The 81,637-nt window shown below is 72.4% G+C and carries 72 protein-coding genes and 2 riboswitches (1 of these 74 only partly in view); of the genes, 49 read left to right on the top strand and 23 right to left on the bottom strand.

The window, feature by feature from the left end; all coding sequences use genetic code 11:
• On the top strand, nt 1–218 hold a 218-nt coding region (locus tag ACPXCS_RS24620), incomplete at its 5' end, for a transposase (RefSeq protein ID WP_425947578.1).
• A 30-nt stretch (nt 219–248) separates the two neighbouring features.
• Here ACPXCS_RS24620 and ACPXCS_RS24615 read toward each other — a convergent pair.
• From ACPXCS_RS24615 to gcvT, 6 genes are all read right to left on the bottom strand, one after another.
• A complete protein-coding gene (locus tag ACPXCS_RS24615) occupies nt 249–806 on the bottom strand; it encodes a glycoside hydrolase family 25 protein (protein WP_425947580.1) in 558 nt (185 codons plus the stop codon).
• Nucleotides 807–888: 82 nt separating this feature from the next.
• Nucleotides 889–2,301, bottom strand: coding sequence for an MFS transporter (locus ACPXCS_RS24610; RefSeq protein ID WP_425947582.1), 1,413 nt, complete (start codon nt 2,299–2,301; stop codon nt 889–891).
• Nucleotides 2,302–2,404: 103 nt separating this feature from the next.
• Nucleotides 2,405–3,772, bottom strand: coding sequence for an L-serine ammonia-lyase (locus ACPXCS_RS24605; protein WP_425947584.1), 1,368 nt, complete (start codon nt 3,770–3,772; stop codon nt 2,405–2,407).
• A gap of 101 nt (nt 3,773–3,873) precedes the next feature.
• Nucleotides 3,874–5,136, bottom strand: coding sequence for a serine hydroxymethyltransferase (gene glyA / locus ACPXCS_RS24600; protein WP_425947585.1), 1,263 nt, complete (start codon nt 5,134–5,136; stop codon nt 3,874–3,876).
• Between the two features lie 14 nt (nt 5,137–5,150).
• The gene (gene gcvH, locus ACPXCS_RS24595) at nt 5,151–5,528 is read right to left on the bottom strand and encodes a glycine cleavage system protein GcvH (RefSeq protein WP_425947587.1); all 378 of its coding nucleotides are present in this window, start codon (nt 5,526–5,528) and stop codon (nt 5,151–5,153) included.
• A gap of 101 nt (nt 5,529–5,629) precedes the next feature.
• On the bottom strand, nt 5,630–6,799 hold the full coding sequence (gene gcvT / locus ACPXCS_RS24590; protein ID WP_425947589.1) for a glycine cleavage system aminomethyltransferase GcvT: 1,170 nt from the start codon (nt 6,797–6,799) through the stop codon (nt 5,630–5,632).
• Nucleotides 6,790–6,907: riboswitch (glycine riboswitch) on the bottom strand. It overlaps the preceding gene by 10 nt.
• A riboswitch (glycine riboswitch) is annotated at nt 6,908–7,007 on the bottom strand. It abuts the riboswitch before it with no gap.
• Nucleotides 7,008–7,229: 222 nt separating this feature from the next.
• Here gcvT and ACPXCS_RS24585 point away from each other — a divergent pair.
• The 10 genes from ACPXCS_RS24585 to ACPXCS_RS24540 all read left to right on the top strand — a co-directional run bounded on the left by ACPXCS_RS24585 (nt 7,230) and on the right by ACPXCS_RS24540 (nt 18,513).
• On the top strand, nt 7,230–7,898 hold the full coding sequence (locus tag ACPXCS_RS24585; RefSeq protein WP_425947591.1) for an AAA family ATPase: 669 nt from the start codon (nt 7,230–7,232) through the stop codon (nt 7,896–7,898).
• A 783-nt stretch (nt 7,899–8,681) separates the two neighbouring features.
• The gene (locus ACPXCS_RS24580; RefSeq protein ID WP_425947593.1) at nt 8,682–9,470 is read left to right on the top strand and encodes an enhanced serine sensitivity protein SseB; all 789 of its coding nucleotides are present in this window, start codon (nt 8,682–8,684) and stop codon (nt 9,468–9,470) included.
• A 140-nt stretch (nt 9,471–9,610) separates the two neighbouring features.
• Complete coding sequence (locus ACPXCS_RS24575; RefSeq protein WP_425947595.1) at nt 9,611–10,411, top strand: enhanced serine sensitivity protein SseB C-terminal domain-containing protein; 801 nt, start codon at nt 9,611–9,613, stop codon at nt 10,409–10,411.
• A gap of 339 nt (nt 10,412–10,750) precedes the next feature.
• Nucleotides 10,751–11,749 (top strand): ABC transporter permease, encoded by a 999-nt coding sequence (locus tag ACPXCS_RS24570; protein ID WP_425947596.1) that lies wholly within the window; start codon nt 10,751–10,753, stop codon nt 11,747–11,749.
• 8 nt (nt 11,750–11,757) lie between these two features.
• Nucleotides 11,758–13,524 (top strand): ABC transporter substrate-binding protein, encoded by a 1,767-nt coding sequence (locus ACPXCS_RS24565; protein ID WP_425947597.1) that lies wholly within the window; start codon nt 11,758–11,760, stop codon nt 13,522–13,524.
• Nucleotides 13,525–13,615: 91 nt separating this feature from the next.
• Nucleotides 13,616–14,626: an ABC transporter permease gene (locus ACPXCS_RS24560; protein ID WP_425947598.1), complete on the top strand. Its 1,011-nt coding sequence runs from the start codon at nt 13,616–13,618 to the stop codon at nt 14,624–14,626.
• Entirely contained in the window at nt 14,623–15,705 is a 1,083-nt protein-coding gene (locus tag ACPXCS_RS24555) for an ABC transporter ATP-binding protein (protein ID WP_425947599.1), read from the top strand. The genes ACPXCS_RS24560 and ACPXCS_RS24555 overlap by 4 nt, the downstream gene beginning before the upstream one ends.
• A 14-nt stretch (nt 15,706–15,719) precedes the next feature.
• Nucleotides 15,720–16,841 carry an ABC transporter ATP-binding protein gene (locus ACPXCS_RS24550; RefSeq protein WP_425947911.1) on the top strand — a complete coding sequence of 374 codons (1,122 nt, stop codon included), beginning with the start codon at nt 15,720–15,722 and terminating at the stop codon, nt 16,839–16,841.
• Between the two features lie 64 nt (nt 16,842–16,905).
• The gene (locus ACPXCS_RS24545; protein WP_425947600.1) at nt 16,906–17,580 is read left to right on the top strand and encodes a trimeric intracellular cation channel family protein; all 675 of its coding nucleotides are present in this window, start codon (nt 16,906–16,908) and stop codon (nt 17,578–17,580) included.
• Nucleotides 17,581–17,652: 72 nt separating this feature from the next.
• Entirely contained in the window at nt 17,653–18,513 is an 861-nt protein-coding gene (locus ACPXCS_RS24540; protein ID WP_425947602.1) for a thioesterase family protein, read from the top strand.
• A gap of 263 nt (nt 18,514–18,776) precedes the next feature.
• On the opposite strand, the gene ACPXCS_RS24535 is transcribed toward ACPXCS_RS24540, so the two are convergent.
• Nucleotides 18,777–19,415 (bottom strand): TetR family transcriptional regulator, encoded by a 639-nt coding sequence (locus tag ACPXCS_RS24535; protein WP_425947603.1) that lies wholly within the window; start codon nt 19,413–19,415, stop codon nt 18,777–18,779.
• Between the two features lie 116 nt (nt 19,416–19,531).
• Here ACPXCS_RS24535 and ACPXCS_RS24530 point away from each other — a divergent pair, with 116 nt between their 5' ends.
• The 3 genes from ACPXCS_RS24530 to ACPXCS_RS24520 all read left to right on the top strand — a co-directional run bounded on the left by ACPXCS_RS24530 (nt 19,532) and on the right by ACPXCS_RS24520 (nt 21,311).
• Nucleotides 19,532–19,696, top strand: a complete 165-nt coding sequence (locus ACPXCS_RS24530; protein ID WP_425947605.1) for a hypothetical protein — start codon at nt 19,532–19,534, stop codon at nt 19,694–19,696.
• Nucleotides 19,697–19,734: 38 nt separating this feature from the next.
• On the top strand, nt 19,735–20,001 hold the full coding sequence (locus ACPXCS_RS24525; RefSeq protein ID WP_425947607.1) for a DUF4190 domain-containing protein: 267 nt from the start codon (nt 19,735–19,737) through the stop codon (nt 19,999–20,001).
• A gap of 140 nt (nt 20,002–20,141) precedes the next feature.
• A complete protein-coding gene (locus ACPXCS_RS24520; protein ID WP_425947609.1) occupies nt 20,142–21,311 on the top strand; it encodes a cysteine desulfurase family protein in 1,170 nt (389 codons plus the stop codon).
• A 59-nt stretch (nt 21,312–21,370) separates the two neighbouring features.
• On the opposite strand, the gene ACPXCS_RS24515 is transcribed toward ACPXCS_RS24520, so the two are convergent.
• On the bottom strand, nt 21,371–22,036 hold the full coding sequence (locus tag ACPXCS_RS24515; RefSeq protein ID WP_425947610.1) for an N-acetylmuramoyl-L-alanine amidase: 666 nt from the start codon (nt 22,034–22,036) through the stop codon (nt 21,371–21,373).
• Nucleotides 22,037–22,096: 60 nt separating this feature from the next.
• Between ACPXCS_RS24515 and mnmA the strand changes: the two genes are divergently transcribed.
• Nucleotides 22,097–23,227 carry a tRNA 2-thiouridine(34) synthase MnmA gene (mnmA, locus tag ACPXCS_RS24510; protein ID WP_425947611.1) on the top strand — a complete coding sequence of 377 codons (1,131 nt, stop codon included), beginning with the start codon at nt 22,097–22,099 and terminating at the stop codon, nt 23,225–23,227.
• A gap of 51 nt (nt 23,228–23,278) precedes the next feature.
• Here mnmA and ACPXCS_RS24505 read toward each other — a convergent pair whose 3' ends face one another.
• Both ACPXCS_RS24505 and ACPXCS_RS24500 read right to left on the bottom strand, forming a co-directional pair.
• Entirely contained in the window at nt 23,279–24,061 is a 783-nt protein-coding gene (locus tag ACPXCS_RS24505) for an alpha/beta fold hydrolase (protein WP_425947612.1), read from the bottom strand.
• Between the two features lie 61 nt (nt 24,062–24,122).
• A complete protein-coding gene (locus ACPXCS_RS24500; protein WP_425947614.1) occupies nt 24,123–24,446 on the bottom strand; it encodes a DUF427 domain-containing protein in 324 nt (107 codons plus the stop codon).
• An 81-nt stretch (nt 24,447–24,527) separates the two neighbouring features.
• Between ACPXCS_RS24500 and ACPXCS_RS24495 the strand changes: the two genes are divergently transcribed.
• From ACPXCS_RS24495 to ACPXCS_RS24470, 6 genes are all read left to right on the top strand, one after another.
• Nucleotides 24,528–25,331 (top strand): class I SAM-dependent methyltransferase, encoded by an 804-nt coding sequence (locus ACPXCS_RS24495; protein ID WP_425947616.1) that lies wholly within the window; start codon nt 24,528–24,530, stop codon nt 25,329–25,331.
• Nucleotides 25,328–25,867: a TIGR00730 family Rossman fold protein gene (locus ACPXCS_RS24490; protein ID WP_425947618.1), complete on the top strand. Its 540-nt coding sequence runs from the start codon at nt 25,328–25,330 to the stop codon at nt 25,865–25,867. Before ACPXCS_RS24495 ends, ACPXCS_RS24490 begins: the two co-directional genes overlap by 4 nt.
• Nucleotides 25,868–25,885: 18 nt before the next feature.
• A complete protein-coding gene (locus ACPXCS_RS24485; RefSeq protein WP_425947620.1) occupies nt 25,886–26,584 on the top strand; it encodes an SDR family oxidoreductase in 699 nt (232 codons plus the stop codon).
• 30 nt (nt 26,585–26,614) lie between these two features.
• On the top strand, nt 26,615–27,622 hold the full coding sequence (locus tag ACPXCS_RS24480) for a methionine synthase (protein WP_425947622.1): 1,008 nt from the start codon (nt 26,615–26,617) through the stop codon (nt 27,620–27,622).
• Between the two features lie 15 nt (nt 27,623–27,637).
• Nucleotides 27,638–29,833, top strand: coding sequence for an NAD-dependent DNA ligase LigA (gene ligA, locus ACPXCS_RS24475; RefSeq protein WP_425947624.1), 2,196 nt, complete (start codon nt 27,638–27,640; stop codon nt 29,831–29,833).
• Nucleotides 29,834–30,090: 257 nt separating this feature from the next.
• Nucleotides 30,091–32,379, top strand: coding sequence for a putative bifunctional diguanylate cyclase/phosphodiesterase (locus ACPXCS_RS24470; RefSeq protein WP_425947626.1), 2,289 nt, complete (start codon nt 30,091–30,093; stop codon nt 32,377–32,379).
• Nucleotides 32,380–32,471: 92 nt separating this feature from the next.
• Here the strand turns inward: ACPXCS_RS24470 and ACPXCS_RS24465 are convergent, their stop codons facing one another.
• Complete coding sequence (locus tag ACPXCS_RS24465) at nt 32,472–33,059, bottom strand: TetR/AcrR family transcriptional regulator (RefSeq protein WP_365735795.1); 588 nt, start codon at nt 33,057–33,059, stop codon at nt 32,472–32,474.
• Nucleotides 33,060–33,143: 84 nt separating this feature from the next.
• On the opposite strand from ACPXCS_RS24465, the gene ACPXCS_RS24460 reads away from it, so the two are divergent.
• From ACPXCS_RS24460 to gatB, 5 genes are all read left to right on the top strand, one after another.
• Nucleotides 33,144–33,515: a DUF4267 domain-containing protein gene (locus ACPXCS_RS24460; protein WP_365096489.1), complete on the top strand. Its 372-nt coding sequence runs from the start codon at nt 33,144–33,146 to the stop codon at nt 33,513–33,515.
• Nucleotides 33,516–33,629: 114 nt separating this feature from the next.
• A complete protein-coding gene (gatC, locus tag ACPXCS_RS24455; RefSeq protein ID WP_031117542.1) occupies nt 33,630–33,926 on the top strand; it encodes an Asp-tRNA(Asn)/Glu-tRNA(Gln) amidotransferase subunit GatC in 297 nt (98 codons plus the stop codon).
• A gap of 4 nt (nt 33,927–33,930) precedes the next feature.
• Complete coding sequence (gene gatA / locus ACPXCS_RS24450; protein ID WP_425947629.1) at nt 33,931–35,424, top strand: Asp-tRNA(Asn)/Glu-tRNA(Gln) amidotransferase subunit GatA; 1,494 nt, start codon at nt 33,931–33,933, stop codon at nt 35,422–35,424.
• Nucleotides 35,421–35,660 (top strand): hypothetical protein, encoded by a 240-nt coding sequence (locus ACPXCS_RS24445; protein ID WP_030851407.1) that lies wholly within the window; start codon nt 35,421–35,423, stop codon nt 35,658–35,660. Before gatA ends, ACPXCS_RS24445 begins: the two co-directional genes overlap by 4 nt.
• A 14-nt stretch (nt 35,661–35,674) precedes the next feature.
• Entirely contained in the window at nt 35,675–37,189 is a 1,515-nt protein-coding gene (gatB, locus tag ACPXCS_RS24440) for an Asp-tRNA(Asn)/Glu-tRNA(Gln) amidotransferase subunit GatB (protein ID WP_425971014.1), read from the top strand.
• 65 nt (nt 37,190–37,254) lie between these two features.
• Here the strand turns inward: gatB and ACPXCS_RS24435 are convergent, their stop codons facing one another.
• Complete coding sequence (locus tag ACPXCS_RS24435; RefSeq protein WP_425947631.1) at nt 37,255–38,058, bottom strand: methyltransferase domain-containing protein; 804 nt, start codon at nt 38,056–38,058, stop codon at nt 37,255–37,257.
• A gap of 189 nt (nt 38,059–38,247) precedes the next feature.
• Between ACPXCS_RS24435 and ACPXCS_RS24430 the strand changes: the two genes are divergently transcribed.
• The 7 genes from ACPXCS_RS24430 (at nt 38,248) to ACPXCS_RS24400 (ending at nt 46,423) form a co-directional block, all read left to right on the top strand.
• Entirely contained in the window at nt 38,248–38,607 is a 360-nt protein-coding gene (locus ACPXCS_RS24430; protein WP_425947633.1) for a hypothetical protein, read from the top strand.
• A gap of 169 nt (nt 38,608–38,776) precedes the next feature.
• Nucleotides 38,777–41,023, top strand: a complete 2,247-nt coding sequence (locus tag ACPXCS_RS24425; RefSeq protein ID WP_425947635.1) for an MMPL family transporter — start codon at nt 38,777–38,779, stop codon at nt 41,021–41,023.
• Complete coding sequence (locus ACPXCS_RS24420; RefSeq protein ID WP_425947636.1) at nt 41,001–41,573, top strand: GNAT family N-acetyltransferase; 573 nt, start codon at nt 41,001–41,003, stop codon at nt 41,571–41,573. The genes ACPXCS_RS24425 and ACPXCS_RS24420 overlap by 23 nt, the downstream gene beginning before the upstream one ends.
• A gap of 35 nt (nt 41,574–41,608) precedes the next feature.
• A complete protein-coding gene (locus ACPXCS_RS24415; protein ID WP_425947637.1) occupies nt 41,609–42,139 on the top strand; it encodes a hypothetical protein in 531 nt (176 codons plus the stop codon).
• Nucleotides 42,140–42,337: 198 nt separating this feature from the next.
• A complete protein-coding gene (locus ACPXCS_RS24410; protein WP_425947639.1) occupies nt 42,338–42,511 on the top strand; it encodes a hypothetical protein in 174 nt (57 codons plus the stop codon).
• A 539-nt stretch (nt 42,512–43,050) separates the two neighbouring features.
• Nucleotides 43,051–46,164 (top strand): helix-turn-helix transcriptional regulator, encoded by a 3,114-nt coding sequence (locus tag ACPXCS_RS24405; protein ID WP_425947912.1) that lies wholly within the window; start codon nt 43,051–43,053, stop codon nt 46,162–46,164.
• A gap of 49 nt (nt 46,165–46,213) precedes the next feature.
• Nucleotides 46,214–46,423, top strand: a complete 210-nt coding sequence (locus tag ACPXCS_RS24400) for a DUF6191 domain-containing protein (RefSeq protein WP_425947641.1) — start codon at nt 46,214–46,216, stop codon at nt 46,421–46,423.
• 16 nt (nt 46,424–46,439) lie between these two features.
• On the opposite strand, the gene ACPXCS_RS24395 is transcribed toward ACPXCS_RS24400, so the two are convergent.
• Nucleotides 46,440–47,609, bottom strand: a complete 1,170-nt coding sequence (locus ACPXCS_RS24395; protein WP_425947642.1) for a PQQ-dependent sugar dehydrogenase — start codon at nt 47,607–47,609, stop codon at nt 46,440–46,442.
• Between the two features lie 146 nt (nt 47,610–47,755).
• Nucleotides 47,756–48,754 (bottom strand): aldo/keto reductase, encoded by a 999-nt coding sequence (locus ACPXCS_RS24390; protein ID WP_425947644.1) that lies wholly within the window; start codon nt 48,752–48,754, stop codon nt 47,756–47,758.
• Between the two features lie 77 nt (nt 48,755–48,831).
• On the opposite strand from ACPXCS_RS24390, the gene ACPXCS_RS24385 reads away from it, so the two are divergent.
• The 6 genes from ACPXCS_RS24385 (at nt 48,832) to serA (ending at nt 58,773) form a co-directional block, all read left to right on the top strand.
• Nucleotides 48,832–49,782: a 2-hydroxyacid dehydrogenase gene (locus ACPXCS_RS24385; protein ID WP_425947646.1), complete on the top strand. Its 951-nt coding sequence runs from the start codon at nt 48,832–48,834 to the stop codon at nt 49,780–49,782.
• Between the two features lie 424 nt (nt 49,783–50,206).
• Entirely contained in the window at nt 50,207–53,221 is a 3,015-nt protein-coding gene (locus ACPXCS_RS24380) for a putative bifunctional diguanylate cyclase/phosphodiesterase (protein WP_425947647.1), read from the top strand.
• Between the two features lie 231 nt (nt 53,222–53,452).
• Complete coding sequence (locus ACPXCS_RS24375) at nt 53,453–55,297, top strand: acetolactate synthase large subunit (protein WP_425947649.1); 1,845 nt, start codon at nt 53,453–53,455, stop codon at nt 55,295–55,297.
• Between the two features lie 21 nt (nt 55,298–55,318).
• On the top strand, nt 55,319–55,843 hold the full coding sequence (ilvN, locus tag ACPXCS_RS24370; protein ID WP_010048631.1) for an acetolactate synthase small subunit: 525 nt from the start codon (nt 55,319–55,321) through the stop codon (nt 55,841–55,843).
• A gap of 121 nt (nt 55,844–55,964) precedes the next feature.
• Nucleotides 55,965–56,963 carry a ketol-acid reductoisomerase gene (gene ilvC / locus ACPXCS_RS24365; RefSeq protein WP_425947651.1) on the top strand — a complete coding sequence of 333 codons (999 nt, stop codon included), beginning with the start codon at nt 55,965–55,967 and terminating at the stop codon, nt 56,961–56,963.
• A gap of 220 nt (nt 56,964–57,183) precedes the next feature.
• A complete protein-coding gene (gene serA, locus ACPXCS_RS24360) occupies nt 57,184–58,773 on the top strand; it encodes a phosphoglycerate dehydrogenase (protein ID WP_425947652.1) in 1,590 nt (529 codons plus the stop codon).
• Between the two features lie 37 nt (nt 58,774–58,810).
• Here the strand turns inward: serA and ACPXCS_RS24355 are convergent, their stop codons facing one another.
• Entirely contained in the window at nt 58,811–60,367 is a 1,557-nt protein-coding gene (locus ACPXCS_RS24355; RefSeq protein WP_425947654.1) for an MFS transporter, read from the bottom strand.
• 86 nt (nt 60,368–60,453) lie between these two features.
• Between ACPXCS_RS24355 and ACPXCS_RS24350 the strand changes: the two genes are divergently transcribed.
• Complete coding sequence (locus ACPXCS_RS24350) at nt 60,454–61,032, top strand: TetR/AcrR family transcriptional regulator (protein ID WP_425947656.1); 579 nt, start codon at nt 60,454–60,456, stop codon at nt 61,030–61,032.
• Here ACPXCS_RS24350 and ACPXCS_RS24345 read toward each other — a convergent pair.
• From ACPXCS_RS24345 to ACPXCS_RS24320, 6 genes are all read right to left on the bottom strand, one after another.
• Nucleotides 61,007–61,699: an ATP-binding cassette domain-containing protein gene (locus ACPXCS_RS24345; protein ID WP_425947658.1), complete on the bottom strand. Its 693-nt coding sequence runs from the start codon at nt 61,697–61,699 to the stop codon at nt 61,007–61,009. The genes ACPXCS_RS24350 and ACPXCS_RS24345 overlap by 26 nt on opposite strands.
• Nucleotides 61,696–62,664: an ABC transporter ATP-binding protein gene (locus tag ACPXCS_RS24340; protein ID WP_425947660.1), complete on the bottom strand. Its 969-nt coding sequence runs from the start codon at nt 62,662–62,664 to the stop codon at nt 61,696–61,698. Before ACPXCS_RS24340 ends, ACPXCS_RS24345 begins: the two co-directional genes overlap by 4 nt.
• Nucleotides 62,654–64,429 carry an ABC transporter permease subunit gene (locus ACPXCS_RS24335; RefSeq protein WP_425947662.1) on the bottom strand — a complete coding sequence of 592 codons (1,776 nt, stop codon included), beginning with the start codon at nt 64,427–64,429 and terminating at the stop codon, nt 62,654–62,656. The genes ACPXCS_RS24340 and ACPXCS_RS24335 overlap by 11 nt, the downstream gene beginning before the upstream one ends.
• Entirely contained in the window at nt 64,426–65,919 is a 1,494-nt protein-coding gene (locus ACPXCS_RS24330; RefSeq protein WP_425947664.1) for an ABC transporter substrate-binding protein, read from the bottom strand. The genes ACPXCS_RS24335 and ACPXCS_RS24330 overlap by 4 nt, the downstream gene beginning before the upstream one ends.
• Nucleotides 65,920–66,090: 171 nt before the next feature.
• Nucleotides 66,091–67,377: a vanadium-dependent haloperoxidase gene (locus tag ACPXCS_RS24325; protein WP_425947666.1), complete on the bottom strand. Its 1,287-nt coding sequence runs from the start codon at nt 67,375–67,377 to the stop codon at nt 66,091–66,093.
• Between the two features lie 129 nt (nt 67,378–67,506).
• Nucleotides 67,507–68,805, bottom strand: coding sequence for a PucR family transcriptional regulator (locus tag ACPXCS_RS24320; RefSeq protein WP_425947667.1), 1,299 nt, complete (start codon nt 68,803–68,805; stop codon nt 67,507–67,509).
• A 152-nt stretch (nt 68,806–68,957) separates the two neighbouring features.
• Here ACPXCS_RS24320 and ACPXCS_RS24315 point away from each other — a divergent pair, with 152 nt between their 5' ends.
• From ACPXCS_RS24315 to ACPXCS_RS24300, 4 genes are all read left to right on the top strand, one after another.
• On the top strand, nt 68,958–69,884 hold the full coding sequence (locus ACPXCS_RS24315; RefSeq protein ID WP_425947668.1) for a proline dehydrogenase family protein: 927 nt from the start codon (nt 68,958–68,960) through the stop codon (nt 69,882–69,884).
• 37 nt (nt 69,885–69,921) lie between these two features.
• On the top strand, nt 69,922–71,553 hold the full coding sequence (gene pruA, locus ACPXCS_RS24310) for an L-glutamate gamma-semialdehyde dehydrogenase (protein ID WP_425947670.1): 1,632 nt from the start codon (nt 69,922–69,924) through the stop codon (nt 71,551–71,553).
• Nucleotides 71,554–71,660: 107 nt separating this feature from the next.
• Nucleotides 71,661–72,194 (top strand): GNAT family N-acetyltransferase, encoded by a 534-nt coding sequence (locus tag ACPXCS_RS24305; RefSeq protein WP_425947671.1) that lies wholly within the window; start codon nt 71,661–71,663, stop codon nt 72,192–72,194.
• Nucleotides 72,195–72,442: 248 nt separating this feature from the next.
• Nucleotides 72,443–72,574: a hypothetical protein gene (locus ACPXCS_RS24300; RefSeq protein ID WP_005479955.1), complete on the top strand. Its 132-nt coding sequence runs from the start codon at nt 72,443–72,445 to the stop codon at nt 72,572–72,574.
• Between the two features lie 49 nt (nt 72,575–72,623).
• Here the strand turns inward: ACPXCS_RS24300 and ACPXCS_RS24295 are convergent, their stop codons facing one another.
• A complete protein-coding gene (locus ACPXCS_RS24295; RefSeq protein WP_425947673.1) occupies nt 72,624–74,201 on the bottom strand; it encodes a purple acid phosphatase family protein in 1,578 nt (525 codons plus the stop codon).
• Nucleotides 74,202–74,344: 143 nt separating this feature from the next.
• On the opposite strand from ACPXCS_RS24295, the gene ACPXCS_RS24290 reads away from it, so the two are divergent.
• Nucleotides 74,345–75,388 (top strand): 3-isopropylmalate dehydrogenase, encoded by a 1,044-nt coding sequence (locus tag ACPXCS_RS24290; RefSeq protein ID WP_425947675.1) that lies wholly within the window; start codon nt 74,345–74,347, stop codon nt 75,386–75,388.
• 244 nt (nt 75,389–75,632) lie between these two features.
• Complete coding sequence (locus ACPXCS_RS24285) at nt 75,633–76,721, top strand: branched-chain amino acid aminotransferase (RefSeq protein WP_425947677.1); 1,089 nt, start codon at nt 75,633–75,635, stop codon at nt 76,719–76,721.
• Nucleotides 76,722–77,217: 496 nt separating this feature from the next.
• On the opposite strand, the gene ACPXCS_RS24280 is transcribed toward ACPXCS_RS24285, so the two are convergent.
• A complete protein-coding gene (locus ACPXCS_RS24280; protein ID WP_425947679.1) occupies nt 77,218–78,678 on the bottom strand; it encodes a cytosine permease in 1,461 nt (486 codons plus the stop codon).
• 114 nt (nt 78,679–78,792) lie between these two features.
• Here ACPXCS_RS24280 and ureA point away from each other — a divergent pair, with 114 nt between their 5' ends.
• The 3 genes in view from ureA to ACPXCS_RS24265 are tightly spaced (at most 8 nt apart) and all read left to right on the top strand, a layout consistent with a single transcriptional unit that may run on beyond the window.
• Nucleotides 78,793–79,497, top strand: a complete 705-nt coding sequence (gene ureA / locus ACPXCS_RS24275; protein WP_425947681.1) for an urease subunit gamma — start codon at nt 78,793–78,795, stop codon at nt 79,495–79,497.
• A complete protein-coding gene (locus tag ACPXCS_RS24270) occupies nt 79,494–81,206 on the top strand; it encodes an urease subunit alpha (protein ID WP_425947683.1) in 1,713 nt (570 codons plus the stop codon). The genes ureA and ACPXCS_RS24270 overlap by 4 nt, the downstream gene beginning before the upstream one ends.
• Nucleotides 81,207–81,214: 8 nt before the next feature.
• Nucleotides 81,215–81,637: the 5' portion of an agmatine deiminase family protein gene (locus ACPXCS_RS24265; RefSeq protein ID WP_425947684.1), read on the top strand. The gene runs 624 nt beyond the window's last position; the window shows 423 of its 1,047 coding nt (coding positions 1–423); it begins with the start codon at nt 81,215–81,217; the stop codon falls past the right edge of the window.

Genomic DNA, 81,637 nt, shown 5'->3' with positions numbered 1-81,637 from the left:
CCATCCCCGAACGCGTCGACCAGCTCGCGGGCCGACGACGGCGCCGCCAACAGCCCTGCGGCTTCGACAAAGCCGCCCACCGACGCCGCAACGTCGTCGAACGCTGCTTCCACCGCCTCAAGCAGTGGCGGGGCATCGCCACCCGATACGACAAGCGTTCCGACCGCTACCTCGCCGCCATCACCCTGGCCAGCACACTCATCCGGCTCGAAGCGTGATCGACAAGACGCTACCTAGGCCGTGACGGATCAGGCGTCCGCGGCCCAGGTGCGCAGCGCCGCCTTGCTCTCGAAGGTGGCCACGTTCTTGTCCAGCGGGTCGTCGGTGTACTGGTGGAAGCGCCACTTCGCCTTGATGCGGGGCTTGCCCGCGGAGACGTAGTCGGCGATCCACAGCCCGTCGCCCGCGTAGGAGGTGGTGTCGACGTTGAGCCAGAAGTGCCGGTTGCAGTAGAGCACCACCCGGTTGCCGGGCCGGAGTTCCTTCACCTTCCGGATGAACCGGTCCTTCTCCGCGTTGCTCGCGTGCGTGCCGTCGCCGGTCGTCTCCCAGTCGACGGCGAGGATGTCGCCCGCCCGGTCGGGGGCCCTGCCGACGAAGTACTCGGCCTGGGCGGTGAGGTTGCCGGGCCACAGGAAGTGGTAGAAGCCGACGACCAGCCCGGCGTCCCGCGCCCGCTTGGTCTGGGCGGCCAGCCGGGGGTTGACGTACGAACGCCCCTCCGTCGCCTTCACGAAGACGAAGGAGAGGCCGTCGGTGTCGTACGAGGAGGACTGGTAGGCGCTCACGTCGATGCCGCGCAGCATGGGGGCTCCCTGTGGTGCTGTGGGGGTGGGGAGTTGGTGCCCACCACCATGGCACGGGCCGCTGCGGCCGGACGTCGAAACGTCAACTTCGGCCGGAGGCGGTCACGGCGGGGCCCGGGTCGCCGGCGCCGGCGGCCTCGCCGTCGTCCAGGGAGAGGTCCTTGGTCTCCTTGCCGAGGAACAGCGCGATCAGCGTGAGCACGGCCATCGCCGACAGGTAGACCCCGACCAGCCGCGGCGAGCCGTCCCCCGCCTCCCACAGCGCCACGGCGATGAACGGGGCGACCGCCGCTCCCAGGATCGAGCTGACGTTGTACGAGATGCCGGAACCGGTGTAGCGCACGCTGGTCGGGAACAGCTCGGGCAGCAGCGCGCCCATCGGGCCGAACGTCAAGCCCATCAGGGTGAAGCCGAGCACCAGCCACAGCACCACGCCGAGGGTGCCCAGGCCGATCAGCGGTGCCCAGACGAGCCCGAAGACCACGATCGCCGCCGTGATCCACAGCAGGGTGGTGCGCCGCCCGTACCGGTCGGCGAGCGGGCCGGAGACCAGGGTGAAGGCGGCGAAGAACAGCACCCCGAAGATCATCATCAGGACGAAGGTGGTGTAGTCGTACCCGAGTCCGGGCACGGCGGCGTCCTCGGCCGCGCGGCCGTAGCTCAGCGAGAACGTGGTCATCAGGTAGAAGAGCACGTAGGTCGCCAGCATGATGAAGGTGCCCAGGACGAGCTGCCTGCCGTGGCCGCGCACCACGGTGGCCAGGGGCAGCCGCCGCACCCCGCCCGAGGCGCGGGTCCTGGTGAACACCGCCGACTCGACGAGCCGGGAGCGCACCCACAGGCCGATGGCGACCATCACGGCGGAGAACAGGAAGGGCACGCGCCAGCCCCAGGTGAGGAAGGCGTCGGAGGGCTGCGAGGGGTCGGCACCGGCCTCGGAGGGCAGCAGCGCGCCCATGACCAGGAACAGGCCGTTGCCGATGATGAAGCCCAGCGGGGCGCCCAGCTGCGGGAAGGTGCCGTACAGGGCGCGTTTGCCGCTGGGGGCGTTCTCGGTGGCGACCAGGGCGGCGCCGCTCCACTCCCCGCCGAGCGCGAAGCCCTGCGCGAGCCGCATCAGCACGAGCAGCGCGGTGGCCACCCAGCCGGCCTGGGCGTAGGTGGGCAGGAGGCCGATGAGGAACGTGGCGATGCCCATGGTCAGCAGGGAGACGACGAGCGTCTTCTTGCGGCCGAGCCGGTCGCCGAGGTGCCCGAAGACCACGGCGCCGACGGGCCGGGCGACCATCGCGGCGCCGAAGACCGCGAAGGACGACAGCAGCGCGGTGGTCGGGTCGCTGCTCGGGAAGAACAGCGTCGGGAAGACGAGCACCGCCGCGGTCGCGTAGATGTAGAAGTCGTAGAACTCGATCGTCGTGCCGATGAGGCTGGCGACGAGGACCCGGGACCTCGGATTGGCGGGCGTCGGGGCTGAACCGGTGGCTGGTGCGGGCATCGCTCGGTCTTTCACGCGTGAAACATGGCTGGTGCAACGATGTCAGCCATCTTGTTTCGCGGTACAGGCTTCTCGCGATGTGAGACGCCGCGCCGATGGGGCGTCAGCACTCGATGATGTTCACCGCCAGCCCGCCCCGGGCCGTCTCCTTGTACTTCACGGACATGTCCGCGCCCGTGTCCTTCATCGTCTTGATGACCTTGTCCAGGGACACCTTGTGCGAGCCGTCGCCGCGCATCGCCATGCGGGCGGCCGTGACGGCCTTGACCGCGGCCATGCCGTTGCGCTCGATGCACGGGATCTGGACCAGGCCGCCGACCGGGTCGCAGGTGAGGCCCAGGTTGTGCTCCATGCCGATCTCGGCGGCGTTCTCGACCTGCTCGGGCGAGCCGCCGAGCACCTCGGCCAGCGCGCCCGCGGCCATGGAGCAGGCGGAGCCGACCTCGCCCTGGCAGCCGACCTCGGCGCCGGAGATGGAGGCGTTCTCCTTGAAGAGCATGCCGATCGCGCCCGCGGCGAGCAGGAAGCGGACCACGCCCTCCTCGTCGGCGCCCGGCACGAAGTTCATGTAGTAGTGCAGGACCGCCGGGATGATGCCGGCCGCGCCGTTGGTGGGGGCGGTGACGACCCGGCCGCCGGCCGCGTTCTCCTCGTTCACGGCCATGGCGTAGAGGGTGATCCACTCCATCGACAGGGCCTGCGGGTCGCCCTCGGAGCGGAGCTTGCGCGCGGTGTTGGCGGCCCGGCGGCGCACCTTCAGACCGCCCGGCAGGATGCCCTCGCGGGACATGCCGCGCGCCACGCAGGCCTGCATCACGCGCCAGATCTCCAGCAGGCCCTCGCGGATCTCCTCCTCGGTGCGCCAGGCCCGCTCGTTCTCCAGCATCAGCGCCGAGATGGACAGGCCGGTCTCCCGGGCCAGGCGCAGCAGCTCGTCACCCGTGCGGAAGGGGTACTTCAGCACGGTGTCGTCGAGCTTGATGCGGTCCGCGCCGACCGCGTCCTCGTCGACGACGAAGCCGCCGCCGACCGAGTAGTAGGTCTTGGTCAGCAGCTCCGCGCCCGAGGCGTCGTAGGCCCACAGGGTCATGCCGTTCGCGTGGTACGGCAGGGCCTTGCGGCGGTGCAGGACCATGTCGTCGTCGAAGGAGAACGCGATCTCGTGCTCGCCGAGCAGGTTCAGCCGCCCGCCGGTCCTGATCGCCTCCACCCGCTCGTCGGCCGTCTCCACGTCCACGGTGCGCGGGGACTCGCCCTCCAGGCCGAGCAGGACCGCCTTGGGGGTCCCGTGGCCGTGCCCGGTCGCGCCGAGCGAGCCGTACAGCTCCGCTCGGACCGAGGCGACGGAACCGAGGAGCTCCTCGTTGCGCAGCCGCCGGACGAACAGGCCGGCCGCCCGCATCGGGCCGACGGTGTGGGAGCTGGACGGGCCGATGCCGATCGAGAACAGGTCGAAGACCGAGATGGCCACGGGGTGACTCCTGACTACGGGGGTGGTGCAGAGGGGGTGGGCGCCGCGCCGCTTGTGGCGGCACGGCACCCGAAAGGTTTCTTCGCGGCCGTTGTCCGGCGCTACTTGTTCAGACCCGGGTACAGCGGGTGCTTGTCGGCCAGGGCCTTCACCCGGGCCTTGAGGGCCTCCGCGTCGTACGACGGCTTCAGCGCCTCGGCGATGACGTCCGCGACCTCGGTGAAGTCCTCGGCCCGGAAGCCGCGGGTGGCCAGGGCCGGGGTGCCGATCCGCAGACCCGACGTCACCATCGGCGGACGCGGGTCGTTCGGGATCGCGTTCCGGTTGACGGTGATGCCCACCTCGTGGAGGCGGTCCTCGGCCTGCTGACCGTCCAGCTCCGAGTGGCGCAGGTCGACCAGGACCAGGTGCACGTCCGTGCCGCCGGACAGGACGTCCACGCCCACGGCCCGGACGTCGTCCTTCACCAGACGCTCGGCCAGGATGCGGGCACCCTCCAGCGTACGGCGCTGGCGCTCCTTGAAGTCCTCCGAGGCGGCGACCTTGAACGCGACGGCCTTGGCGGCGACCACGTGCTCCAGCGGACCGCCCTGCTGACCGGGGAAGACGGCGGAGTTGATCTTCTTGGCCAGTTCGGCCGTGGAGAGGATCACACCGCCGCGCGGACCGCCGAGGGTCTTGTGGGTCGTGGTGGTGACCACGTGCGCGTGCGGCACCGGGTTGGGGTGCAGCCCGGCCGCGACCAGCCCGGCGAAGTGGGCCATGTCGACCATCAGGTACGCGCCGACCTCGTCCGCGATCCGGCGGAACTCGGCGAAGTCCAGCTGCCGCGGGTAGGCCGACCAGCCGGCCACGATCAGCTTCGGCCGGGACTCCTTGGCGAGCCGCTCGACCTCGGCCATGTCGACCCGGCCGTCCTCGCCCACGTGGTAGGCGACGACGTCGTAGAGCTTGCCGGAGAAGTTGATCTTCATGCCGTGGGTCAGGTGCCCGCCGTGGGCGAGGTTCAGACCCATGATGGTGTCGCCCGGCTTGAGCAGCGCGAACATCGCCGCCGCGTTGGCCTGGGCGCCGGAGTGCGGCTGCACGTTGGCGTGCTCGGCGCCGAACAGCTCCTTCACCCGGTCGATCGCGATCTGCTCGACCACGTCGACGTGCTCGCAGCCGCCGTAGTAGCGGCGGCCCGGGTAGCCCTCGGCGTACTTGTTGGTCAGGACCGAGCCCTGCGCCTCCATGACCGCCACCGGGGCGAAGTTCTCGGAGGCGATCATCTCCAGCGTGGACTGCTGGCGGTGCAGCTCGGCGTCGACTGCGGCGGCCACGGCCGGGTCGAGCTCGTGCAGGGGTGTGTTCAGGACGGACATGCGGCTACGACCCCTCAGCCGGCGGAGAACGCGGTGTACTCGTCGGCGGAGAGCAGGTCGCCCGGCTCGTCCGTGACGCGCACCTTGAACAGCCAGCCGCCCTCGAAGGGGGCCGAGTTCACCAGCGACGGGTCGTTCACGACGTCCTCGTTGACCTCGGTGACCTCACCGGAGACCGGGGAGTACAGGTCGGACACCGACTTGGTCGACTCCAGCTCGCCGCAGGTCTCGCCCGCGGACACCGTGGCACCGACCTCGGGAAGCTGGACGAACACGACGTCGCCGAGCGCGTTGGCCGCGTGCTCGGTGATACCGACCGTCGACACGCCGTCCTCGGCGGCCGACAGCCACTCGTGCTCCTTGCTGTAACGCAGCTGCTGGGGGTTGCTCATGGCCTGAATTCTCCTGTACGCGCGGGAGTGCTGTGAAAGGGGACTGGTGTCCAGCTGGGACGACGGTCGCGCAGGCCGTTGCCGCGGCCTGCGGCCAGTGTCTACTTCTGCCGCTTGTAGAACGGCAGCGCCACGACCTCGTACGGCTCGTGACTGCCCCGGATGTCCACGCCCACGCCGGGCGTGCCGGGCGCGGCGTGCGCGGCGTCCACGTAGGCCATGGCGATCGGCTTGCCCAGGGTGGGGGAGGGGGCGCCGGAGGTGACCTCGCCGACCACCTCGCCGCCGGCGACGACCGCGTACCCGGCGCGCGGCACCCGGCGGCCCTCGGCGACCAGTCCGACCAGCACGCGCGGCGGGTTCTGCTCGGCCCGGGCGGCGGCCTCGCGCAGGGCCTCGCGCCCCACGAAGTCGCCCTCCTTCTCGAACTTCACCACACGGCCGAGACCGGCGTCGAAGGGCGTCAGGGAGGTGCTCAGCTCGTGCCCGTACAGCGGCATGCCGGCCTCCAGGCGCAGCGTGTCGCGGCAGGACAGACCGCACGGGACCAGCCCGGCGCCCTCGCCGGCCTTGGTCAGCGCCTGCCACAGCTCGACGGCGTGCTCCGGCTTCACGAACAGCTCGAAGCCGTCCTCGCCGGTGTAGCCGGTGCGGGCGATCAGGGCCGGGACCCCGGCGACCGTGCCGGGCAGACCGGCGTAGTACTTCAGCCCGTCGAGGTCGGCGTCCGTGAGGGACTTCAGGATCGCGGGCGACTCGGGGCCCTGCACGGCGATGAGCGCGTAGGCGTCCCGGTCGTCGCGCACCTCGGCGTCGAAGCCGGCGGCGCGCTCGGTCAGCGCGTCCAGCACGACCTGGGCGTTGGAGGCGTTGGCGACGACCATGAACTCGGTCTCGCCCAGGCGGTAGACGATCAGGTCGTCGAGGATGCCGCCGTCGGCCCGGCAGATCATGGTGTAGCGGGCGCGGCCCGGCTTCACCCCGCCGATGTTGCCCACCAGGGCGAAGTCGAGGAGGGCGGCGGCCTGCGGGCCGGTGACGGTGATCTCACCCATGTGGGAGAGGTCGAACAGCCCGGCCTTCGTGCGCACGGCGAGGTGCTCGTCGCGCTCGGAGCCGTAGCGCAGGGGCATGTCCCAGCCGGCGAAGTCGGTCATCGTCGCACCCAGCGAACGATGCAGGGCATCGAGCGCGGTGTGACGGAGTTCTCCTGTACTGCTCACAGTCCGTTGTCTCCCAAGGCGATGACGGGCGAGGTCGTTCCTCCCCATCTGTCATCGGAACCTGAGAGGTTCGCCATGACCGCGCTGGTCCATGGCTTGCACCTTGGGTGGAGCCGGCCTGCCGGGGGCAGGGGAGGGCCCGCTTTTCAGATGTGCCTCGCCCGCGCGGTAACGGGGCCTGAGAGATTCAAGGGAGGGACTTGCTCCTTCGGCGCCCCAGCGTCAGCGGTGCTGGGAACTCTCCCGCGCGGATTCAAACGGCCGGTATGCAGTTGGCGCGCACATCATTGCACGCATCCTTCCGGCGCGGCAGGGGGACCTTTCACAGGGAGTGCACGAGTCCCGCGCGTCGGACACAGCGACCTGTAGCAGCCCTGTTGCAGGAAGAGTACGGAAATGAGAGGCCTGCGGCATTACCTTCTCTTTACACTCGGCGGGGATGGGACTCCGTACCTGGCCCCAGGGGAGGACGATCACGGTGAACAGGACCAGGGCGTACGCCACGACCACGGGCATCGCGCTGCCCGAGCAGCCGGTGGTGCCGGCCGGGGCGGCCCGCGGCCCGGTGCCGGCGCCGGTCGTCCGCGATCTGCGCGACCGCCCCGGCCGCGGCCCGCGCGCGCTGCTGTTCGGACCCCGGGACCTGGTCGTGGTCACGGGCCTGCCGGGCAGCGGCAAGTCCACGCTGATGCGGCGCACCGTGCCGGGCCGGCGCGTCGACTCCCAGGACACCCGCGACCGCTGGGAGCGCCGCATGCCGCGCTTCCTGCCCTACGCGACCTACCGCCCGCTGGTCCGTCTCGCCCACTACGCGGGGCTGCGCCGGGCACTGCGCTCCGGCGAGGGGATCGTGGTGCACGACTGCGGCACGCAGGCCTGGGTCCGCCGCTGGCTCGCCCGTGAGGCCCGCCGCCGGGGCGGCACGCTGCACCTGCTCCTCCTCGACGTCACCCCCGAGCAGGCCCTGGCGGGCCAGCGCGACCGGGGCCGGGGCGTCTCGCGCTACGCGTTCCTGCGCCACCGCGCGGCCACGACCCGCCTGCTGCGCGCCGTGGAGCAGGGCGACCTCCCCTCCGGCTGCGGCTCGGCCGTCCTCGCCGACCGGGAGACGGCGAACACGCTCCGCCGGATCGGCTTCACGGGGTGACGCGGCCGGGGGCGCGGGACGAACCGAGCGGCTCGCGACTGTGGCTGAAGTGACGCGGTAGCGGTCCCGGCGCGGCCCCGGTGCACGACGGCCCGGACGGCGCGAGCCGATCCGTACGGGCTGACCGGCAGCCTCTCGTCGCAGGCCGGCGACCGGCGAACGGACCGGCGGGCCACGCCAACCGGAACACGCACCGTGGGCCGGGGACCGGCAGACCCTCGTCGTGGGCCGGCGGCCGGCGGGCGGATCGGTCGTGGACGGCGACCGGAACTCGTGCTGTGGTCCGGTGACCGGCGCACCCGTGTCGTGGGCCGGGGGCTGGTGGGCGGATCGGTCGTGGACGGCGACCGGATCTCGTGCTGTGGTCCGGTGACCGGCGCACCCGTGTCGTGGGCCGGTGGCTGGTGGGCGGATCGGTCGTGGACGGCGACCGGATCTCTCGTTGTGGTCCGGTGACCGTCGCACCACCCGTGTCGTGGGCCGGCGGCCGGTGGGCGGATCGGTCGTGGACGGCGACCGGAACTCGCGCTGTAGTCCGGTGACCGTCGCACCCGCGTCGTGGGCCGGCGGCCGGCGGGCGGACCGGCCGTGCGCGGCAACCGGAACGCGCGTCGTGGGCCGGTGACCGGTGGACGGAGCCGCCGAGGGCGTCGACCGGAACTCCGGCCGTGGACCGGCGGCCGGTCCCGGGCCGTGAGCCGGTCCGCCCGGCCCGGTCACTCCCTCCCCCCGAGCCGTTAGCCTTTTCGCACTCAGCAGTGGTTTCAGGCAGGCGGTAGGCAGATGGACTTCCCGGCGGACTTCTCCGCGGACTTCCCGGCGCAGACGCAGACCCACCCGCACGGTGGCTGGCCCGGCAACGAGCTGGAGGAGGTGCTCTCGGCCGCCCTCGGCGCCGGACCGGCGGCCGGCGGCCGGATCGTCGAGGTGCTCGGACGGAGTTTCGTCTGGGTCCCGCTCCCCAGCGGCGGCGGCCCGAACAGCGGCCCCCTCGACCTGCCCGCCGTCGAGATCGAGGGCCAGGCGTTCGTGCCGGTGTTCAGCTCCGAGGAGCAGTTCCGCCTGGTCGCCGGAGCGCACATGGCGTACACCATCGCGCCCGCCGTGGAGTTCGCCCGCGGCCTGCCCCCACACGCGGGAATCGTCATCAACCCCGGGGGCGTGGTCGGCACACCCCTGCCGCCCCCCGCCGTCGCGGAGCTGTGCCGGGCAGGCCGCACCCCGCTGGACGGCCCCACGAGCGGCGGCCGGGTCCGCCTCTTCGAGCCCGACTGGCAGGACGACCCGGTGGACTTCCTGGCCGCCGCCTCCGCCGAGTTCGAGGCGATCGGCGTCGTGCTCACCGCCCGCCGCTGTCTCGCCGCGATCGAGACCGCCGACCCCGTGATGTTCGTGGGCGTCGAACTCTCGCAGTGGGAAGGCGACCTGCGGGCCCTGCCCCTGGAGGCACTCACCCGGGCCGTGACCAGGTCCCCGGCGCCCTGGCCCGTCAACCTCGTCCTGCTGGACGTGGCCCAGGACCCGGTGGGCGACTGGATGCGCGGCCGGGTCCGGCCCTTCTACCAGCGGTAGGCCGGCGCACCTTCGGACGCGGGGAACCGCGCCGCACGCCGCGGACGGAACCGCACCGCCCGTACGGGAACGAGTCCCGAGCCGGTGGGCGGGCTTAAGCTAGGTCACGGTCGAGGCGTTGTACGAAGGGGCGGTAAAGGGTGAGCGCGAGCGGCACGGCCGCGGCCGGACAGGTCGAGCACATGCTGCGCCAGGTCACGCCCGGGCGCTACGACGCCTACGAGGCACTCCTGCGCGCACTCGCGACCCCGCACACCGGCCAGATCTGGATGCTCCTGTGGCACGGCCAGGCCGGCTCCCCGGACGCCCAGTACGGGAACATGGAGGTCGACGGCCACGGCTACGCCCCCTGCGTGACCTCCGCCCAGGAGCTCTCGGCCAGCGGCTGGAACCGCTCGTACGAGGTGGTCGACGGCGTCGACGTGGCCCGCGCGCTCTACCCCGACCACTACGGCCTCTGGCTCAACCCGCACGCCCCGGGCGGCGGCGTCGGCATCCCCTGGCTGGACCTGCGCAGGATCGCCACGGGCCTGGACCGCCAGCCCGCCGGACCGCTGCGGCTGTCCGAACCGGCCATCGAGGTCCCGCAGTTCTACGCCCTGCTCGCGCAGAACGCGCACCGCACCCCGGCCGTCCGCGCGCTGCGCCGCGCCTGGGTGCAGCCCGCCCTGGGCGCGCCGTACCTCGCCATCGGACTGGACGTGTACGACACTTCGCCGCCGGCCGTGGATTCCGTGCGGGCGATGATGCAGCAGTCCCTCGGCGCCGTGCCGGACGGGCTGCCCGTCTCCACCGTCGCGATGTCCGACGAGCACGACCCGGTCGCCATGTGGCTGCGCGCCTACGCCCGCCCGTTCTACGACCGCGAGGCGCACGCCACCGCCCCCGTCCAGGCCCCCGCGTCCGGCTACGGCTACCCGCCCGCCCAGGGCAGGTACTGAGCCGCCCGGGACCCCGCCCAGGCCGGTTCCCCACCCCCACAAAAAGCGACGTCGGCTCAGCTCTCCGCGCGTAGATAAGGGCGAATTTCCGGGTAATGTCCTAAAATGCCCCTAGCTCAACGCGTCCGACCCCTGTTACCCGTTGTCCGGATAACGGAACTCCCCAGACAGCATCACGTTTACGCATCCTTTCACCGTCAAGTCTGGCAACAGATCGCCAAAGCGTTGAAGACTCCCGGCAAGACACGGGCCGTCGGTCTCGTGTACGAGACAAACAAAACCGCTACAGCGGCAGCCAGGGGCTAGGCGATCGCCGGCCCGAGAGGGGTCAATCGCACCGTGACCGCACCGATCGAGACCACCGGGGCGGAAGCCGGAGCACAGCCCGAGGCCGTGCTCTCCGGGGTCAAGAAGAGCCAGATCGAGGGGCGCTCGCTCACCCAGATCGCCTGGATGCGCTTCAAGCGGGACAAGGTGGCGATGGCCGGTGGCGTCGTCGTCATCCTGCTCACGCTGATGGCGGTGTTCTCCAAGCCGATCCAGTGGATCTTCGACCTCGATCCCAACAAGTTCAACCAGGACCTCATCGACCCCGCGCTGCTCGCCCCCAAGGGCGGTTGGGGCGGCATGAGTTGGGACCACCCGCTGGGCGTGGACCCGCAGTACGGCCGTGACATGCTCGCCCGCATCATCGACGGTTCCTGGGTCTCCCTGCTGGTCGCGGGCGGCGCCACGCTGCTGTCCGTGGTCATCGGCACGGTCCTCGGCGTGATCGCCGGGTACTACGGCGGCTGGGTCGACAGCGTCATCAGCAGGCTGATGGACACCTTCCTGGCGTTCCCGCTGCTGCTGTTCGCCATCTCCATCTCCGCCTCGGTGCAGGACGGCTTCTTCGGTCTCGACGGCCTGTCCCTGCGCATCTGCGTGCTGATCTTCGTCATCGGCTTCTTCAGCTGGCCGTACATCGGCCGGATCGTGCGGGCGCAGACGATGACCCTGCGCAAGCGGGAGTTCATCGAGGCCGCCACGAGCCTCGGGGCGCGCGGCCCGTACGTCCTGTTCCGGGAGCTCCTGCCGAACCTCGTCGCGCCGATCCTCGTCTACGCGACGCTGATCATCCCGACGAACATCCTGTTCGAGGCCGCGCTGAGCTTCCTCGGCGTCGGTATCGCTCCGCCGCAGGCCTCCTGGGGCGGCATGCTCAGCAACGCTGTGGATCTCTACACGGCTGATCCGCAGTACATGTTCGTGCCCGGACTGGCGATCTTCATCACCGTCCTGGCCTTCAACCTGCTGGGTGACGGGCTGCGTGACGCCCTCGACCCTCGCAGCAAGTGATCCATCGAATGAGGGGGCTTCCTCAGGTGAAGACGAGAAGGGTGACCGCCGGCGTTGCGTCGGTCCTGGCACTGTCGCTGGGAGCTGCCGCGTGCGGCGGCGGTGGTGACGACAACGACGGGGGAGGCAACGGCAAGAAGGACGCCGCGCTGAACTCGATCGTCAACGCGTCGGACAAGAAGGGAGGGACGGTCACGTACGAGCACTCGGACGTGCCGGACTCCCTCGACCCGGGCAACACGTACTACGGCTGGGTCCAGAACTTCTCCCGCCTCTACGGCCGGACGCTCACCACGTTCAAGCCGGCGGCGGGCAAGGAAGGCCTGGAGGTCGTGCCGGACCTCGCCGAAGGACTCGGCAAGTCCAGCCCGGACGCCAAGACCTGGACGTACAAGCTGCGTGCCGGAGTGAAGTTCCAGGACGGCACCCCGGTGACGTCCAAGGACGTCAAGTACGCCATCGAGCGCTCCAACTTCGCGCCCGAGGCACTCTCGAACGGCCCGACGTACTTCAAGGCCTACCTCGAGGGCGGCGACAAGTACCAGGGTCCGTACAAGGACAAGTCGGCCGACGGCATCAAGTCCATCGAGACGCCGGACGACCGCACGATCGTCTTCAAGCTGAAGCAGCCGTTCGCGGACTTCGACTACCTGGCGACGTTCTCGCAGACGGCTCCCGTGCCGAAGGCGAAGGACACCGGCGCGAAGTACGTGCAGGCCATCCAGTCCTCCGGCCCGTACCAGTTCCAGTCCTACGAGGAGGGCCGCGGCGCCACCCTCGTGCGCAACAAGAACTGGGACCCCAAGACGGACCCGATCCGCAAGGCCCTGCCGGACAAGATCTCGATCAAGTTCAAGGTCAACCCGGTCACGGTCGACAACAACCTGATCTCCGACAAGATCACGGCTGACGCGGCCGGCACCGGTGTGCAGCCGCAGACCCAGCCGAAGGTCCTGCGCGGCAAGCTCGCCGGCCAGACGGACAGCTCCTACGCGGGCGCCACGCAGTACATCGCGCTCAACGTCAACGTGAAGCCGTTCGACAACGAGCACTGCCGCAAGGCCGTCCAGTGGGGTCTGGACAAGCAGTCCGTCCTGGACGCCATGGGCGGCTCGCCGAAGGGTGACGTGGCCACCACGCTGCTGCCCCCGTCGGTCAACGGCTACACCAAGTTCGACACCTACGCGAGCGAGGGCCACAAGGGCAACGCCGCCAAGGCCAAGGAAGAACTGAAGGCCTGCGGTCAGCCGAACGGCTTCGACACGATCCTCACGGCCCGTTCGGACCGGCCCGCCGAGGTCGCGGCCGCCACGGCCGTCCAGGCGTCGCTGAAGAAGATCGGCATCAACATCGAGATCAAGCAGTTCCCCTCCGGCAAGTACTTCTCCAACTTCGCCGGTGTCCCGTCCTACGTCCACAAGAACAAGCTGGGCATGCTCTCGATGGCGTGGGGCGCCGACTGGCCGACGGGCTACGGCTTCCTCGACCAGATCATCAACGGTGCCGCCATCAAGCCCTCCGGCGGCAACAACCTGATGGAGCTGGACGACCCGAAGATCAACAAGGCCCTGACGGACGCGATCGCCAACACCGACGACGCGGCCCGCACCAAGGCCTGGGGCGACATCGACAAGATGGTCCTCGACAACGCCTCGGTCGTCCCGCTGGTCTACCGCAAGAACCTGCTGCTGCGGCCCACGTCCGCGAGCAACGTCACGGTCACGCAGGCCTACCTCGGCATGTACGACTACCTGCTGATGAGCTCCGCGAAGTAAGTCAGCAGGCCGGATCCTTTCGAAAGGCAGGTGAAGGCACCGGGTGGCCGCGGCGGACGACCCCGCCGCGGCCACCCGGGGCCGTACAGCTGTGGCTGCGTACATCCTCCGACGCGTCATGGGCGCGGTGCTGTTGCTGCTGGTGGTCAGCGCAGTCACCTTCGCCATCTTCTTCCTGGTGCCCCGTCTCGGGGGCCAGACGGCCGATCAGTTGGCCACCCAGTACGTCGGCAAGGACGCGAACCCCGAGTCCGTCGCCGCGATCAAGAAGAACCTGGGACTGGATCAGCCCGTCTACGAGCAGTTCTGGAACTTCATCAAGGGCCTCGTGGCGGGTGCCGACTACCGGTTCGGTCCCGAGGCGACGCACTGCAGCGCACCCTGCTTCGGGTACTCCTTCAAGAGCCATATCGAAGTGTGGCCGCAGTTGGAGCAGCGGATCCCGGTCTCCTTCTCGCTGGCTGTCGGTGCGGCGGTGATCTGGGTGATCTCCGGTGTGACGACCGGTGTCATCTCGGCCCTGCGCAAGGGCAAGCCGATCGACCGCTTCGCCATGTTCATCGCGCTCGCCGGCGTCTCGCTCCCGATCTTCTTCACGGGCCAGATCCTGCTCGCGCTCTTCGTCTACGAGATCCCCGTCTGGGACAGCATCGACTACGTCCCCTTCACCGAGAACCCGGCCGAATGGGCCTGGCATCTGATGCTGCCCTGGATCAGCCTCGCCTTCCTGTTCTCCGCGCTCTACGCCCGGCTCACCCGGGCGGGCATGCTGGAGACGATGAGCGAGGACTACATCCGCACGGCCAGGGCCAAGGGTCTGAAGGAGACCACGGTCGTGACCAAGCACGGCCTGCGCTCCGCCCTCACCCCGATCGTCACCATCTTCGGCATGGACTTCGGCACCCTCGTCGGCACCGCGGTGCTCACCGAGACCGTGTTCTCCCTGCAGGGCATCGGCGCCTACTCGGTCCAGGCCATCAAGGACAACGACCTGCCCATCGTGATGGGCGTGACCCTGGTCGCCGCGTTCTTCATCGTCTTCTGCAACTTGATCGTCGACCTGGTGTACGCCGCCATCGACCCCCGGGTGAGGTACTCGTGAGCAAGCTCGACAAAGCCGCGCTCGGCGAACCGGACACCACCGCCCCGTCCGTCCCGGACGACGTGTTCCTGTCCGTCCGCGACCTGCGCATCCACTTCGACACCGACGACGGCCTGGTCAAGTCGGTCGACGGCGTCAGCTTCGACGTGCGCAAGGGCAAGACCCTGGGCATCGTGGGCGAGTCCGGCTCCGGCAAGTCCGTCACCTCGCTCGGCGTGATGGGCCTGCACCGCTCGGCGCGCGCCAAGGTCACCGGCGAGGTTTGGCTCGACGGCCAGGAGCTGATCGCGGCCGACCCCGACGAGGTGCGGCGGCTGCGCGGCCGGAAGATGGCCATGATCTTCCAGGACCCGCTGTCGGCGATGCACCCCTACTACTCGGTCGGGCAGCAGATCGTGGAGGCGTACCGCGTCCACCACGACGTGACCAAGAAGGCCGCCAAGCAGCGCGCGATCGAGATGCTCGACCGGGTCGGCATCCCCGAGCCCGCCAAGCGCGTCGACAGCTACCCGCACGAGTTCTCCGGCGGTATGCGCCAGCGCGCCATGATCGCCATGGCCCTGGTGAACAACCCCGAGCTGCTCATCGCGGACGAGCCGACCACCGCCCTGGACGTCACCGTGCAGGCGCAGATCCTGGATTTGATCCACGACCTGCAGAAGGAGTTCGGCTCCGCGGTCATCATGATCACCCACGACCTGGGTGTGGTCGCCGAGATGGCCGACGACCTGCTGGTCATGTACGGCGGCCGGTGCGTGGAGCGCGGTCCCGCCGAGGCCGTGTTCTCCGAGCCCCGGCACCCCTACACCTGGGGCCTGCTCGGCTCGATGCCGCGGCTGGACCGTGAGGAGACCGACCGGCTCATCCCGATCAAGGGCGCGCCGCCCTCCCTGATCAACCTCCCGTCCGGCTGCGCCTTCCACCCGCGCTGCCCGTACGCGGACATCCCGAAGGACGACGTCACCCGCACGGTCCGCCCCGAGCTGACCGAGGTCGGCGGCTCGCACTGGGCCGCCTGCCACATGAGCCAGGAGCAGCGGGAGCGTATCTGGACCGAAGAGATTGCGCCGAAGCTGTGAGCGACGACAAAACGGTGAGCGAACCGGACACCAGCGGCAGCACCCTCACCAAGGACACCACCGCCGACGGCGAGGTCCTGCTGAAGGTGACCGGCCTGCAGAAGCACTTCCCGATCCGCAAGGGCCTGCTCCAGCGGCAGACCGGTGCGGTGCGCGCCGTCGACGGCATCGACTTCGAGGTCCGCAAGGGCGAGACGCTCGGCGTCGTCGGCGAGTCGGGCTGCGGCAAGTCCACCATGGGCCGGCTGATCACCCGGCTGCTCGAACCGACCGGCGGCACGGTCGAGTTCGAGGGCAGGGACATCACGCACCTCGGCGTCGGCGACCTGCGCCCGATGCGCCGCGACGTGCAGATGATCTTCCAGGACCCGTACTCCTCGCTGAACCCCCGGCACACGATCGGCACGATCGTCGGCGCCCCCTTCCGGCTCCAGGGTGTCGAGCCCGAGGGCGGGGTGAAGAAGGAGGTCCAGCGGCTGCTGTCGGTGGTCGGCCTCAACCCCGAGCACTACAACCGCTATCCGCACGAGTTCTCCGGCGGTCAGCGCCAGCGCATCGGCATCGCCCGCGCGCTCGCGCTGAACCCCAAGCTCGTGGTGGCCGACGAGCCGGTCTCCGCGCTGGACGTGTCGATCCAGGCCCAGGTGGTGAACCTGCTCGACGACCTCCAGCAGGAACTCGGCCTGACGTACGTGATCATCGCGCACGACCTGTCCGTCGTCCGGCACGTCTCGGACCGGATCGCGGTGATGTACCTCGGCAAGATCGTCGAGCTGGCCGACCGCGACAAGCTGTACAAGTCGCCGATGCACCCGTACTCCAAGGCCCTGCTGTCGGCCGTGCCGATCCCGGACCCCAAGCGCCGGGGCGTCAAGAGCGAGCGCATCCTGCTCAAGGGCGACGTGCCCTCGCCGATCGCGCCGCCGAGCGGCTGCCGCTTCCACACGCGGTGCTGGAAGGCGACGCAGATCTGCAAGACCACCGAGCCGCCGCTGGTGGAGCTGCGGGCCGGGCAGCGCGTGGCCTGCCACCACCCGGAGAACTTCGAGGACCAGCAGCCGCAGGACACCGAGCTGCTGTCCTCGGCCAAGGAGGTCGCCGCCGGCAGCGGCGACGCCACCCCCGCGGAGAAGTGACTCCCCCCGAGCCCCCGCCCTCGCACATCAGGGCGGGGGCTCACCCGTGGGGGAAAATGCTCGGGTGCTCCAGCAACTCTTCAGCCCCTCCGTCCAGCACACGCTCGACCTGATCGGCATCTTCGTCTTCGCGATCTCCGGCGCCCTGCTGGCCGTGCGCAAGAACTTCGACGTCTTCGGCATGGCCGTACTCGCCGAGGTGACCGCGCTGGGCGGCGGGCTCTTCCGTGACCTGGTCATCGGGGCCGTGCCGCCCGCCGCCTTCACGGACCTGGGGTACTTCCTCACGCCGCTGCTCGCCACCCTGCTCGTGTTCTTCCTGCATCCGCAGGTGGAGCGCATCCAGGTCGCCGTGAACGTGTTCGACGCGGCCGGCCTCGGCCTGTTCTGCGTCGCAGGCACCATCAAGGCGTACGAGTACGGGCTCGGCCTGACCGCCTCCGCCGGCCTGGGGCTGACCACCGCGGTCGGCGGCGGCGTGCTGCGGGACGTCCTCGCCAACGAGGTGCCCTCCCTGCTGCGCTGGGACCGCGACCTGTACGCGGTCCCCGCGATCGTCGGCTCGGCCCTGGTCGCGCTGTGCCTCCGCTACGACGCCCTGAACCCGCTCACCAGCTCCCTCGCGGTGGTCACCGCGTTCGTCCTGCGCCTGCTGGCGATGCGGTTCCACTGGCGAGCCCCGCGGGCCTGGCACCGGCGGTCGACGGTGAGCGAGGAGGAGCAGCCCGTCCTGCCGTGACGGGACGGGCGCCCGCCTCCCGCCCGCAAGGAAAAGCTACCGCTTAGTAGTAACTTCTTGTACTGTTCAGCCATGCCAGAAGCAGCCTCCGCCCCGGCCGTCCGGGCCACGATCGGCGACAGCGAGTTCGACCGCGACACCGCGCTCACCCGCCGCGCGCCCGGCGTCTACGACATCGACCTCTCCGCCGGCTGGACGATCATCAGCGCCGTCAACGGCGGCTACCTGCTGGCCGTCCTGGGTCGAGCGCTCGCGGACGCCCTGCCGCACGCCGACCCCTTCACCATCTCGGCGCACTACCTGACCGCGTCCCGGCCAGGCCCGGCGGTCGTCCGCACGGACGTCGTGCGCACCGGCCGCACCCTGTCGACCGGCCAGGCCTCGCTCCTGCAGTACGACGACGACGGCCGCGAGGTCGAGCGCATCCGCGTGCTGGCCTCCTACGGCGACCTGGACACCCTGCCCGACGACGTCCGCACGACGGCCCGGCCGCCCGCGATCCCGCCGATCGAGCACTGCTTCGGCCCGGAGGACGGGCCCGCCCCCGTCGAGGGCAGCTCGGCCATCGCCGACCGGCTGATGCTCAAGCTCGACCCGTCGACCCTGGGCTGGGCGCTCGGGCAGCCCTCCGGCAAGGGCGAGATGCGGGCCTGGTTCGGGCTCAAGGACGGTCGCGACCCCGACCCGCTCTCGCTGCTGCTCGCGGTGGACGCCCTGCCGCCCACCGCCTTCGAACTCGGCCTGAAGGGCTGGGTGCCGACCGTCGAGCTGACCGTGCACGTGCGCTGCCGCCCGGCGCCGGGCCCGCTGCGCGTGTCGATCGCCACGCGCAACCTGGCCGGCGGCTTCCTGGAGGAGGACGCGGAGGTGTGGGACAGCGCGGACCGGCTGGTGGCGCAGTCCCGTCAGCTGGCGCGGGTCAGACTGGGCTGAACCCGGCCGTTGCGGCAGGGCCCGCTGCCCGATCCGCCGCCGCTGCCGGAGGACGACGAGTCGCCCGAGCCGCAGGCCGCCGCAGCGGGAGCCGCTCAGGGCTCTCCTCGGTCCGCCCTGTGAAGGACCGGGCGGCGCGCTCGGTGAACGGGCGCGCCGCCCCCGGGGGTTGTGCGCGTACTCGCGAACGGGCCGGCATGCCCCGGACATTGCGCCCGTACTCGCGAACGGGACCGCGCACCCGGGGATTTGTGCCTGGCGGCTCAATCCAGCCAGTGGTGGCGGCCGAGGCCGATCAGCCGCATCTGGCGGGCCGCCACCCGGGCGACCTCCCGTTTCCGCTCCTCGCGCGCCTCCTGGGGCCCTTCGTGCGCCTCCAGGAAGAGCGACGCCGTGATCAGCATCTGGTCGACGTAGAGCTGGGCGAGCATCAGCAGGTCGTCCTCGCTCCAGCCCTCGGACGCCGGGTCCTCGGCCAGTTCGTCCTTGACCTCCCCGGCGAAGCGGGACAGCTGGTCCCGTATGGCCTCCCGGACCGGCTGGACTCCGCCATGTCGTTCACGGGCGATGAATCGGACATGTGCGGGGTACCCGTCGACGTGACGGGCGATCAATTCGATGGCGCGCGTGATGCGTTCCTCCTGGTCACCCGTCCCGGACACCGTCGTCCGGACCATCGGGTGCAGGCTGCCCAGCGCCTCCTCGACCAGGGCGACGCCCAGGTCCGCCGTGGAGCGGAAATGGCGGTAGAAGGCGGTCGGGGCGACACCGACGGCGCGGGTGACCTCGCGCAGCCCGAGGCTGCTCAGGCTCTGGTCCTCCAGCAGCCCCAGGGCCGCGTCCAGGAGGGCCTGCCGGGTCTTCTGCTTCTGGGCCTGCCGGATGCCGAGGGTGTGACTCATACCATGCAGTTAACAACTGTTCTCTGGAATTGCAAAGTCATGAGAGGGGCTAGACTGGGAAGTCAGTGAACAACTGTAACCACACTCGTTCACCGAAATCCTGGGGGCTGTTTCCCATGCTGTTCATCGTCGCCGCACTCCTGCTGCTGGGGTTCGTCCTGGGCACCGTGGCCCACGCGCCGCTCGGCTTCTCCCTCGCCCTCGGTGCCGTCATCGCCGTCTGGCTCGGCATCTTCGCGATGCGTGAGCGCAACCGCCGGCGCCACCCGCAGGCCCACTGACCACCGCGCCTCCGTCCCGACGACAGGAGTAGATCACCATGCAGCTCACCGCTCCGGCCTCGCGCCGCACCGGCATCCGCGACACCGACGGCATGGCCGTCGCGTCCTTCGTCCTCGGTCTGCTCGGTCTGCTCGTGCTCAACGTCTTCCTCGGCCCGATCGCCATCGTGCTGGCGAGCGTCGCCCTGTGGCGCGGCACCGAGCGCCGCGGCCGTGCCCTGCTCGGTCTCGGTCTGGGCGTCGCCGACCTGCTGGTCCTCGCGGCCTTCGCACAGTTCGACAGCACGATCTCCTGGAGCTTCTGAGCCGCCGTCGGCCGCTCACCGGCCGGCCGGCCGCGGCCGGGCCCGGGGACGACGGGCCACCGCCGCGCCGGACAGCGGTTCGCGTTCGGCCAACCTTGATCTGAGGGCCGCGGAAGGGGAGCCGTAGAATCGGGCTCACCATGGCTTACCTCGACCACGCCGCGACCACCCCGATGCTCCCGGAGGCGGTTGAGGCGTTCACCGCCCAGCTGGGTGCCACCGGCAACGCGTCCTCCCTCCACGCATCCGGCCGGCAGGCCCGCCGCACCGTCGAGGAGGCCCGCGAGACCCTTGCCGAGGCCCTCGGCGCCCGCCCCAGCGAGGTCGTCTTCACCTCGGGCGGCACGGAGGCCGACAACCTCGCCGTCAAGGGCCTGTACTGGTCGCGCCGCGACGCCGACCCGGCCCGCACCCGGGTCCTCGCCAGCCCCGTCGAGCACCACGCCGTCCTCGACGCCGTGCACTGGCTCGGCGAACACGAGGGCGCCACCGTCGAGTACCTGCCGGTCGACGCCCACGGCCGCGTCCACCCGGACACCCTGCGCAAGGCGATCGCCCGCGACCCCGACGACGTGGCCCTCGCCACCGTCATGTGGGCCAACAACGAGATCGGGACGATCCTGCCGATCAGCGAACTGGCCGAGGTCGCCGCGGAGTTCGGAGTCCCCCTGCACTCCGACGCGGTCCAGGCCTTCGGCCAGATCCCGGTGGACTTCGCCGCCTCCGGCCTCGCCGCGATGACGGTCTCCGGCCACAAGATCGGCGGGCCCTACGGCATCGGCGCGCTGCTCCTCGGCCGCGAGCACACCCCCGTGCCCGTCCTGCACGGCGGCGGCCAGGAACGGCATGTGCGCTCCGGCACCCTGGACGTGCCCGCCATCGCCTCCTTCGCCGTCGCCGGGCGGCTGGCCGCCGAGCAGCGCGAGTGGTTCGCCCGCGAGATCGGCGCCCTGCGCGACTCGCTGGTCGCCGCGGTCCGCTCGGCCGTGCCGGACGCGATCCTCGGCGGCGACCCGGACCCGCAGGGGCGTCTTCCGGCCAACGCGCACTTCACCTTCCCCGGCTGCGAGGGCGACTCCCTGCTGCTCCTGCTCGACGCCCAGGGCATCGAGTGCTCCACCGGCTCCGCCTGCACCGCGGGCGTCGCCCAGCCCAGCCACGTCCTCCTCGCCACCGGCACCGACCCCGACCTGGCCCGCGGCACCCTCCGCTTCTCCCTCGGCCACACCTCCACCGAGGCCGACATCGAGGCCCTGGCCAAGGCCATCGGCCCGGCGGTGGAACGGGCACGGGTGGCGGGGCTGACGTAGGCCCGAACGCCGACGCCGACGCCCTCGTCCCCCTCCTCCTGTGACGCCGGCCGGGACGGTCAGGCGGGTGCCGTGCGCGCCCGGCGCACCAGCCGCATGTATCTGTCCCAGTCCCAGTGCGGCCCCGGGTCCGTGTGGTCCGTGCCCGGCACCTCCACGTGGCCGATGATGTGCTCGCGGTCCACGGGGATGCCGTACCGCGCGCATATCCGGGCGGTCAGGCGCGCCGACGCCTCGTACATCTCGTCCGTGAGGTCCTGCGGGCGGTCCACGAAGCCCTCGTGCTCGATGCCGACACTGCGTTCGTTGTAGTCGCGGTTGCCTGCGTGATACGCCACGTCCAGCTCGCGGATCATCTGCGTGACGTGCCCGTCCTGGCCGACGATGTAGTGCGTGGCCGCCTTGTGCCCCGGGTCCTGGAAGGCCTTCACCGCGCTGTCGAAGCTGCCCTGCGTGACATGGACGATCACCATGTCTATGCCGAAGTCGTCGGGCCGGTCCGCGCGCCGCCAGTTCGCGTCCGACGCCGCCACCCAGCGGGCGCCCGTGAAGTCGACCTCGCCCTCCTTGCGCGGCTTCTCCACACCCGGGGTGCGCCACCACAGCCGCGCCAGCTCGTCCCGGGCGAGCACGGCCGTGCCCGCCGCGGCCGCCGCACCGCCGATCAGCAACGCGCGACGCCCGACCCTGCGGTCGCCGTCCTTCGGAGCCTTCCCCTGTCCCATGTGATCGTCAACGGATACCCGCGGGTCCTGGTTCCCGCGCCCCCTTACCCTGGAGGGGTTATGACTGACACCCCGCAGCGCCCCCGCCCCCTCCGCGTCCTGGCCGCCATGTCCGGCGGAGTCGACTCCGCCGTCGCCGCGGCCCGCGCCGCCGAGGCGGGCCACGACGTGACCGGCGTCCACCTCGCGCTCTCCGCCAACCCCCAGTCCTTCCGCACGGGCGCGCGGGGCTGCTGCACCATCGAGGACTCGCGCGACGCCCGCCGCGCCGCCGACGTCATCGGCATCCCGTTCTACGTGTGGGACCTCGCCGACCGCTTCCGCGAGGACGTCGTGGAGGACTTCGTCGCCGAGTACGAGGCCGGCCGCACCCCCAACCCCTGCCTGCGCTGCAACGAGAAGATCAAGTTCGCCGCGCTGCTGGACAAGGCGCTCGCGCTCGGCTTCGACGCGGTCTGCACGGGCCACTACGCCAAGGTGATCGTCCGCGAGGACGGCACCCGTGAGCTGCACCGCGCCTCCGACACGGCCAAGGACCAGTCGTACGTCCTCGGCGTGCTCGACGACCGGCAGCTCGCCCACGCGCTGTTCCCGCTCGGCGACACGGTCACCACCAAGGACGAGATCCGCGCCGAGGCCGAGCGCCGGGGCCTGGCCGTCGCCAAGAAGCCCGACTCGCACGACATCTGCTTCATCGCCGACGGCGACACCCAGGGCTTCCTCGCGCGGAGGCTGGGCAAGGCCGAGGGCGACATCGTCGACGAGGCGGGCAACAAGCTGGGCACCCACGAGGGCGCGTACGGCTTCACGATCGGCCAGCGCAAGGGACTGCGCATCGGCACGCCCGCCGCCGACGGCAAGCCCCGCTACGTCCTCGACATCTCCCCGGTGGACAACACGGTGACGGTCGGCCCGGCCGACGCCCTCGACGTCACCGGGCTGCGGGCGATCAAGCCGCGCTGGTGCGGCGCCGCCCCCACCGGCCCCGGCACCTACACGGCCCAGCTGCGCGCCCACGGCGGCGAGACCGAGGTGACCGCCGAGCTCGTCGACGGCTCCCTGGAGGTCTCCTTCGCCGAGCCGGTCCGCGGGGTCGCCCCCGGCCAGGCGATCGTGCTGTACGACGGCACGCGCGTGGTGGGGTCGGCGACGATCGCGTCGACCACGAGGGCGACGGCGGGCGTCGCCTGACCCCGCGCCCGCCCGGCCGCCGCCCGGACCGCGGCCGCTGGCGGGCGGTCCTCAGCCCCGGCTGAAGAACTCCGTCAGCACCGGCGCCAGCACGTTCGGCTCCACCATGTGCGTCTGCCCCTGCAGCGTGCGGTACGAGCCGTCCGGGACGCAGTCCGCGATGGCCCGGGCCGCCTCGCGCAGCCAGGCCGGGCTCGCGTCGCCCGCCACGGCCAGGGTCGGGACCCCGACCGAGGCCAGCCGCTCCCGGGGGACCCGGCCGTCACGCATGACGGCGTCGTCGTGGGCGAGGCTCGGGGCGAGCGCCTCCATGCCCGCCCACATGGGGGACTGGCGGGCGCTCTGGATCACGCTCTCGGCCAGGCCGGTCAGCCGCAGGAACAGCTCGACCGCGTCCCCGCGCCGCCCCTCACCGAGCGCCTCCGTCAGCCGCCGGGTGTACTCCGCGCGCTCTTCGGCGCCCTCCTCGGACATCGCGAACGGCGTCTCGTACACCGCGACGCGCCGCACCGGCAGTCCGCTCGCCGCCGCCTCCAGGGCGAGCGCGCCGCCCGACGAGATGCCGTACAGCAACGCCTCGCCGCCCACCGCCTCGATCACCGCCGCCAGGTCCTCGACCTCGCGCTCCACGGCGTAGGGCGCGGTGTCCCCGCTGGCGCCGCGGCCTCTGCGGTCGTACACGACGGCCTGGAAGCGCTCCGACAGCGACACCGCCAGCGGCGCCAGCGTGCCGCCCGTCGACATCGCGCCGCTCACCAGGACGACCGTGGGGCCCCGGCCGGTGCTCTCGTAGGCGATGCGGGTGCCGTCGCGCGAAAGAGTCTTCTTGTCCATGCCTGTTGAGACTGCCGCACGGCACGGTGTTCATGGGTGAGGCGGGCCGTGCGTCAGCCGATCACGTCACTTCCACGTCGTAGAAGCACAGGTGGTCCTTGATCTCGGCGACGTCCGGCTTGGGGTCCGGATACGCCCAGACGAGGTCCGCGGCGCCCGGCACCGACCAGTAGGACGCGGTGCCCTTGAAGGGGCAGTACGTCTGCGTGCCGGACGGGGTCAGCAGGTCCAGGCGCACGTCCTCGGGCGGGATGTAGTACCGCTCCGGACAGCCCGTCTCCCGCAGGACCAGCGGCCGGTCGCTCTCGGCGAGGACCTGCCCGTCGCGCTCCACGCGCACGTGCAGGTCGCTCCGCTCGACGGTGATGCGGTGCCCTGTCGTCACGATCGCCCCTCCTTGGGTAGCCGACTCCCCCGGTACAGCGCACGCTGAAGCTGAGTTCTTCCCTCTGGGCAGGAGGCCCCGATGCGCGCCACGCGACCGGTCAGGAACCGCAGCAGCCTGGCCCATCAGATCCGCTACGCCCTGCACCACCCCGAGCGCGTGCCCGCGCACGCCCGGCGCCTCCTGCGGGACGCCCTGCTGCGGCTGCGCCACCGCGACCACATCGCGTACTACCGGGCCGTGATGGCCTCGGACACGGCCCGCAGCGCGGAGGCGGCCGTGGGACACAATCCCTCGCGCGAGGCGTGGAACCGCATCGGCCGCATGCAGTTCGAGTACCTGGTGGGACACGGTCTGCGGCCGCACCACCGCATGCTGGACATCGGCTGCGGCAACCTGCGCGCCGGCCGGCTGTTCATCGACTACCTCGACACCGGCCACTACTACGGCATCGACATCTCGCCGCACATCCTGCTCGCCGCCCAGGACACCCTCGTCGCCGACAAGCTCCAGGCCAAGCTGCCCCACCTCACCCTCGCCGACGACCTGACCTTCGACTTCCTGCCCGAGGCGCACTTCGACGTGGTGCACGCGCACAGCGTCTTCTCGCACTCGCCGCTGCCCGTCATCGAGGAGTGCTTCGCGCACGTCGGGCGGATCCTCGCGCCCGGCGGGTTCTTCGACTTCACGTTCGACCGCACCGAGGGCGAGGAGCACCAGGTGCTGCACGAGGACTTCTACTACCGGACGCGGACCCTGACCGGCCTCGCCGCGCGCCACGGCCTGGCCGCCCGGTTCATGGACGACTGGGAGCGGCTGCCGCACCGGCAGTCCAAGATGCGCCTGACCGCGGCGGCCGACCGGGCCCGTACGGTGGGTCCATGAACATCTGCGTCTTCCTCTCCGCCGCCGACCTCGACGAGCGCTACACCCGGCCCGCCCGGGAGTTCGCCGAACTGCTGGGCAAGGGCGGCCACACGCTCGTGTGGGGCGGCTCCGACGTCGGCCTGATGAAGGTCGTCGCCGACGGGGTGCAGGAGTCGGGCGGCCGGCTGACCGGCGTCTCCGTGCGGTTCCTCGCGGCCAAGGCACGCCAGGGCGTCGACGAGATGGTGATCGCCGAGGACCTCGCCGAGCGCAAGCGGCTCCTGCTGGAGAAGGCCGACGCCGTGGTCGTCATGGTCGGCGGCACGGGCACGCTCGACGAGGCGACCGAGATCCTGGAGCTGAAGAAGCACGGGCACACCGACAAGCCGGTGGTCCTGCTCAACACCGCGGGCTTCTACGACGGCCTCAAGGAGCAGTTCCGCCGCATGGAGGACGAGGGTTTCCTGCCCCGCCCGCTGACCGACCTGGTGTTCTTCGCCGAGGAGCCGGTCGGGGCGCTGGCCTACCTGGAGGAGAGCCGGGGCATCGCGTGACCCGGCCCTGATGCGAGCATGGCGGTCATGGCTACTCATGTGATCACCGGGGCCGGATCCGGCATCGGCGCGGCCGTGGCCCGCCGGCTGCACGCGCGCGGGGACGAACTCGTGCTGCACGCGCGCGACGCGGGCCGCGCCAAGGAACTCGCGGCCGGGTTCCCGGGCGCCAGGACCCTGGTCGGCGACCTGGCGGACCCCGACAAGCTCTCCTGGGCCTTCTCCCACCAGTCGCTGCCCGACCGGGTGGACTCGCTGCTGCACATCGCCGGGGTCGTCGACCTCGGCCCGGTCGGGGAACTCACCCCGAAGACCTGGCGCCACCAGCTCAACGTCAACCTCGTCGCCCCCGCCGAGCTGACCCGGCACTTCCTGCCCCAGTTGCGCGCCGCCCGCGGCCACGTGCTCTTCGTCAACTCCGGCGCCGGCCTCAACGCCCACGCCGACTGGTCCGCCTACGCCGCCTCCAAGCACGGCCTGAAGGCCCTCGCCGACGCGCTGCGCCACGAGGAGCACGGCAACGGGGTGCGGGTCACCTCGGTCTACCCCGGCCGCACGGCCTCCCCCATGCAGGCCAAGGTCCACCAGCAGGAGGGCAAGGACTACGACGCCTCGAAGTGGATCGACCCGGAGTCGGTGGCCACGACGATCCTGATGGCCCTGGACCTGCCGCGCGACGCCGAGGTCAACGACCTGACGGTGCGGCCGGGCGCCTGACCCCGGCGCCCCGTTCACTAGGCTGTTGCGGTGAGCGAAAACAGCCAGTTCAGGTTCGGTGCGGCCACCGGTGTCGGCTCCCTGCCCGGAGGCGACGCCCGGGAGGCGGCCAAGACCGTCACCGGGACCTTCGAGGACTTCCCCTTCCTGCCCGAACTGCCCGCCCGGGGCCCCGGCGCGGACATGATCGGCCGGACCGCCGGGATGCTGGTCGAGCTGTACGCGCGCGTGGAGCCCAGCGGGTGGCGGCTCGGCGACCGGCCGGGGCGGGACACCAAGCGGGCCCGCTCCTGGCTCGGCGAGGACCTCGACGCGCTGGAGGAGCACACCCAGGACTACCAGGGGCCGCTGAAGGTCCAGGCCGTCGGCCCGTGGACCCTCGCGGCCAACCTGGAGCTGCGCAACGGCGAGGCGGTCCTCTCGGACGCCGGCGCCTGCCGCGACCTGGCCGCCTCCCTCGCCGAGGGACTGCGCGAGCACCTCGCCGAGGTGCGGCGGCGCGTGCCGGGCGCGCAGCTCGTGCTCCAGCTCGACGAGCCGTCCCTCACCGCCGTGCTGCGCGGCCGGGTGAAGACCGCCAGCGGCTACCGCACCCACCGGGCCGTCGACCGGCAGGTCGCCGAGCAGACGCTGCGCGACCTCGTCGGGACGCACACGGCGGGCCCGGTCGTCGTCCACTCCTGCGCCCCGGACGTGCCCTTCGCCCTGCTCCGCCGGGCGGGGGCGGCGGCCGTCTCGTTCGACTTCTCCCTGCTCACCGAGCGTGACGACGAGGTGATCGGCGAGGCCGTGGAGGGCGGCACCCGGCTCTTCGCCGGTGTCGTCCCGTCCGCGGAGGGACCATTGTCAGACCCTGCCGGTAGCGTCATGGGTGTCAGGACGCTGTGGCGCAGGCTGGGGCTGTCTCCGGGGCTTCTCGCGGAGGCGGTCACGCTCACCCCGGCGTGCGGACTCGCGGGGGTCTCCCCGGGGTACGCGCGCCAGGCTCTCGCCCACTGTGTCAGGGCGGCGAGATCCCTCGCGGACAACCCAGAGTAACGGGAGGACGACACGGTGGCCGGCGACAAGCAAGCGGAGACGACGACGGTGCCCGCCGAGGCACGGGAGAAGCACGCGCGCCTCGCGGAGCAGATCGAGGAGCACCGCTTCCGCTACTACGTGAAGGACGCTCCGGTCGTCAGCGACGCGGAGTTCGACCAGCTGCTGCGGTCCCTGGAGGCGCTGGAGGAGGAGCACCCGGAACTGCGCACGCCGGACTCGCCGACCCAGAAGGTCTCCGGGTCCTACGAGACGGAGTTCACGGCGGTCGCCCACCGCGAGCGCATGCTCTCGCTGGACAACACGTTCAACGACGACGACCTCGCCGCCTGGTTCGAACGCATCGCCCGTGAACTGGGCGAGCAGGACTACCACTTCCTGTGCGAGCTGAAGGTCGACGGCCTCGCCGTGAACCTCACCTACGAGCACGGCCGCCTCACCCGCGCGGCGACCCGCGGCGACGGCCGCACCGGCGAGGACATCACGCCGAACGTCCGCACGATCGCCGAGATCCCCGACCGCCTCAAGGGGGACGACGTCCCCGACCTGGTGGAGATCCGCGGCGAGGTCTACTTCCCGATGGAGAAGTTCCAGGAGCTCAACGCCCGGCTGGTGGAGGCCGGCGACAAGCCCTTCGCCAACCCGCGCAACGCGGCCGCCGGTTCCCTGCGCCAGAAGGACCCCCGCGTCACGGCCACCCGCCCCCTGCACATGGTGGTCCACGGCATCGGCGCCCTGGAGGGCTTCACCGGCCTGACCCGCCTCTCCCAGGCCTACGACCTGCTGAAGACCTGGGGCCTGCCCACCTCCCGGCACAACAAGGTGGTCGACGGCCTGGAGGGCGTACGGGAGTTCATCGCCTACTTCGGCGAGAACCGCCACTCCGTGGAGCACGAGATCGACGGCGTGGTCGTCAAGCTCGACGAGATCCCCCTCCAGGGCCGCCTCGGCTCCACCTCGCGCGCCCCGCGCTGGGCGATCGCGTACAAGTACGCGCCGGAGGAGGTCAACACCAAGCTCGTCAACATCCGCGTGGGCGTCGGCCGCACGGGCCGGGTCACCCCGTACGCCCAGGTCGAGCCGGTCACGGTCGCGGGCTCGGAGGTCGAGTTCGCCACGCTGCACAACCAGGACGTGGTCAAGGCCAAGGGCGTCCTCATCGGGGACACGGTCGTGCTGCGCAAGGCCGGTGACGTCATCCCGGAGATCCTCGGCCCCGTCGCCGACCTGCGCGACGGCAGCGAGCGCGAGTTCGTGATGCCGAGCGAGTGCCCCGAGTGCGGCACCCCGCTGCGGCCGATGAAGGAGGGCGACGTCGACCTGCGCTGCCCCAACGCCCGCACCTGCCCGGCCCAGTTGCGCGAGCGCCTGTTCTACCTCGCGGGCCGCAAGGCGCTGGACATCGAGCACTTCGGCTACGTCGCGGCGGCCGCCCTCACGAGCCCGCTGGAGCCCGCGACCCCGCCCCTGGCGGACGAGGGCGACCTGTTCGACCTCACCGCCGAGCAGCTGCTGCCCATCAAGGCGTACGTCCTCGACCAGGACAGCGGCCTGCCCAAGCGCGACCCGAAGACCGGCGAGGAGAAGGTCGCGACCGTCTTCGCCAACCAGCAGGGCGAGCCCCGCAAGAACGCGCTCGCCATGCTGGAGAACATCGCGGCGGCCAAGGAGCGCCCCCTGGACCGCATCCTCACCAGCCTGTCGATCCGTCACGTCGGGCCGGTCGCGGCCGAGGCCCTGGCCCGCGAGTTCCGCTCGATCGAGCGCATCGACCAGGCCACGGAGGAGGAGCTGGCGAACACCGAGGGCGTGGGGCCGACCATCGCCGCCTCCCTCAAGCAGTGGTTCGCCGAGGAGTGGCACCGCGAGATCATCCGTAAGTGGAAGGCCGCGGGCGTCCGCATGGAGGCGGAGAGCACCGGCGAGGACGAGGGACCGCGTCCGCTGGAAGGTCTCACGGTCGTCGTCACCGGCACCCTCGAACACTTCACGCGGGACGGCGCCAAGGAGGCCCTGCAGAGCCGCGGAGCGAAGGTGACCGGCTCCGTTTCGAAGAAGACGTCGTTCGTCGTCGTGGGGGACAGCCCGGGATCGAAGTACGACAAGGCGATGCAGCTGAAGGTTCCGGTTCTGAACGAGGACGGTTTCGGCGTTCTGCTGGAACAAGGGCCGGAAGCAGCGGCCGAAGTCGCCCTTTCGTCCGAGGAGTAGCGGTTGAAGGCCACCCGTTCGGCGCATACCAGATGCATACGGGTGGCCGGGGCGCATTCGGGCAACCGTCGGCGACCGCTGCCCGTGGAAGCCTTCTGCGGCCTACTGTTGAGATGTGCGCCTGCCGTGCCCGGCTGCGGTCGGGGCATCTTCGTGCTCGCGCCGAGCGCGGGGAAGGGTTTTCCAACGCGGGCCGTTGAGATCGTCGGGCACCGGGCCGCGGGGCGTGGGCACCGCCGGCTGTGAGAGGGACGGGAATGGAACCGACCGAGAGCGCCGTGCCGGGCTCGCGGCTGCGCCTGCGCCGCGTGGCGGTCGCATGGCGCGCAGTCCGTGGGGCCGGACGGCCGGCGGGGCGTCCGGGCGCGGGGGTGCGCGCCGTCGGACAGTACACCGCGGACGGGCGCGCCGCCGCCGGGCGCGCCGCCGCGGACGGCCGCGGCACCGCACAGCCGGCCACCGAGCACCGCACGGCCGTGACCGGCACCGGCCCGGACGCGGACACCGAACGGCACCCGTCCTGGCCCGCGCTGCCCGCGGCGATCGTCGCGGCCGCCGGGTTCGTCCTGGGCGCCGGCTTCTACCGCGCCTTCACCGGCGGCCACGCCCTGTTCCCGTCCGGCACGACCGGCTGGGCGCTGGCCCTGCTGACCGGCGTCATCGTCGGCCACCTGGTCATGCTCGGCCGCTCCCGCTGGTGGGGCGGCACCGGCTCGGGCGCCGCCCTCACCCTCGCCGTGCTGCTGCTCTACGGCTGGCTCCCGGCCGGCCTGGTCAGCCTCACGGTCGTGGTGCTCGTCGGCGTAGCCCGCCGCAACCGCTGGCGCCAGGGCGTGCTGCACGGCGCGGTCGACCTCCTCGGCATCGGCGCCGGCGCCCTGGTGCTGCGCGTCTTCGGGACCGTGCCGTCCGTCGAGTCCCCGGCGGATCCCGCCGCCTGGACACTCGCCACCGCGCCCGAGGTGGTCCTGGTCGCCGTCGCCTACCTGGCCGTCACCCGCGTCCTGCTGTGGTACCTGCACGCCCCGCGCCCGGGCCTGCCCACGGTCGCCCGCACCGCGCTGGTCAGACAGGGCCTGGTCGCGGTCGCGTTGCTGGGCATCGCGCCGCTGGTGTGCGTGGTGGCCGCCGCCAAGCCGATCCTGCTGCCGCTGTTCTCCATCCCCCTGATCGCCCTGGACTCCACCCTGTGGATAGCCAGGGCGCGGGCGGAGGAGCAGCTGCGCGACCCGCTGACGGGGCTGCCCAACCGGCAGTGGCTGCTGGAGCGCATCTGGACCGCGCTGGACGACGCCGAGCGGATCGACGCCCGCGCCGCCCTGATGCTGATCGACCTCGACCGGTTCCGGTCGGTCAACGACACCCTCGGCCATCTGGCCGGTGACCGGCTGCTGCTGCAGATCGCCGACCGGCTGCGGGTGGCGCTGCCGCGCGGGGCGGAGGCCGCGCGGCTGGGCGGGGACGAGTTCGCCGTCTTACTGCCCGTCGCCGACTCGACGACGTCCGCGACCCGGGTCGCCCGCAACCTGGTCGCCGCGCTCAGCTCCCCCCTCGACCTCGACGGCCTCACGCTGGTGCTGGAGGCCAGCGCCGGGGTCGCCGTCTTCCCCGACCACGCCCTGGACGCCGAAGGCCTGCTGCGCCGGGCGGACGTGGCGATGTACCAGGCCAAGCGGGACCGCACCGGCGTCGAGGTGTACGAGTCCAAGCGCGACTCCAATACCCCCGACCGGCTCGGTCTGCTCGGTGATCTGCGCCGGGCGCTCGACGCGCACGAGGTGCATCTGCACTACCAGCCCAAGGTCCGCTTCGACGGACAGGTCGCGGGTCTTGAGGCCCTGGTCCGGTGGGTGCACCCGGAGCGGGGCAAGGTGCCGCCGGACGAGTTCATAGCGATCGCCGAGTCCTCGGGCCTGATGCCCCATCTCACCGAGTACGTCCTGGAGACCGCGCTCGGCCAGGTCGCCCGCTGGCGCGCCCAGGGCCTGTTCGTGCCGGTCGCGGTGAACGTCTCCCCGCGTGACGTGCACACCCCCGGCTTCGCCGGTTCGGTCGCCGCCCGGCTGGCCCGGCACGGCGTGCCCGCGGGAGCGCTCCAACTGGAGATAACCGAGCACGTCCTGCTGGAGGACCCGCAGCGCGCCGCCGACACCCTCAACGGCCTGACCGGGCACGGCGTGAAGATGTCCCTGGACGACTTCGGCACCGGCTACTCCTCCCTCGTGCACCTGCGCCGGCTCCCCGTCAGCGAGCTGAAGATCGACCGCTCCTTCGTGGCCCGGCTCGCGCTCGACCACGAGGACGCGGAGATCGTGCGCTGCACGGTCGACCTGGCGCACTCCCTCGGGCTGCTCGTCGTCGCCGAGGGCGTCGAGGACGACGAGACCTGGGAGCGCCTGCGCGACCTCGGCTGCGACGCGGTGCAGGGCTGGCTGGTCGCCGCCGCGATGCCGCCCGACGAGACCACGGCCTGGCTGCGGGCCCGGGGACCGCGGGGCTGGCAGCGGCCGCGCGCCGCGCTGCCCGCGGCGACGGCCGACGAGTGACCCTCCCGCTCCCGCGCCGCCCGTGAGGCCCGGGGGGTCCGGGGGGTCCGGGGGGTCCGGGGGGCCTTCCGGGGGATGAAGCGCGGGGTTCCTCAGTCCGTGCCCGGTGGCACGAAGTGGCCGATCAGCAGGGCCAGCCGCCGCTCGTGGGCCTCCTCGGGCAGCCGGCCGCTGCGCATCAGGGTCACCAGGCCGTGCAGCCCGGCCCAGTACGTCTCCGTCAGCAGGGCCGTGTCCTCGCCGTCGGCCGCGATCGGCCGGACGGCCAGCAGCAGTTGCTCGAAGGCGTCCTGAAGAGGTGCGGGGGCCTCGGGCGTGGCGAACGGCAGATCCACCGCGAGCGTGAACATCGCGTCGTAGAGGGCGGGCCGCCGCCGGGCGAAGGAGGTGTACGCGGCGCCCACCGCCGCCAGCGCCTCGCGAGGGCTCCCGGCGGCCGTGCGCGCGGCCCGGAGTTCGACGGCCATGTCCGCGCAGCCCTGCACGGCGACCGCCGCCATGATCGCCCCTTTGCCCTTGAAGTGGCTGTAGAGGACCGGCTGGCTGTACTCGATCTCGTCGGCGAGCCGGCGCGTGGTCACCGCGTCCCAGCCCTCGGCCTCGGCCAGTTCCCGCGCGGCCGTCACGATCAGCCGCTCGCGTTCGGCTCGTTCGCGCTCGCGGCGCGTCTGGATCGTCATGCCGGGATCCTAGCATCGCTAGCGTTCCTGTCGGTGCTCTGCTAGCGTCGCTCATATCCCTAGCGCTGCTAGCAAGGAGAGAACGTGACCGTCACCGCCTACACCCTGGCCGTCGGGCTCAACCTGTTCTGCCTGTTCCTGGGCTACCGCTTCCTGTTCCGGCCCGCCGCCTCCGCCGCCGGTTACGGCGTCCCGGCCGACCCCCGCGGAGACGCCGGCGCCTACCTCACGATCAAGGGCCTGCGCGACGGCACCCTCGGCCTGGTCGGCCTGGCGCTGCTCGCCTTCGCCGGAGCCCGCGCCGAGGCCTGGTTCCTGCTCGCCGTCGCGCTCGTGCCGCTCGGCGACACCCTGATCGTGCTGCGGCACGGCGGCGCGAAAGCGGTGGCCTTCGGGATCCACTTCGCCACCGCGGTCGTCGTCCTGATCGGTGCGGGACTGCTCTTCGCGCTCTGAGGGCCGCCGTCCCCCGCCCGCCCCGCGCGAACGCGGCAAACCGTTTCACGGGCACGGCCCCCCGCCCCATAGGATTGGGCCACACCACATTCACTCACCCCAGAGGATCGCTGCATGCCTGGCATCACGCGCGAGGAGGTCGCCCACCTCGCCCGGCTGGCGCGTCTGGAGCTGAAGCCCGAAGAGCTCGACCACTTCGCGGGACAGCTGGACGACATCATCGGCGCGGTCGCCCGCGTCAGCGAGGTCGCCGACCAAGACGTACCGCCGACCTCGCACCCGCTCCCGCTGACGAACGTCATGCGCCCGGACGAGGTCCGTCCCTCGCTCACCCCCGAGCAGGCGCTCTCCGGCGCCCCGGCCCAGGAGCAGCAGCGTTTCAAGGTGCCGCAGATCCTGGGGGAGGACTAAGACCGTGACGGACATCATCAAGCTCACCGCCGCCGAGACCGCCGCGAAGATCGCCTCCGGCGAGCTCACGGCCGTCGAGGTCACCGAGGCCCACCTCGCCCGCATCGAGGCCGTCGACGAGAAGGTGCACGCCTTCCTGCACGTCGACCGCGAGGGCGCCCTCGCCCAGGCCCGCGCCGTGGACGAGAAGCGTCAGCGCGGCGAGAAGCTCGGCCCCCTGGCCGGCGTTCCCCTCGCGCTGAAGGACATCTTCACCACCGAGGGCATCCCGACGACCGTCGGCTCGAAGATCCTCGAAGGCTGGATCCCGCCGTACGACGCGACGCTCACCAAGCGCCTGAAGGCCGCGGACGTGGTCATCCTCGGCAAGACCAACATGGACGAGTTCGCCATGGGGTCCTCCACCGAGAACAGCGCCTACGGCCCGACCGGCAACCCCTGGGACCTGACCAAGATCCCCGGCGGCTCCGGCGGCGGCTCCTCCGCCGCGCTGGCCGCGCACATGGCGCCCCTGGCCATCGGCACCGACACCGGCGGTTCCATCCGCCAGCCCGCCGCCGTCACCGGCACGGTCGGCGTCAAGCCGACCTACGGCGCGGTGTCCCGGTACGGCATGGTCGCCTTCTCGTCCTCCCTGGACCAGGGCGGCCCCTGTGCCCGCACGGTCCTCGACGCGGCCCTGCTGCACGAGGTCATCGCCGGGCACGACCCCCTCGACTCGACGTCCATCGACGCCCCGGTCCCGCCGGTCGTCGAGGCCGCCCGCAACGGCAGCGTCCAGGGCATGCGCGTCGGCGTCGTCAAGCAGTTCCGCGGCGAGGGCTACCAGGCCGGCGTCATCCAGCGGTTCGACGAGTCCGTCGAACTGCTCAAGGAGCTGGGCGCCGAGATCGTCGAGCTGGACTGCCCCTCCTTCGACCTGGCGCTGTCGGCGTACTACCTGATCGCGCCGTCCGAGTGCTCCTCCAACCTCGCCCGCTTCGACGGCCTGCGCTACGGCCTGCGGACCGGCGACGACGGCACGCACTCCGCCGAGGAGGTCACCTCCCTGACCCGCGAGGCCGGCTTCGGCCCCGAGGTCAAGCGCCGCATCATGCTCGGCACGTACGCGCTCAGCTCCGGCTACTACGACGCGTACTACGGCAGCGCCCAGAAGGTCCGCACGCTCATCAAGCAGGACTTCGACAAGGCGTTCGAGCAGGTCGACGTGATCGTCTCCCCGACGACCCCGACCACCGCCTTCGCGATCGGCGAGCGCGCCGACGACCCGATGGCGATGTACCTCGCCGACCTGTGCACCATCCCGACCAACCTGGCGGGCAACGCGGCCATGTCACTGCCGTGCGGCCTCGCCCCGGAGGACAACCTCCCGGTCGGTCTGCAGATCATCGCCCCCGTCATGAAGGACGACCGCCTGTACAAGGTGGGCGCCGCCGTCGAGGCCGCCTTCGTGGAAAAGTGGGGCCACCCGCTGATCGAGGAGGCTCCGTCGCTGTGAGCGCACTGTCCAAGGCCAAGGGCTTCAAGAAGTCCAAGTCCGGTCTGTACATCTCGATGGCCACGTCGGCGTTCGGCGCCGTCGGTGTCTACAAGCAGATCAAGAAGGCCCGCGGAGACAACGACACGCTGCGGCTGCTCGACGCCGTCGTGACCGGCGCCGCGGTCGTCACCAACCTGGCCATTCTCTATCGCGAGCTGAAGCAGCTGGGCGACGACGACGTTCTGCTGGGCTGAGAGGGAAGTTCACCGTGACCACCACGACCGACCTGGTGTCGTACGAGGACGCACTCGCGTCGTACGACCCCGTCATGGGCCTCGAGGTCCATGTCGAACTCGGCACCAAGACCAAGATGTTCTGCGGCTGCTCGACCGCTCTCGGCCAGGAAGCCAACACGCAGACCTGCCCGGTCTGCCTCGGCCTGCCCGGCGCGCTCCCGGTCGTCAACGCGACCGGCGTCGAGTCCGCCATCAAGATCGGCCTCGCGCTGAACTGCGAGATCGCCGAGTGGTGCCGCTTCGCCCGGAAGAACTACTTCTATCCGGACATGCCGAAGAACTTCCAGACCTCCCAGTACGACGAGCCGATCGCCTTCGACGGCTACCTCGACGTGCAGCTGGAGGACGGCGAGACCTTCCGCGTGCAGATCGAGCGCGCCCACATGGAGGAGGACACCGGCAAGTCGACGCACGTCGGCGGCGCCACCGGCCGTATCCACGGCGCGTCCCACTCCCTGCTCGACTACAACCGCGCGGGCATCCCGCTCATCGAGATCGTCACCAAGCCGATCGAGGGCGCCGGCGAGCGGGCCCCCGAGGTCGCGCGGGCGTACGTCCGTGAGCTGCGCGAGGTCATCCGCGCGCTGGGTGTCTCCGAGGCCCGCATGGAGATGGGCCAGATGCGCTGCGACGTGAACCTGTCGCTGCGCCCGCACGGCACCGAGAAGTTCGGCACGCGTTCGGAGACGAAGAACGTCAACTCGCTGCGGTCCGTGGAGCGCGCGGCCCGCTTCGAGATCCAGCGGCACGCGGCCGTGCTGTCCTCCGGCGGCACGATCGTGCAGGAGACCCGGCACTTCCACGAGGACACCGGGTCCACGACCTCGGGCCGCGTGAAGGAGGAGGCCGAGGACTACCGGTACTTCCCGGAGCCCGACCTCGTTCCCGTGGCGCCCTCGCGGGAGTGGGTCGAGGAGATCCGCGCCGGTCTGCCCGAGCTGCCGCTGGTCCGCCGCAACCGGCTCCGCGAGGAGTGGGGCATCAGCGGCACCGACATGCAGGCGATCCTCAACGCCGGTGCCCTGGAGCCGATCGTCGCCACCATCGAGGCCGGGGCCGACGCGGCGTCCGCCCGCAAGTGGTGGATGGGCGAGCTGGCCCGCAGCGCCAACGAGTCGGGCACGGCGCTCGACGAGCTGGCGATCACGCCGGAGCAGGTGGCCCGGGTCACCGAGCTCGTCGCGAAGGGCGACCTGAACGACAAGCTGGCGCGCCAGGTCATCGAGGGCGTCCTCGCGGGCGAGGGCACCCCGGACGAGGTCGTCGACCAGCGCGGTCTGAAGGTCGTCTCCGACGAGGGCGCCCTCACCACCGCCGTCGAGGAGGCCATCGCCGGCAACCCGGCCATCGCGGACAAGATCCGCGGCGGCAAGGTGGCCGCGGCCGGCGCCCTGGTCGGCGCGGTCATGAAGGCGACCCGCGGCCAGGCCGACGCGGCCCGCGTCAAGGAGCTGATCCTGGAGAAGCTCGGCGTCAGCGAGGGCTGAACCCTCGCGCGGACGTGACGGAGGGGGGACGCACCGGATCCGGTGCGTCCCCCCTCCGTCGTCCTCTACGGGCGGCGCCCGACGACCCGGACGAAGCCGAGCGTGCGGCCCCGGTCGAGGCGCAGCATCTCCGCCGACCGGCCGGCCATCTCGACGTGCCACGGGTCCGGGTGCTCGTCGGCCACGACCTCGCACCAGCGCAGCCAGTCGCGCCAGCCGTCCTCCAGCCAGTCCGCGGTCTCCACCTCCACGGCGCCGCTGCGGGTCCAGTGGCGGCGCCACCAGGCGGCGGTGTGGAAGCACCAGAAGGCCGGCTCCCAGAACGGTGCGAGGTGCTCCGGCGGCTCGACGCCGTCGATCTCCTCACGCAGCGCCGGCACGACGACGCCGATCCGCCCGCCGGGCCGCAGCAGCCGCGTCAGCTGCGGCAGGTACAGGTCGTCGGTGCCGAAGTACTGGTAGGCGTCGACGGAGACGATCGCGTCGAAGCTGTCCGCGCCGAACGGCAGGTCGTGCGCCTCGGCGAGCACGGGCAGGACGCGGTCGGCGACGCCCGCCGCGGCGATCCGCACGGCGTTCTCGTCGGGCTTGATCCACAGGTCGGCGGCGGTGACCGACACGTCGTACTCCCTGGCCAGGAAGATCGACGTCATGGCGCGTCCGCAGCCCAGGTCGAGCACGCGCGAGCCGGGGCTCAGCGTCTGCGGCCCCAGCGCGGGGGCCAGCCATTCCAGCAGCCACAGCGCGTGCGGGCCCATCTGGTTCTCGACGGTCCAGCGGGCGTCGTAGCCGTTGCTGCGCGGGTAGCCGGGGTGGCTCACACGGTCAGCGAGGGGGTCGTTCGAGGTCCGGGAAGTGATGTCCGGCATCGGTGAACGGGCTCCTTGAGTCCTTGGGGAAGAAGGGGGATGCGTCGGAGCTCGGTCGGACCGTCAAACAATGCACCTGCTTCGGCCGGGCGGCACCAGGCCGCGCGCGTTCCTGGGACCCGCGGACGCTAGCAGCGGACCCCGGGGCCCCGCACCTGGTTTTCCGGCCGACGCGCTACCGTCTCGGCCATGAGTGGACGCGCTGATTCCGACACCGACCCGGAGATAGCGGACTCGGAGACGGCCGTCGAGCGGGACGACGCCGAGGATCTGCCGGGAGAGGGCGGGACCGAGGACGAGTGGGCGGACGCCCGCCGGGCCCGCTGGACCGCCGCGGGCACCGGGGCCGCCCTGGCCCTCGCGGGACTGGCCGCCGCGACGCTCCGCCTCACCCGCTCCGCCCCGGCCCTCGTCCCGGCCGCCTACGCCGCCGGCGCCGCCGTGTGCGCGGCCGCAGCCGTCCTGGGCTCCCGGGGCCGCACCCGGCGCGCGCTGTGGCTGCTGGTCGCCGGGGCCATGGTCATGGCCCTGGGGGACCAGTTCGACTGAGGAAGCCGCTGAGGTTGCCGCTGTGAATAAGCCCACGAAAGCGACAAACGATCTCGTTCGCCTGTAAGAGTGGCTTCGCATTGCTCATGCGTTCTTTGCGGGCCGTTCCGTTCATGGACGACCGTTCCCGGTCAAAGATCCACAAAAAGTAACCCTGGGAGCACGTTCCGTGGCAGCCCTCGCACGCTGGTGTGTCCGACGCCGTCTGGTCACCGTTCTGCTGTGGCTCCTCGCCCTGGCGGGGGTCGCCACGGGCGCCGCCGTCGCCGGCACCACGTACTCGAACGACTACCAGGTCCCCGGCACCGAGTCCGGCCGCGCCACCGAGCTGCTGCACGAGGGCTTCCCGCAGCTCGGCGGCGACAGCGACACCGTCGTCTGGCACACCGGGTCCGGCAGCGTCCGCGCCGCCGACGTCGAGCAGACGATGTCCCGCACCCTGGACCGCATCGAGAACCTCCCCGGCGTCGCCTCGGTCAGCAGCCCCTACGACGGCCCGGGCACCGGCCGCATCAGCGCGGACGGCAGAACCGCGTACGCCACGGTCACCTTCGACGAGCAGGCCCAGGACATCGACGAGGGCGAGGCGCGGGCCGTCGTCGAGACCGCCCACAGCGCCCGGACCGACGGACTCCAGGTGGAGCTGGGCGGCAGCGCCGTCGCGCTCACCCAGTCCTCCGGCGGGCACCTCGCGGAGATCGTCGGCGTGATCGTCGCCGCGGTCGTGCTCCTCCTCGCCTTCGGCTCGCTCGCCGCCTCGCTGCTGCCCATCGCCACGGCCCTGGTCGGCGTCGGCACCGCCTACGCCGGGATCGTGCTGCTCGGGCACGCCATGACCGTCGCCGACTTCGCCCCCATGCTCGGCCTGCTGATCGGGCTCGGCGTCGGCATCGACTACGCGCTGTTCATCGTCACCAGACACCGGCGCGGCCTCAAGCGCGGACTGTCCGTCCCCGAGGCGGCCACGAACGCCGTCGCGACCACCGGACGCGCGGTCGTCTTCGCGGGTGCCACCGTTTGCATCGCCCTGCTGGGCATGCTGATCCTCCGGCTGGGCTTCCTCAACGGCGTCGCGATAGCGGCGAGCCTGACCGTGATCCTCACCGTCGCGGCCTCCGTGACCCTGCTGCCCGCCCTGCTGTCCTTCATCGGCATGCGCGCCCTCAGCCGCCGCGAGCGCCGCCGCCTGGCGGAGCACGGACCGCAGCCCGAGCTGCCGACCGGGTTCGCCGCCCGCTGGTCGGCGTTCGTGGAGCGCCACCCCAAGCTGCTCGGGGCGGTCGCGCTGGTCGTCATGGCCGTCCTCGCGCTGCCCACGTTCTCCCTGCACCTGGGCACCTCCGACCAGGGCAACGACCCGCGGACCGCCACCACCCGGCAGGCCTACGACCTGCTCGCCGACGGTTTCGGACCCGGCGTGAACGGCCCGCTCACCCTCGTCACCGAGGTCGACGGAGCCGACGACAAGCTCGCCCTGGACAACCTCGACGGCACCCTGCGCGCCACCGACGGCGTCGCCTCGGTCACCCCGGTGACCTTCGACTCCGGCGGCCACACCGCGTACCTCACCGTCGTGCCCGACTCCTCACCGCAGTCCAAGCAGACCAGCGACCTCGTGGACCGGCTGCGCGAGGAGGTGCTGCCGCGCGCCGAGTCGGGCACCTCCCTCGACGTGCAGGTGGGCGGCATGACGGCCGGCTACGACGACTTCGCCGACGTCATCGTCTCCAAGCTGCCCGTCTTCGTGGGGGTCGTGATCGGCCTGGGCTGTCTGCTGCTCCTGCTGGCCTTCCGGTCCATCGGCATCCCGCTGAAGGCCGCCGCCATGAACGTCGCCGCCGTGGCCTCCTCCTTCGGCGTGGTCGTCGCGATCTTCCAGTGGGGCTGGGGCAGCGAACTGCTCGGCCTCGGCAGCGCGGGGCCGATCGAGCCCTTCCTGCCCGTGATCATGGTGTCGGTGCTCTTCGGCCTCTCCATGGACTACCAGGTCTTCCTGGTGAGCCGGATGTACGAGGAGTGGCTGGAGACCGGCGACAACCGGCGGGCCGTGCGCGTCGGCCTCGCCGAGACCAGCCGGGTGATCAACTCGGCGGCGGTCATCATGATCTCCGTCTTCCTGGCCTTCGTCCTCAGCGGCGACCGCGTGATCGCCATGTTCGGCATCGCCCTCGCGGCCGCCGTCGCCTTGGACGCCTTCGTCCTGCGCACCCTCCTGGTGCCCGCCCTGATGCACCTGCTCGGCGGCGCCAACTGGTGGCTGCCCCGCTGGCTCGACCGGCGCATGCCGCGCATCAGCATCGAGCCGCCCGAGAGCCGTGCCGCCCATGAGAGGCTGGCCGCCGCGACGGACGCCGAGGTGGCGGACGTCCTGGCGGAGGAGGAGCAGAAGCGGGATGTACGCGATATCCCTGGGTGACGATGCCGAGCTGAGGCCCCTCGAGCCCTGGCACGCCGCCGAGTTCCTGGCCCACCTGGAGCGCGGGCGGGACTTCATCGGCCGGTACATCCCGTTCGGGACGACCGAGACGGACCTGCTGTCCGCCCGTGCGAAACTCCAGCTCTACGCCGACATGCGGGCCGCCGACACCGGTTCCCTGCACGGCCTGTGGCTGGACGGGACCCTCGTCGGCGGTGTGCTGTTCCTCAACTTCGACGCGGCCAACGGCACCTGCGAGGTCGGCTGCTGGCTGGAGCCCGCCGGGACGGGCCGGGGCCTGGTGACCCGGGCGATGCGGGTGCTGATCGACTGGGCCGTCGAGGAGCGCGGCATCCACCGCGTCGAATGGGTCGCCGCCTCGGGCAACCGGCCCAGCCTGAACGTGGCGCGGCGGCTCGGCATGACCCGCGACGGTGTGCGCCGCGCGGCGCACCACTACGGTGGCGTACGGCACGATCTCGAGGTCTGGTCCGTGCTGGCGCCCGAATGGCGCGAGGCACGCGCGCGTGCCGGTCACAACGATCATTAAGAGACTTCTCAGACAGCGACCCTACGGTGCGAGACATGGCAACGAACGCAGTGGACGAGACCGAGGCCACCGAGGCCACGACCGACGAGAAGGCGGTGGACATCACCGAGTCCGAGTCCGACGAGGTGACCGGATCCGAGGCCCCGGCCCCCGTGACCAAGGAGGACGGCTCCCAGGGAGTCGGCCAGGGCGCCGGTGCCGTGGTCTCCGCCGCGCTGGGCGTCGTCTCGCTCACCGGCAGCTGGGTCGGCACCGTGGCGGCCGCCCGCCGCAACCTGATCGGCCAGCTGGAGACCGCCCAGAACGCGAGCGTGGCCAAGCAGATCCAGGCCGTCTACGGCGACGCCTGGCAGACCACCGCCCTGTGGGCCGGCCTGTTCGCGCTGACCGCGCTGGTCGTCGGCGTCGTCGTGCTCGTCCGGCCCGCGTTCGGCACGCCCGGCCGCGTCCAGGCCCCCTGGATCAAGTCGGTCGCCTGGGCGGGTGTCGCGCTCGGCGTCATCGGCCTGTTCCTGGCCGTCCTCAAGTACACCGGCGTGCTGCTCGGGCTGCCGTCCGCGAGCTGAGCCACCCCGGCTCCCGAGGGGCCTCGGGATTCTCCGTAAGCACCTTACGGAGAACCCGAGGCCCCTCACGCGTGTCTAAGGCCCCGCCGGCCTCCCAAGATGCGGAACTCTCCCGATGTGGCGGCCCCGCCTGGGAGACGAAGGTGGAGACATCGCGGAGGAACCCCTCCGGGACCGGCCTCTCACCAGGGACACGCCATGTACGAGTACGAATTCCAGCAGCTGCGCACCGCCGACCTCATCCGCCGGGCCGACCACGAGCGTCGCGTCCGTGAGGCCGCCCGCGCCCGCCGGGCAGCGCGCCAGGCCACCGCCGAGCACGAGAGCCATACCCGCCGCTTCCGGCGGCTCCGCTCGGCCCGGGCCGCGTGAACGGGCCCGGGGAAACGGCAGGCCCCGCGCCCGCCGTGACCCGGACCGGCCAGACGCACAAGGGGGCCGCGACCACCGACCCGGTGGCCGCGGCCCGCCCGTCTGCCGACGGCACCGGGGCCACGTCCTCTTCCCGCTCCGCATCCGCGACCACGGCCGGTGTCGTGCCCTCCGCCCCCGCCACGACGGCCGCTCCGGTGCCCTCCGCCGGTTCCAGGACCGCCACCCGCGAAGCCTCCGCCGGTTCCACGAGCGCCACCCCCGCAGCCTCCGCCCCCGCCACGACGGCCGCTCCGGTGCCCTCCGCCGGTTCCACGAGCGCCACCCCCGCAGCCTCCGCCCCCGCCACGACCGCCGCTCCCGCAGCCTCCGCCGGGTCCACGGCCGTCGTCGCCGGGCCCGCGGCCGGTTTCCGGGGCGGCGTCGCGGGGGCCGGGGCCCGTGACGCGGGCCGGGGCGCCCCGGCCCGGGACGGCGGCGACGGCCGGCGTGTCGGTGTGCCCGGGAAAACCGGTGCCGCACGGTCGGAGCCGCATGCGATGCTCGGGGCCGTGGAGACCAGGTCCGTCAGCCCCGTGTTCGTCGGCCGCGCCGAGGAGTTGGGCGCGCTGCACGACGCGCTCGTACGCTCCCGGGAGGGAGAACCGCAGGCCCTGCTCATCGGCGGTGAGGCCGGCGTCGGCAAGACCCGGCTGGTCGAGGAGTTCACCGGCGCAGCCCGCCGCCGCGGCGCGGTGGTCGCGCTCGGCGGCTGCGTCGAGATCGGTGCCGACGGACTGCCCTTCGCCCCCTTCTCCACCGCCCTGCGCGCCCTGCGCCGCGCACTCCCCGCCGAGCTGGCCGCCGCGGCCGCCGGACAGGAGGAGGAACTGGCCCGGTTGCTGCCCGAGCTGGGCGAGTCGGGTCCCGGGCGGCACGACGGGGACGGCGTGGCCCGCCTCTTCGAACTCACCGCCCGCCTGCTGGAGCGCGTCAGCGCCGAGCACACCGTCGTCCTGGCCCTGGAGGACCTGCACTGGTCGGACGCCTCCACCCGCCACCTGCTGTCCTACCTGTTCCGCACCCTGCGCACCGGCCGCCTGGTCGTCCTGGCCACCTACCGCTCCGACGACATCCACCGCCGCCACCCGCTGCGGCCCCTGCTCGCCGAGCTCGACCGGCTGCGCACCGTCCGCCGCCTGGAACTCGCCCGTTTCACCCGCGACGAGGTCTCCCTGCAGGTGGCGGGCATCCTCGCCCACGAACCCGACCCGGACCAGGTCGACGCGATCTTCGCCCGCTCCGACGGCAACGCCTTCTTCGTCGAGGAACTCGCCGTCGCCGCCCACGAGGGCTGTACCACGGGCCTGACGGACTCCCTGCGCGACCTGCTGCTCGTCCGCGTGGAAGGGCTGCCCGAGTCCGCCCAGCAGGTCGCCCGGATCGTCGCCGAGGGCGGCTCCACCGTCGAGTACCGGCTGCTGGCCGCCGTCGCCCGGTTCGCCGAGGACGACCTCATCGAGGCGCTGCGGGCCGCCGTGAACGCCGGCATCCTCACCCCCGCGCCCGGCGGCGACGGCTACCGCTTCCGCCACTCCCTGGTCCGCGAGGCCGTCAGCGACGACCTGCTGCCCGGCGAACGCTCCCGGCTCAACCGGCGCTACGCCGAAGCCCTGGAGGCCGACCCGTCGCTGGTCCCCGCCGACCAGCGGGCCACCCGTCTGGCCAGCTACTGGTACCACGCCCACGACGCCGCCAAGGCCCTGCCCGCGGTCCTGGACGCCGCCGTCGAGGCCCGCCGCCGGCACGCCTACGCCGAGCAACTGCGGCTGCTGGAACGCGCCATGGAGCTGTGGGACTCCGCCCCCGACGCCGTACGGGCGACCCTGCGCCCCGTGGACTACGCCGAGGTCTACCCCGCCCCCCTGCCCGACGGGCGGGCGCAGGAGAGCTCCGGCTGCGACCCGGCCGCCACCGCGCTGAGCCATCTCGACCTGCTGGCCGAGGCGGCCGTGGCCGGGCGGCTCTGCGGGGAGCGCGAACGCGCCCTGAAGATCACCAAGCGGGCGCTGCGCCTCCTCGACGAGGCCGGCGACCCCTCCGCGGGCGCCCCGCCGCGTTCGAGCGGCCGGGACCCGCAGCGCGCCGCCTGGTTCTGGATCCAGCGCTCCCGGCTGGTGCAGGGACTCGCGCGCGGCGACGGCTGGAAGGAGATCGCCACCGCGCAGGACCTGGTCCGCGGCCTGCCGCCGTCCGAGGTGCACGCCGAGGTGCTCGCCACCGCGGCCCACTGGTCGATGCTCCACGAACCCGGCCCCGACGCCCTGACGGCCGCCGAGCGGGCCGTGGAGTACGCGCGCATGGTGGGCGCCGACGCCATCGAGTCCAACGCCCGGCTCACCCTCGGCGGGCTCATGGTGGACGCCGGGCAGATCGAGGCCGGCCTGGCCCACATGTACGAGGTCAAGGACGAGGTGGCGGCGCGTGGCCTGGCGCCGATCGTGGGCCGCAGCCATGTGAACCTGCCCTCCGCCCTCGAAGGCGTCGGCCGTTCCGAGGAGGCCGTCGCCATCCTGCGCGAGGGCCTGCGGCTCACCTCCGAGCTGGGCCTGCGCGACCCCGAGGGCTGGGTCTGGGGCAACCTCGCCGAGTCGCTCGTCTCCCTGGGCCGCTGGGACGAGGCCGCCGAGGCCGCCGTCAACGCCCAGCGGCGCGGGCAGACGGCCGGACCGCACGGGGCCGGCGCCAACATCCTGGCGTTCCTGGCGCTCGCCCGCGGCCGGGTCCCCGAGGCGGCCCGGCACCTCGCCGAGAGCCGCGCCTCGTACGGCCCGCACGACCCGATGCCGCAGCACGACCTGCCGATCTCCTGCCTGACCATCGGGGTCGCCGTCGCCGAGGGCCGCCTCGCCGACGCCCGCGCCGAGTTGACCCGCACCCTGCGGTCCGGCTTCCCGCCCGGCACCCAGCGCTACGCCTGGCCGCTGCTGCTCCGGGCGGCCGAGGCCGAGGCCGACACCCGCCTCCTGCCCGCCGCCCGCGAGGGCCGCGAGGAGGTCCTGGAGCGGCTCTTCGACGCGGTCAAGCGCCTCACCACGAACGCCCCCGTCTGGCTCGCCCACGAGCAGTGGGTCCGTGCCGAACTGCACCGCGCCACCGGCCGCTGCACCCCGGACCTCTGGTCGGACACGGTCACCGCCTTCGAACCCCTCGGGCGCCCCTACGACCTCGCCCGTGTCCGCCTCCGGCTGGCCGAGTCGCTGCTCACGGACGGCGGCGAGGACGAGCGCGACCGGGCCACGGAGCTGCTGCGGCTCGTCCACGGCGTCGCCCGTCATCTCGGCGCCCGGCCCCTCGCCGAGGCCGCCGGCGCCCTCGCCCGGCGGGCCCGCCTCACCCTGGCCCCGGGACCCGAACCCGCCCGGGCCGCCACCGACCCCGCCGAGGCCCTCGGGCTGACCAGCCGCGAACGGGACGTGCTGCGCCTGGTCGCCGCCGGTCACACCAACCGCCGGATCGCGCAGGAGCTGTTCATCTCCCCGAAGACGGCCAGCGTCCACGTCTCGAACATCCTGGCCAAGCTCGGCGTCTCCGGCCGGGGCGAGGCGGCCGCGGTGGCGCACCGGCTGGGCCTGTTCCCGGCGGAACCGCTCACGTCCCGGCCCGCAGGCTGAGGTATACGCTGTAAAGGACGTCGGGGGAGTCAGGGCCCAGGGAGGCTCCGTGTTCAACGTGTTCGAGGAACTCTTCTCACCAGGACGCAAGCACACCCGCGACGAGCAGAACCGCCTGGAGCTGACCCGGGAGGACGTCGGCGACGGCGATCCCGGACGCGGGCCGATAGACCTGACGTCCGGGAAGGTCGTCGTACGCCCGCCGGCCGACTCCGGGGACGCCCGGGAGGAGGGGGACCGGGGCCCCGGTCCCCGCTAACCCCGGAGCGCGGGCGTCACGTGACCCGCACCTCCAGGATCCGGTCGTCGCCGTCCTCCGGGGCGCCCCGGCCGTCCGTGTTGCTGGTCACGAGCCACAGCCGGTCGCCGCCCGCGGCGACCACCGTGCGCAGCCGGCCGTACTCGCCCTCCAGGAACGCCTGCGGCTCGGCCGAGGCCTGCGTGCCGTTCAGCGGGATGCGCCACAGCCGCTTGCCGCGCAGGCCCGCCATCCAGATCGACCCCTCGGCGTGCGCGATGCCGCTGGGGGAGGCCTCGGCCGTGGTCCACTGGTCGACCGGGTCGTGGTACTCCGAGCCGTCGGACTTGCCCTCCGCCTCCGGCCAGCCGTAGTTGTCGCCCGGCTTGATCGCGTTGAGCTCGTCCCAGGTGTCCTGCCCGAACTCCGAGGCGAACAGCCGCTGCCTGCCGTCCCAGGCCAGACCCTGCACGTTGCGGTGGCCGTACGAGTAGACCGGCGAGCCGGAGAAGGGGTTGCCGGGGGCGGGCTCGCCCTCCGGGGTCAGCCGCAGGATCTTGCCGCCCGTGGAGTCCCGGTCCTGGGACAGGCCGGTGTCGCCGCTCTCGCCCGTGCCCACGTACAGCATCCGGTCCGGGCCGAAGGCGATCCGGCCGCCGTTGTGGATGAAGCCCTTGGGGATGCCCCGGAAGACCGTGTCGGGCGCGCCGAGCTGCTCGCCCGCGGGCTTGTCGGCGTCGTACAGCATGCGCACGACGCGGTTGTCGCCGGCCGAGGTGAAGTACGCGTAGACCATGCGGTCCGAGGCGAAGTCGGGGGAGAGGGCGATGCCGAGCAGTCCGCCCTCGCCGGCCGCCGAGACCCCGGGCACCTCGCCCAGCTCGGTCTTCCGGCCGGTCTTGTCGTCGACCCGGACGATCGTCCCCTCGTCGCGCGAGGAGACGAGCAGACCGCCGCCCGGCAGCGGGGCGAGGCCCCAGGGGGACTCCAGGCCCTCGGCGACGGTGCGCACCACCGTGACCGAGCCCTTGGCGGGCGGTGTCTCCTCGGCGGCCTGGCGCGGCGGTGCGGACGAGCCCGGGGCCGTGCGGCTCGGGGAGGCGCTCGTGCCGCCGGACGATCCCCCGTCGTCGGAGGAGCAGCCGGCGGTCAGCAGGAGCGCTGCGATGGCCAACACGGCCGGGACGGCTCGACGTCGCACGATCATGGTCCCTTCGACGCGGCGGGGTTCTCCCTGTCATACACCGCTCGCGCCTCCCAGGTTCCCGATCACGCAACGTCCAACCGTGAACAAGGGGTTTGCCCCTTACGCCCCGGGGGTCCGCCCCGTTCGCCGGCCCCGCATCCGCGCGCTCAGTCCCACGACCCCTGGGCCGGCGGCAGCTGCGCGACCTCCCTGAGGTCCTCGGGATCCAGCCGCAGGGCCGCCGCCGCCGCGTTCTCCGTCACCCAGCGCTCCTGCTTCGCGCCCGGGACCGGGACCACGTGCCGGCCCTGGGCGAGCACCCAGGCCAGGGCGACCTGCCCGGGCGTCACACCGTCGCCGTGCCGGCGGGCCACGCGGCGCAGGCCCGCGACGATCGGCTGGTTCGCGGCCATCATCTCGGCCGTGAAGCGGGGGTGCCGGGCCCGCAGGTCGTCCGCCTCGAAACCGGCGCCGGGCCGCAGCCGGCCGGTCAGGAAGCCGTTGCCGAGCGGCATCGCGGCGAGGAAGCCGACGCCCCGGGTCTCGCACCACGGCAGCAGGGCCTCCAGCGCCTCCGGCGACCACACCGACAGCTCCGCCTCCACCGCGCTCACCGGGAAGACCTGCTGCACCCGCTCCAGCTGCCGGATCGTCGCGTCGTGCAGCCGGGCCCCGCCCCTGCGGGAGGACCGCGCGCCCACCGCGCACAGCCCCAGCGCCCGCACCTTCCCGGCCTGGACCAGCTCCGCCATCGCGCCCCAGGTCTCCTCCACGGGCACCTCGGGGTCGGCCCGGTGCAGCTGGTAGAGATCGATGACGTCCGTCTGCAGCCGCCGCAGCGAGGCGTCACAGGCCCGTTTCACGTATCCGGGACGGCCGTTGGCGACGATGTGCTGGTCGCCCACGAGCAGCCCGACCTTCGTCGACACGAACGCGTCGGGCCGCCGCTCCTTCAACGCCCGCCCCACCAGCAGCTCGTTGGTGAAGGGGCCGTACATGTCGGCCGTGTCCAGCAGGGACGCGCCCAGGTCCAGCGCCCGGTGCACCGCCCTGAGCGACTCCTCGCCGCGCTGCCGCGAGGTGCTGTAGGCCCAGCTCATCGGCATGCACCCGAGTCCGACGGCCCCCACCGCGAGTGCGCCCGCGCCGATCGTCCTGCGCTCCACCTGGTCGTGACCCTCCCTGTTCCGGCCACCCCAACCTAACCTCTGGCATGGCGCGCTCCTGACATAGCCTCCGGAGCATGACTGCTGACGTGTGGCTGCCCATCCCGCCGGACGAGATCGAAGGGCTCCCCGAGGGGCCGGACTACCGCTTCTGGAACGGCGCCGACGACTTCCCGGCGGACCCGGCCGACTGCTCCTTCTACGTCGTCCCCTACATGAAGCCCAGTCCGCTGTGCGTACGTCCCCTCCCGCTGATGAGCGGCGTCGAGGTCGTCCAGACCCTCTCGGCCGGCATCGACCACGTCGAACCGGGCCTGGGGCTGCTGCGTCCGGGGGTGCGGCTGTGCAACGCGCGCGGGGTCCACGAGGCCAGCACCGCCGAGCTCACCCTGGCCCTCGTCCTGGCCTCGTTGCGCGGCATCCCCGATTTCGTGCGCGCCCAGGAACGGGGGGAGTGGCTCGGCGGCTTCCGGCCCGCGCTCGCCGACAAGAACGTGCTCATCGTGGGGTACGGATCGATCGGCGCCGCCATCGAGGACCGGCTCGTTCCGTTCGAGCCCGCGCGGGTGGCGCGCGTCGCGCGCTCCGAGCGCACCACGGCGCGCGGGCGGGTGCATCCGCTCACCGAACTGCCCGCGCTGCTGCCCGAAGCGGACGTCGTCATCCTGTCCACGCCGCTCACGGAGACCACCCGCGGCCTGGCCGGAGCCGACTTCCTGGCCCGGATGAAGGACGGTGCGCTGCTGGTCAACGTGGCCCGCGGCCCGGTCGTCGACACCAAGGCCCTGCTCGCCGAGGTGGAGAGCGGCCGCATCACCGCGGCCCTGGACGTCACCGACCCCGAGCCCCTGCCGCGCGAACATCCGCTGTGGCGTGCGCCGGGGGTACTGATCAGCCCTCATGCCGGCGGCCCCACCTCCGCGTTCATGCCGCGCGCCAAGCGGCTCCTGGTGGACCAGTTGAACCGTCATGTGAACCGGGAGCCGCTCCGCAACGTGATCCTGACGACGGGTGCACCCACCGGCTGACCGACTTCGAGTACCGTCCGCAATCCTTCGGGCGCGGTGGGTACTCATATATCTGTTGATCGTTACGGAGCGTAGAGAACCTATGTCCCTGAGTGACGAGACTGGTGTATCGTCCCGGCAGGGGCTGCGCCGGGGACCGTTCGGCGCCGGGGACGGACACTTCAGGACTGTGAGGGGGGCGACAGGCGATGCACGGCCTATGGGCGAGCGATCCGACGGGGCGGGGCGGCCGGCGGCGACCCTGGCGGACGGCCGCGGGCAGCCGCGGCCGGCACGCCGATCACGGCGGCCACCACACCGATCACAGCGACCACCACACCGATCACAGCCATCACCGCCGCAGGCCCGGCAGCCGCAGGAGGCAGGCCCAGCCGGCCCACCGGCGCCCGCGGGACCCGGGAGTGACGCGGACCGGGAGGGTCCGGTGAGCGCGCCCCCGACCACCACGCTGGACGGAGCGCTGCGGGCACAGCCTCCGGCCCCGAGCGCGCCACTGCCCCGCACGCCGGCCCGCGGCCACCGGCCGGGCCTGGCCCTCCAACTCGTCCTGGCGCTGGTCTGCGCGGGATACGCCGTCGGCGCCGCCTGCGGCTGGGGCTCGCACGAAGTGGGCCTGATCATGGGCGACTTCGGGCTGAGCGCCGCGGCGGCCACCGCCTCCGTGTCGTGCTTCCTGTACGCCCGCAGGCGCCGGACCCGCTTCCGCTCCGCCTGGCTGCTGTTCGGCCTCTCCTCGGCCATGGCGTCGCTGGGCAACCTGGTCTGGGGCTGGTACGAGGTGGTCCTGGGACTGCCCGTGCCCAGCCCCAGCTACGCCGACCTGTTCTTCCTGTGCTTCGCGCCGCCCGCGATCGTCGGGCTGCTGGTCCTGGCCAAGCGGCCGGTGACCAAGGCCGGCTGGGTCTGCCTGGGGCTCGACGCCTGGCTGATCGGCGGCTCGCTGCTCACCCTGGCCTGGAGCCTCGCCCTCGCCCAGGCCGCCAAGTCCGAAGGGCCCGGCGTGGCGCACACCGCGCTGTCGCTGGCCTACCCGCTGCTGGACATCGCGCTGGTCAGCATGGTGCTCGCGCTGCACTTCCGGCGGTCGGCGGTGAACCGCTCCGCGGTGAACACCGCCATCGGCGCGCTCGCGCTGACCGTGATGTGCGACGCCCTGTTCACCTCCCCGCTGATGCACCACGACTACCGCTCGGGCCAGCTGCTCGACGCGGGCTGGTTCGCGGGCTCGCTGCTCCTGGCGTACGCGCCGTGGGCCGCGCCCCGCTCGGCCGAGGGCGACCGGCACGGCCCGGACCGGCACGGCGGCGCGGGCCACACGCGCGTGGTGCACGAGCACGTGCCCGGGCAGCGCAGCGGACCCCACCACCCCCCGGCCCCGCCCGGCGGAGAGCACGGCCGCTACCCGGCCGCCCGGCCCATCGCCGGCTCCCTCGCCGCGCTCACGCCGTACCTCGCGGCCGCCGTGTGCACCCTGGGGATCCTCTACAACGTCCTCAACGGCCGCAGCGTCGACCGCGTGGTCCTGCTGACCGGGGGCACGGTCGTGCTGGCGCTGGTCGTGCGCCAGGGCATCATGCTCCTCGACAACATCACCCTCACCCAGGAACTGGCGCAGAAGGAGAACCACTTCCGCTCCCTGGTCCAGGGCTCCAGCGACGTCATCATGATCGCCGCCCCCAGCGGTGTCCTCAGGTACGTCTCCCCGGCCGCCGCCGGCGTCTACGGCCGCCCGGCGGAGGAACTCGTGGGCACGGAACTGGCCCACCTCATCCACCCCGAGGACCTCGGCTGCGTCGTGCACGAGGTGCGCCGGTTCCTCGCCGCCAATCCGGTCGAGGAGCCCACCACGCGCATCGAGTGCCGCTTCCGCTCGGGTGACGGAGGCTGGCTGAACGTCGAGTCGACCGTCAACCGCCACCACGGCGGCCTCATCTTCAACAGCCGGGACGTCACCGAACGGGTGCGGCTGCAGGCCCAGTTGCAGCACAACGCCGAGCACGACCCGCTCACCGACCTGCCCAACCGCGCCCTGTTCACCCGGCGCGTCCAGCACGCGCTGTCGGGCCGCCGCGCCTCCGACCGGGGCGTGGCCCTGCGGAACACGGCCGTGCTCTTCATCGACCTCGACGGCTTCAAGGCCGTCAACGACACCATCGGGCACCAGGCCGGGGACGAGCTGCTCGTCCAGGCCGCCCGCAGACTGCAGGACTCGGTCCGCCAGGGCGACACCGCCGCACGGCTCGGCGGGGACGAGTTCGCGGCCCTGATCGTCGGCGACAACACCCGCGACCGGCAGGCCCGGGAGCGGCACATCCTGGAGCTCGCCGACCGCCTCAGGACGACGCTGTCCCAGCCCTACCTCATCGACGGCAACGATGTCCGGGTCAACGCCTCCATCGGCGTGGCCTTCGCGGAACCGGGCCTCGGCGCGGGCGAGCTGCTGCGCAACGCGGACCTGGCGATGTACCGGGCCAAGGCCGGCGGCAAGGGCCGCGTCGAGCTGTACAAACCGCAGATGCAGCAGGACGTCGTCCGCAAGGCGGAGCTGGCCACACGCCTGCGGGCCGCCCTGCACGACGGCGAGTTCGCCCTGCTGCACCAGCCGGTGGTGTGCCTGGAGGACGGCCGGATCGCGTCGGTGTCCGCACAGGCGCGCTGGCGCTCCTCCCAGGGGGTGCTCTTCACCCCGGCGGAGTTCCTGCGGGTGGCCGAGGACAGCGACAAGACCGCCGAGCTGGGCCGCTGGGTGATCGAGGAGGCCGTCGAGCAGGCCGCCGAGCGGCACGCGACCGGGCTGTCCGTGCCGGTCGTCGTCCGGATGAGCGCCCGCCGGCTGCTGGACAAGTCCATGCCGCTCGGCACGATCGAGGCGCTGCTCACCCGGCACGGCCTGCCGTCCGGCTCGCTGGTCATAGAGCTGACCGACGCCGACCCGAGGGTCCCGCTGGACGAGCTGGAGCGGCGTCTGGGCGCCCTGCGGCGGGTCGGCGTACGGATCGCGCTCGACGGCTTCGGCAGCGGCTGTGCGGCGATCACGGCGCTGCGGCGGCTGCCCGTCGACATCCTCAAGCTCGACCGCTCCCTGGTCGAGGGCGTCGTGGAGTCCGCCCGGCTGCACAAGATCACCAACGGGCTGCTGCGCATCGCCTCCGACCTCGGGCTGCAGTCCGTGGCCGAGGGGGTCGATCTGCCCGAGCAGGTGGTCGCCCTGCGCGCGATGGGCTGCACCCACGGGCAGGGGATGGCGTTCTCCGGGCCGCTGGACGAGTACCGGCTGCGCCGGGCGCTCGCGGGCGGCCACTACCCGCTGCCGCACGCACCGGCCGAACCGGCACTGGCGGGCGGCGCCGGGCGGGTGTACAGCACGAACGTGTCCGCCGTCATCGGAGGCGGCACGGCCCTCCGTTCACATAATGAGACTCCCGTCCCACCCACTTGACAGTGGGTGCGTGCCGGGGGGAGGGTCTGTGCCATGCGCACCCGAATTCTCGTACTTGGAAAGCGCGTCGGCTGACGCTGAGCCTCGACCGCTCAGCGACCCCACCCGGCGCGCTCCCCTCGCTTGCCTTACGGCACGAGGGGTTTTTTGTTGCACAAGGGCCTTCCGTGCAGCAGTCGAAAACCGCAGAAACCTCGCAAAAAACCCTCAGTATCTGAGAAGAGAATGCCGATGACCGAGCAGGCCACCGGGGCCCACCACCCGCAGCCCCGGCCCCGATCCGGAGGACACTCCGCCCCCGAGCAGGTGACGGGCGCGCAGTCCCTCATCCGCTCTCTCGAGGAGGTCGGCGCCGACACGGTATTCGGCATTCCCGGCGGTTGCATCCTCCCCGCGTACGACCCCCTGATGGACTCCACCAAGGTGCGCCACGTCCTGGTCCGGCACGAGCAGGGCGCCGGCCACGCGGCCGAGGGCTACGCGCAGGCCACCGGCAAGGTCGGCGTCTGCATGGCGACCTCCGGCCCCGGCGCCACCAACCTGGTCACCCCGATCGCCGACGCGCACATGGACTCGGTGCCCATGGTCGCGATCACCGGCCAGGTGGCGTCCAAGGCGATCGGCACGGACGCCTTCCAGGAGGCGGACATCGTCGGCATCACCATGCCGATCACCAAGCACAACTTCCTCGTCACCAAGGCCGAGGACATCCCGCGGGTCATCGCCCAGGCCTTCCACATCGCCTCCACCGGACGCCCCGGCCCGGTCCTGGTCGACATCGCCAAGGACGCCCTCCAGGCGAAGACGACCTTCTCCTGGCCGCCGGCCATGGACCTGCCCGGCTACCGCCCGGTGACCAAGCCGCACGCCAAGCAGATCCGCGAGGCCGCCAAGCTGATCACCCAGGCCCGCCGGCCCGTGCTGTACGTCGGCGGCGGCGTCCTGAAGGCCAAGGCCACCGCCGAGCTGAAGGTCCTCGCCGAGCTGACCGGCGCGCCCGTCACCACCACCCTGATGGCGCTCGGCGCGTTCCCGGACAACCACCCGCAGCACCTGGGCATGCCCGGCATGCACGGCTCGGTGGCCGCCGTCACCGGCCTGCAGAAGGCGGACCTGATCGTCGCCCTCGGCGCCCGCTTCGACGACCGCGTCACCGGCAAGCTGGACAGCTTCGCCCCGCTCGCCAAGATCGTCCACGCCGACATCGACCCGGCCGAGATCGGCAAGAACCGCGCCGCCGACGTGCCGATCGTCGGCGACGCCCGCGAGGTCATCGCCGACCTGATCCAGGCCGTGCAGAAGGAGCACAGCGAGGGTCACCGGGGCGACTACACCATGTGGTGGAACGACCTGAACCGCTGGCGCGAGACCTACCCGCTCGGCTACGACCAGCCCGACGACGGCTCGCTCTCCCCGCAGCAGGTCATCGAGCGCATCGGGCAGCTCGCCCCCGAGGGCACGATCTTCACGGCGGGCGTCGGCCAGCACCAGATGTGGGCCGCCCACTTCATCGAGTACGACCGGCCCGGCACCTGGCTCAACTCCGGCGGCGCCGGGACGATGGGCTACGCGGTCCCGGCCGCCATGGGCGCCAAGGCCGGAGCGCCCGACCGGGCCGTCTGGGCCATCGACGGCGACGGCTGCTTCCAGATGACCAACCAGGAACTGGCCACCTGCGCCCTGAACAACATCCCGATCAAGGTCGCCGTCATCAACAACGGCGCCCTCGGGATGGTCCGCCAGTGGCAGACCCTCTTCTACAACCAGCGGTACTCCAACACGGTCCTGCACTCGGGCCCGGACGACGTCAACCCGCAGGCCCGCGGCACCCGCGTCCCGGACTTCGTGAAGCTGTCGGAGGCCATGGGCTGCCACGCCATCCGCTGCGAGTCCCCGGACGACCTCGACAAGGTCATCGAAGAGGCGAACGCCATCAACGACCGTCCCGTGGTCGTCGACTTCATCGTCCACGAGGACGCCATGGTCTGGCCGATGGTCGCCGCCGGCACCTCCAACGACGAGATCATGGCCGCCCGGGACGTCCGCCCGGACTTCGGTGACAACGAAGACGACTGAGAGCCCTGAAGGAAGCAGACCATGTCCAAGCACACGCTCTCCGTCCTGGTGGAGAACACCCCCGGCATCCTCGCCCGGATCGCCGCCCTGTTCTCCCGCCGCGGCTTCAACATCGACTCGCTCGCCGTCGGTGTCACCGAGCACCCCGACATCTCCCGCATCACCATCGTGGTCGGCGTGGAGGACCTGCCGCTGGAGCAGGTCACCAAGCAGCTCAACAAGCTCGTCAACGTGCTGAAGATCGTCGAGCTGGAACCCTCGCAGGCGGTGCAGCGCGAACTCGTCCTGGTGAAGGTGCGCGCCGACAACGAGACGCGCTCGCAGATCGTCGAGATCGTCCAGCTGTTCCGCGCCAAGACCGTCGACGTCTCCCCGGAGGCCGTCACCATCGAGGCCACCGGATCCGGCGAGAAGCTCTCCGCGATGCTCAAGATGCTGGAGCCGTACGGCATCAAGGAGCTCGTGCAGTCCGGCACGATCGCGATCGGCCGCGGCGCCCGTTCCATCACGGACCGGTCGCTGCGCGCCCTCGACCGGTCGGCGTAAGACGGGAAACGGGCGGTCGGCACGCCGTCGGCCGCCCGTATTCCGAGACCCTCAGACTTCCCTTCCGCCCCCCGTCATACGGTGGGACGCAACACCTGCACTCCCGAGGAGAGAACCCAAAGTGGCCGAGCTGTTCTACGACGCCGACGCCGACCTGTCCATCATCCAGGGCCGCAAGGTCGCGGTCATCGGGTACGGCAGCCAGGGCCACGCCCACGCGCTGTCGCTGCGCGACTCGGGTGTCGACGTCCGCGTCGGTCTGCACGAGGGCTCCACGTCCAAGGCCAAGGCCGAGGAGCAGGGCCTGCGCGTGGTGAGCCCGTCGGAGGCCGCCGCCGAGGCCGACGTCATCATGATCCTCGTCCCGGACCCCATCCAGGCGCAGGTCTACGAGGAGCACATCGCCCCGAACCTCAACGACGGCGACGCCCTGTTCTTCGGCCACGGCCTGAACATCCGCTACGGCTTCATCAAGCCCCCGGCCGGCGTGGACGTCTGCATGGTCGCCCCGAAGGGCCCGGGCCACCTGGTCCGCCGCCAGTACGAGGAGGGCCGCGGCGTTCCCTGCATCGCCGCCGTCGAGCAGGACGCCACGGGCAACGGCTTCCAGCTGGCCCTGTCCTACGCGAAGGGCATCGGCGGCACCCGCGCCGGCGTCATCAAGACGACCTTCACCGAGGAGACCGAGACCGACCTGTTCGGTGAGCAGGCCGTTCTGTGCGGTGGCACCGCGGCACTGGTCAAGGCGGGCTTCGAGACGCTGACCGAGGCCGGCTACCAGCCGGAGATCGCCTACTTCGAGTGCCTGCACGAGCTGAAGCTGATCGTGGACCTCATGTACGAGGGCGGCCTGGAGAAGATGCGCTGGTCGATCTCCGAGACCGCCGAGTGGGGCGACTACGTCACCGGCCCGCGCATCATCACGGACGCCACCAAGGCCGAGATGAAGAAGGTCCTCGCCGAGATCCAGGACGGCACGTTCGCCAAGAACTGGATGGACGAGTACCACGGCGGTCTGAAGAAGTACAACGAGTACAAGAAGCAGGACTCCGAGCACCTGCTGGAGACCACCGGCAAGGAGCTGCGCAAGCTCATGAGCTGGGTCGACGAGGAGGCGTGAGCCCTCGGGCCCGGCCGCGGCACCGACGCCGCGGCCGGGCCCTTTCTCGTCCGGGTGATCCTTGCGCAGAGACGTAAGACGCCCCCTGCCGCACCACTACACTGCTGCATATATACGCGTCAGGCCCACAGCGTCGTGCGTCTTCCACGCGGCAAGCACCCCTCCACCGCCTGCGGCCGTCGGGACGGCCGTCCGCAGCACTGGACTTGTGAGGACTCACGTGAGCTCGAAACCCGTCGTACTCATCGCTGAAGAGCTGTCGCCCGCCACCGTCGACGCCCTGGGCCCGGACTTCGAGATCCGGCACTGCAACGGCGCGGACCGAGCCGAGCTGCTCCCCGCCGTCGCCGAGGTGGACGCGATCCTGATCCGCTCGGCCACCAAGGTCGACGCCGAGGCGATCGCCGCCGCGAAGAAGCTGAAGGTCGTCGCACGAGCCGGCGTCGGCCTGGACAACGTGGACGTCTCCGCCGCCACCAAGGCCGGCGTGATGGTCGTCAACGCCCCCACCTCGAACATCGTGACCGCCGCCGAGCTGGCCTGCGGTCTGCTGCTCGCCACCGCCCGCAACATCCCGCAGGCCAACGCCGCGCTGAAGAACGGCGAGTGGAAGCGCAGCAAGTACACGGGTGTCGAGCTGGCCGAGAAGACCCTCGGCGTCGTCGGCCTCGGCCGCATCGGCGCGCTCGTCGCGCAGCGCATGTCGGCCTTCGGCATGAAGGTCGTCGCCTACGACCCCTACGTGCAGCCCGCCCGGGCCGCGCAGATGGGCGTCAAGGTGCTCTCGCTGGACGAGCTGCTGGAGGTCTCCGACTTCATCACCGTCCACCTTCCGAAGACGCCCGAGACCCTCGGCCTGATCGGTGACGAGGCGCTGCGCAAGGTCAAGCCCAGCGTGCGCATCGTCAACGCCGCGCGCGGCGGGATCGTCGACGAGGAGGCGCTGTACTCCGCCCTCAAGGAGGGCCGGGTCGCCGGTGCCGGTCTCGACGTGTACGCGAAGGAGCCCTGCACGGACTCCCCGCTGTTCGAGTTCGACCAGGTCGTCGCCACCCCGCACCTCGGTGCCTCCACGGACGAGGCGCAGGAGAAGGCCGGTATCGCCGTCGCCCGCTCGGTGCGCCTCGCCCTGGCCGGCGAGCTCGTGCCGGACGCGGTGAACGTGCAGGGCGGTGTCATCGCCGAGGACGTCAAGCCGGGGCTGCCGCTGGCCGAGCGCCTCGGCCGGATCTTCACCGCGCTCGCCGGTGAGGTCGCGGTCCGCCTCGACGTCGAGGTCTACGGCGAGATCACCCAGCACGACGTGAAGGTGCTGGAGCTCTCCGCCCTCAAGGGTGTCTTCGAGGACGTCGTCGACGAGACCGTGTCGTACGTGAACGCCCCGCTGTTCGCGCAGGAGCGCGGTGTCGAGGTGCGGCTGACCACCAGCTCCGAGGCGACCGAGCACCGCAACGTCGTCACGGTGCGCGGCACCCTCGCCGACGGCGAGGAGGTGTCGGTCTCCGGCACGCTGGCCGGCCCGAAGCACCTGCAGAAGATCGTCGCCGTCGGTGACTACGACGTGGACCTCGCGCTCGCCGACCACATGGTGGTGCTGCGCTACGAGGACCGCCCGGGTGTCGTCGGCACGGTCGGCCGCATCCTGGGCGAGGCGGGCATCAACATCGCCGGCATGCAGGTCGCGCGCGCCGCGGTCGGCGGCGAGGCGCTGGCCGTCCTCACCGTGGACGACACGGTGACCGCCGCGGTGCTGGCCGAGGTGGCCGCGGAGATCGGCGCCACGTCGGCCCGTTCGGTGAACCTGGCCTGACTTATGAGGGGGCCCGCCCAGGGCCCCCGTGCGTTCCTCACACGCCGGACGGGCTGAGCGACTCGGCCCGTCCGGCGTTCCGCGTCCCCGGCCCCGCGAAGCCGGGCACCCGCCGCAGCGTCAGCGCCGCGAAGACCGCCGCGCCCAGCAGGACCGCCGCCCCCGCCAGCGCCGCCCCGTTCATCCCGCTGGTGAAGGCCTGCCGGGCGGCCGTCGCCAGGGCGTCCCCCGCGCGCCCCGGCGACTGCTCGGCCACGGCCAGCGCGCCGCCCAGCGTCTCGTGGGCGGGAGCCGGGGCGGAGCCGGGCATCTCGTGTCGGTAGACCGCCGTCCCGATGGAGCCCAGGACCGCCATGCCCAGGGCGCCGCCGAACTCCGCGCCGGTCTCCATCAGGGACGAGGCCGTGGCTGCCCGTTCCACCGGCGCCGCGCCCAGGGCCAGGTCCATGACCTGGGTCGTCACCATCACGATGCCGAAGGCCAGGACGCCGCAGGCCGTCAGCACCAGGGCCATGGACCCGGGCCCGGCCAGGGCCAGCAGGACGTAACCGCTCGCCGAGACCAGGAACCCGGCCGTGACGACCGCGACGCGGGACAGTCCCCGGCGCACCAGCTGCGTGGCGACCGGGGCCGCCATGCCGATCGGCACCGAGGGGAGCAGGGCCCACAGCGAGGCCTCCAGCGCGCTCTTGCCGAGCACCGACTGGATGTACTGGGTCGTGAAGAACGCCGAGCCCATCATCGCGAACAGCGAGAGCAGGTTGAGCACGACGGCGGGCCCGAAGCCCCGGCCGTGGAAGAGGGCCGGCGGGATCATGGGGGAGGCCGCGGTGCGCTGGCGGTGCACGAACAGGGCGGCGAAGAGCAGGCCGACGGTGACCGAGACGACGTAGCGCACGTTCCAGCCCTCGGTGGTGATCTCCTTCAGGCCGTAGATCACCGGGAGCACCGCCGCCATGGACAGCGGGACGCTCAGCCCGTCGAAGCGGCCCGGGGAGGGGTCGCGCGACTCGGGGAGCAGGATCGGGCCGAGGATCAGCAGCAGGGCCATCGCCGGCAGGTTCACCAGGAAGACCGAGCCCCACCAGAACCACTCGACGAGCACCCCGCTCATCACCGAGCCGAGTGCGACGCCGCCGGTCATCACGCCGGTCCACAGGGCGATCGCCTTCGCCCGCTGCCCCGGGTCGGTGAACATCGTGCGCACCAGCGCCAGGGTGGAGGGCATCAGGGTCGCCCCGCCGATGCCGAGGACCGCGCGGGCCGCGATCAGGGCCTCGGGGCTGTGGGCGTACGCCGCCGCCAGGGAGGCCGCCCCGAAGGCGGCCGCCCCGATCAGCAGGAGCCGGCGGCGGCCGATCCGGTCGCCGAGGGCGCCCATCGTCATCAGCAGGCCGGCCAGGACGAAGGCGTAGATGTCGAAGATCCACAGCTGCTGCGTGCCGGAGGGCGCCAGGTCGGCGCTGATCTCCGGGACCGCGAAGTACAGGACGGAGACGTCCATCGAGACCAGGAGCAGCGGGAGCATGAGCACGCCCAGCGCGGTCCATTCGCGGCGGCCGGCGAGGGCGGGAGGGGACGGGTTCGTCGTCATGGGCAGGACTGTACGAGCGTCTTAAACGCTTGTCTAGTACGCTTGTTTAATACGCCTGTCTGGATCCAGGGGTAGGGTGGCGGGCCATGGGACACCGTGAGGATCTGCTGGCAGGGGCCCAGCGCTGCCTGCTGGCCAAGGGCTTCCTGCGCACCACCGCGCGCGACATCGTCAAGGAGTCGGGGACCAACCTGGCCTCGATCGGCTACCACTACGGCTCGAAGGACGCGCTGCTCGCGCAGGCCTACATCGAGATGGTGGAGGGGATGTCCGAGGCCTTCGAGGGCGGCGGTGAGCTGCGGGGCGCGCCGGGGTCGCTGGAGCGGTTCGCCGAGGTCTGGTCGAACATCATCGCGACCATGCGGGATCCGGGCTCGCTGTGGCGGCTCAGCACGGAGATCGTGGCCATGGGGGACCAGCTGCCCGAGGTGCGCGACCATCTCGCGCGGGCCCAGCGGGGCGGGGCGCGCGGCATCATCACGCTCTTCCACGGCGGGCACGAGGACGACGTCCCGGAGGAGCGGGTGGACACCCTCGGGTACTTCTACCTGACGCTGATGATGGGCCTCATGGCGCAGTGGACCTTCGACCCCGAGCGGGCGCCCGAGGCCGGGCAGCTCACCGAAGGGCTGCGCCAGATCATCGAGGCCGCCGCCGCGCAGTGATCCGCCCCGCGCGCATCTCCAGCACCCGGTCCGCGACGCGCCGGACGACCGCCCGGTCGTGGCAGATGAACAGATAGCCGAGGCCCAGGTCGTCCTGGAGGTCGGCGAGCAGGTTCAGCACGCCCGCGCGGACCGACGGGTCCAGTGACGACACCGGCTCGTCCAGGACCAGCAGCCGCGGGTCGCAGGCCAGGGCGCGGGCGATGCCGGCGCGCTGGCACTGGCCGCCGGAGAGTTCGTGCGGCCGGCGGTCGCCGTAGGCGGGGTCGAGGCCGACCCGGTCCAGGAGCTCGGCGACCCGGGCCGGACCGTCGACGGGGTGCCAGCGGCCCCGCACCTTCAGCGGCTCGGCGATGGCGTCCCGGATGCGGTGGCGAGGGCTGAGCGAGCCGTACGGGTCCTGGAGGACGGGCTGCATCCGGGGGCGCAGCGGGCGCAGCTCGCGCTCCGGCAGGGTGGTCAACTCCCGCCCTTCGAAACGGACTTCACCGGCGTCCGGGCGGCGCAGCTGGAGCACCGCGAGGGCGGTCGAGGACTTGCCGCAGCCGGACGGGCCGTTCAGGGCGAGGGTCTCGCCGGCTGCCAGGGAGAAAGAGACGCCGTCCACGGCGGTCACCCGGCCGTGGCGGACGACCAGGTCGCGGACGTCGAGCAGGGGATCACTCATGCGGGCTGCCGCTCCTCGGCGAACAACGGGGCCGCGGGATGGGGGAGTTCCTCCCAGCGGTGGCAGGCGATCAGACGGCCGTCGGCCGGGCGGGGCTCGGGTTCCGCCGTGCGGCAGACCTCGGCCGCCAGGGGGCAGCGCGGGGCGAAGGCGCAGCCCGGGGACAGTGTGCCCGGCGCGGGTGGCGCGCCGCGCAGGGCGGGCAGGCGGCGGCCCGGGGGCGCGTGCTGCGGGAGCGACGCCAGCAGCCCGGCCGTGTAGGGGGCGCGGGGCCGGGTCAGCACCGCGTCGGCCGGGCCGAGTTCGGCGAGGCGTCCCGCGTACATGACCAGCGCACGGTCCGCGTGCCCCTGGACGGCGTCCATGTCGTGGGTGACCAGGACCAGCGCGGCGCCGACCGCCGCACGCTGCTCGGCCAGCAGCCGCAGCACCTGGTCGCGGCGTTCCTCGTCCAGGGCGGTGGTGGGTTCGTCGGCGACGACGACGTCGGGGTCGTTGATCGTCGCCATGGCGATCACCGCGCGCTGCCGCATGCCGCCGGAGTACTCGTGCGGGTAGGCCCGTGCCCGGCGTGCCGCGTCCGGGATGCCGACGCGGTCCAGGGCCGCGACCGCCCGGGCCCGGGCCTCCTTGCGGGACACCCCGGCCACCGACCGTACGGCGGCCGCGAGTTGGTCGCCGACCGGGTGGACGGGGGACAGGGCGGACAGGGCGTCCTGCGGGACCAGCGAGATGCGCCGGCCGCGGTGGGCCGACAGGTCCGGGCTGATCGTGCCGCTCAGGGCCGCGCCGCGCGGCAGCATGCCCAGAAGGGCGCGGGCGGTGAGGGACTTGCCCGCTCCCGACTCGCCGACGATCGCCAGGACTTCACGGGGGCGGACGTCGAAGGACAGGCCGCGCACGGCCTCGACCCCGTCGAAGGCGATCCGCAAGCCGCGTACCGACAGCAGTGGTTCAGACTCCAACGGGGTTCTCCTTCCGGGCCGGAGCCGGGCTGGTGCGCGGGGTGGTGCGCGGGGTCCGGGGCCGCCGGGTGAGGGCGGCGCCCGACACCGCGAGGCCCGCCAGCAGAGCCAGCGCCACCGCCGGGGCGAGGGCCGCCCACGGGGCGCGTTCCACGTAGGCGCGGGACTCGTCGAGCAGCAGACCCCACTCGGGGGCGGGCGGCTGGGCGCCGAGGCCGAGGAAGCCCAGCGAGGCCAGGGCCAGCGCGATGCCCGGCAGGCGCAGCAGCGCGTGGCGGGCGACCGGGCCGGCCACCGACGGCAGGACGTGCCGGGTGAGGATCCACCACGGGCTCGCCCCGATGGCGTGCTGGGCGGTCAGGAACGCCGACGCCCGCACCTCCTGCACCAGCGCCGCCGCGTGCGCGGACAGGGCGGGCCAGGAGATCAGCGCGACCGCGAGGGCCGCCCCGCCGGTGCCGGGGCCGACGGCCGCGGCGACCAGGATGCCGACGATCACCGGGGGCAGGGCGTTGGCGATGTCCGCCGCGCCCTCCGCGATCCGGGGCAGGAAGCCCAGGGCGAGCGCGACCGCCAGGCTCAGCAGGCAGACGGCCGCCGCCGTGCCGACGGTGGAGGCGGCGCCGTGCCCGAGGCGGGCGAGGACGTCGCGGCCGAGTCCGTCGGTGCCGAGCGGGTGCGCCCGGGAGGGCGCGGCCAGGCGGACCGCGGTGTCGACGGTGTAGGGGTCGCGCAGCAGGCCCCAGCCGATGGTCACGGCGAGGACGGTGAACAGCGACAACGGAATCGCGGGACGGACGCGCACGGGCCGGGCCGGGGGCAGGGCCAGCGAGGCGTCCCGCAGGGCCGGGCCCAGCAGCCGCCGCCGGGCGAGCGCCGCGAACGCGCCCGTGACCAGACCGAGCGCGAGCAGCGCGAGCACCGCGCCCTGCAGCAGCGGAAGGTCCTGCGACTTGGCCGCTCCGAGCGCGGTACGGCCGATGCCCGGCACGGCGAACACCGTCTCCACGGCGACCGCGCCACCGGTGAGCCCGACGGCGACCATCCCGAACTGCGGGACCAGCGGCGGCAGGACGCGCCGCAGCGCCGCCCCCGCGATCCGCGCCCGGCTCACCCCGGCGCCCCGCCACAGCTCCGCCCACCGCTCGTCGAGCACGGCGGGCAGCGCGTCCGCGACCAGGCGGCCGAGCAGCCCGCCCGCGGGGACGCCGAGGGCCACGGCGGGCAGCACCATGTTCTGCGGGCCCACCCAGCCCGACGTCGGCAGCCACCCCAGCCACACACCGAAGACCAGCAGCGCGACCGTGGCCAGCAGGAACTCGGGCACGGCGGCCAGCATCGCGGCCCACGCCCCGGCCGAGGCCCGGCCCCGCGCCAGCGCCGGCGCGACCAGCGCGCACGCCAGCAGCAGGGCCACGCCCAGGGCGGCGCCCATCAGCGCCAGCGACACCTGGAGCCCGGAGACCACGGAGGGCAGCACCTCGGTGCCCGACACCCAGGACGTGCCGAGGTCCCCGCGCAGCAGGCCGGCGGCCCAGCCGCCCAGCAGGGACGACGGACCGGCGTCCAGGCCGAGATCCCGCCGGACGGATGCCAGGGCTTCCTCGGTCGGGTCCTGCTCGGCGGACCGGGCCCGCAGCACGGCCAGGGCCGGGTCACGGCCGGAGAGCCAGGGCAGCAGGCCGACGGCGGCCAGCACGGCGGCCAGGCAGAGCAGGCGGGTGAGCGCGGCGGCGCCGGCCGGGCGCGGTATGCGGGACCTCACTCGACGTGGGTGTCCGCCGTGACCAGCTCCCGCTCGCGCGGGTCGTGCGCGGCGCCGGAGACACCGGGCGCGTCGCCCTGGATCACGCGTTCGTGCAGCAGGGGCACGGCCGCGTCCGTGCCGAGGACGGCGGCCTCGGCGGCGACGACCGCCTTGCGCCGGGCTTCACCGGCCGGGGTCGTGCCGGCCTTCCGCAGGGCCTTGTCCACGGCCGGGTCGGCGAGTTGGGAGATGTTGAAGGAGCCGTCGGAGGCGAAGTCGCTGTGGAGATAGGCGGCCGGGTCGCCGGAGTCCAGGACGGTGGCGCGGGAGAGGATGAAGGCGTCGAACCGGCCCGCCAGGGCGTCGGACTCGATGTTGGCGTACTCGCGGATGTCGAGCTTCACCTTGAATCCGGCCTTCTGCAGCTGCTGTTGCAGTGCGGCGGCGACCTCGGGCAGTTCGGCGCGGTCGGTGAAGGTGCCGATGGTGACGGTCCTGCCGGCCGGGTCGCCGGCCTCGGTGCGCCGCACCGGCGTGCGCAGTCCGGCCGCCCAGGGCAGGGCGGGGCCGAGCAGTCCCTCGGCGACGTCGGCGCGTCCCTCGTACACGCCCTTCACGATCGACGCGGCGTCGACGGCCTCACGGGCCGCCGCCCGCAGCGCCGGGTCCTTGAAGACGCCCGTGCGGGTGTTCAGGTAGAGGGTGTTGGTGCGCGGCATCGGGACCTCGGTGATCAGGTCCTGGTCGAGGACGGCGGCCTGGGACACCGGCACGGCCTCCACGATGTCGGCCTCGCCGCTGCGCAGGGCGGCGGCACGGGCGGTGCCGTCCGGCACGAACCGGACGTCGATGCCGGGTGCCTTGGCCTTCTTCCCCCAGTAGCCGTCGTAGCGGTCGAGGGCGGCGGAGGAGGTGCCGTCGACCTCGGTCAGCTCGAAGGGGCCGGTGCCCGCGCCGACGGGGTTCACGGTCTTCCCGCGGTAGGCCCTGGCGGCCAGGATCGACAGCTGCGGGGAGCTGAGCCGCTGCGGGACCAGCGGGTCCTCGGTGGCGGTGGTGACGGTGACCCGGTCGCCGTCGGCCTTCGCGGTGAGGTCCACGCCGTCGAGGATGCGGGGCTTGGGGGAGGCCGCGGCGGCTCTGGTGAGGGAGGTGACGACGGCTTCGGCGGTGAGCGGCGTCCCGTCGTGGAAGGTGACGCCCCGGCGCAGGGTGAAGGTCCAGCTCCGGCCGGAACGCACCCACTTCGTGGCCAGCGCCGGCTCGGCGTCGCCGTCCGCGTCCAGCTCGACCAGGGTCTCCGCCGTGGACCAGCGCGACAGTTTGAAGGCGTCGTCCGACAGCGGGGACAGTCCCGAGCGCGGGGGCTGCATCATCGCGACGCGTATGCGGCCACCTCCCGCCCCGGAGTCGTCCGTGGCCGCCGGGCCGCCGGAGAAGCAGCCGGTGAGCAGGGCGGAGGCCGCGGTGAGGGCGACGAGGGGGAGGGGACGGACGGGGACGCGCACGGGGACACCTCGGTCAAGGCACAGTCAAGGGAAGGGCAATGGTTGAACGCGCCACGACCGTAGCATGATGACAATCATTTTCAGAAGTGTGCCCCTGGTCGGCCCCGGCTCGTCCTCAGGCCGCCCTTGGCTCGCCCGGCGGGTCGGCTCTCGCCTCGGGAGCCGGAGAGGTCAGGGAATCGGACGGAAGTACCTGCGCAGCGCCCAGTCGGCGAGCCGGCGACCCGTGGCCACGCCCACCTCGTCGGCCGTCCGGGTGTGGATCCCGCCCCAGACCCGGGCGTCGCTGACGTCCCGTTCGTAGTCGCGGGCCTGCCGGTAGTGGCGGGTCGTGCCGGTGGTGGCCGACCGGATGCGCAGGTCGACGCGGGAGGTGCCGAGGACGCCGGTCAGCATGCGCATCAGGGCGCCGCCCATGGTGGCGTGGCCGCTGAGGTAGTCGGGGTGCGCCGGGGTGGTGAGCAGCGGCTCCCAGCCGCGGTCGGGACGGGTCGCCGGGTTGCCGTCGGTGTCCGCCTCGCGGATCGCGGTGACGGGCCGCCAGGTGCCGTAGTGCAGTTTGGCGTCCCAGGCGGTGATGACGGCGTCCGCCTGGACCGTGTTGGCCGCCGCGTACAGACGCGCCGTCTCGGCGATGCCGAAGCCGTGCCGGATGGCGTGGTCGCCCAGGGCTCCCTGCAGATCGAGGGCGACGAAGTAGCGCGCGGTCTCCGTCTGCCCGGGCGTGCGGTGCGAGCCGGTCCGCCCTCCGTAGGCCGCCAGTTCGTGCAGGTCCTTGGCGTAGCGGGCGGAGCGGAGCGGGGGTGGCGGGCCGGGCCGGAACCGGCTCGGGGAGTCCACCAGCATGGGCCGCATCCTGCCGAGCCAGGCACTGGCGAAGGGCTCGTGCCCGGGCGGGGTGGGCCGCCAGACGCCGGGGCGCGGTGCGGCCGGGAAGGACACCGCGGCGCCGCGGCCGTCGTCGCGGCGGAGGGCGATGACATGGGCGGCGGCGCGCCGGCCGAACGCCACGCCCTCGTCCTCGGCTCGGCCGTCGGGGACCGTCGCGAGGGTGCCGGTGAGGGCGTCGTCCAGCCTGGGCGCGGCGCCGGGGAAGTGGTGGCGCAGCATCCGGTGCGCCGCCGCGGCCGCGGCCGCCGCCGAGGAGGCCGTTCGGGGCGCCCGGCCGTCCCACGCGTAGGGCGCGAAGCGGCCCTCGACGCCGACGACGGCGTTGTACACAGCGGCGGAGACGTACGCCTGCCAGACGAACGTCTCGGCCGGGCCCGGGCGGGCCTCGGCGTCGATGACGGCGTCGGCCGTGCGCATCCAGTCGACGACCACGGCGGCGCCGGATGCGTCCCGGTGGGCGTTCCCGCCCTCAGGGGCCGCCGTACGGCCGGGCCCGGCGCTCGCGTGGGGGACCGGGAGCGCGAGGGCCAGCACCCCGCAGGCCAGCCCCGCCACCGCCGTTCGCATGGCACAACGGGCACGTCGGTTCCGCACGTGAGCTCCTCCCAGCCGATGGCACACCGGGAGAACCGTGACCGTGCGGGGCGCGCGAGGGCACGCGTTCGTCGTACGAACCGCCCGTCCGGGCGACGGGTGTCACCCGGACGGGCCCGAGAACCCGCCGGGGGAGAGCCGCGCTCCCTTCAGCGCCATGTGCAGCAGCAGCCGGTCCTCGCCGTCGTCCAGGTCGAGGCCGGTCAGCTTCTCGATCCGGGACAGGCGGTAGTACAGGGTCTGGCGGTGGATGCCCAGCTCGGCGGCGGCCCGGGCGGCCTGTCCGGCGCAGTCCAGGTAGACCTCGGCGGTACGGGCGAGTTCCCGGTGGACGGGGGCGAGGAGCGGCCGCACGGCCGGGTCGCGGGCCACCTCCGGCGGCACCGCGGTGAGCAGCCGGAACGGCCCGATCGCCGCCCACTCGGCGACCGGTCCCAGCCGGGGCTCCGCCAGCACGGCACGGGCCGCCGCCGACGCCTGCCGCCAGGCCGTGCCCAGCCCGGCGAGGCCGGCCCCGGCCGTGGCGACACCGGCGGCCGGCCCGGCCGCTCCCCGCGTGCCGGCGCCCGACGCGGCGTGCGCCGGGTCGCCCGGGCCGCCCGCGCCGCGCGCCCGCTCCAGCAGGCGTGCCGCCGCCGTCGTCGCCGGAGTCAGGACGTCCGCCGAGCGCAGGCGGACCAGCACCGCCACGCACTGGGCCGCCGCCCCCCACGGCAGCGTGCACAGGGCCGCGGCGCCCGGCACGGTGCGCACCGACGGCGCGTCGTCGGGGTCGGCCGAGGGCCAGGGCGCGACACACACCACGGTGTGCGGCGCGTCGGCCCGCGGGCCGAGGGCCGTGCGCAGCTCCGCGACGGCCATGTCGTGCTGCCAGTCGCGCTCGGCGGTGAGGACCGCGCGCAGTTCCCGGCTGAGGTCGGCACCGTGCTGCGCCTCGTCAGCGAGCAGGGCGCCGATCCGGGCCGTCACCCCCATGGCGGCGGACAGCTGCCGCTCGCTCGGGCCGGGGTCGTCGTCCAGCAGCCAGACGTAGCCGTGGACCACGCCCCGGTGCCGCACGGGCAGGCAGATCCGGCCGCGGTACACGCCCGCCTCCGGAGTGGGCGGGATGCGGACCGGTGCCGTCGCCCGGGTGATGCCGAAGCCCTCGAACCAGGCCCGGACCGCGGCGGTCGAGCGGCGGGTGAGGATCGAGCGGGTGCGCACGGGGTCCAGGGCCGACGGATCGAGGTCGCCCTCGCTGTCGTACGCCCCGAAGGCGATCAGCTCGAAGTCCCGGTTCTCCAGTGTCGCGGGCGCGCCGAGCAGCTCCGAGATCTCGTCGACCAGCTCCTGGTAGTCACCCCTGTGTTCCGGCGTCACCCGGGCATTGTCCCCCACCGCGCCGCCGCCTTCATACATCTGTCTGAGATATGCGGCACGGATGCGTGACAGCTGTCGATGGCAGACGATCGGAGGGATCCTTAGGTTTCACGGTGGTTCTCCGTGCCGTACCCGAGGCATCATCCGCCTGGGATACGGCCCTCACGTTGCTTGTGCTCTGGAGGTGCCCCGTGCTGGGTCCCGTGATTCTCGCCGCGTCTCGCAGCGACCGGATGCGACGTCTGATCTCGGCGGCTCCGGTGACCAAGCAGGTCGTCGACCGTTTCATCCCGGGTGAGGACGTCGACGACATCGTCCCCGTCATCCGGGACCTCTCCGGGCAGGGCCTGGAGCTGACGATGGACGTCGTCGGCGAGGACATCACCAACCCGGCGCAGGCCGCCGCGGCCCGGGACGCCTACCTGGAGCTGATCGACCGCCTCAAGCCGCTGGAGCTCGGCACCCGCGCCGAGATGTCGGTGAAGCTGTCGATGTTCGGGCAAGCCCTCGAGGACGGCCACGAGCTGGCGCTGAAGAACGTCCGCCCGGTCGTCGAGGCCGCCGCCGAGATCGGCACCACGGTCACGCTGGACGCCGAGGACCACACCACCCTCGACTCGATGTTCGCCATCCACGAGGAGCTGCGGAAGGACTTCCCGCAGACCGGCTGCGTCATCCAGGCCTACCTCTTCCGCACCGAGGACGACGCCCGCCGCCTCGCCGCGAGCGGCAGCCGGGTCCGCCTGGTGAAGGGCGCCTACAAGGAGCCCGCCTCGGTCGCGTACCAGGACAAGCACGAGATCGACCGGGCGTACGTGCGGATCCTGCGCACGCTGATGGACGGAGAGGGGTACCCGATGATCGGGTCCCACGACCCGCGCCTGATCGCCATCGCCCAGGAACTCGCTCACCGGGCCGGGCGAAAGCCCGGCGACTACGAGTTCCAGATGCTCTACGGCATCCGCGCCGAGGAGCACCTCCGGCTGGCCGCCGAGGGCCACCGCATGCGCGTCTACACCGCGTACGGCACCGACTGGTACGGCTACTTCATGCGCCGTCTGGCGGAGAAGCCGGCCAACCTGCGCTTCTTCGCCCGAAGCATGCTCACCAAGGGCTGAGACCGAACCGCCGCTCAGTTAAGGAGTTACGGAAAACATGGACGCTGTGACCCAGGTCCCCACCCCCGTCAACGAGCCGGTGCACGGCTACGCCCCCGGCTCGCCCGAGCGGGCCCGGCTGGAGGCCAAGCTGAAGGAGCTGGCCGACAACCCGATCGACCTGCCCTGCACCATCGGCGGTGAGAAGCGGATGGGTGGCGGCGAGGCCTTCCAGGTCGTCCAGCCGCACAACCACAAGGCCGTGCTCGGCACGTACCGCAACGCCACGCAGGCCGACGCCCAGGACGCCATCGACGCGGCCCTGGCCGCCGCGCCCGCCTGGCGCGCGATGTCCTTCGACGACCGCGCGGCGATCATCCTGCGCGCCGCCGAGCTGCTGGCCGGCCCGTGGCGCGAGACGCTCGCCGCCTCCACCATGCTCGGCCAGTCCAAGACCGCCCAGCAGGCCGAGATCGACACGCCCTGCGAGCTGGTCGACTTCTGGCGCTTCAACGTCTCCTACGCCCGCCGGCTGCTGGCCGAGCAGCCCCCGGCCAACGCCCCCGGCGTGTGGAACCGTCTGGACCACCGTCCGCTGGAGGGCTTCGTCTACGCGATCACGCCCTTCAACTTCACCGCCATCGCGGGCAACCTGCCGACGGCCCCCGCCCTGATGGGCAACGTCGTCGTCTGGAAGCCGTCCCCGACGCAGACCCACGCCGCCGTGCTGCTGATGCAGCTGCTGGAGGAGGCCGGCCTGCCCAAGGGCGTCATCAACCTCGTCACCGGTGACGGCATCGAGGTCTCCAAGGTCGCCCTGGAGCACCGGGAGCTGGCCGGCATCCACTTCACCGGCTCGACCAAGACCTTCCAGTACCTGTGGAAGACGGTCGGCAACAACATCGAGAAGTACCGCACCTACCCGCGGCTGGTCGGCGAGACCGGCGGCAAGGACTTCCTCGTCGCCCACCCCTCGGCCGACCCGGCGATCCTGAAGACCGCCCTGACCCGCGGTGCCTTCGAGTACCAGGGCCAGAAGTGCAGCGCCACCTCGCGGGCGTACATCCCCGCCTCGATCTGGAACTCCGGCTTCAAGGAGGAGTTCGCGGCCGAGGTCGACGGCATCAGGATGGGTGACGTCACCGACCTGTCGAACTTCATCGGCGCCGTCATCGACGAGCGCGCCTTCGCCAAGAACAAGGCCGCCATCGACCGCGCCAAGGAGGACGCCTCCTGCACGATCGTCGCGGGCGGCACCTACGACGACTCCGAGGGGTACTTCGTCCGCCCGACCGTCATCGAGTGCACCGACCCGGACAACGAGGTGTTCCGCACCGAGTACTTCGGCCCGATCCTCGCGGTGCACGTCTACGAGGACGACCGGTACGACGAGATGCTCACCCAGATGGAGGCCGTCTCCGACTACGCCCTGACCGGCTCGGTCATCGCCAATGACCGCGCGGCCGCCGCGTACACGGCGAACAAGCTCCGCTACGCGGCCGGCAACTTCTACATCAACGACAAGTCCACCGGTGCCGTCGTCGGCCAGCAGCCCTTCGGCGGCGGCCGCGCCTCCGGCACCAACGACAAGGCCGGCGCCCCGCAGAACCTGATGCGCTGGACCCTGACCCGCGCCATCAAGGAGACGCTGGTCCCGCCGACCGACTACACCTACCCGCACATGGGCTGAGAAGCCGACGCACCGGCGGGCCGGGCCTGAGGGCCCGGCCCGCCGGCGTGTTCCGGGACGCCGGTCTCCCTCGCACACGGCGCCGGCGCCCTTCGCATACTGGAGCGATGACCACCCGAGTGCGCACCGACCACACCGCCCGGCTCACCCCGGCCGAACTCTCCGCCGTACGCGGCCTGCTGCACGACGCGTTCGACGGCGACTTCGGCGACGAGGACTGGGACCACACCCTGGGCGGCATGCACGCCCTGGTGCACGACGGGCACGGGCTCGCCGCGCACGGGGCGGTGGTCATGCGGCGGGCGCGGTACCGGGGGCGCTGGCTGCGCGTCGGCTACGTGGAGGGCGTCGCCGTGCGCCGCGACGTGCGGCGGCGCGGGCTCGGCGGCGCGGTCATGGGCGCCCTGGAGGAGATCGTCGTGCGCGCCTACGACGTCGGGGCCCTGTCCGCGAGCGACGACGGCGCCGCGCTGTACACGGCCCGCGGCTGGCGGCCCTGGCCCGGCCGGATCCACGCCCTCGGCCCGGACGGCGGTGTCCATCTGCCGGACGAGGAGGGCAGCACCCTCCTGTGGCCCGCGCCGGCGGCCGATCCCGGGGAGGAACTGGTCTTCGACTGGCGCGACGGGGACGTCCTGTAAGAATCAGCCCAGCTCAGCGCGGTGTGACCCGGTCGGCCGTCTCAGATAGTAGGAAGTCCGAGTAATTGTGGAGACAGACGCTCCGGTCTCCCTTAGCTTTGTAGGAGCCGAACGTCTCGCTCGACCAAGCGAATGGCGGTCGTGAGCCGGTCCCCGTGCAGGCAATCCCTGCGGCACCGCTCCCCGCCCCATCCGGCGTCTCGAAACTCTCCCCTTGCACTCCGTGCTGCCTAAGGAGCCGATGTCCCATGGCCGAGACGACCGTCCGCCGCCGAGTCCGTCACGTTTCCCGCACGACCGAGTCCGACCGCAAGAACGCCGCCGCCGCGCTCCAGCGCGCCCTCGACCGCAGGGACAACGGCGGATCCACCGGCCACTGAGCCGCACCGGTACCGGGAGCCGCGCCCGACCGGGGTGCGGCGGGGGGCCTCACGCCCCGCGCCGCACCTCGAAGTGGTCGATCCGCTCACCGCTCGACGCCACCGCCGACACCTCCAGCCTCGGCCTGGCCCCGCTCACCGCCTCCACCGAGAGGAACGAGAAGCCGCGGTAGCGCACCCGCGACCACTGCGCCGTCTCCGCCACCGTGTCCCGGGAGCGGGTCCAGCGGAAGGTGCCCACCGCCTCGTGGTCGGTGGTGTTGCCCTCGTAACTCTCCTTCACCCCGCCGGGGAAGCCGTACAGCTCCTTGCCGCCGCCGCCCGCGGTGACGTAGACGATCCCGTCCCTCCGCGGATCGGTGGTCCCGCCCACCGGAACCGGCCTGCCCACCTCGCCGTTCCGGATGGCGTCGGTCCGCTCGTACACGTGGTTGTGCCCGTTGACGACCAGGTCGACCTCGTGCCGGGCGAACAGCGGCAGCCACGCCGCGCGCACCCCGCCGTCGGAGGCGTGCGTCGACGTCGAGTACGCGCAGTGGTGGAAGAAGACGACGATGAAGTCGACGTCCCGCGCGGACCTCAACTCGCCGAGCTTGCGGTCCAGCCACCGCGTCTGCCTCCCCTCCGTGTAGCCGAAGTTGGCGGGGATCTCGTACGACACGTCGTTCGCGTCGAGCGCGACCACGCCGACGTTGCCGTAGGTGAAGGCGTACACGCCCGGTGCCGTCCGCGCGTCGAAGCCGCTCTCCGGCAGGGAGAACCGGGCGAGTTGACCGCCGTAGCCGTCGGGCGAGTACCAGGCCTCCATGTCGTGGTTGCCGGTCGTCACCATCCACGGCACCGACCGGGCCACCGGCTCGGTCTGCCTCAGGAACCGGTCCCACTGGCTCGCGTCGAACACGTCCGACTCCCTGCCCTTGCCGGTCGGGTCGGCGTAGCAGATGTCACCGGCGTGGAGGTGGAAGGCGGGCTTTCGCCGCAGCAGCGTACGGTCGTTGAGGACCGCCTCCTCGCCGACGCCCTGGTCGCCGAACGCGGTGAACACGAACCGCTCGGGCGGGCTCGCCGGCGCCGTGCGGAAGGACGTGACGGTCGACCGGTGCGGCGGCAGGGCCGGGTCGAAGCCCTCGTGGCCGACGCCGTAGTAGTACGTGGTGCCCGGGCGCAGGCCGTCCAGCGCCGCGTGCAGGTAGTACTGCTCGACCGCCGGGCGCACGCCCTGCAGGCCCGGGGTGCGCAGGTCGCGCAGCTCGGCCTCCACCTTGCGGCCGAGGTCGTCGGGGCGCAGGCCCACCCGGACGTAGGGCTTGCGCACCGCGAGCGGCACCTGCCAGGAGATCCGCATCTGCGTCCTGGGGTCGGCGCCGAAGGCGAGATGGCGGCCGAACGGCGTGACGTGGGCGCCGGGCGCCCGCGAGGTGCTCGGCGAGGGGCTCCTGGTCGCCGCGGCGCCGCCCCGCCCGTCGTCCGGGCCGGAGCCGCAGCCGGTCAGCAGCCCGCCGGCCACCGCGCCCGCGGTCACCAGGGTGCGCCGCCGCGACAGGCGGGTGCGCAGGTACTCGTGCTGCTCGGCCATGCTCATCCGGCCGGCGAGCTCGGGCGGGATGCCGAAGTGGGGGATCTCCATGTCCAGTGAACTTCCCAGCGGAGGCCAACGGCCGCACCACATACGGGTGAACGGCCGTCGACGGACGGGTGCGGTCACCCGGGCGGGTGTCCGCATCACGGACACCTCGTGTCATCCCATGGGACGAGGAGTAGGGTGCCCGCATGTCTCGCAGCATCAATCTCGCAGTGATCCCCGGTGACGGCATCGGCCAGGAGGTCGTGGCCGAAGGCCTGAAGGTCCTCTCCGCCGTCCTTCCGCAGGATGTGAAGCTGGAGACGAAGGAGTACGACTTCGGCGCCCGGCGCTACCACGCCACCGGTGAGACCCTCACCGAAGCCGACCTCGACGCGCTCAGGCAGCACGACGCCATCCTGCTCGGCGCGATCGGCGACCCCTCCGTGCCGTCCGGCGTCCTGGAGCGCGGCTTCCTGCTCAAGCTCCGCTTCGCCTTCGACCACCACGTCAACCTGCGGCCCTCGAAGCTGCTGCCGGGCGTGGAGACGCCCCTCAAGGGCGAGCCGGCCATCGACTTCGTCGTGGTCCGCGAGGGCACCGAGGGCCCGTACACCGGCAACGGCGGCACGATCCGCACGGGCACCGAGCACGAGGTCGCCACCGAGGTCTCCGTGAACACCGCCTTCGGTGTCGAGCGCGTGGTCCGGGACGCCTTCGCCCGTGCCCAGGCCCGCCCGCGCAAGAAGCTCGCACTGATCCACAAGAACAACGTGCTGACCTTCGCGGGCCACCTGTGGACGAACATCTTCAACAAGGTGGCCGCGGAGTTCCCCGAGGTCACCACCGAGTACATGCACGTCGACGCGGCCACCATCTACCTGGTCACGCAGCCCGAGCGGTTCGACGTCATCGTCACCGACAACCTCTTCGGCGACATCGTCACCGACCTCGCCGCGGCCGTCTCCGGCGGCATCGGCGTGGCGGCCTCCGGCAACATCAACCCGTCCGGAGAGTTCCCGTCCATGTTCGAGCCCGTGCACGGCTCGGCCCCGGACATCGCCGGCCAGGGCAAGGCCGACCCGACCGCCACCGTGCTGTCCGTCGCCCTGCTGCTGCGCCACCTCGGCCACGAGGCCGAGGCCGCCCGCATCGACGAGGCGGTCGCCGCCGACCTGTCGGAGCGCACCGGCAAGCCCGCCCGCTCCACCTCGGAGATCGGCGACGCCCTCGCCGTACGCGTAGCCGGCTGACCCGCCGCTGCCTCCTCCGCAAGCCGCCGGGTCGCATCCGCACCCGGCGGCTTCCGCATGTTCCCGCCGGGTGCCACCATCGACCACCGGGCCGGATTCACCCCGTTCCTTCCGCCGCCGCCCCCGGGCGATAATCGAACGCGAGGCCGCGGAATGAGGGAATGCTCGGACGTCCTAGCACTGGTCACCATCAGCGCGGTACCGAGCGCGGCCCGTCACTACAACCGGTGAAGGACATCAACCCATGACGACGCCCACGATCGAGCTCAAGCCCTCCGCCCACCCGCTGTCCGCCAGCGAGCGTGAGGCGATCCTGGCCAACCCCGGGTTCGGCCGCCACTTCACCGACCACATGGTGACGATCAAGTGGACGGAGGGCCGCGGCTGGCACGACGGCCAGCTCGTGCCGTACGCGCCGATCTCCCTCGACCCGGCCACCACGGTCCTGCACTACGCGCAGGAGATCTTCGAGGGTCTGAAGGCCTACCGCCGCCCCGACGGCTCGGTCGCCACGTTCCGCCCGGAGAAGAACGCCGAGCGGTTCCAGCGGTCCGCGCGCCGCCTGGCGATGCCGGAGCTTCCGGTCGAGACGTTCATCGAGGCGTGCGACGCGCTGGTGCGGCAGGACAAGGCGTGGGTGCCGGCGCACGGGGGCGAGGAGTCCCTCTACCTGCGCCCGTTCATGATCGCGACCGAGGTCGGGCTGGGTGTGAAGCCGGCCAACGAGTACCTGTTCCTGGTGATCGCCTCGCCGGCCGGCGCGTACTTCCCGGGCGGGGTCAAGCCGGTCTCCATCTGGGTCTCCGAGGACCGGGTGCGCGCCGTCCCCGGCGGCATGGGCGACGCGAAGACCGGCGGCAACTACGCGGCGTCCCTGCTGGCGCAGGCCGAGGCCGCGGCGAAGGGCTGCGACCAGGTCTGCTACCTCGACGCGGTGGAGCACACCTGGGTCGAGGAACTCGGGGGCATGAACCTGTACTTCGTGTACGGCGACAAGATCGTCACGCCGTCCCTCACCGGTTCGATCCTGGAGGGCGTCACGCGCGACTCCCTGCTCACCGTCGCCCGTGACCTCGGGTACGAGGCGGAGGAGGGCCGGGTCTCGGTCGAGCAGTGGCAGCGCGACTCCGAGAACGGGTCGCTGACCGAGGTGTTCGCCTGCGGTACGGCCGCGGTGATCACGCCGGTCGGTACGGTGAAGCGGGCCGGGGCCGAGTGGAAGCAGAGCGGGGGCGAGCCGGGCGAGGTCACGCTGCGGCTGCGGCAGGCCCTGCTCGACATCCAGCGGGGCACGGCCGAGGACAAGCACGGCTGGATGCACCAGCTGGGCTAGGCCCCCTCCTGGTCCCGGGGGCTCCGCCCCCGGACCCCCGGCCGTCGCCCACCCGCCACCGAATCGGCCGGACAGCAAGCCGGACCCGCCTCACGGACACCCGGTTTCCAGCCTCCGGCCTCGGTTTCCGGCCTTCGGCCCGGCTTCCGACCTCCGGCCCGGCTTCCGACCCGGTCTTCCGGCCTCCGGCCCGGGCCTTCGGCTTCCGGCCCGGTCTTCCGGCCTCCGGTCCCGGCCTCCGGTGCCAGTTTCCGGCTTCCGGCCCGGGCTTCCGGCCCGGGCTTCTGGCCTCCGGCCCGGGCCTTCGGCCTTCGGCCTCCGGTCCCGGTTTCCGGTTCCGGCCTCCGGCCTCCGGTCCCGGTTTCCGGTCCCGGCCTCCGGTCCCGGCCTCCGGTTTCCGGTCCCGGCCTCCGGTGCCAGTTTCCGGCCTCCGGCCCGGGCTTCCGGCTCGGATCGGGCTTGCGGCCTCGGCCTCGGTCGTCGCCCTCGCGATGCGTCACCGCGTCGCGTGCGGCGCGTCCTCCGCGCCGGCCCGGTGTGCGGGCGTCCCGTCCACCCCGGAGTCCCTTCCCGCGGACCCGGAGCCCGGGGTCGACAGCAGGTACGCCGTCCCTCCCACCAGGCCCGAGAGCAGGAAGCTCACGTCCACCCCGCCCGTCAGGGGCAGCAGCGGTCCCTGGTACGAGGGGAGGGACACCGCCAGGACGCCCGCCGTCGCGCCGGCCGCCCAGGAGAGGGTCGCGGGGACGTGCCAGCCGGCGCGGTACCAGTAGACGCCGCCCCGCGCGCGGCGGTTGAAGACCTGCAGGGCGTCCGCGTCGTAGACCCCGCCGCAGCGGGCGAAGCCGATGAGGGTGATGACCGCCCACGGTGTGCCGATCGCCGTCAGGAGCAGCACGAAGGACGTCATGGCGTCCTGCGCGGTCGAGTGGTAGTGCCCGGCGAAGACGGCGGCCGTGGCGACGAGGGCGACCGTGTACGTCGCCCTCGCCCGGGACGCGCGCGGCAGGATCGCGTCCAGGTCCAGGCCCATCGAGTACAGCATCAGGCCCGCGTTGCCGACCGAGCCCGCCGAGGCCGCGAGCAGCAGCGGGACCAGGTACCAGCCGGGGGCGGCGTCGACCAGCGGGCCCGCGTAGTCGAGGGCGGCCCGGGCCGCGTACGCCGTGAACGTGCCGAACAGCTGCGGCACCAGCAGGCCCAGCATCAGGCCCAGCCAGGTCGCGTGCAACACCCGGCGCGAGGAGTGGCGGGCCGGTGAGATGTAGCGGGTGTAGTCGCCGAGCAGTGTGATGAAGGCGATCGGGCCGGACAGCCCGGCCGCCACGGCCGCCAGCAGCCACGTCGGCCAGAATCCGCCCAGCAGGTAGCCGCCGGCCTCCGGCAGCGCGCCGGTCGTGAAGCCGGGGGCGTAGGCGATCACACCGAGGGCCAGCAGGGCCGTCATGCCGAACGCCAGGGCCCGGGACAGGGCGAGCAGCACCCGGTAGCCGTAGACCGCGCCCGCCACGGTCGCCGCCGCGAGCACCCCGTAGACGATCCCGTACGACAGGTCGTCCTGCGGCAGTCCGGCCAGCCGGCCCAGCACGCCCACCATCACGTCCCCGCCGATCCACACCGTCAGCGCGGTGTAGCCGAGGGCCAGCAGCAGCCCGACCACCGAGCCGACCAGCCGGCCCCTGACCCCGAACTGGGCGCCGGAGGACGTCGACAGATTGGTGCCCGTGCGCAGCGAGACCAGCGCCAGCGGAGCGGTGAGCACCACGCCCACCACCGTGCCCGCCACCACCGCGCCGACCGAGGACCACCAGTCCAGGCCGAAGGACGGCGGCAGCCAGCCGAAGACGATCACGCCCAGGCAGAGGTTGGAGCCGAGCAGGATCGAGACCAGGTCGCGTGGCCCGCTGGTGCGTTCCTCCTCGGGGATGGTGTCGACTCCGCGCTGTTCGATCGGCATGCTGTCTCCCTCGGTTAGAGCGACGTTCAATGTGATGTGCGCGATGCTCCGCCGTCAACCTTTCGGTGTCAGGAAATTCATGTTTAGAGTGATGCTCTAAATGGAGGGAGTGACATGCGGCTGACCCCGACCGAACGCGACCGGTTGCTGCTCTTCGGCGCCGCCGAGCTCGCCCGCGCCCGCCGCGCCAGGGGCCTGCGGCTGAACGTCCCCGAGGCGACCGCGCTCATCGCCGACACGGTGTGCGAGGCCGCCCGGGACGGCAGGCGGCTGGCCGAGGCGGTCGAGGCCGCCCGGTCCGTCCTCGGCCCCGGCGACGTGCTGCCCGGCGTCGCCGACGTCGTCACCGAGGTCCACGTCGAGGCGGTCTTCGACGACGGCTCCCGGCTCGCGGTCGTCACCGACCCCATCGGACCCGGCTCGGGACCGGACGCGCCGGGCGCCCTGCTGCCCGGTCCGGAGCACGCCGAGCCGGAGCCGGCCCTGCGGCTGACGGTGGTCAACACCGCCGCGGTGCCCGTCTCCGTCACCTCGCACTTCCACTTCTTCGAGGCCAACCCGCGGCTCGACTTCGCCCGCGCCCAGGCCTACGGCATGCGGCTCGCCGTGCCCGCCGGGTCCTCCGTGCGGTTCGGGCCGGGCGAGAGCGCCGAGGTCGGGCTGGTGCCGATCGGGGGCGACCGGATCGCGATCGGGTTCGCCGGGCTGGTCGACGGGCCGCTGGACGCCCCCGGCGCCCGCGAGGAGGCACTGCGCCGCGCCGCCGCCTGCGGCTACCTCGGCGTACCGCGCACACCCGAGCAGGAGGACCGGCGATGAGCCGCCCAGGAGGCCACCCCGCCGAGGCCCGTCGCCTCACGCCGTACGAGTACGCCGCCACCCACGGCCCCCGCGCCGGCGACCGCATCCGCCTCGGCGACTCCGGGCTGACCGTCCGCGTCGAGTCGGACTCCCAGCGCCCCGGTGACGAGTTCCTCGCCGGCTTCGGCAAGACCGCCCGCGACGGACTGCACCTCAAGGCCGCCGCCGTCCGGGACACCTGTGACGTCGTGATCAGCAACGTCGTGGTGATCGACGCCGTGCAGGGCATCCGCAAGGTCTCCCTCGGCATCCGGGAGGGCCGCATCCACGCCATCGGGCGGGCCGGGAACCCCGACACCCTCGACGGGGTCGACGTCGTCGTCGGCACGGGCACCTCGATCGTCTCGGGCGAGGGGCTCATCGCCACCGCCGGGGCCGTCGACACCCATGTCCACCTGCTGTCGCCGCGCGTCATGGAGGCCTCGCTCGCCTCCGGCGTGACCACGATCATCGGGCAGGAGTTCGGCCCCGTGTGGGGCGTCGGCGTCAACTCGCCCTGGGCGCTGCGGCACGCGTTCGGCGCCTTCGACGCCTGGCCGGTCAACATCGGCTTCCTCGGCCGGGGTTCCTCCTCGCACGAGGCACCCCTGGTGGAGGCCCTCGCCGAGGGCGGCGCCAGCGGCTTCAAGGTCCACGAGGACATGGGCGCCCACACCCGGGCCCTGGACACCGCCCTGCGGGTCGCCGAGGAGCACGACGTCCAAGTCGCCCTGCACAGCGACGGCCTGAACGAGTGCCTCTCCGTGGAGGACACCCTGCGCGTGCTGGAGGGCCGGACCATCCACGCCTTCCACATCGAGGGCTGCGGCGGCGGGCACGTCCCCAACGTCCTGAAGATGGCCGGCGTGCCGAACGTCATCGGCTCCTCCACCAACCCGACCCTGCCCTTCGGCCGCGACGCCGTCGCCGAGCACTACGGCATGATCGTCTCGGTCCACGACCTCAAGACGGACCTGCCCGGCGACGCCGCCATGGCCCGCGACCGCATCCGCGCCGGGACCATGGGCGCCGAGGACGTCCTGCACGACCTGGGTGCCATCGGCATCACCTCCTCGGACGCGCAGGGCATGGGGCGGGCGGGCGAGACGGTCCGCCGCACCTTCGCCATGGCCGGGAAGATGAAGGCCGAACTCGGCGCCCCCGGCGAGGGGCACGACAACGACCGCGTCCTGTGCTACATGGCCAAGCTGACCATCAACCCGGCCATCGCCCACGGCCTGGCCCACGAGGTCGGGTCGCTGGAGGTGGGCAAACTCGCCGACATCGTGCTGTGGCGGCCGGAGTACTTCGGGGCCAAGCCGCAGCTGGTGCTCAAGGCCGGCTTCCCGGCGTACGGCGTGACCGGTGACCCGAACGCGGCGACCGACACCTGCGAACCCCTCGTGCTCGGGCCGCAGTTCGGCGCGCACGGGGCGACCCCGGCCGAGATCTCGGTGGCCTTCGTCGCGCGGGCCGCCCTCGACCGGGGGCACGACCTGCTGCCCACCCGCCGCCGCCGGGTCGCGGTGCGCGGCACGCGCGGCATCGGCCCGGCCGACCTGCGCCGCAACTCCCGTACCGGGGCCGTGGACGTCGACCAGCGCACGGGTCTGGTCACGCTCGACGGCGAGCCGCTGCGCTCCGCACCGGCCGACTCCGTCTCCCTCAACCGTCTCTACTTCCTCTGAGGTCAACGATGCCCGCAGCCGCCGACGGCTTCCGCATGCCCGCCGAATGGGTGCCGCACGAGCGCACCTGGATGGCCTGGCCGTCCCACAACCCCACCTTCGACGCCCCCGGCGAACTCGCCGCCGCCCGCGCCGCCTGGGCGTCGGTGGCCCGCGCGGTGCGCCGCTTCGAACCGGTGACGGTGGTGTGCGGGCCCGGGCAGGCCGCCGAGGCCGCCGCGCTGCTCGGGCCGGACGTCGACACCGTCGAACGGGACCTCGACGACGCCTGGATGCGCGACGTCGGCCCCACCTTCCTCATCGGCGGACAGGGCGAACTGGCCGCCGTCGACTGGACGTTCAACGGCTGGGGCGCCCAAGAGTGGGCCCGCTGGGAGCACGACGCGAAGATCGGCGCGCACGTGGCGGACCTCGCCGGGGCCCGGACGTAC

This window comes from Streptomyces sp. DT190 (genome assembly GCF_049846985.1).
Taxonomy (GTDB): domain Bacteria; phylum Actinomycetota; class Actinomycetes; order Streptomycetales; family Streptomycetaceae; genus Streptomyces.
The sequence above is the reverse complement of the archived record's forward strand: the minus strand, read 5'-3'. Positions and strand labels throughout refer to the sequence as shown.

What these genes read in the sequence shown, in the direction of transcription:
- ACPXCS_RS24615 (WP_425947580.1), bottom strand. Translation starts at nt 806, where the DNA reads ATGCTGCGCGGCATCGACGTGAGCGCCTACCAGTCCTCCTCGTACGAC.
- ACPXCS_RS24610 (WP_425947582.1), bottom strand. Translation starts at nt 2,301, where the DNA reads ATGCCCGCACCAGCCACCGGTTCAGCCCCGACGCCCGCCAATCCGAGG.
- glyA (WP_425947585.1), bottom strand. Translation starts at nt 5,136, where the DNA reads ATGTCCGTCCTGAACACACCCCTGCACGAGCTCGACCCGGCCGTGGCC.
- gcvH (WP_425947587.1), bottom strand. Translation starts at nt 5,528, where the DNA reads ATGAGCAACCCCCAGCAGCTGCGTTACAGCAAGGAGCACGAGTGGCTG.
- gcvT (WP_425947589.1), bottom strand. Translation starts at nt 6,799, where the DNA reads ATGGGGAGGAACGACCTCGCCCGTCATCGCCTTGGGAGACAACGGACT.
- ACPXCS_RS24580 (WP_425947593.1), top strand. Translation starts at nt 8,682, where the DNA reads ATGGACTTCCCGGCGGACTTCTCCGCGGACTTCCCGGCGCAGACGCAG.
- ACPXCS_RS24565 (WP_425947597.1), top strand. Translation starts at nt 11,758, where the DNA reads ATGAGGGGGCTTCCTCAGGTGAAGACGAGAAGGGTGACCGCCGGCGTT.
- ACPXCS_RS24540 (WP_425947602.1), top strand. Translation starts at nt 17,653, where the DNA reads ATGCCAGAAGCAGCCTCCGCCCCGGCCGTCCGGGCCACGATCGGCGAC.
- ACPXCS_RS24535 (WP_425947603.1), bottom strand. Translation starts at nt 19,415, where the DNA reads ATGAGTCACACCCTCGGCATCCGGCAGGCCCAGAAGCAGAAGACCCGG.
- ACPXCS_RS24530 (WP_425947605.1), top strand. Translation starts at nt 19,532, where the DNA reads ATGCTGTTCATCGTCGCCGCACTCCTGCTGCTGGGGTTCGTCCTGGGC.
- ACPXCS_RS24525 (WP_425947607.1), top strand. Translation starts at nt 19,735, where the DNA reads ATGCAGCTCACCGCTCCGGCCTCGCGCCGCACCGGCATCCGCGACACC.
- ACPXCS_RS24520 (WP_425947609.1), top strand. Translation starts at nt 20,142, where the DNA reads ATGGCTTACCTCGACCACGCCGCGACCACCCCGATGCTCCCGGAGGCG.
- ACPXCS_RS24515 (WP_425947610.1), bottom strand. Translation starts at nt 22,036, where the DNA reads ATGGGACAGGGGAAGGCTCCGAAGGACGGCGACCGCAGGGTCGGGCGT.
- mnmA (WP_425947611.1), top strand. Translation starts at nt 22,097, where the DNA reads ATGACTGACACCCCGCAGCGCCCCCGCCCCCTCCGCGTCCTGGCCGCC.
- ACPXCS_RS24505 (WP_425947612.1), bottom strand. Translation starts at nt 24,061, where the DNA reads ATGGACAAGAAGACTCTTTCGCGCGACGGCACCCGCATCGCCTACGAG.
- ACPXCS_RS24495 (WP_425947616.1), top strand. Translation starts at nt 24,528, where the DNA reads ATGCGCGCCACGCGACCGGTCAGGAACCGCAGCAGCCTGGCCCATCAG.
- ACPXCS_RS24490 (WP_425947618.1), top strand. Translation starts at nt 25,328, where the DNA reads ATGAACATCTGCGTCTTCCTCTCCGCCGCCGACCTCGACGAGCGCTAC.
- ACPXCS_RS24485 (WP_425947620.1), top strand. Translation starts at nt 25,886, where the DNA reads ATGGCGGTCATGGCTACTCATGTGATCACCGGGGCCGGATCCGGCATC.
- ACPXCS_RS24470 (WP_425947626.1), top strand. Translation starts at nt 30,091, where the DNA reads ATGGAACCGACCGAGAGCGCCGTGCCGGGCTCGCGGCTGCGCCTGCGC.
- ACPXCS_RS24465 (WP_365735795.1), bottom strand. Translation starts at nt 33,059, where the DNA reads ATGACGATCCAGACGCGCCGCGAGCGCGAACGAGCCGAACGCGAGCGG.
- gatC (WP_031117542.1), top strand. Translation starts at nt 33,630, where the DNA reads ATGCCTGGCATCACGCGCGAGGAGGTCGCCCACCTCGCCCGGCTGGCG.
- ACPXCS_RS24435 (WP_425947631.1), bottom strand. Translation starts at nt 38,058, where the DNA reads ATGCCGGACATCACTTCCCGGACCTCGAACGACCCCCTCGCTGACCGT.
- ACPXCS_RS24430 (WP_425947633.1), top strand. Translation starts at nt 38,248, where the DNA reads ATGAGTGGACGCGCTGATTCCGACACCGACCCGGAGATAGCGGACTCG.
- ACPXCS_RS24420 (WP_425947636.1), top strand. Translation starts at nt 41,001, where the DNA reads ATGTACGCGATATCCCTGGGTGACGATGCCGAGCTGAGGCCCCTCGAG.
- ACPXCS_RS24415 (WP_425947637.1), top strand. Translation starts at nt 41,609, where the DNA reads ATGGCAACGAACGCAGTGGACGAGACCGAGGCCACCGAGGCCACGACC.
- ACPXCS_RS24410 (WP_425947639.1), top strand. Translation starts at nt 42,338, where the DNA reads ATGTACGAGTACGAATTCCAGCAGCTGCGCACCGCCGACCTCATCCGC.
- ACPXCS_RS24405 (WP_425947912.1), top strand. Translation starts at nt 43,051, where the DNA reads ATGCTCGGGGCCGTGGAGACCAGGTCCGTCAGCCCCGTGTTCGTCGGC.
- ACPXCS_RS24395 (WP_425947642.1), bottom strand. Translation starts at nt 47,609, where the DNA reads ATGATCGTGCGACGTCGAGCCGTCCCGGCCGTGTTGGCCATCGCAGCG.
- ACPXCS_RS24385 (WP_425947646.1), top strand. Translation starts at nt 48,832, where the DNA reads ATGACTGCTGACGTGTGGCTGCCCATCCCGCCGGACGAGATCGAAGGG.
- ACPXCS_RS24375 (WP_425947649.1), top strand. Translation starts at nt 53,453, where the DNA reads ATGACCGAGCAGGCCACCGGGGCCCACCACCCGCAGCCCCGGCCCCGA.
- ilvN (WP_010048631.1), top strand. Translation starts at nt 55,319, where the DNA reads ATGTCCAAGCACACGCTCTCCGTCCTGGTGGAGAACACCCCCGGCATC.
- ACPXCS_RS24355 (WP_425947654.1), bottom strand. Translation starts at nt 60,367, where the DNA reads ATGACGACGAACCCGTCCCCTCCCGCCCTCGCCGGCCGCCGCGAATGG.
- ACPXCS_RS24350 (WP_425947656.1), top strand. Translation starts at nt 60,454, where the DNA reads ATGGGACACCGTGAGGATCTGCTGGCAGGGGCCCAGCGCTGCCTGCTG.
- ACPXCS_RS24345 (WP_425947658.1), bottom strand. Translation starts at nt 61,699, where the DNA reads ATGAGTGATCCCCTGCTCGACGTCCGCGACCTGGTCGTCCGCCACGGC.
- ACPXCS_RS24325 (WP_425947666.1), bottom strand. Translation starts at nt 67,377, where the DNA reads ATGCGAACGGCGGTGGCGGGGCTGGCCTGCGGGGTGCTGGCCCTCGCG.
- ACPXCS_RS24320 (WP_425947667.1), bottom strand. Translation starts at nt 68,805, where the DNA reads ATGTATGAAGGCGGCGGCGCGGTGGGGGACAATGCCCGGGTGACGCCG.
- pruA (WP_425947670.1), top strand. Translation starts at nt 69,922, where the DNA reads ATGGACGCTGTGACCCAGGTCCCCACCCCCGTCAACGAGCCGGTGCAC.
- ACPXCS_RS24305 (WP_425947671.1), top strand. Translation starts at nt 71,661, where the DNA reads ATGACCACCCGAGTGCGCACCGACCACACCGCCCGGCTCACCCCGGCC.
- ACPXCS_RS24300 (WP_005479955.1), top strand. Translation starts at nt 72,443, where the DNA reads ATGGCCGAGACGACCGTCCGCCGCCGAGTCCGTCACGTTTCCCGCACG.
- ACPXCS_RS24295 (WP_425947673.1), bottom strand. Translation starts at nt 74,201, where the DNA reads ATGGAGATCCCCCACTTCGGCATCCCGCCCGAGCTCGCCGGCCGGATG.
- ACPXCS_RS24290 (WP_425947675.1), top strand. Translation starts at nt 74,345, where the DNA reads ATGTCTCGCAGCATCAATCTCGCAGTGATCCCCGGTGACGGCATCGGC.
- ACPXCS_RS24285 (WP_425947677.1), top strand. Translation starts at nt 75,633, where the DNA reads ATGACGACGCCCACGATCGAGCTCAAGCCCTCCGCCCACCCGCTGTCC.
- ACPXCS_RS24280 (WP_425947679.1), bottom strand. Translation starts at nt 78,678, where the DNA reads ATGCCGATCGAACAGCGCGGAGTCGACACCATCCCCGAGGAGGAACGC.
- ureA (WP_425947681.1), top strand. Translation starts at nt 78,793, where the DNA reads ATGCGGCTGACCCCGACCGAACGCGACCGGTTGCTGCTCTTCGGCGCC.
- ACPXCS_RS24270 (WP_425947683.1), top strand. Translation starts at nt 79,494, where the DNA reads ATGAGCCGCCCAGGAGGCCACCCCGCCGAGGCCCGTCGCCTCACGCCG.